Here is a 113,975-nt window from a genome sequence, read left to right as displayed (position 1 = left end):
GGGCGACGCTTGCCGCCAGAATTCCTAGCGGCCCTTCCGTCGCGATGTGCAGATGTTCGCAATCGAATTCCCGGATCATCCGCCGGACGATGCCCCCGTGCGTCAGGGAAAGCCGGATTTCCGGATAGGTTGGACAGGGCAAGGTCTTGAAAGCCTGAGGCGTCAGGAACTCGACCCTGACGCCCATTGCGACAAGCGCTTCAGCGGTCCGCTCGAGCGACCTGACCACTCCGTTGATTTGGGGATGCCAGGCATCGGTCACGATCAGAATGGAACTCATGCGGCGACCGGAGTTTCCTTGGACTTCGCCGGTGCCGGCCCCTCCTGGGTTTGATCGACCCATCGGATTACCTCAAACGTCCCATCATGGTGTTCCGCGACCGCCGTGCAACTCTCGACCCAGTCGCCGGTGTTGATGTAGTGGATGCCGTTCATGTCGCGATCTGCCGCGTGGTGGATGTGACCGCAGATCACGCCATCAACGCCTTGCCGGCGCGCCTCGTCGGACAGTGTTTCTTCGAACCTGCCGATGAAGCTGACCGCGTTCTTGACCTTGAGCTTGGCCCATGCAGACAGCGACCAGTAGGTCAGCCCGAGGCTCCTGCGAATGAAGTTGACCCATGTATTGACGCTCAAGGCGGTGACATAGGCCTTGTCGCCGAAAAACGCGAGCCACTTGGCATGGCGGATCACCACATCGAACTGGTCGCCGTGTATCACAAGATAACGTTTTCCATTCGCCGCTTCGTGGACAATGCTGTCGCTGACCTCGACCCCGCCGAAATGCGTTCCCAGGAAGTTGCGCAGAAACTCGTCGTGATTCCCCGGGATGTAGTGAATGCGCGCGCCTTTGCGGCCCTTGCGCAGGATCTTTTGCACGACGTCATTGTGAAGCTGAGGCCAGTACCAGGACCGTTTCAAGCGCCATCCATCGACGATATCGCCGACCAGGTAAATGGTTTCGGCGTCGTGGTCTTTCAGGAAATCCAGAAGGATTTCCGCCTGGCAGCCGCGGGTGCCGAGATGCACGTCAGAAATGAACAACGACCGGTAGTGTCGCGATGCCTTTACGGTAGACATGGCATTTCTCCATATTCCGTTAGCAGCGCTATAGACTCGATTCAGGTTGCACTATTATGACAGCTGCGAAGACTTTCACCGGTGGAACCGGATTCCGATTTTTTCATTCACAGCAATATAGTGCGCCCGCTCCCATATGCTATGGGTTGCAAAAATGGAGGTAGTTCATGGATCTGGGTCTCAGAGGGAAAAAGGCGATCGTATGCGCGTCGAGCCGCGGTCTTGGCAAAGGCTGCGCGGAAGCGCTCGCCGAAGCCGGTTGCGATATGGTTCTGAACGGCCGCACCGAAGCGGTGCTGGAGGAGACGCGAAAGGAAATTCAGGCAAGGTACAACGTGTCGGTTCTCAGTATCGCCGCAGACGTCTCTTCCCCGGAAGGCCAGCGTGCGCTGCTGTCCGCCTGTCCGGATCCGGACATCCTCGTCAACAACAATGGCGGTCCGCCCAGGCGCGATTATACGGAACTTGACCGCGATGCCATGCTGGATGGCGCCGTTCAGAATTTCGTGACGCCGGTCGAACTGATACAGGCCGTTGCGCCGGGCATGAAAGAGCGCGGATTTGGCCGGATCGTCAACATCACCTCCCTGTCCGTAAAGATGCCGATCGAGGGTCTGGACCTGTCCAGCGGCGCAAGGGCCGGCCTGACGGCGTTCCTGGCAGGTGTCTGCCGGCAACTGGCGCCGCACGGCGTAACGATCAACAATCTCCTGCCTGGCAAGATGGACACCGACAGGCTCAGAGGAGGCTTCGAGCGGGCTGCGCAGCAGACCGGCACGAGCGTGGATGACATCAGGTCCCAGCAGGCCGCCGAGATCCCCACGAGACGTTTCGGCAATGCAGAAGAATTCGGACAGGCCTGCGCCTTCCTGTGCTCGCGGCATGCCGGTTACATCACCGGACAGAACCTTCTGATGGATGGCGGCCTTTACCCGGCAGCCTTCTAAGCGGAAGAAAACAAAAAGGCCGGGATCGAATCCCGGCCCTTTCAAGAAGCGTCTTCGTTTGGATCAGAACTTGTAGCGCAGCGATGCGGACAGGATGTTCACATTGCTGTCGACGTCGCCCGCATAGGTCCCGAAAACCGGGTTGTAGTCCTGGTGACTCGGGTCGATGTTGATTTTCGTGTCTTCGGTGAGGATGTGCGTGTACCCGATATCGAAAGACATGTGCTTGTTGAAATTGTAGCTGGCACCCGCTGAAAGCCACCAGCGATTGTTGTCCGGCAAGCGTGTCGAACGGATCTCTTCGTCGATCGGAGACAATTCGTAGCCGACACCCGCGCGGAAAGTCAGCTTCTCATTGAAGTCGTACTCGCCCCCGACTGAGAAGAACCAGCCGTCATCGTAGTTGAAGTGCAAGGTGGTCAGTGCGGCGCCGGTGATCGTGGACGTTGCCACCGGTGACTTCAAACGGCTCCAGTTGGTCCACTCCACCGTGCCGAGCAAGCGCATCTTGTCAGTGAGCTTCTGCTTTGCCGAGATGTTGACCATGTCGGGCATGACCACTCCAAGGTCGATTTCGGCGCGCCTGCCGCCTGCAAAGAGTTGCCCGTTCAGGCTATGGCCGACGCCCGACCGGTATCCGATCCCGATCTCGGTGCCATCGACCGGCTTGATGGTAACACCCGCGGTAACGCCAACACCGAAACCGTCACCATAGATCTCGTTCGATCGGGGAAATCCTGCCCCGGACGTTGCATCCGCCGATTTCAGGCTCACATCCAGGTATTGGATCTGAACACCTACAGCCAGGGCAATCATGTCGTTGACCTGATAGGCAACACTTGGATTGACGTTGATGGAAAAGACCCGAGAAGATCTTGAATAGAATTGCCCGGCCCAGTTTTGTTCAGGCTTGGTGGTTAGGCCGAACGGGGAGTTGATGCCGACGCCGAAAACCCATTTCTCATCGGGCCTGTAGGAGATGTAGGTTGCAGGTACAACCGCATCCAACCCGATATCACCGCTTCCGATTGAGGAAGACCCAAGGAAACCACCGCTCAGCGTACCGTTAATTTCAGAGTTTGGGATAATCACAGACCCGTGCGTTTCGACTGTCCAGCCCATCTGCGCCCCGATGAGCGCTGCCGGGTTCCAGTACATGGCCGAGATCGTTTCACCCGATGTGCCATATCCAGCGAATGAGGTTCCCTGGAAGTATGCGCTTTGCTCGCGGATTGCGAACGCGCCCGCTTGCGCGCCGGTTGCCGCAATCGAGAAGGCTATTGCCGTCGAGGCGAATAGAATCGTGTTTTTATTTGCCCATTTCATGGTGTTTTCTCCCATCCCCCTCCCGCCGGAGGAAATCTGATTTCGGAGAACAGGTTTTTCCAAGATCGGGTGCTGTTGCAAGACAAGAATTTCCCACCGGTGCGGCGCGGTTTTTCATGCTGCAACGCAAAATAATTCATGAAACGCGCACCGATGGCGGGCAAACGAAGCAAAAAGGCGCGCAAAGGACTTCGTTGGCGCGCCTTTGTCACGCATCCGACACACATACGTAAGAATGCCTAAAAAATAAGCAAATAGACATTAACCTTCCTTTAACGTCAATTATTTGGGGATCGTTGCGGCATTGCCACACTTACCCATACGGAAGGTCAATGCATTGTGGATGACTTCATGTGATGTAGCCGCCGGATTCTGCGCTTTGGGAAGCAAGAACCGGTCCCGTAAGTTGCAGAACCGGGTGTGTTTACCACCGCCCGGCGCGCTCAGAATCACGACGTCTGGGCGTATCTGCGAAGTTACGTACAGGTCACGTGCACAAAGGACCGGTACAACTTCGCCTAACCGCGTCAGGATGCGGTATCGCGCGCGGACAAAAAGCGCCGCATTGCGACATCGCTCCAGGGCGCAAGCCGCGCGCGCGCAGCGCTGTGGCTTTCGTAGATGCGTTTGCTGAGCGGGTCTTTTTCAGCAAACTCCACCAGAACGGCAGATGCCGTTTTGCGAAGCGCCGTGAGAACCTCCTCCGGATAAGGCTTAACCTCAACGCCGTCTTCTTCCTGAAGCAGTTTCAGACTGCCTGCGTTCTCCCAGTCGCTTTCCGCCAGAGCGCGCCCGTTCTCGGCCCGGCACGCCTCCAGCACGACGGCTCGCAGATCCTCCGGAAGTCCTTCCAGCGCGACCTGGTTGAACAGAGCTTCTCCGGTTCCGTTGGGTTCATGAAATCCCGGCGAATAGTAGTTTTTCGCAACTTTCTGAAAACCCATGGCGCGGTCGGACCAGGGGCCGAGAAACTCGGTTGCGTCGAGAACACCGGACTGCAGCGCCTGAAACAGTTCCGCCGGGGGCAATCCGACAGGTGTTGCCCCATGGCGGCGCATGACTTCGCCGCCAAGACCCGGCATGCGGATCTTGAGACCGTTCAGATCGTCAAGACCGTTGATCTCCTTCTTGTACCACCCGCCCATCTGCACGCCGGTGTTGCCCGCCATGACCGGCTTCACACCGAAGGGTGCATAAAGCTCGTCCCAGAGCGCTTGACCTCCGCCTCGTTCGATCCAGGTGATGTGTTCATGCGGCAGCAGGCCGAAGGGGATGGCCGTGAAGAACACCGAGGCCGGGATCTTGCCCTGCCAGAAGAACGATGCCGTGTGAGCCATCTGCGCCGTGCCAGACGCGACTGCGTCGAAAACCCCGAGGGCCGGGACAAGTTCACCGGCCGAATAGAGCCGGATGCGCATCCGCCCCTCGGTCATCGTCGCGACCTGGTCTGCGATCCTCTGGGCCGTGACGCCCGGACCGGGCAGGTTTTTCGGCCAGGAAGTCACCATCTTCCATTCGATCGTCGCAGTGCCCTGCGCCAATGCAGGAGCGGCCAGAACCGCACCGCCAGCAGCCGCAGTTGTTCCGAGCAGCGCCCGGCGGCTCAGTTGTCCATCGTTCCCTGTCTTCTTTCCGGACATTTCAAGCGCTCCGCATTTGATAGAAATGATGCACGGGCCCGTAGCCCGATCCGATCTCAAGCTGATCGGCGGCCGCAATAGCGCCGTGCACATAGAGTTTGGCCGCGGCAATGGCCTCTTCCAGCGTCATCTGTTTCGCCAGACCTGCGGCAATGGCCGAGGACAGAGTGCACCCTGTTCCGTGCGTGTTTTCAGTCGCGATACGGACTTCGCGCAGCCACAAAGCATCGCCGCCATGTGTCAGGAAAAGGTCATTGCTGTCCTCGCCCGTCCCGTGACCTCCCTTCAGCAGCACAGACTGCGCGCCCAGGCTCATGAGTCTTTCTGCCTGGGACAGCATGCCCGCTTCGCTGTCCGCGATCGGAGCATCAAGCATACGCGCCGCTTCATGAAGATTGGGCGTGATCACGTTCGCAAGCGGGACAAGTTCGGAGATAAGACTTGCAACCGCGCTCTCTGCCAGCAACGGATCGCCGCTGGCAGCAACCATGACCGGATCCAGAACGATTGGACCCGTTGAATGCGCCTTCAGACCGGCTGCAACCGTCTCAATAATGGCAGAGCTTGCCAGCATGCCGATTTTCGTCGCCTTGACGCCGAGATCCGAATAGACCGCATCCATCTGGGCGCGGACAAACTCCGTCGGCACGTCGTGAATGGCACTGACGCCCAGGGTGTTTTGGGCCGTCAATGCGGTCAGCACGCTGGCGCCGTAGACGCCGTTTGCGGAAAAGGCCTTGAGATCCGCCTGGATTCCGGCACCACCGCCTGAATCGGAACCCGCAATGGTCACTGCGATCGCGGTCATGTACATCTCCTTGTTCCGGATGTCTTCGCAAGACACTCAGGCGCTTTTCAGTCTCAATTCGATATCGCGCGAGGTCATCGTGTAGAGCGCATCGAGAAGTTCGGGTACGAGCGTTCCCGGCCCCCGCGCCTCGCTTGCGGCCATTTCACCGGCAATGTTGAAAACGGACAGTCCGGCAGCAGACGCCAGAGCCGTGTCGCGCTCGACACTCGCAAACGCTGCCAGCACGGCACCACCCGCACACCCCGTCGCGGTCACGCGCGCCAACAGGGGATGTCCGTTGCGCAGGCGGAAGTCTTCCTGCAGGCTTTCAATCCTGTCTTCCTCGCCGGTCACGGCCAGGACCGTCCCGCCTCTGATCAGGCTCTCAACCGCGCCCCTGTCCTGAAAGAGAGCCGCCTGCTCTTGCTCGTTCAGCCGCACGAGGTCGGGTTTCAAGGCAAGCAGGTCCTGCGCGTAGGCGCACCGGATCGCAGACCGGTCGGCGAAAACCGGATCGACGCTGACCGGGCGTCCCGCGTCCCTCGCAGCTTCGATGGCGACAGGAATCGCCCGCCGGCGTGTTTCGTCGAGCGTTCCCAGATTGATCAGCAGCGCATCCGCGCCTGATACAAAACCGGCAACCTCGTCCGGTGCGATGGTCATGGACGGAATCGCGCCGATCGCGAGCAGAACATTTGCGGTGAAAGACTGCGCCACCGAATTCGTGATGGCGTGGACGCGCGGAGCTTTGTCGCGAACCCTTTGAAGCAGGTCAAAGACGGTTTCAGCCGAAAGAGGCTGTGTTGAAGCAGCAACCGTAAGGCTCATGCATCTCCTCCGAAAAAGGACGTTCCAATCGGAGAGATGAAAGAAAGGCGCGCGGCCGGGTGGCCATGGGTCTTATCTCAAATCCCTCCGCCGGTACCAACCGGATCAGGTTCAAGGAGTTGGCGCATGCCTCTCAGCCCGGTCATCCATTGCCGGGCACCCCCATGAGACTTCCGCACTTCTAACAAGCCCGCTTCCCGATTGCAAGCCCTGCTCCGTACCGCCAACGCTCCGCCCGGGTGTCATCAGCAATTGACTGACGCGGTCAGATGCGCGATGTCCTTGGACATTCCCTTGGAAAGCAAACTGCCGGAGTGTCGCATGGTTCCGTTTTTCGTGATGATCAAATGCCAGTTGGGCAAGACCTACCAGGTTGCGAATGCCATCGCGGACGCTGAAATCGCTTCCGAGGTCTACTCCACCAGTGGTGACTATGACCTTCTTGTGAAATTCTATGTCGACGACGGGGCAGACATCGGCCATTTCGTCAACGAAAAGGTTCACCCGATCGGCGGCATACAGGACACCAAGACGATTATCACGTTCAAGGCATTCTAACCTTTTGCCGAGAGACTGTTTCCGGAGTTGGAGGCGTTCCATGCGAATTCTGTTATCAGCGGCGCTTGTCGCAGGCTTGAGCGTGTTGCCGGTCCCTGCCGACAACGAGGCAAGGGCGCAAGGCATGCCGCCTGAGCAAATCAAGCAGATCCTCGGCGTGACCAAGGCGAATTGGGTCTCGTTCCGGGACTGGCAGGGCCAGCAACTGATCTATTTCACGCATCTGGAAGCCTGGAAGTGCGGCATCGACTACGTGTTCTACGGCCTCAACGGTGGTCCGCTTGATCAGATTTGGGAACTGGAAACGTGCAACCCGGACAACCCGAACGCTGTTCTGAAGGACAAGCCGTATATCGAGCTTCCCGCGGGATCGACCCAGTCGATCAGCGTTCAGCTGATTTATCCGGACGGCACCAAAAGTCCGGTCGAGACCTTTCAGTACAAGCCCCAGTAGGCGCTCTCCCCAACCTCTGCAGTGCGTCCAGTGTTCGCCGCGTTCCGGACTATGGTTTTCCATAGATATCAAGTCGGTGAGTGCTGATCTATGCTTTTCAAGTTGCAGATGCATTTGGAGAGAGCCGATGGCTGATGATCCCTGCTGGGGTTGGTGGGACTTATACTGGAACAAAGAAATTTGCAGCGTGCTTTCAAGTGCCGAAAGTCTGAGTGGAGAGTTTGAAGGGGCGGCACAAAAGTTGCGCGTCATGGCCAGTCTCACAAATGACATTTACGCCCAGAGCAAACTGAACAAGGCGGCGGACAAGTTTGACGAAGCCAGCTCCAAGCTGGGAAAAGTGACCAAAATCAACGAGGCTTACAAGGCGTTTCAGTCGCTGAAGACCTTTCATGAGAACTTCAAGAAGATTACGCCCCAGCTTATCCAGAATGATCCGGATGGGGCGGCCAGGGCATTTGGAGACATGCTGGCTGCCGCAGGTTCTGCCTTTGAGAAAATGGGGCCGCCATTCAGCCTTTATACGAAGTTCCTGACGGATGCAGGCGATCTGATCGATGGCGTCTTGCACGGGCTGATGCCCGACAAGCGCCGGGGTATCGCCTGGACCATGCACCGCAAGGCCATGAATGACGAACTCAGGGGCGACAAGCATTTGAGAGGCAGGCGCTAAAGCATCGGGCGAATTCGATCACGAGACCCGATCCGGTTCGTCTCCGACAACAGATCAAGGGGCCGAACAGCCTCATGAGCGAGAGGGCGTCGATGCCCTGCGGTCCTTTGTGCGATCAAGACCGAGCTTGTGCTCGCGGTAGATGACGAAGACGCCGGCCGCGATCACGATCGCCGCGCCCGCGAGCACCTCCGGTACGGGAACTTCTGAGAATATCACCCAGCCAACGATGATCGCCCACAACATGTTCACGTAATCGAACGGCGCAATCGTCGAGGCCTCCGCATAGCGGTAGCTCTGCGTCAGCAGGATCTGGCCGACACCGCCTGCAAGACCGATGAGGAGCAGAAGTCCCGCAGTCTTGAGGTCAGGAAGGATCCAGGCCTGGCCCGGCAGCAGGAAGCCGAGCGGCAGTGTCAACAGGGACAGGACCGTTGAGGACGCGGCAAACCAGGTGACGATGGTCGAGGTCCGTTCCGTTTCACACAGTTTTCGCACCGTGATCATCGCAAGCGCTGCGAAACCGGCCGCCATGATGCCCAGAACCGCACCGGCAGTTGATGCACTGTCCAGTTCCTCTTCACCCAGATGCGGCGACAACACAATCAGGATCCCCAGAAAACCGACCCCGACCGCGCTCCAGCGGTATATCCGCACCGTCTCGCCCAAGAGAAAAAAGGCCAGCACGACGACGAAGAGAGGCGTTGCGAAGCCGATCGCCGTCGCGTCCGGCAGCGGCAGCAGGTAAAGCGCTGTGAACGAACACACCATGGCGGAAAGGCCCACCGCCGCGCGCGTGAGGTGGCCGCGCGGATTGCTGGTCTTGAATGCCAGGCCAAGCTCACCGCGCAGCCCGACCATCAGGAGAACCGGGAACAGGCCGAAGAAGTTGCGCGCGAATACAAGCTGACCGATCGGGACATCTTCGGCGGCGATCTTGAGCGCGGTCGCCATGACAAAGAAGGTGAAGGTCGATCCGAGCTTAAGCGAAATTCCCAGCAGCGGCGCATGCCGTGTCATGCCGGTGGGAGCCGGGGCTCCGGCGAATCGTGAACGCAGGCTTTTGAACGCCATCAGGTACATCCGGGACCGGCGCAAAAGGATTTGCTCTCCCCAGACGCACCGGGCCTAAGGATCGGAAAGAGCGGCAAGCGGCTCCCGGCAGGCCGCGCTGGTTGCCGCGACTGTCAGTTTCCGGACCAGTAACGCGTGGGAGCCGTGTTATAGAGTGGTTAGACGTCCCAATATCCCGCGAAGCTCGCGACAATGCAATCAACGAAGTCGCAAATGAAGAGTTTCAGGATGCATGGCAGGGCTGCAAATTGAGCAGAACCGTCAAAATCTCTTCACAAGTGGCTCATGACCCCTTACCGGTCTCCCTTTGCCACATCAGCTACCTATAATCTCAGGCAACACAGATTCGAGAGGCAGACTGCCATGTTCCGTTCGTTTTTTATGAGCCGCAAGTGGTTCCTATGGGCCTGGATTGGTTCCGTGATAATCGTGAGTGTTACTTGGTATAAGGTTCAAGTCGATGTGCAGATAAACGAGTGGTTCGGGACGTTCTACGACCTCGTTCAAAGAGCACTCACACCGCCACCCGGCAGTGTTACGATTGAAGAGTATTGGGCACAACTGCTCATTTTTTTGAAAATTGTCAGTCTGTACATAGTAATCGTGGTCATACTAGAGTTCTTCATAAAGCATTTCATATTCCGTTGGCGTACGGCCATGAACGACTTCTACATGGCGCACTGGCATGTCGTTCGCAACATCGAAGGAGCTTCTCAGCGGGTACAAGACGACACAATGCGCTTCGCTCGAATTATGGAGGGACTTGGAGTTTCTTTCATGCGTTCGATGATGACACTAGCCGCATTTTTGCCAGTGCTCTGGGGACTTTCGGAACACGTTACGGAGTTGCCCTGGATTGGTCCGGTAGACCATTCATTGGTTTACATCGCAATTCTGTCTGCGGCTTCGGGTACCGTTTTGTTGGCAGCAGTTGGATTTAAGCTTCCAGGTCTTGAATTCCGAAACCAAAAAGTAGAAGCCGCATACAGAAAAGAACTTGTTTACGGCGAAGACTATGACGATAGGGCTGACCCACCGACCGTAATCGAGTTGTTCGCGAATGTTCGCAAAAACTACTTTCGACTATTTTTCCACTACCTCTACTTCGACGTTGCACGGTGGTCATACCTCCAAGTAACGGTGCTGGTACCGCTGGTCGCACTTGGTCCAACAATTGTTGCAGGAGCCGTCACTTTTGGATTGATGCAACAGATTGTTCGCGCATTCGAACGCGTGGAAGGTTCGCTGCAATATCTGGTAAATGCATGGCCCACAATTGTGGAACTGATTTCGGTCTACAAACGCCTGCGTGCCTTTGAAGAGCACATTTGGGAGCACGAAAGAAACGGGGGTGCACCTCGACCAATGCCGGCCGAATAGCCTCTGCTGCTCCGCGAGAAAAAGGCGCCGGAACCGGCGCCTTTTTTTGTTGGTCTTGGCAGGCTTTATTTCGCAGCCTGGATCGCTTCCCAGACCCTGAGCGGGGTCGCAGGCATGTCGATTAGCTCGCTGACGCCGGCGCCGTCCTTGAGCGCCATCTGAACCGCGTTCATGACAGCCGCACAGCCACCGATGGTCCCGGCTTCCCCGGCGCCCTTGATGCCCATTGCGTTGGTTGTCGACGGAACGTTGCGGGTCTCGAAATGAATATCGGAAAGATCCGCCGCCCTCAGGAGCCGGTAGTCCAGCAGCGACGCCGTCAGAAGCTGGCCGTCCTCGTCGTAGACCGTATGCTCGCACAGCGCCTGGCTGACCGCGTTCGCGGCCCCGCCGATCACCTGGCCTTCCAGGAGCAGCGGGTTCACCGTCACACCGAAGTCATCGATGATGACATAATTCAGAAGCGCAACGTCCCCGGTCTCCGGGTCGACTTCCACTTCGCACACATGGGTTCCGTTGGGATAAGTCGCCTCGTTCTGGCGCACCTCTTCGCGCGCCGACAGCGTTTCTCCGGCAGATGCGACGATCTCCGCAAGGCTAACCTGCTGGTCTGTGCCGACCACACGGACGATCCCGCTTTCAAGTTCCAGATCTTCCACGCCGGCCTCCAGACGGTCGGCAGCAAGCTCCTTGACCTTTTTCACCAGAGCGTCGCTGGCATCACGAACCGAGGGCAGCCCGAGCGGGATCGAACGCGACCCGCCGGTGCCACCGCCATTCTCGACGCGGTCGGTGTCTCCCTGGATCACCTCGACATCATCGATCGTCACGCCGAATTTCTCCGCAACGACCTGGCTGTAGGAGGTGGCATGGCCCTGCCCGTTGGTTTGCGTGCCGATCAGAAGGGTGAGATTGCCCTCTTCGCTAAGTTCGACCGTTGCCTCTTCGCCGCCGGGAAAGGCGCAGGCCTCGATATAGGAGCACAGGCCGATGCCACGATATTTGCCCGCCTTTGCGCTGTCAGCCTGGCGGGACGAAAATCCTTCCCAGTCTGAAACTTCGAGAGCCTTTTCCAGATGTCCCGCGTAGTCGCCTGTGTCGTACATGCGCCCCGTCTGGGTGGTGTAGGGCAACTGTTCCGGCCTGATGAAGTTACGTTTGCGGATCTCGATCGGTCCAAGACCCGTTTCTTCACCGGCCTTGTCCATCAGACGCTCGATCAGGTAGGCCGCCTCGGGCCGGCCTGCGCCGCGAAACGCGTCCGTCGGCACGTTGTGCATGTAAATGCCCTCGGTCTTCGCGAACACGGCCGGTATGTCATAGAGCCCGGACGACATGGCCGTGCCGACCCACGGGATGAAGGGCGCGAACTGGCTGAGATAAGCGCCCATGGCCGCTTTCACGAGCACCCTCATTCCAAGGATCTTCGCGTTCTCGTCGAGTGCGAACTCGGCGGTGCTGAGATTGTCCCGCCCGTGCGCATCGGTCACGAAGTGCTCCATGCGCTCCCCTGTCCAGCGAACCGGCTTGCGCAGCCGCTCCGCCGCGATCATCAGCAGCGGGTATTCGCGGTAGCAGAAGGCCTTTGTTCCGAAACCGCCGCCGACTTCCGGCGTGATCACCTGGATCTTGTCCTTATCCAGCCTGAGCACCTTGCAGATGACATCACGCATGCCGTGGCCGCCCTGCGTGCCGAGCGTGAGCTTGTAGCGTTCGCTGTCCGCATTGAACTCGGCGACGCAACCACGCAGCTCCATGTAGTTCGCAACGATGCGGTTATTCACGATCTCGATGGAAACCGTCTTGTGTGCGGAGGCGAAGGCTTCATCTGCTCTGGCTTCGCTGCCGTGGCCGAAGGTGAAGGCGATATTGGAGCCATGTTCCGGCCAGACCTTCACGGCGTCGGGAGCAAGCGCATCGTCGATGCTGATCACGACGTCAAGCGGCTCATAATCCACTTCCAGCATCTCGGCGGCATTGCGCGCAGTATTGACGTCTTCTGCAACGATGAAGGCGATGGCGTCGCCGACATACCTGACTTCATCGGTGCACAAGAGCGGTTGCGGCGGCAGCCAGTGGTCGGTTCCGTCAATCTGCTTCAGGCGCGCCATGGTGGGCAATGTATGGCCTTCGACATCGGCCCCGGTGAGAACCATATGCACCCCGTCCATGGCTGCAATATCGGCGGTGTTCTCGACGCGGATTTTCGCATGTGCCATGGCGGAACGGACAACGACGCCGTGCAGACAGCCCTTGGGCTGGTAGTCGCCGGTGTAAATGCCCTCACCCGTAATGAGAGGCTCATCTTCCTTGCGGCGCAAAGGCGCGCCGACACCGAATTTCGGAGTGACCATCTGGTTCATGAATCTGGACCTGTGTTTTGGGAGGACTTCCCTGGAAATCAGAATACCGAAGACGACGGATATGCACCCATGTATGTTCCGGAGGCCACCCTAACCAGTGGTTCTGTTGCCTTTTGCGCACCGAAACAGGCGTGCACTGCAAAATATAACCGGTTCGGCGCAGAAGGCAAACATTGCCGCAATCGCTTTTCTTCCGGCACAAAAGCGCATAGCCTGAGAGCATCGCCACCACCAAATCGATCGAACGGATCGTCACGCGCATCCCGCACCGCGCCGCTGTCCCGGTTTTCGTTCGCTCCAGACACATGGAAACACCCCAGGAGACAGGCCCGAAACCGGATGCCTGGCGTCAAAGGACCGCAACTTGCTGAAACGAGTCGAACAGAAGCTGGCAGCAATGACAGGTGGATTGCCGTCCAATACGGTGGGTGCCCTCTGGGTCCTGCTCGCAGCCTTCGGCTTCACGGTCATGGTGACCCTGATCAAGTTTGTTGGACAGGACATCGGCGTCTTTCAGATTCTCGTCGTTCGCCAGGCCGTGATGCTCATGATTGTCGCCCCGACCATACTGCGCGGCTTGCCGAGTTCGCTGTCGACACAACGGCCCGGCCTGCAGCTTGCCCGTGTCCTGTTGGCAACCACGGCGATGCTCTGCGGTTTCACGGCGTTTATTGAACTTCCCCTGGCCGATGTCACCGCGATCAGTTTCTCGCGCACCTTCTTCATCACCATCTTCGCCATCTGGTTCCTGGGCGAGACGGTAGGCATCCACCGCTGGGGCGCAACCATCGTCGGCTTTCTTGGCGTTCTCCTGATGTTACGGCCGGGTGCGGAAGGGTTCATCGATCCTTACGCGCTTCTTGCCATCACAGGCGCGGGCTGTGCCGGCATGGTCATGATCGTTGTGCGTATTCTAACACGCACTGACAGTCCGGTTACCATCCTCACCTATCAGGCGCTCGGGGTCGGTCTCATCATGCTTGTCCCGGCGATCATCAACTGGCAGACACCCACTCTGCACCAATGGAGCCTGATGATCCTGATCGGCATCGTGTCCTGGGCAGCGCAGCTCGCCAACATCAAGGGGTTCAAGGCGGGTGAGGCAACCGCAATCGCGTCGCTCGACTATACCCGGCTCCTTTATGCGACCATTTTCGGCGCCCTGGTCTTCAGCCAATGGCCAAGCGTAGAGACCCTGATCGGTGCCGCGATCATTATCGCCGCCTCGATCTACACGGTGCGGCGCGAAGCCAAACGAGGCCGGGAGTTGGCGCGCGCCGCAGAAGGGCGCGGCGAATCTCACTAGGACGCGCAGCCTCTGACGCCGCTGCCGCATCGCCTCGTGGAAACGGCTAAGCGCTTTTTGCCTGCGCCCGGGCGCGCTTCTGGGCCTCTTCCTCGACCAGTTCCTTCTTGGAAAGCTTGCCGACCATGGTCTTTGGCAGTTCATTTCGAAATTCAAATTCTCTTGGAAGTTCAATCGCTGAAAGGTGCTCCTTGAGAAAAAACTTCAAGTCTTCACCGGTCAGGGTTTCGCCTTCCTTCAGTTTGACGAAGGCCTTCGGCGACTGACCGCGATATTCGTCGGGAATGGCAATAACGATTGTTTCGTCGACGGCCGTATGCTGATAGATCGCTTCTTCGATCACGCGCGGATAGACGTTGTATCCGGAACACAGAATGAGATCCTTGATCCGGTCGACGAGATAGATGAAGCCGTCCGCATCGCGGTAGCCGACATCGCCGGTGTGCAGATAGCCTTTCGGCGTGATTGTGTCCGCGGTCGCGTCGTCCCGTTTCCAGTAGCCCTTCATGACCTGCGGGCCATGCAGCAGCAACTCGCCCTTTTCACCTTCCGCCACATCCGTTTCACGGTCTTCGATACTGACGAAACGTGCACTCGTGCCCGGCACAAGACGGCCGATGGAGCCGGCGCGGCGGTTTTCATCAAGCGGATTGACCGCTGCAACCGGGGACGTTTCCGTCAGGCCATACCCTTCCACAAGGATACACCCGGTCAGCTTCTCGAAACTCTCCTTGACCTCCACCGGCAAGGGAGCGCCTCCGGAAATGCACAGCGAGATGCTGGACAGGTCGTAGCTTGGCGTGAGAGGCGAGTTGTTGATCGCCGTATAGAGCGTCGGCACGCCCGGGAACAACGTCACCTGTTTGCGCTTGACCGCGTCAAGCAGCGCCTTCAGCTCGAAGCGGGGCTGCAGCACCATCTCCGCGGCAAGAATGACCGACAGGTTCTGGGCAACGGTCATGGCAAAGACGTGAAAGAAGGGCAGCACGCAGAGCATCTTTTCCTTGCCCGGCTGCGCCTTTTCAAACACGCATCGCATCTGCTCGATATTCGCCGACAGGTTCTTGTGCGTGAGCATGGCTCCCTTGGGCACCCCGGTGGTGCCGCCGGTATATTGCAGAACCGCGATCGCCTCCTCCGGGTCGATTTGAACCGGCTGCGGCGAAGCGCTTTCCGTTTGCAGCTCGTCGAACCAGACATGCCACTCGTCACGCGGAATGACGGCAAGTTCCTTCCGCTTGAAGAGGTTGAACAGCACCTTCTTCATCGTCGGCAGACAGAACGACATCGGACACACGATGATCTTGTCGAGGACCTTTTCCTTCCGGACCGCCTCGACCTTGTCGTAGATCACCTTAAGATCCATCGTCACCATGATGCGCACATCCGCATCGCGCGCCTGAAAGCTGATTTCGCGTTCGACATAGAGCGGGTTGAAGTTGGCGACCGTCGCCCCGATTTTCAAAATCGCGAAGTAGAAGATCGTGTAGAAAGGCGTGTTCGGGAGGCATAGCCCCACATGCACACCGGGCCCGACGCCCATGGCCTGCAAGCCAGCCGCTGTCGAATTCACCAGTTCACCGAGCTCGTCATACGTCCAGACCTTGCCCATGAAGTCGGTTGCCGGGGATCCGCCGTAATTCGACACCGTGTTTTCGAGATATTCGTGCACCGGACGGGGCCTGAAAGCCGCGTTCCACTCCTCCGCAGTCGTCATAACGTTCTCCAACGCGTTATTTTCCGCTTCAACGCTTGAGTCCCGGCCAGCCGTCTTGTCCGTTTACCGCGACATAGGTCGCGGTGGGACACCTCCATCCCGGCGCCAGGCGCATTGAATGCGTCTCATCTTGCTTCTCCTTGACATGACGCAACCTTCCGTTCACGTCAACTCACGACGTAACGACACCTCGTCACTTTTTTTGTGCGCAGAGCCGGCGCTCTCAAGCCCGCCGAAATGCGCATCAAAGAAAGTGCAAGTTAAATCAGCATTTTGAACAGCAGAGCACTCGGAAGGACGAGGCTATCGTTTCGGCCAGTCCCAACGCGGCAGTTCCTCGACGTCAGCTACCGTTTCGCCGAGTTCCTTGCGCAATTCATAGCGAATGCACCCGGGAAGAACGGCCAGCGTGTCGACCAGATCGCGCGCATGGGACACGACAATGACCTGCGTTTTTTCCGCTGCCCTGGTGACGAGCCGCCCCAGGGGCTCCAGCAGGTCGGGATGAAGGCTTGTTTCCGGTTCGTTCAGAACGATCAGCGGTGCCGGACGGGGAGAGAGCAACGCGGCAGTTAGCAAGAGGTACCGCAGCGTGCCGTCAGACAATTCGCTGGCCCGAAGCGGTCGCAACAGCCCCTTTTGCTGCATGAACAGCTCGAAGTAACCTTCGTTGACGCTCACGCTGATCGATGCACCGGGAAAAGCATCGTCGATGGCCTCGGCAAGTGCAACCTCGTCGCCGATCTCGATGATGGTTTGCAGAGCCGCCGCCAGGTCGCCGCCATCGGCGCTGAGCACCGGCGTGCGCGTTCCGATGCGCGGAAACCGGGCGGGTGCATCCCGGTCCGTGCGCAGATGATCGTAGAACCGCCAGGCGCGCATGCGCTCGCGCATCACCAGCAACTCCAGCCCGTCCTTCGGATCGGCGGCATGGGTCATCATGCTGTCGAAGCGCGCCATGTTCTGGTAGACGGGTATTCTCTGTCCCTGCGCGTTCAGGACGCGCACGGTCGGACCGTTTCTGCCCGCAATCTCATTGGAGCGTGACAGGGCCTCCCCAGCCCACAGGGCCTCGCTCTTGATCTCCGGATCCATGGAAAAAAGCGAACGTCCGGCATCCGCCGGCAGTCCGAGATCGATGGCATAGCCGTAATCCTCGTCGGCAAAGCCGAGCTTCAGGCTGATCACGTTCTTGCGCACCGTGCCCTGAACCGGAACTTCGCCCTTTTTCATGCGCCTCGAAATCGCTTCCGGGCCTGCCCAGAGCGTCGATTGCAGCCCGCCTTCCGCCGCGATCGACGCGATCGCCTGGCCCTGCGCCACCTCGGCCAACAAGCGGATCGACCTGTAAAGGCTCGACTTGCCGCTGCCGTTCGCGCCGGTCACGAGCGTGATCCTGTCGAGAGGCAGAACGATCTCCCGAAGCGAACGATAGCCTGAAACAGCCAGCGTGAGGATCATGTGAACCGCCGCCTCCCTGAGTGGACACATGCCGATGATACGCGCATAGTCTGCGGAATTCTCTTCATGGTGGCGCAGACATGATCAACCCGAAAGAAGCGACCGAGGACAGCCATGCTTTGAACCTGGCCATTTTCTGCTTCGTCGGGTTTGCCTGCCTTCTTTCCATCTACATCCACTATGACAGTGGTTTGAAATACTGGTTGCTGGAGTATTTCGGCGAAGAAGCCCACGCAGTTATTCTGAATGTTCAGGACGCGCAGGGCGACAACGTGACGCTCAAGGAGGCGTTGCACGACTCCCCGCGCGATACGTTCAAGAACAGCACGCATTTCTACACGCACGGGACGATGATCGTGGAGATCAATCCGACCGGCAACCATCCGCTGGCGCTGACCTTCAGGGTGCCGGACACCTGGTCCTCCGGCCTTCAGTCGGAATGGATTCAGGTAACGTATCTTGGCGCCAATCCGAAAATTGCACATCCTTCGGAACTCCTGGCTGAGTTTTCCTTCGACGCAAGGGTCTTGTTCTGGTCATTGGTCATCGCCGCGGTCGTGTTCTTTTTCGGTTACAGGTCTGCGCAGAAATGGGCCAGTTTCAGAAACCGGATGCGGCGATACTGACGGACGCTTTGCGCGCGCAGCTTCACTGATCGACCAGTTCAAACCGGTCGACATCAAAAACCCCGTGATCCGTGATCTTCAGGTGCGGGATGACCGGCAGCGGCAGAAAGGCCACTTGCAGGAACGGTTCTTCCAGCGTGCACCCGAGCGATCTGGCAGCCGTTCGCAGCGTTTCAAGATCCGTCCTGACCGTCTCGAACGGCTCCAGGCTCATGAGTCCGGCCACCGGCAACGCCAGTTCGGCCATAACGCCATCGCTGTCCGCGACGGCAAATCCGCCCTTCATGGCAATCACGCCGTTGACGGCATTCGCGATGGACCGGTCATCCACGCCGACGACACAGATATTGTGGCTGTCGTGGCCGACCGAACTGGCAATCGCACCGCGCTTCATGCCGAAACCGTGCACGAACCCAAGCCCGATGTTGCCGCTCTTGCCGTGCCGTTCGACGACGGCAACCTTCAGGACATCCTGTTCAAGGTCGGGCAGTGTCTTGCCGTCCGTGACCGGGAGACGTTTCACAAGGTGTTCGGTAATGATCTTGCCCGGCAGAACACCAATCACGGATATCTCGTCGTTTCTGGCCGGAATTTCGAATTCGCTTGCCGCAATGGGCTCCATCTTGACGCTTGCAAGGCCCACCGGCGCGACAGAACCCCGGGCCGCGAACGCGGCGTCTGTCACCTGCCTGCCTCCGCAGACGACCCGGTGCACCCGGCAATCCTCGAAGTCGTCCAGCAGGACGATGTCCGCCCGCTTGCCTGGTGCAAGCAGGCCGCGGTCGCTGAGACCAAAGGCATTGGCCCCGGACCAGCTGGCTGCGCGATAAGCGTCGAGCGGGCGGATACCCTTGGCGATCAGGCGGCGCACCATGCTGTCCAGATGGCCTTCCTCCGCGATATCGAGCGGGTTCCGGTCATCCGTACACAGCGCGACAAAGGCGGAGACATCCGGTGTCAGAATGGGCGCCAGCGCGTCCAGGTCCTTGGAGACCGAACCCTCCCGCATCAGAATGGTCATTCCCTTGGAGAGCTTTTCAAGCGCTTCTTCCGCACTTGTTGCCTCGTGATCCGTGCGGATACCGGCCGCCAGGTAGCCGTTGAGACCAAGTCCGGAAAGCAACGGCGCATGCCCGTCGATATGTCCGTTCTGAAAGGTGGCAAGCTTTGCCAGGACCTTCGGATCGCACGCAAGGACGCCTGGAAAATTCATGAATTCGGCGAGACCGATCACGCTCGGGTGGTCGCGGAACGGCAACAGATCGTCGATTTCGAGACAGGCACCGGCCGTTTCGAACGAGGTTGCCGGAACGCAGGACGACAGATTGACCTTCAGATCGAGCAGCGTCTCAAGCGATGCGTCAAGGAAGTAACGGATGCCTTCTGCACCCAGAACATTTGAAATCTCGTGCGGATCGCAAATCGCGGTGGTCACTCCGTGCGGCAATACGCACCTGTCAAACTCGAACGGCGTGACCAGTGATGATTCGACATGCAGATGCGTATCGATGAAGCCCGGAACCGCAACACGTCCCTCGCCGTCCAGCGTCTCACTGCCCTCGTAACTGCCATAAGTACCCACGATGCGGTCCCCGACAATTGCAATATCGGTTTCCCTGCATGATCCGTCGAGAACATTGAAAAGTTTGACATTTTTCAGGACGAGATCGGAAGGCTCCTCGCCTGCCCCGGCTGCAATCGCGCGTTTGAGGAAACCCTCGTCATGTGTGACCGGCATTCTGACTCACTCCACTTCCAGTATGTCACCCGACAATACGAATCCTGCCGCTTCCGGCAATGGTCTTGCACACCATGCCCTCCATTGTTGTCAAAGAGCGGGGTACAAGTTTGATGCAAATCCCTCAGATTTATTCCGCAAAGTCATATGCCCTTACGTTATTTTCTCTGCTAAGCTGTTATTGGAAAACGCCTTGTCCATCAGGGTTTTGTTGCAGCACAATATCGAATCCGTGCAGTGCAAAACAATTAATGAATTGACAGATCGTTCAGCTCGGCGAATAATTTCATCAAAATTAATTATTATGAAGCTGCCCATCCGGCAGGGTAGCCCCTTGGGAGGAACAAGGAAGGTGGACGAGCCCCGTACGTCTGGTCGAGGATCGAATTCCGCACAATTGCGCCGCTACAACGAGCGCATCGTGCTGCAGATCCTGCGACGCGCCGGCGAAGCCTCGAAGGCTGAACTCGCCCGCGCCGTGCAGCTCACGAACGCGGCGATCGGTGCGATCATACAGGACCTGATCGAGGAAGGCCTCATCTTTGAGGCGGGCAAGCGCCACGATGGCAGCCGAGGACAACCGGCGACGATCCTCAAACTAGCGCCTGACGGCGCCTATTCCTTTGGCGTTCGTCTCGATCGCACCAACATCGAAACGGTGCTGATGGACTTCTCCGGAAAGATCATCGATCGGCGCATTCATGACATGATGCTGCCCGCCCCTGAAAAGACGATCGACATCCTCACCGAAGATCTGAACGGTCTGCGCGCCAATCTGAGTGATGAAATGCAGGACCGGATCACAGGCATCGGTCTGGCGCAACCCTTCAACCTCGGTGCCTGGCTGCACGAACTGGGCCTCCCGGAAGCCGATTTCAAGAAATGGGAAGGTTTCGATCTCGCGGCTGCTCTCGAAAACGCCACGGCGCTTCCCGTTTTCGGCGAGAACGACGGCACGGCGGCCGCGGTTGCCGAACTGTTTTACGGCCGGGGCCGTCAGCATGACAATTTCCTCTATCTGTTCCTGGGTCCTGCCATCGGCGGCGGTCTGGTGCTGAAGGGCGACGTGGTCAAGGGGATGTCAGGAAACGCCGCCGATGTCGCGTTCCTGCCTGTTCCGCCCAGCGTCCTGCCAACAGCCCCCAAACCCAAGCAGACCTGGGACATTTTGTTGACCCGTGCGTCTCTGGTTTCCTTCGCGCGGCATCTCTCGCCGGACGGGTTTGAACAACTCGATCGGTCCGACTTGCAGGCAGCCGTGGAAACGGATGATCCGAAATATGTCGAGTGGATGGACGACTGCGCCGCCGCTCTTGGATTGGCGCTGCGCTCGGCCTACGCGCTTCTCGACGTTCCGCTCGTGGTGATCGACAGCGATCTGCGGGGTTCTTTTCCGGAGACCTTCCGGCAGAAGGTCAGGTCCGCCGTCGAAAAGGCCGCACCGGAACAGCGGCAATCACCTGAAATCGAAATCGGCAGTTTCGCCCATGATGCCGGCGCGATCGGCGCGGCGAGCCTGCCCCAGTTTTTCAACTTCTCGCCCAGAGCAGCCATTCTGACGGGCGGGAAAGACAAGGGACCCGCTGGAGCAGGCAGTGCGGAAGACAAAGCCAGCTTTCCGGCAAGGGCAGCGAGATTGGGGTCACATCTGGCCGAACCCAACCGCTCAAACTGAAATAGGCCAGGGAGGAAAAACAAATGATCCGCAAATTACTTGCGACTGGTTCAGTCCTTGCCGCCATGGTGGCGGCACCGGCAGCGGCAGCAGATATTTCAGCCTGCCTGATCACAAAAACCGATACCAACCCGTTCTTCGTGAAAATGAAGGAAGGCGCGACGGCCAAGGCTGGAGAGCTTGGCATCGAGCTGAAATCCTTCGCCGGCAAGGTAGACGGTGACCATGAGACCCAGGTTGCCGCCATCGAGACCTGCATTGCCGACGGCGCGAAGGGCATCCTGCTGACTGCGTCCGACACGTCCTCTATCGTGCCGGCGGTGCAACAGGCCCGTGACAACGGCCTCCTCGTGATCGCCCTTGACACGCCCCTCAGCCCGATCGATGCCGCCGACGCGACCTTCGCGACCGACAACTTCCTGGCCGGCGAACTGATCGGCAAGTGGGCCGCTGGCGCGCTTGGTGACAAGGCAGCCGACGCAAAGATCGGCATGCTCGATCTTGCCATCAGCCAGCCGACCGTCGGCGTTCTGCGCGACCAGGGCTTTCTGCAGGGCTTCGGAATCGACCTTGGCGACCCGAACAAGTGGGGCGATGAGACCGATTCACGCATTGTCGGCAACGACGTGACACAGGGCAACGAGGAAGGTGGCCGCCGCGCCATGGAAAACCTTCTTGCGAAAGACCCGATGATCAACGTCGTCTACACGATCAACGAACCTGCCGCGGCGGGGGCATATGAAGCCCTAAAGGCGATCGGCCGCGAGAACGATGTTCTTATCGTATCCGTCGATGGCGGTTGCCCGGGCGTCCAGAACGTCAAGGACGGCGTGATCGGTGCGACGTCGCAGCAATACCCGCTCCTGATGGCCTCGTTGGGCATCGAAGCCATCAAGACCTGGGCCGACAGCGGCAAGAAGCCGGAGCCGACACCGGGCAAGGACTTCTTTGACACGGGCGTCGCTCTTGTCACGGACAAGCCGGTAGATGGCGTCGAATCCATCGACACTGCCAAGGGCACGGATCTCTGCTGGGGCTGATTCCCCCTACAAGACAGAAAGGGGCAAGGTCTTCCTTGCCCCTTTTCAAGGGCGCATAGAGGGAAACGGGCATGACCTCAGACAACAAGACCGCGGGTGGGCAGGCAAACTTCGAAGCTGCAGCAGAAGCCAGTCCTCAGGCCGTGGCATCCTTTGACGATCATCATCAATCACTGGGACAGAAGATCCAGCACACGCTGCACCAGACCCCGTCTCTGGTGCCGCTGATTGTCCTGATTTTATCCATTGCCATTTTCGGCATTTTGTTGGGATCGAAGTTTTTTTCGCCGTTTGCGCTGACCCTCATTCTGCAGCAGGTGCAGATCGTGGGTATCGTCGCAGCCGCGCAGAGCGTCGTGATCCTGACCGCCGGTATCGACCTTTCGGTCGGCGCGATCATGGTCCTGTCCTCGGTCGTGATGGGACAGTTCACCTTCCGGTACGGCTTGCCCGTTGAAGTGGCGGTCGCCTGCGGTCTTCTGTGCGGCACGATCTGCGGCTACATCAACGGCTTTCTTGTCGCGGTCGTGAAGCTGCCACCGTTCATCGTGACGCTCGGCATGTGGCAGATCGTTCTGGCCACCAACTTCCTTTATTCCGCCAACGAGACGATACGGTCCCAGGATATCGCCAAGGCGGCGCCCTTCCTGCAGCTGTTCGGCACCAAGGTGAATATCGGCGGCGCCATCTTCACCTACGGCGTCATTTTCATGGTTTTGCTGGTGCTGATCCTTGCCTATGCGCTGCGCCAGACAGCCTGGGGGCGTCATGTCTATGCGGTCGGTGACGACCCGGAAGCGGCCCAACTCTCGGGCGTCCAGGTCAAGAAGGTTCTCATTTCCGTCTACATGCTCTCAGGCCTGATCTGCGCTTTCGCGGGCTGGGCCATGATCGGACGCATCGGCTCCGTCTCGCCGACATCGGGACAGCTTGCAAACATCGAATCCATAACCGCGGTCGTGATCGGCGGCATTTCGCTCTTCGGTGGCCGGGGCTCGATCCTGGGCAGCCTGTTCGGTGCCCTGATCGTCGGCGTGTTCACTCTCGGCCTGCGCCTGCTCGGCGCGGACGCCCAATGGACCTATCTCCTCATCGGATTGCTCATCATTGCAGCGGTCGCGGTCGACCAGTGGATCAGAAAGGTGTCAGTCTGATGGAACCCGTCCTGCAAGCACGCAACCTGGTCAAACGCTATGGCCGCGTTGTCGCCATGGATCATACCGACTTCGAACTCTATCCCGGCGAGATCCTCGCCGTGATCGGCGACAACGGCGCCGGCAAGTCCACCCTGATCAAGGCCCTCAGCGGCGCCGTTATTCCCGACGAGGGTGATATTCTCCTCGACGGCAAACCGGTGAACTTCTCCACGCCTATTCATGCACGCGATGCCGGCATCGAAACCGTCTACCAGACGCTTGCCATGTCGCCTGCCCTGTCGATCGCGGACAACATGTTCATGGGGCGCGAGCTCAGGAAACCGGGCCTCATGGGCTCGGTGTTCCGGCAACTGGATCGAAAGAAGATGGAGGAGGTCGCCAGGGAGAAACTCAGTGAACTGGGCCTACTCACGATCCAGAACATCAACCAGGCGGTGGAAACCCTGTCCGGCGGTCAGCGCCAGGGGGTTGCCGTGGCGCGGGCGGCCGCGTTCGGGTCCAAGGTCATCATCATGGACGAACCGACAGCGGCGCTCGGTGTCAAGGAAAGCCGCCGCGTTCTGGACCTGATCAAGGACGTCAAGGCGCGTGGCCTCCCGATCGTTCTCATCAGCCACAACATGCCGCATGTCTTCGAGGTGGCGGACCGCATCCACATCCACCGGCTCGGGCGGCGCGCCTGTGTGATCAAGCCATCCGACTTTTCAATGTCCGAAGCCGTCGCGATCATGACGGGCGCGATGGATCCGCCGGAAAACATGGCGGCCTGAAGACACCTGCAAGGTAACGAACCCGCGGTCCGGCTGCGCCGGCCCGCAACATGAAACACGTCTAACTGTCTGGACTTGAAATGTTCCTGATCTGTGGTGAAGCCCTGTTCGACCTGTTCGGCGACCAAAGTGCGCAAGATGGCGCCCGTTTCGACGCGAGAATAGGCGGGTCGCCGTTCAACGTTGCCATGGGCCTGGCGCGTCTCGGCGAAAATGCCGGGTTCTTCGGCGGAATCTCCAACGACACGCTCGGTGCGAAACTCGTCGAGAAATTCCGGAAAGAGGGTGTGTCCGAGCGCTACATCCTCAGAACCGACTATCTCACGACCCTGAGCCTCGTCCAGAAAGACGATCTGGGCCACCCCGCCTACACGTTTTACGGCGCAAACGCCGCGGACCGTATGGTCACACTGGACGATCTGCCCGATTTTGACGACCCGCCGCTGTTCCTGCATCTGGGGTCCTACACGGCCCTGGTTGAACCCGTGGCGGGCACCCTGAAAGCCCTGATAGAACGCGAGCGCGCGCGCACGCTGGTGTCCTTTGACCCGAATATCCGCCCCACGGTGGAACCCGATCTCGGCCTGTGGCGGCAAAACACGGAAAGTCTCGCGCCCTTGGCCGATGTAATCAAGGTGAGCGACGAAGACCTGGCGCTGATCGCGCCGAAGGAAGAGGTCTCCGCGATTGCCCGCCGATGGGTTTCGGGCGGCACGGCACTCGTCATCGTCACGCGAGGGGGCGAAGGTGCGCAGGCCTTCAGCAGCTCTTTCGAGACGGCTTGTCCTGGTATCCAGGTAAATGTAGAAGACACTGTCGGTGCAGGCGACACCTTTCAGGCGGCCCTGCTGGCGGGTCTCAAAAGGCTTGGGGCAACTGACCGAAAATCGCTGGCGGAGCTTGACGAACAGCGCGTCAGCCGTCTTCTTGAATTCGCAGTCCAGGCTGCGGCAATCACCTGCTCGCGGCGCGGTGCCGATCTCCCTCGGATCGCGGAACTGCAAAAAGAATGGTCAAAGCTCATTTGAGGGGCTGACAAAAGATTTAAATCGATTTAAAAGCCCTCCGGGTTCTGCTGGAGCTGCAAAAGGCCCGGCAACAGACAAGCTGTTGGAAGGATAGTGCCATGGCGGTACGCGTCATTGAAGTTCAGGAATTCGACCTGGTCGTGTTCGGAGCATCCGGCGATCTGGCGCACCGCAAGCTTCTGCCCGCTCTTTATCACCGCGATGCGGACGGGCAGATGCCCGAACAGGCCCGCATCATCTGCAGTGCGCGCCGCGATTACACCGACGACGACTACAGGGCCTGGGCGGAAAACGCGCTCAAGGAACACGTCAAGGATCTCGACGAAGAGCATCTCGCGCAGTTTCTCAAGCGTCTGCATTATGTGAAGATCGATGTCGCCACGGGCAAAGGCTTCGAGGATCTGAAAACGGTCCTGGACGAACGTGCGGATGTGATCCGTGCCTTTTACCTGGCAGTCGGGCCTGACCTCTTCGGTACGATCTGCGAAAACCTCGGCAGGGTCGGCGTCGTCAACAGGCATGCCCGCGTGGTCATGGAAAAGCCGATTGGCAAGGACGGCGCATCGGCCAAGGCCCTGAACGACACAGTTGGAGCCGTGTTCAAGGAAGACCAGATCTTCCGTATCGATCACTATCTCGGCAAGGAAACCGTTCAGAACCTGATGGCGCTTCGCTTTGCCAATGCTCTGTTCGAACCGCTCTGGAATGCCGCGCATATCGACCATGTCCAGATCACGGTCGCCGAGTCCCTCGGAACAGGCGGACGGGCCGGATACTACGACACCGCCGGCGCGCTGCGGGACATGGTTCAGAACCATATCCTCCAGCTTCTGTGCCTTGTTGCCATGGAACCGCCGGAATCCATGGACGCGGACAGTGTCCGGGACGAAAAGCTGAAAGTCTTGAAGGCCCTCACCCCGATCGACGCCGAGGGCGCCGACAAGTTGACCGTGCGCGGGCAGTATCGCGCTGGCGCATCCGCCGGCGGAGCCGTGCCGGGTTACCTTGAAGAACTCGGCAACGATGAGAGCCGGACGGAAACCTTTGTCGCCCTAAGGGCCGACATCGCCAACTGGCGATGGGCGGGTGTCCCGTTCTACCTGCGCACGGGCAAGCGCCTCGCCCAGCGGGTTTCGGAAATTGTCGTGCAGTTCCAACCGATCCCCCATTCCATTTTTGATACGGAAGCCGGCAAGATCACGGCCAACCGGCTCATCATCCGCCTGCAGCCCGATGAAGGCGTTCAGATGCAGGTCATGATCAAGGACCCCGGACCCGGCGGGATGCGCCTCCGGCAGGTTCCGCTCGACATGAGCTTTGCCGACGCTTTCAAGGTACGCAATCCTGACGCCTACGAACGCCTCATCATGGATGTGATCCGTGGCAACCAGACCCTGTTCATGCGGCGTGACGAGGTTGATGCGGCATGGGCCTGGGTCGATCCGATCCTGACAGCCTGGGCGGCATCAAAGGAAACGCCCAAGGGATACACCGCGGGGACCTGGGGCCCGTCGGCTGCCATCGCGCTCGTCGAGCGTGACGGACGCACCTGGTCGGAAGAAGACGGCATCTAGGAAAACTGCGCAGGCTTTGCCTGCCAGATTTCTGTCATTTAAATCGATTAAAACGCAAAATGGGGCAACATAGCCCTATCTGCTCTCAGACACCCCACCCAGCCACGCGTGGCGAGGAAAGGATCAGAACAATGACAATCCAGGATCGCATCGGCGACGTTACGGAACGGATCGTCAAACGCAGTCATGACAGCCGGTCCCTTTACCTGGAAAGGATCGGCAAGGCTGCCGAACAGGGGCCGCAGCGGTCCCGGCTTTCTTGCGGCAACCTTGCGCACGGATTTGCGGCCTGCGGCGTCTCCGACAAACAGGCGCTTTCCGGAGATGTCGTTCCGAATCTCGGCATCATCACGTCTTACAACGACATGCTGTCGGCGCATCAGCCATACGAGACCTACCCCGCGATGATCCGTGAAGCGGCCCACGAAGTCGGCGCTGTCGCGCAGGTCGCAGGCGGCGTTCCGGCCATGTGTGACGGAGTCACCCAGGGTCAGGATGGCATGGAACTGTCGCTGTTTTCCAGGGACGTTATCGCCATGGCGGCTGCCGTCGGCCTGTCGCACCAGATGTTCGATGCCGCGGTGTTCCTCGGCATTTGCGACAAGATCGTTCCCGGCCTCGCGATTGCCGCTCTTTCCTTCGGCCACATGCCCGCGGTCTTCATCCCCGCGGGCCCCATGACCACCGGCATTTCCAATGATGACAAGGCCAAGGTGCGCCAGCTCTACGCGGAGGGAAAGGTCGGGCGCGACGCGCTTCTTGAAAGCGAGTCCAAAGCCTATCATTCACCCGGAACCTGCACTTTTTACGGCACCGCGAATTCCAATCAGATGCTGATGGAAATCATGGGACTGCATATGCCTGGCTCCTCCTTCGTCAATCCGGGCACGCCGCTGCGCGATGCGCTGACAAAGGAAGCTGCCAAACGCGCCCTGGCAATTTCCGCGCTCGGCAATGAGTACACCCCGGCCGGCGAGATCATCGATGAAAAGGCGATCGTCAACGGCGTGGTCGGTCTTCATGCCACGGGTGGATCCACCAATCACACGATGCATCTGGTCGCCATTGCGGCAACAGCCGGGATCAAGCTGACCTGGGACGACATTTCCGACCTGTCGGACATTGTGCCGCTCCTCGCCAGGGTCTACCCGAACGGCAAGGCGGATGTTAACCACTTCCAGGCAGCCGGTGGTCTTGCCTTTCTCATTCGCGAGCTGCTCTCGGACGGGTACCTTCACAAGGACGTCAAAACGGTCTACGGCACGGACCTGTCCGGTTATACGGTGGAAGCCAAACTGGACGAGAACGGCAACCTCCAGCGCGAAGACGCGCCTGAAACATCGGGGGACGAAACCGTTCTGGCGCCGCTTTCCAAGGCCTTCCAGCCGACTGGCGGTCTGAAAATGCTCAACGGCAATCTCGGCAAGGCCGTGATCAAGGTTTCTGCGGTTGCCAAGGAACGCCACATCATCGAAGCCCCCGCGCGCGTCTTCCATTCGCAGGACGCCTTCCTGGACGCCTTCAACAAGAAGGAACTGAAGGGAGATGTCGCTGCTGTCGTACGCTTCCAGGGCCCGAAGGCGATCGGCATGCCCGAATTGCACAAGCTGACACCCTGTCTCGGCATTCTGCAGGACAAGGGTTACAAGGTTGCGCTGATCACTGACGGCCGCATGTCGGGCGCGTCCGGCAAGGTGCCGGCGGCAATCCATGTCACGCCGGAAGCCGAAAACGGCGGGCCGATCGCAAAGATCCGCGACGGCGACATGATCCGCATCGATGCTGTCACCGGTGAATTGAAGGTCCTCGTCGATGAGAAGGAGTTTGACGCCCGCCCTGTAGCAGTCGCCGATCTCAGCGAACATCAGTTTGGTGTCGGCCGCGATCTTTTCACCGCCTTCCGCGCCAATGTCGGCACGGCGGACAGCGGCGCGCACGTCTTCGGCGCATAATCAGGAAATCTGGGAGAGTTCAATGGCACAGGATATCGAAAAAATAGAAACGGTGATGTGCGCCGCGCCCGTTATCCCGGTTCTCGTCGTCGAAGATCCGCAAAAGGCCGTCCCGATGGCGACGGCCCTGGTGAAGGGCGGTCTGCCCGCAATCGAAATCACGTTGCGGACGGAACGTGCGCTGGAGGCCATTGAGGCGGTCAGCAAACATGTGGAGGGGGCCATTGTCGGCGCGGGCACGGTGCTGGACGGCAAGCAATATGATGCGGCGGTTTCGGCCGGATCCAGGTTTATCGTTTCACCAGGAGCCACAAGCAACCTTCTGGACGCAGCCGACGCGCACAGCGTTCCGCTTCTCCCCGGTGCGGCCACCGCTTCAGAGGTGATGTTTCTGCTTGAGCGTGGCTACCAACGCCTGAAATTCTTCCCGGCCGAACAGGCCGGCGGCGCGTCCTATCTGAAATCGCTCTCCTCTCCGCTTGCGGCAGCGAAGTTCTGTCCAACGGGAGCTGTCAGCCTGGACAAGGCCCCAGCCTATCTTGCGCTACCGAACGTTCTGTGTGTTGGCGGGTCCTGGATCGCGGACGCCAAGGCGATCGCGTCGGATGACTGGGCTGGCATTGAGGAACGGGCACGTGCGGCGAGCAGTCTCAACGGCTGACGTCCTGACGCCGTTCTGACTGAACGGAGGGACCAGACGCTCAGGCGTCTTCGGTGTCCTCGGCAGGCATTCCCATGGCGCCGGCCACGACCGGGCCTTCGGATTCCTCCAGGGTTCTGTCCCAGAGAAGCCGCATGCCGGCGGACTTGTCATTGCGCCATGCAAATTCGGCAACCACCGGCTTGTTAAACTTGTGCATGGTCAGAAGCACTTCTTCCGGCAAAGCGGTGAGCCCGTTCGCCTTGACCTTGCAGCCGTTCTTGGCGGCGTCGACGATGGTGCCCTCGATTTCCGTGATACCTTCCAGATCGGCGATCTTGACCGGAATCTTGACGTCGTTCCGCTTTTCCCGGCGCTTGTCGCTGACCTTGCTTTCGCTGGTCACGAACACCACCGACGCGTCATTGCCCTTGACGGACGTCACCTGCGCCTTGGAGAGTTTGCGCGCACCGGAAAAGCGGATGCCGATATTCTTGTAGAGGTCCTCGACATGCTCGGAGGTGACCTTGCAGCCCCACTCGTTCACGTTCGTGATTGAGGCATCGATAATGGCGAACGTATCGAAATCGACGACCTGAACATCTTCGCTGGCTTCAGGGTTTTCCTGAAGATGCGTGAGAGCGGGATCCATTTTCACGTTGCTCATGGGTTTAAGACACCTGAATTCTTCTTCCGTTCATGGCCTGTGCTGAGCAAGCACGCGGACCGAACGCTATGGTAAAACTCCTAATTTCCCGTCAATCCACCCTGTTTTCGCTCCTGGAGCGCGCCGATTTCACAGTGTCTGCCGCCAAAAGCGATGGAACCGCGCCGCAGAAAAATCTCCACTACGTCAAAATGCTGTGCTAATTGGATCGCTATCTGCCGTTACTGAAATCCAGACAGTTAAATCGATTTAAGGGGAAGTCCCATGACACTCGAAGCGACTCTCATGTCTCTCGCCGGACAGGCTGAAAAACTGAACAGCACCACGCTTCGGAACCTGTTTGCCGACGATCCGGGCCGCTTTGAAACGTTCTCGGCACGCACGGAAGACCTTCTCCTCGACTATTCGAAGACGAAAATCGATAGCGACACGCTGAACAAACTCATATCGCTGGCCGTCAAGGCCGGCGTGGAAGGCCGGCGGGCAGCCATGTTCGCGGGGGAAAAGATCAACGAAACCGAAAAACGCGCGGTGCTTCATACCGCACTTCGGAACAAGTCCGACAAGCCTGTCATGGTCGACGGTGAAGACGTCATGCCGGATGTCAGGTCGGTGCTGGATGCCATGGCGGACTTTGCCGAAGCGATCCGGTCTGGTGAGCTGGTGTCCTCGTCGGGCGCTCCCTTTACGGACGTCGTCAATATCGGCATTGGCGGATCCGATCTCGGCCCCGTCATGACGACGCTCGCGCTTGCGCCGTACCACGACGGGCCGGAGCTGCACTATGTCTCCAACGTGGACGGGGCTCATATCGCAGATACGCTGGAAAAGCTCGACCCGGAAACAACGCTGATCATCGTCGCGTCAAAGACCTTTACCACCATCGAAACGATGACCAACGCGGCAACCGCGCGCAAGTGGATCGCGTCAGCCCTTGGCGAAGACGCGGTTGGCAAACACTTTGCAGCCGTGTCGACAGCGCTCGAAAAGGTCGAAGCGTTCGGCATCGACAGCGCGCGGGTCTTCGGTTTCTGGGACTGGGTCGGCGGACGCTATTCCATCTGGTCCGCGATCGGCCTGCCGCTGATGATTGCAATCGGTCCTGATGCGTTCAGCGACTTTCTGGAGGGCGCCCATGCAATGGACGTGCACTTCCAGGAAGCGCCTCTTGAAAAGAACCTGCCGGTCCTGATGGCCCTTATCGGTGTTTGGCATCGGGATGTCCTGGGCTACGGCGCGAGAGCGGTGTTGCCCTATGACCAGCGCCTGTCGCGCCTCCCCGCTTATCTGCAGCAACTCGACATGGAATCCAACGGCAAGCGCGTCAAGCTGGACGGAAGCCCGGTCGACGTGGATACCGGGCCCCTCGTCTGGGGCGAACCGGGCACCAATGGCCAGCACGCCTTCTACCAGTTGCTGCATCAGGGCACCACGGTCATTCCCTGCGAGTTCCTCATCGCGAAGGAAGGCCATGAGGACGACCTGCGCCATCACCACGAGCTCCTGACAGCAAATTGCCTTGCCCAATCCGAAGCGCTGATGCTCGGACGGACACTTGAGGAAGCGAAAACCATCCTTGCAGCTTCGGGAATGTCCGAAAGCGATGTGGAGCGGCTTGCGCCTCACAAGGTGTTTCCGGGCGACCGCCCGTCATTCACGCTCGTTTACGACAAGTTGACCCCTTACGCACTCGGACGTCTGATCGCGCTTTACGAGCATCGCGTCTTCGTTGAAGGCGTCATTTGGGGCATCAACTCGTTTGATCAGTGGGGCGTGGAATTGGGCAAGGAACTGGCGACCGCGCTCCTGCCGATGGTCAAGGGCGATGCGGAGGCAGACCTGAAGGATGCATCCACGCGCGGTCTGCTCGCCGCGCTGAAGAGGTGATCGAATCCGCCTTACTTTCGCCCAATGGACCCTATCTGTTCCACAGCACAGAAAGACTCTGCCCGGTCAGCAAGTTGGCTTTTGTGTACTGTAGGAATTGATAGATTGCCCCGGCGCGCAAAGCAGCTTAACCTTGGCAAGACTTTAAACTATTAAAATTGCCGCACCGCGCGGTCTTGAAGGGAGTTACCTTTAATGAAGAAGCTTGTTCTGCTCGCTGCAATCGGCGTTGCTTTGGCAGGGTGTCAGTCTGACAGCCAGACGGACCGTGCCCTGGTCGGCGGTGGCCTTGGCGCAGCAACCGGTGCCGCGATCGGTGCTGCAGCGACCGGCGACGTCGGCGGTGCGCTTGTTGGTGGTGCAATCGGTGCAGCTGGCGGTGCGATCGTCGGCGCAGCAACGACACCGAAAAACTGCGTGGCTTATGACCGTTACGGCAATCCGTATCGCGTCGCTTGCCCATAACAAAACTTTGCAGCCCTGACTGTGTGACAATGCCGCGGATCGGTAGGATAAAATCATGAAAAAACTGTTTTTTGTTGCTGCCGCTGCGGCGCTTCTTGCTGGCTGTCAGTCGGACAGCCAGACTGACCGGGCACTCGTAGGCGGCGGCCTCGGAGCCGCGACCGGTGCCATCATCGGTGCCGCAGCTGGAGGCGGCGTCGGTCCGGCCCTCGCCGGTGCGGCAATCGGTGGCGCGGGCGGTGCCATTGTCGGCGCCGCAACCGCTCCGAAAAACTGCGTCGCCTATGACCGGTACGGAAACCCCTATCGCGTCGTCTGCCCCTGATCACAATGCACCACAATGGCCCTCGGCGTTAACGGGCCATTTAGGTTACGCAATCCATAATGAGACGAATTGGTTTTGAGCGTCTTGACGGGCTCGAAGGCTGAAGATCTTCGTCCGCGCGGCTTCTTCTTCGTTCGACGGCATCAGGTCATGACCCTCAGCATCAATTGGCGCCGATTCGGCTGTACCTCGTAGGAGCGGCGTGCCAGGCAGAACGATTTCATCTGCAGTGGCCACCCTATGCGGACCCAGCCAAAACCGTCGTCAGATCACACTCATTTTGAGGTCGTATCCGACATGAAACAGATTTTGGTCGTGGCAGCAGTGGCCACCCTCCTCGCCGGCTGCTCCACAAGCAGACAAACGGACCGGGCAATCATCGGCGGCGGCCTCGGTGCTGCAACCGGTGTGATCGTCGGTGCCGCAGTGGGCGCAGGAGCCGCCCCGGTCATCGCCGGCGCGGCCCTTGGAGCGGCCGGCGGCGCTGCGATCGGCGCCGCCACAACACCGCGGTGACCGGCTGAAGCCTTCGTCCGAGCGCCTTGATAAAGCTTGGATAACCTGACCTCGGTAAGATTCTGTTAACCATACATCTGCACGCTGGCGGGGCTAATTCCTTTGCTGGGGAGCATGGATGAAACCGATTCTTGCCGTTGCAGCCCTCGCCTTCCTTCTGGCCGGGTGCGCCAATACCGAGAGCCAGCGCGACCGGATGCTTATCGGCGCCGGGCTGGGCGCAGCGACCGGCGCGACGATCGGTGCCGTGGCAGGATCAACGGTCAACGCGACTATTGCCGGTGCGGCCCTGGGTGCTGTCGGCGGTGGGCTTATCGGTGTCGTCACGACACCGCGCAATTGCATTGCCCACGACCTGAACGGCACACCGTACAAGGTCAGATGCCCGTAAACAGCGTCTTCTGAAAGCCTGAACCGCGCCGCCCTGATACCAGCCTGTGCTCCTCCGTGGTGTGCTAGATCGCGGCCTCGATCAGGAAGGGTCCTTGCGTGCGTGCCGCCATTTCCATCGCTTCGGCGAAGGATTCCTCCGTATCGGCGCGCACGGCTTGAACGCCATGACCGGCAGCCAGTGCCACCCAGTCAATCAGCGGGTCCTCGATATCGAACATGGCGCGTGCATTGCGTCCCGGTTTTGGCGCGCCCTGCGCCTGAAGCTCGGCATGCAGGATCTGGTAGCCGCGGTTCGCAATGATGACGAACGTGATGTTCAAGCCTTCGCGCGCGGCCGTCCACAGGCACTGGACCTGATACATGGCGGACCCGTCTCCGGAAACGGCAAGGACCGGCCGGTCCGGACATGCCACGGCCGCTCCAAGCGCGTTCGGCAGGCATTGTCCGATCGATCCGCCGGTATTGTTGATGCGGTCATGATGCGAAGACCCGTTCACCGCCGGCCAGATACCGGGTCCGGCGGTCACCGCTTCGTTCACCACGATCGCGCCGTCGGGAAGCAGGTTCGCAAGCCCGCGCCCGATCCCTTCCGCAGAGAGCGGTCCGCTTTCAAGCGGCGGCACGTCATAAGCGATCCTTGCAACGTCTTCGCTGTCATCGACACCTGCTGCCTCCGCAAGCTTTTCGAGCGTCCACATGACGTCCCAATCGGCAAAGCAGAGTTGTCCGATCGCGCAGCCCGCCGGTTCCGGCGTTGAGGGTTTTCCCGGATAAGCGAAGAAGTTGACCGGCGGGTCTTCCCCGACCAGAACGATATGCTTCAGACCGGACAGGAACTCTGCGCTCACGTCGACGTTATAAGGCAGCATCTCGGACGCCACGGCCCCGTCGCCGAGCGCGATGCGGGGTGCGAAAAACGGCGCAAGCAGCCGGCACCCTGTGCGGGCGGCGATCTTGCCGGCGAGTTCCGCCCCCGCACCATAAAGCGCCGGACCACTCGCCAGAAGGGCGGCTCCTGGAAGCGTCAGGGCATGCGCGGACGCCTTGACGCGGTCTTCGTCAGGCCGGTGCTTGCGAACCGGCGGCAACTCGCTCGCGGGTCCCGACCCGCTGTCACCCCACGCCGAATCCGCTGGAAGGATGACGGTCGCGATCTGGCCGCTGCGCGCCATCCGGATCGCCTCGGCCCCTGCCCCCGCCACCGTGGAACTGTCTGTCGCGCGTCGGACCCAATGAGAAACCGAGCCGACCACGCCATCGAGGTCCGCCTGCAGCGGCGCATCATGCTTCAGGTGATACCCGGCGTGATCGCCAACGATGTTGACGACACCGGACTGTCCCTTGCGTGCGTTGTGAAGATTGGCCCAGCCGTTGCCGAAGCCGGGTCCGAGATGAAGCAGAGTGCCGGCCACGTTGCCGCTCATGCGGGCGTAGCCGTCTGCGGCTCCGGTCACTCCACCCTCGAAGAGGCAGAGGATGCAGCGCATCTCCGGATGCGTGTCCAGGGCTGCAACGAAATGCATTTCGGACGTACCCGGATTGGCAAAGCAAACCGAAACGCCGGAAGCCAGCATTGTCTCAACCAGCGCTTCCGCACCATTCATCCCGGCGTCTCCTCCCGTTATTGTTTCGAGCTTTAAATCAGATGTGGGAGGTTGTCCACGCAAGTTGCCCGACAACTCGGGAAGGTCGCCAAGCTGTCTGAAACAAAAAGGCCGGTCACATGACCGGCCTTTCCAACGATAAGAGCCTTGACGGGCTTACGCAGCCTGGCTGGCGTCGCTCTGTGCAAGGGCGGTCGCCGGATCGACATAGTCGTAGCCGAGGGCTTCGGCAACCGCTTCGCAGGTCACCTGGCCGCCGATCACGTTCAGGCCCGGCAGGAAGTGCGGATCGTCGAGCAGCGCTTTCTTTGCCCCCTTGTCGGCAAGCGCCAGCGCGAAGGGAAGCGTTGCATTGTTGAGCGCATAGGTCGAGGTTTTCGGCACGGCACCCGGCATGTTGGCGACGCAATAGTGCACCACGTCGTCGATGATATACGTCGGGTCCGAGTGGGTGGTCGCCTTGGACGTTTCAAAGCAGCCGCCCTGATCGATGGCAACATCAACAAGAACCGAACCGGCCTTCATGCGGCTCACAAGATCTCTCGACACAAGCTTCGGCGCAGCCGCACCGGCAACCAGAACGGCGCCGACCACCATGTCCGCTTCAAGGACATGTTTTTCGAGCGCGGATTTGGTTGAATAGACGGTCTTCAGAGCCGGACCGAATGTCTGGGCAAGCTGGCCGAGAACCGTGGTGTTTCTGTCCAGAACCGTAACGTCTGCTCCAAGTCCGATCGCCATGGTGATGGCATGCGATCCGACAACGCCGCCACCGATGACGACAACCTTGGCTGGCTCGACACCGGGAACACCACCGACAAGGGTTCCGGAACCGCCATGCGCCTTTTCCAGCGCCTTGGCGCCGGCGATGACCGAAAGACGTCCGGCAACCTGGGACATCGGTACCAGCAGCGGAAGGCCGCCTTTTACATCCACGACGGTCTCATAGGCAATGCAGGTCGCACCGGATTTGACCAGATCAGCTGTCTGGTCCGCATCGGGAGCCAGATGCAGGTACGTGAAGAGAATGTGATCCGGGCGCAGCATGGCGCGCTCGACCGCCTGTGGTTCCTTGACTTTCACGATCATCTGCGCGGCGTCGAAAATTTCCTTCGCAGTGCCAAGGATCTTGGCACCTGAGGCCTGGTAGTCGGCGTCACTGGCACCGATGCCGGCGCCGGCGTTCGTTTCGACGAGCACCTCGTGTCCATGGGCGATCATCTCGTGAACACTGTCAGGTGTCAGACCAACCCGGTACTCATGGTTCTTGATTTCCTTCGGCACACCAATGCGCATAACCACGTCTCCTCTGGAAGCGTTATTGATTGCTTACAAGTGTATGTCTTTTGCCGTCGAATGTGCTTGCGTTCGCACTGTGCCAGAGTGGCTATCGAACAATTTTATTGCGCTAATCTGGAAAACTGTCGCAGCTTCTGCGATCATGGTCAAAGTTTAGCGCAATATGTGCGGTGCAACATAATGAAACTCGATCGCCTCGACCGGAAAATCCTCGACGTGCTGCAAAAGGACGGCCGGATCGCCAACGCGGACCTTGCCGATGTGGTCGGACTGTCGGCATCCGCCTGCCTCAGGCGGGTGCGCGGGCTTGAAGAAGCAGGCGTCATCGAGAATTACGTCGCCCTGCTCGATCAGCGCAAACTCGGCCGCCGCATGGATGTTTTTGTGGAGATCTCTCTGACAGGCCAGTCCAAGGAAACGCTCGAGAGCTTCGAACGCGCAGTCGCTCGGTCAGACGAAATCATGGAGTGTTTCCTGATGGCCGGGGATGCTGACTACATATTGCGGCTGACTGCGGCGGATCCGATTGATTTTGAACGCATTCACCGCGATCACCTGTCCCAGCTCCCCGGCGTTCTGAGAATGAAATCCTCTTTCGCCATCCGCCCGATCGTCAAACGGACGGCAATACCGTTGGAAGCGGAAGTCTGAGACAGGCAAGAGCATGACCCCCGTGCAAGCCACCGAACCGTCAGGGCCGATTGCAGTCTCGACGGCAGGTGAAGTCGGTTATATAGTCCGCATCCGATTATTTCCGGCACTTCAAGGATCCAGCCACGGTGTCCCACAAGATCACCCGTTTTCTCGACACAACTTATCAGCTTGGCGAATGCCCGACCTGGGACGAGCGCAACAACCGTCTCCTCTGGGTCGATATCCAGGGCCGCACCATTCAGTCGATGGACTGGACGACACGTGACATCACCACCTGGTATTTCGACAACGAAGTCGGCTCGTTCGGCCTGACCGAAGACGACCGCCTTGTCGTCGGCGTCTGGGACAAGATCCTGCTGTTCGACCCGAAGACGGAAAAGAGCGACATCCTCGCCGAGGTGCAGGTGGACGTTCCCGGCACGCGTCTCAATGACGGCAAGATCGGCCCGGACGGCGCCTTCTGGATCGGCACCATGGACACCGCCTCCCCGCGCGAACCGATCGCCGGGCTCTTCCGGATTGACGGCAAGGGGAATGTCGAAGAAATCCGCGACGAACTGCAATGCTCCAACGGCCTCGCCTGGAGCGCCGACGGCACCTACATGTATCACGCCGATTCCACGCCCGGCTGGATCGAGTGTTATGCCTTCGATCCGGCAACAGGCGCTCTTGGTTCGAAGATGCTCTACGCCCAGCAGACCAACGAGACCGGCCGTCCGGACGGCGCGACCGTGGACGCGGACGGCAACTACTGGAGTGCCGGTGTTTCGGCAGGTGTGCTGAACTGTTTCGCGCCCGACGGCAACCTTCTGGAAGCGATCCCGATGCCTGTGCCCAAGCCGACGATGCCCTGCTTCTGCGGCCCGGAACTCGATCAGCTGATCGTCACCACGATCAAGCAACCGACCGACCCCACCGCCATCGAGCCGGACACACTCTCCGGCGGCCTCTTCCTCGTGGAAGGCCACGGGCGCAAGGGTTTGAAGACGGAGCGGTTTAAGGTTTAGTCCGACAAAATGGCATCGAAAACCGCCACCATGTGACAAGACACGCACTGGTCCCGGATAAGGTCCGGGACGGCGCTGATGTAGCACTCTCAAGCTGCGGATCTGGAGACGCAGTTAAACGGGCACGGCTCCTCCCCGGTTTCCCTCTCCCGGGGGGAGAGGGTCAGGGTGAGGGCGCAAAGGTCTGAGGCGAGTTGACAGCTCTGGTCCCTCACCCGGCCTGTCAGGCCGACCTCTCCCGCGGGAAGAGGTGTCCGGGCCTGTGGGTGGTTCCGGGCATGCGGCAAATCCCCCGATGCAGAGGAAAGACTGGCGTTCTGTCCCCCTCATTGCCGCCCCGGCCCTGAGCCGGGGCCTCGTTTCAAAAAACACTTTGGTCCCGGATCGGGTCCGGGACGGCACTGGGTGCTTGTTGAGAGCAAAGGCCAAACACACACCGTCACCACGGCCTCGAGTCGGAGCCCACTCGCCGGTTACATTGCGGCAGCGCCTCAGATCACAACGTTGTCTCTGTAGCGAATTGCCTTGCCCGCAATCTAATGTGAAGAACATGGCTTCCGGCGTCAGTGCCGGCAACCTCTGACCTTCACCGGCTGCCAGACCGTGCGGGCCGGCTCCACCATGACCTGGCGGCTGACGGTCTTGTAGACGGCCGGTTCCTTGATCACATGGCTGGACGCCGGCTGCACCATCACCTTTTCCTTCACGGTGCTGTAAATCGCCGGATGGCGGACCGCGACCTTGGACGCAGCCTGCACCTGAACCCGCTCGCTGACGGTCTTGTAGACAGCCGGGTGCTGGACCTTGCACAGCGTTTTGACGCCCTTGATCATCCGGTATTCCCAGCCGACGCTGGCCCGCTGCACCATCACCTTGCGGTGACGTGTTTGATACACCGCCGGTGTCATCCGGTAGCTGACGCGCTCGGGCTGCACCAGCACACGCCGCTTTTGATAGCCATAAACCGCCGGTCGCTTGACGACCCTTTGGGTTGCGGCCCTCACCAGAACGCGTTCATGAACGGTCTTGTAAACAGCCGGAACCGTCGCCTGCTGATAGCAGGCAAGCGCCTTGCCGCCTGCATGGGCAAAAGATGCAAGAAAAGGTGTAAGTACCAGCGCGATAACCGCGCTCCAGGAACTGCGACGCATAAACTCATCCCCCAGTCTGGTGCAGGAAAATATCCTGCAACTCGATTTTAGGGAATTTTGACAAGGCATTAAAGCAAAAAGTTAACTCCCGTTAAGAGATTGCGACCGGAAATCCTTCAGATCAGGCCTGTTCCTTCGACCCTTTTTCGTAGTCGGTGTCTTCGTTGATGATGTGCCGTGCCTCCTCCGGCACCCATTCTCCCCAGCGCGGCTGGAGCTGATGATCGACGGACACGCGGTCGTCAAACACGAAACACTCACCCTTCCAGAGGCTCTCTTCCTCCGGGACCTGTTCCAGATAATTCAGGATGCCGCCTTCAAGATGGTAGACCTCATCAAAGCCGTTTTTCAGCATCCAGGCGCTCGCCTTCTCGCACCGGATCCCGCCGGTGCAGAACATGGCGATCTTCGGCTTCTTCTCAAGGTTTTCCTGGGCATTGACCCAGTCCGGGAATTCGCGAAACGATTGCGTCTCCGGATTGAGGGCTTTCTCGAATGTGCCGAAGGCAAATTCATAGTCGTTGCGCGTATCGATCACGACGACGTCCGGGTCTGAGATCAGCGCGTTCCAGTCCTCCGGCTTGACATACTCCCCGACAATTTCGTTCGGGTCGATGCCGTCGACCGCCAGACGAACAATCTCCTGTTTCAGCCGCACCTTCATGCGTTTGAACACGTGCCGGTGCGTCCAGGCCTCCTTGTACGTCAGTGCGGTCAGACGCGGGTCAGCGCGCAGGTGATCGAGCACCGCCCGAACGCCCGCCTCCGGTCCGCAGATGGTTCCGTTGATACCCTCGCTTGCCAGGAGCAAGCTGCCGCGCACATCGTTTTCGATGCAGAATGCCTTGAGCGGATCACGCATCTCCTCGTAGTCGTCGAGGGGCGTGAACAGATAAAGGGCGGCAACGAGAAAATCGTTCATCAGGCGTATTCTTTTGCTTAAAGGAGCGCTCGCGGAGAAGGCAAATCTTCCGTCCGACCCGGAGCCGTCGGCGCTCTCTATACAGCGAGAGCCCCCTCTTTGAAAAGTCCGCAGAATCTCTGACGCCTGCCCGGCGACGAACCTGGCACGCGGCGCCTACGTGAATTGGAGATGCAGCCTCGGTATCAGAACGTCACGACCGCCTTGATCAGCGTCTCGCGGTCACCGGAAAGCGCTTCGAAGCGGCCGGCCATGTCCTGAACCGGGATCGTGAGTGAACAGAGCGCATCCGTGTCGATCAAGTCGTTGCGAATGGCCTGCATCACCGTTTCGAAATCCTCGGCCGTTGCATTGCGGCTGCCGATGATCTGGGTTTCCCGCTTGTGAAATTCCGGGTCGTCAAACCGGATCTGGTCCTTGACCACGCTGACCAGCACGTAACGGCTGCCATGGGCGAGCAACTGAAAGCCCGCCTCGATCGCACGTGCGCTTCCCGTGGCGTCAAAAATGACATCGAAGCCGTCGGAAAGCGATCCGGTCAGGATGTCCGTCCCGGCAAGGTGCTGTTTTTCAAAACCGAACTTCTCCCCTGCCTGCCGCAACCGCGCTTCGCTCAGATCGAGCAGGTGAACGTCCGCTCCCTGGATGCGCGCAAAAAGCGCCGTGCCCAGGCCGATCGGACCTGCCCCGGTCACGAGCACGCGCTCACCTTTCAGCTCACCGGCGCGCCGGACCGCGTGCGCACCGATCGCCAGAAACTCGACCATGGCTGCCTGAATCTCGCTGAGACCGGTGGCCCGGTAGAGGTTCGTTTCCGGCACGGCGATCCTGGAGCACATGCCGCCGTCCCTGTGAACGCCCAGAACCTCGATGTTCTCGCAGCAATTCGGCTTGCCCTTTCTACACGCGCGGCACTTTCCGCAGGAGAGATAGGGATTGACGACGACCAGTTCGCCGTCCTGCCAGAGACTGGTCGCCCTGGCCACGCGTCCGCTGAGTTCGTGGCCGATCACCCGCGGATAGTTCAAAAACGGGTGTTTGCCTTCGAATATATGATAGTCGGTTCCGCATATGCCGACAGCGCTGATATCGACCAGCACCCAGCCGTCCGGGGCATCCATCGGCAGATCCTGTTCCGCCAGCTGGAACACGCCCGGTTCCACCACGACGCCGCAGGGCATTCTTGCGTTCTTTCCGTCTGCTGGTGTCGCTGTCTCATGCTTCATTGCAGTTTATCCCGGCCGCGCGGCACCCAGTCTTCTGGCAGTTCACCCTTGATGATGAGGCTGAGCACATCATCCTTGGTCACATCTTCAATCCGATGAGACCCGACATTCCTGCCCTTGTTCATCACGACAACGCGGTCGCACAACTCAAACACATCATGCATGTCGTGGCTGACAAGCAGGATGCCGATCCCGTCGGCCCTCAGTCCCTTGATGAGGTCGGCGACCATCGCCGTCTCGGACGGACCAAGCGCAGCCGTCGGTTCGTCCATGATCAGGATCTTCACATTGAAATAGATTGCCCGTGCAATCGCAATAACCTGCCGCTGGCCGCCGGAGAGCTTTGCAACCGGGTCGTCGAGGTTCTTGAAGTTCGGGTTGAGCTTGCGCAAGACACGCTGCGTCTCGGCCATCATCTTGCGGTCGTCGAGATTGCCAAGCCCGGTTTTCAGCTCGCGCCCGAGAAAGAGGTTGGCGGGTGCATTCAGGTGATCGGCGAGTGCAAGGGTCTGATAGATCGTTTCAATCCCCAGGTCGCGCGCATCGTGGGGGTTCTGGATCTCGGCGAGGTCTCCATTGACCCTGATAGTGCCTTCATTCGCAATCATTGCCCCGGACAGGATACGCATCAGGCACGACTTGCCCGCCCCGTTATGCCCGAGAACGCCGACCACCTCGCCCGGATAAAGGTCCAGCGACACACCGTTGACCGCGCGAATGCCGCCGAAATGCTTTTCAATGTTGCTCATCTCAACAAGGGGCTGTGACGCGCTGTCGAGGCTCATGGCAAAGGGCCCTTCATCAAAAAAGTGCCGGGAACACAAGGAAGGAGTGTGCCCCCGGCAAGTTGGGATTTGTCAGTAAAGGACGTTTTGAACTTCGGGCTGGTCGATGTTCTCTTTCGTGGCAAGCACAACGCCCGTGTCGATGAAGTCAGAGACGCTCTCGCCGCTCAACAGCTTCATGATCGTTTGAACGCCGAGTTCACCCATCTGGAAAGATCCCTGCACGGCTGTCCCTGCAAGTGTTCCGTCGCGCACGAAGTCCTGAAGGTCGGAATTGCCGTCAAAGCCGAGCGCGGTGATGCTGCCGGCCTTGCCCGCCTGAACGATCGCACGGCCCATGCCGATTGCCGTCGGCTCGTTAGCGCCGAAGATGCCGACGAGGTCGTCATTGGCTGCCAGAACATCGGTGGTCTGGTTGAGTGCGGTTGCCATCTGCGACTGCGAATAGAACGGGCCGACGATTTCAATGTCGGACTTCTCGTTGATATGCTCGACAAAACACCCGACACGGCCGATTTCCGATCCGACACCGGCGACATAGGACATCACGGCCACTTTGCCCTCGGTGCCGACTTCGGACAGCATCTTGTCGGCGACCAGTTTGCCGGCAGCGCAATTGTCGGTGGAAAGGAACGCCTGGTAGTATTCCTTGGCGTTGTCGGCCAACCCGGAATCGATGATGACGACCGGGATCTGCGCCTCGAAAGCCTTCTTGACGACTGGCGTCAGCGCCTCCGGATCGGACGGTGCAAGAACAATCCCGGCAACGCCGCGGTTGATCGCGTTTTCAACAAGGCTCACCTGATCGGCGATCGCCGATTCCGAAGCCGGGCCGTTGAAGGTCATCGTATGCGCTTCCTGCCCCTTGATCGCGGCGCTGGCGCCCTTGTTCACGTTCTGCCAGAAATTCGAGTTGGTCGTCTTGACGATGACCGCGATTTCACCGGCCTGCGCGGCGGCGCCCGTCAGCACCAGCGCACTTGCCATCATCATGGTCGAAATCAGCTTTTTCATGGATTATTCCCTCCGGTTGAAGACATGTTTGTTGGTTGTCCGGCTTGTCAGCGCCGGTTTCGGATCTGATCGATGTAGACCGCCAGAATGACGATCACGCCGATCACGATTTGCTGGATGAAGGCGGAAACGCCCGCCATGTTGAGGCCGTTGCGCAGAACGCCGATGATGAAGGCGCCGATCATGGTACCGGATATGTTGCCGACCCCGCCCATCAGCGAGGCTCCGCCGATCACCGCTGCGGCGATCGCATCAAGCTCGTACATCACGCCTTCATTCGGTTGAACTGTGACAAGGCGGGACATCAGGACATTGCCCGCCAGACCTGCAAGGGCGCCCGACAGCGTGTAGGCGAAGATTTTCGTCCGGTCGACCAGAACACCGGCAAGCCGTGCCGCCTCCTCGTTCGACCCGGTCGCATAGATATGCCTTCCGGCCTGCCGCCTGTTCAAAAGATAGGCGGCAGCGATTGCCACGACCGCAAGCAGGATCGCGGGATAAGGGATGCCCGGGAACACCACCTTCGGGAAAATGCCGCCGGTCTTCTCAACGATCCTGAAAAGAGACCCGTTGCCAAGGATGCCGAAGGCTTCGCCGAGACGTGAAATTGGAGCCGCCCCGGTCAACTGCAGCGCAACACCACGCGCAATCAGCATCATGCCGAGGGTGGCGACAAAGGGCGTGATCCGCATCTTGGTGATGACAAAGCCGTTCAGGCAACCGCAAAACGCCCCGGCAACAATCCCCAGAGCCATTGCCGGCGCAGTCGGAACACCTGCCTTAATCGATAGACCCGTCACGACCCCAGACAACGCCAGGACAGATCCGACGCTGAGGTCGATGCCGCCGGTGATGATGACCATCGTCATGCCGATGCCGAGCAAACCGATGACCGAGGTCTGGAGAAGAACCGTGAGACCGTTATTGACGGTCAGGAACGCGTCGTTGCCAAACGAAAACGCGATCACCAGCGCCAAAAGGGTCAGAACAGCCGATAGCTTGTGAAACGACCCGGCCGAAAGTCTGAATGCCGCCGGCACAGGATACGCCCCCCTATCAAGATTCGCCATGTGTCCTCCCGGGCGAAAATTGAATTTAATTATTAAAAACAGCCTTACATTCGAATTAAGCTTCGTCAATTGTTTTTTATTTTTTTATACGAAATTTCAGGAATTGTGCTTCATCGAGGATGTGCTAGTTTCGCGTCATGGCCCGTACTGACGAGCGTTTTCGAAGCGCTTACAACAAGTTGCTGGATATCTGCGCCACAATGGATGTTGGCAGCCAACTGCCTGCCGAGGTTGTGCTGGCGGAGCGGATGGAGGTGAGCCGGACCATCGTGCGCACTGCCCTGCAAAAACTTGACGAAGAAGACCTGATCGATTGGGAGGGAAGGCAGAAAACGCTGATCAGGCGGCCGGAACAAAAACACCGCCTGTCGCAATCGGAAAGCGCGCCTTCGGGCGAAGAGCTCGAAAAGCTTTTCTTCGAGTGGATCCTGCGCTTTGACGTGCCTGCCGGAACCTCCTTGAACATTGCTCAGCTATCACGCCAGTTCGGTGTCCCGCCCCACGGCCTGCAGGAGTTCCTGTCGGGACTGAGCCGCTTCGGTCTTGTCGAACGGCGGGCCAAGGGTGGATGGACCCTTTCCGGTTTCACGGCGGAGTTTGCCGTTGAACTCTCCGACTTCCGGCTCGTTCTGGAAATGAATGCCGTCAGACAGCTTCTGTCCCTGCCCGAAGACCATGAAATCTGGGTGAAGCTCAAGGATCTTGAACGTGAGCACGAGGTCCTGAAGAAGGACCTCAAAACCCGGTACCACGACTTCTCGACCCTGGACGAAAAGTTCCATTCAACGGTCAACAGCGTGGTCAAGAACCGCTTCGTTCTTGAAGCGCAGAAACTGATCTCGCTCATCTTCCACTATCACTACATGTGGGACAAGCACGACGAGCGCGAACGCAACGCGGCAGCGATCGAGGAGCACCTTGAATGGATCAGGGCCATGCTCGCTCACGACCGCTTGCATTCAGAAGAAGCGGCTCTCAAGCACCTGCGCCGCTCGAAGGAGACACTCCTGGCCTCCCTGAAAGACCACAAACGCGCCTGATCCGGTTCACATCCTCTCCTGCCGGGTTTGGAAAGCACGTGACCTAAAGCATGCGAACCTTGGCTGATGCCGCTGAAATCGCGTCCAGCCTCGGCGCGGAAAACGACGCATTCGCCTGTCTCGCCCAGGTCAGGAACGCTCCGATCCTGCGCTCGATCTTCTCCGCGTGGTTTTGAGCAATGTCGGCAAGCTTGTGATCGAGAAACGGATTTTTGAACCTGTCGAGCGTGGTCTCGACATAGGCGGCCGCCTCGTCTTTGCGGCCATGAGCCGCAAATCCGGGCACGACCTCGCGGGTATAGAGATCTTCAAGGTCTGCAGCCGCCTCCGGATCGGCGAGCATGTCACGTACGAATTTGTGGCGCTTGAGCGTCACTTCGGCCAACCAGCGGGAAACAAGATAGGTGTGCCCGAGATTGAGGATGAACAGCTTCAGCGTTTCGAATGGCTCCAGGCTCGGCACAACGCGCACGTCCGGATGCGAGCATGGCACCAAAAGACCCGGCTGATCCTCAATGGCCCAGAAGGCATAGGGCTCGGCAACAGCTCCGGCCGGTTCGAGCGGTTCGGACACGATGCGGTCTACGAGCGAATTCACCCAGATGACATCCGATTCCAGCCAGTTTCGGAACACGGCCGGATAAAGGTCGGCGATCCCGAAGACGAGATCCCGAAGAACCTCTCCGTTATGCGGCACAAGCTCCGTCGGCATGATCTGTATGCCAGCGCCGCTTTCCCGGAACCGCTGATAGAGAAGCCAGGTCAGTTTCGCAGGGTATGACATTGCCTGATCGAAGGTTGTTCGGCAGTCGGCCTCGCACGGACGGAACCCTGCGTCCGCGGTGTTCGACAGGATGATCCGGGCTTCGTTCACCACAACGTCCCGGACGCGGTCAAGGTCGCCGGGAAGAGACAGTGTCCTCGCCACGCTGGTGACCCGCGTCTGCGTTTCGATCAGCTGGCCACCCTCAACGCCCCTCACCTGTACCTCGTAGCCCTCTTTGGCCGAAAGAGCCGCAAGCCGGGCCGAGCGGCCAGGGTCGCCGCTCGTCTGAACAACCGTGACCGGTCCAACCGCAGAGCCTTGCCGGAGCGCCTCTGAAACGAAAAGATCGACATGCGCCTGAAGAAACCGGCTGGTTCCGATTTGCAGAATTGGGGTTGCGGACATCATTCCTCCCGATTCGTTTTATTGTTTATTATTAATTAGTACATTTCTGGTCAACTGCCGGTGACGTATTTTCCGGCAATTGGGGTGTGTGACGGCCTGCTTGAGCGACAGTCAGGCAAAAGAGTTGAGTAGCCAAGCAAATTGGCGAAAACTGTTGAGCAATTCTTGTGCAAATTGACTTGACCCGCTTGCGCATCATCCTAGTTAAAACTGGAATTCTGGTCAGAAAATCGATATTATTTACCCATGGCTATACAAATGCAGATGGACGCATCGCAAGAACCTTCCTCTACGCAAAGGGCGTATCTTGCGATCCGAAGGATGATCCTGGTCGGCGAGCTCGCGCCCGGCGAAAAACTGAAGATCGAAAAGCTGCGGCAGATTCTCGACATGGGAGGATCGCCGATCCGCGAGGCTCTGACTTTGCTCGTCTCGGACCTTCTTGTCGAACGCCTGGATCAGCGCGGCTTCCGGACATCGGACGTGAGCCCGTCGAACTTCGCTGAAATCCTGAACCTGCGCTGTCATCTCGAAGAAATGGCGCTGCGTGAGAGCCTCGCAAACGCGGATCATGCCTGGGAAGACAGGCTCGTGATCAGCCATCATCGCATGATGCGCGAGCCGCGGACCAACGTTGAGCGCTTCGAGGAGCTGCACAAGGCTTTTCACATGAACCTTCTGAACGGATGTCATTCGCCGGTTCTGCTGAAATTCTGCAACCAGCTCTATGACCTCAATATCCGGTACCGCTACCTGGCCGGACAGGCGCTCAACTACTCGGCCCGCGACATCGGCAAGGAACACAGCAACATCATGAATGCGGCCGTCGACAGAAACACCGACCTGGCCTGCAAACTGCTGCTCGACCATTACCGCAACACCGGCGCGTTTCTGGAAAAGCACTTCTCGGTTGAAGCGGCCGAGTAGGATCAGCAGGTTCCGTCATTCCGGACAACAAGGCATCGCCGCAATCCGTCGCCTGACGTTTCTGCACACCAAATCTCAGGGGGAGCAGAATGGAAACGGCATGGATGCCATGGTCAGGCCATTGCATGACCAGCAAAGATTATCTTTATCCAGTCCCTCCCCCTCCCTAGCGTCATCGCAGGGCTTGACCCTGCGATCCATGCCGATTGCTCACTTTTCGGGAAGGCGCACCGAATGGCGCTGCAACGTGGATTGGATCCCCGATCAAGTCGGGGATGACGCTCAAACGTGGGGCTCGGCCACTGCTCTTTCCGTCATTTCGGACAACAAGGCATCGCCGGAGTCCGTCCCCCGACGTCTCTGCACCCCAAGTCTCAGGGGGAGCAGAGAGGGAACGGCATGGATGCCATGGTCAGGCCATGGCATGACCAGCAATGAGTGTCTTTGTCCAGTCCTACTCCCTCCCTCGCGTCATCGCAGGGCTTGACCCTGCGATCCATGCCGATTGCTTGCTTTTCGGGAAGGCGTCCTGATCCGAACAAACTGTTCCAAAAGCCCAAACCGCTTGGGTCCGGCCTTCTTCTCCTTGTCGCCCCTGCAAAGGCAGGGATCCAGTACACACTTTTCTGTCCGGTTTAGTCACCATCTGGCCACGCGGGGGGCCAGGGTCCGGTCTTGTCGCGGCTTGTGCGGCAGACAGGAACGACTACATGAGAAAAGCCCGCCTTCCAGCAAAGTCCCCCCAGAAAACGACCCGAATCCCGATCCGAAGGAAGGGCGGCAAGTTCAAGGAACGAGCCGCCCAACCTCCGCACCTCGGGAAGAGGAGCTTGCGAACGGGGAAAGTGCGGGAGCCGGCTCAGGCGCCGTCGCGCACGAGAACCAGGTCGAAATCGGCGAGCAGCCAGGAACCGTCGACCTTGCCCGACAGCACGTAGCCATCGGACGGGAAGGATCCGGCAGGTTGTTCGACATAGGTCATGACGAGATCCTCCCGGACGCCGAAGACCGTGTCCTCGTCAAGATATGGATCATCGTCGGGAAAGATCTCGGTGACCAGCGTCCGGAAACCAGGCGCCTTGACGATGTAATGCAGATGCGAGGGACGCCAGGGATGGCGGCCGCTGCCACGCAGTATGTCCCCGACCGGTCCGTCGCTCGGCACCGTGTAGCTCACCGGCTTGACCGTTGTGAAACCGTAGTGGCCGTCCGGACCCGTCGTCTGGATACCATGGAACGAATAGGTGTCCTGATCCGGATCCTGGCTGGAATACATGCCGTTCGGGGCCGTCTGCCAGATATCGAGTTCGGCCCCTTCGATCGGGTTGCCGTCCACGTCCCGGATCGTGCCTTTTGCGAGAAGCACCTCACCGCCAAAACCGCGGCGCATGTCCCCGCCGATTGCGAGCGGCGGCGCGCCGGTGATGTGAAACGGCCCGAGCACGCTCGACGAGGTTCCCTGCGGGTTGGAATGCAGCATGTCCACCAGCGAGGACAGGCCGAGCACGTCCGAAAGCAGAACAAACTCATGACGCTCGGCGTCGGAGATGTTGCCGGCTGCCTCCAGAAACTCGATACCCTTGCGCCACTCTTCGTGGGTAAGGTTCGTTTCACGGGCGAAGTCGTGCAGGTGCGTGACCAGGCTCTTCAGGATTTCCTTCAGGCGCGGATCGGTGTCCGGACCGAAATATCCCATGAAAACATCGGTTATATTGTCTTTCGTGACGTGACGCATGGGACACCTTCTAGTTCAGGATAGCCAGGCTCAGAGACGGCCAGCGGATCAGCGCGACCAGCACGATGAGCATGACCAGCGCAAACGGGAAAGCCCCGATGAAAACGTCCTTCAGCGAGATGCGCGGATCGTTCAGCGTGGCCTTGATGACAAAACAGGAAATGCCGAGCGGCGGCGTCAGCAGGCCGATCTCCGCACCGACAACGGTGATGATGCCGAACCAGACCAGGGACAGTCCCATCGGTTCGATCAGCGGCAGGAACAACGGCACGACAATCAGGATGATGGAAGCCGTGTCCAGGATGGTTCCGAGAAAGATCATCATCGCGACGTAAATGACCATGATCCAGAAGAAGGTCAGTTGCGTGTCGGTCAGAAGATTGCCAAGCTCGTTCGGCAGGCCTGCAAGCCCGAGCATGCGGCTGTAGATGGAGGCCGCCGTGATCAGGAACAGAATCGAGGCGGTGATGTGCCCGGTTTCCAGAAGGGCTTGCCAGAGCGTCTTCAGTGTCAGTTTCTTGCGGAACGCGGCAATCACCAGCCCGAGCAGTGACCCGGCCGCCCCGGCCTCGACCGGCGTCAGCCAGCCGGTATAGATGCCGCCGAGAACGGCCACGATCAGGATCAGGGTCGGAAGGGTCTTGTCCGCGATCTCGCGCGGGGACATCCACTCTGTTTCGTCCGCCGGGCGGCCACCGACATATTTCGGGGTGACGCGTCCCATGAGGAAGATCGCGATGACATAGGCGGCAGCAAGGAGAAGGCCCGGCACCACGCCGGCCAGGAACATGTCTCCGACGCTCTGTTCCGCGACAAAGGAATAGATGATCAGCATCGCAGACGGCGGAATGATCATGCCAAGCACGGACGATCCGGCAACGACGCCAACCGCAAAGCGCGGATTGTAGTCAAATGCCAGCATCTGCGGCACGGATACCTTCGAGAACACCGAGGCCGATGCGATGGACGACCCGGTCACGGCCGCGAAAACGGCATTGGCCCCGACGGTCGCCATGCCGATCCCGCCCTTTACCTTGCGAAATCCGGAATTCATCACGGTGTAGATATCTGCGCCAAGCCCCGCCTTGGACACAATAAGCCCCATGAAGGTGAAGAGCGGCACGGTTGCGAACGTGTACTCCATCACGCTGTCGCCGATCGCGATCTTCAGGAGGTTGATCGCCAGATCGAAATTGTCCCGCATCAGGAGGATCGAGACGAACGAGACCAGGCCTAGCGCGATCGGGATATAGACGCCGACATAGACAAGGACGACAATCGCGATGACGGACAGGATGCCGATTTCAAAAGGTGTCACGCGTTTTCCTCGGCATGTTCGTTAAGGCGGACGGGTTCGACGTCCGGATCCGGCATGATCACCTTGATGAAAAACAGGATCATGCACAGGGTGGCACTCAGAAAGATGGCGAGCTTGATCGGCCACCACGGCGCTGTGAAGATACCCGGGACACCGAAAAAGTCTTTTGTTTCATACATCTCGACGAATTCCGGCCAGATCGCATAAGCCACGAGCAGCATGAACACGCCCGACACGAAATTGATCGTGCGCCGGATCGTTCCTGCAGAACGCGGCCGCGTCGTCGACAGGATTGTCAGGAACCCGTCGGAGCGCGTCAGCCGGTTCATTCTCACCACATCGGGAAGCTGCAGGAACACGATGAGCACCATGGAGAACTGGACCACTTCATACGCCCCCCGGAAGGGGGCGTTGAAGAGGCCGCGCGCGACCACATCGTAATTCACGATCAGGACGAGGCCGAGCACGATGAGGGTGCCAACTGCGTTGGCACCCATGGCAACCCAACTGGCGAGGTTTGAAAGGGCGCGAACGCCAGTACGGATTGATCGCAGCATTCCGGCGCTCCCGCTTGTTGTCGCTGCCTTACTGCGAAAGTTCCGCAGACCAGTTGCGGGTCGGCGTGAAGCCTGCGTCCTGCAGTTTGGTCATGTAGGCTTTCAACATGTCGCTGCCGGGCTCACCCTTGGAGTCAAGGTCTGCGGCCCATTCGACGGCAAGGTTCGGGATCGCCGTCGCCCAGGCTTCACGTTCGGCCGGATCCATTTCAACGATGGTGCCACCGGCTTCCACATACTTGTCACGGCTGGCCTGTGCCCGGTCCATGGCGATACCGGCCACATGATCGCGATACTCTACGGCAACGTCCTGCAATACCTGTTTGACCTCATCCGGCAGACCGTCCCAGTAGTCCTTGTTCACGGTAATCGTCTTGGAGTTCACCGCTCCCAGATCCGCCTTCAGCATGTAGGGCGCAACTTCGGCGATCTTGAAGGTACTGGCAGCTTCCGGCCACAGCATCGCCTTGTCGACAAGGCCGGTCTGCAGCATGTTGTAGAAGTCGGTCAATCCGCCACGGACACCGGCAGCACCGTCAATGCCTTCAAGGTACCTGAGGTTCATGCCGGCGCCGGCAACCTTTTTGCCTTCAAGATCGGAAATGCTGTTGATCGGTTCCTTGGAGAAAACCTGGTAGGTATCCAGCACGACGCCGGTTGCCAAGTATACCTGGTTTTGTTGCTCGAACTCCTTCTGCATGGTCGGGAATTCCTTGGCGATCTCATCGACCGCCTTGGCGACCGCGCGGGAGTCCGGCGCAACGAAGGGCGTCACGGCGGAAATCGCCTGGCTCGGCAGTTTCGACGAATGGAAGATCGTCGTCACGATGCCGATGTCACCGAGACCCAGCTTGATGCCTTCCAGAACACCTTTTGGCTTGACGATGGAGCCGCCGTAGCTTTCCTGCCAGTCCATCTTGTAGTTGCCGGTTTCCGCCAGCCGCTTGTCGACTTCCGGAATGAAGAAGTTGGTGAATTCCTTCACCCAGAGGGCACGCGCCGGGTAACCGTCGATGACGACGGCCTTGATTTTTTCCGTCGCAGAAACGGGCAGCGAGGTGGCACTCAAAAGCGCAAGGGCAAGTGCGCCCCGTCTCGTCATTTTTCCAAACATGGCATTCTCCTCCCAAAAAACAGAGCGGTCAGGCTTTCTGCCAGACCGTCTCGAGTGCGGTCCCGGACTGTTCGAACAATTTCGACAGGGGACAGTATTTGGCGACTTCACGGGCAACGCGCGCGAGTTCGTCGTCGCTTGCCGACCCGTCGCTCGTCACCACTTGGCTCAAAGCGACAAAAGGAACGTCAATTTCCTCCTCCAGAGTGACGCCCCTGCGGTCGAAATCGCAGGTTATTTCTATTGACAGGTGTCCGATATCGACGCCCAGTCTGTCGGCACACTTGTTGCCGATCACGTTGGTGCATCCGGCGAGTGCGGCCAGAGCCGCCTCCGTCGGCGCCGGTCCGAGATTCGTTCCGCCCCGCGCTTCCGGTTCATCGATCGAAACCGTCAGATCCCGGATGCCGACATCCGTCCTGGAATGGCTGATCCCCTTCGCGGAGGACCGAAGCTTGACGACCGTCTTTGCCTTCAGCGCCATGCGTCTGACTCACAGGAACTTGCAGGCTTTGTCGAACGGAAGACGCGGCAGTTTCTGGAACAGCGCGGTCTCGTCGGCATAGCCGAAATTACACAGGAAATTGGATCTGAGCGTCGTTCCGGCAAAAAACTCCTCGTCCACGATCTTGTTGGAAAATCCGGACATTGCCCCGACATCAAGACCGAGCGCGCGCGCTGCGATCATGAAGTAGGCTCCTTGAAGCGTCCCGTTGCGAAACGCGGTTGTCTCGGAGTGTTCCGGCTTTCCCTCAAAGTGCGGCCGCCGGTCTTCGTGCGGAAACAGGAACGGCAGTTCCTTCCAGAAGTCCAGGTCGTGCGCAATGATCACCGTGCCGGGCGCAGACATCATCTTGTCGATGTTCTTGTCCTTGAGCGCCTTCGCAAGCCGGGTCTTTGCCTCGTCGCTCTCGACGAAATAGAAGCGCGCCGGACATGTGTTCATGCTTGTCGGGCCCGCAGCCGTGATCTCGTATATCGCCTCGAGTACTTCGTGCGGTACGGGCCTGTCCTGCCAGGCGTAATGCGACCTGGCGGTCCGCAGGATCAGGTCGATACCATCATCATCCAGCTTGCCGATCCGATCGCGCAGATCGCGAATATGGGCATGCGCTTCCGCGCGCAGCTTTTCCAGCGCCTCACCGGTCGGTGCTTGAGAGACGGCTATCGTCATTCCGCGGCCTCCGTTGCGACCAGATCTTCCTCGGCGATAACGGGATTGGCGCAGATACCGATGCCCTCGATTTCGACTTCGACGACTTCACCCGGGCGAAGCCAGCGCTGAGGGGTCTTGGCGTGCCCGACGCCGGGAGGCGTTCCCATGGCGAGCAGATCGCCGGATTCAAAGGTGGTGAACTCGGAGACGGTCGCGATCGTGCGGGCGACGCTCCAGAGCATGTCCGATGTCTTTGCACTCTGCAGGATTTCCGTCCCGACCCGCGACTCGATCTTGAGGCCTTCGGCACCCTCGGGCAGTTCGTCAGGTGTTACGACTACGGGGCCGATCGGGCCGGTTCCGTCAAAATTCTTGCCAGGTGTCCACTGGTGGGTCTTGCGCTGGTATTCCCGCACCGACCCGTCGTTGAAGATCGTGTAGCCGAACACATGGTCCAGCGCGTCCTGTTCGCTGATGTGTTTGCCGCCCTTGCCGATGATCACCATCAGTTCGGCTTCATAATCCAGCTGTTCCGAGCAATTTGGGCGGACCATCGGTGCACCTGCGGGTATCATCGACGTGTTGCAGCGCATGAACAGCGCTGGATAGGAAGGAACCTCGTAGCCGCCTTCCTTGATGTGATCGACGTAGTTCAGCCCCAGACACATGATCTTTCCGGGACGCTCGATCGGAAGGCCTGGGGTGATTGAGGAAAGCGGCTCCGCATCAGCGCTTTCCTTCAGCGCCTCCAGACTGTCAAGAGCGATGCGGCCTGCGGCCATCGCGCTCAGATCCGTACCGACACTTCCGTTTACCGCCGTGAGGTTCCAGGCCCATTCCCCTTCCACGTGAAAGACACCCTGCCCCGACGAACCTGTCCCAACAATGAATCGCATTTTTGCCTCGGCGTTTCCAAATTTTTTCTAACTTTGACGACTATTTTTAAGATTGTCAAATAATATCGATTTTTTTAATGTGAGAAAAATTGGAGATATCACATGCCCAAATGGAACGACTACAAACGCATGGCCAAGGAACGGGGATCCCTCGCCCTGGAACTCTATATCGTGAACACGGTCCCTGCCGGACCGGATGCCGATTTGCCCGGGACCCTGCCCGATCATCTCGCCTACCAGGCCAGGATGGAACAGGAAGGCAAACTCGTATTCGCAGGTCCCGTCTCAGATATGTCCGGTGAGACCCTCGAGGGTGAAGGCATGATCATTTACAGGGCACCTTCGCTCGAAGAGGCACGGAACTATGCGGCCGAAGATCCGATGCACAAGAAAGGCGTGCGGACATTCACGATCCGCCGCTGGCTCATCAACGAAGGCAGTTTCACGCTTTCCGTCGGTCTTTCCACGAAACAAGTCGACCTGACCTGACGGACCGGCGATCATCCCGCGGCTCACCGAAAGGACAATTGGGCAAGGCAGGATGCTCGGCCTATGATTTGAAACCGGTGCCAGGATCCGCCTGGCACAAGCGCCCCTGCACAACGCCGCTGCGGCGTCGAGACGTTTACGGCCCTTGGAGAACACGATGACCATCCTTGGAGACTTGCTGTCGACAATCTTCGAACGCAGATATCTGGCAGCTGCGCTCGACAAGCCGGACTCCCGCTCGATGGAGGAACTGATCACTGCCCTTGTCGGCGCAACCGGTGAGATCACCGGGCTGTCGGCGGCCAATCACATCCTGAAGCGCTACCAGGCAATGGACGACGCGGAAAAGCTCTCGTTCTTCCGGCATCTGGCAAGCGACATGAACATTGACCCCGACAAGGTGCGCAACACGCTCGATGCTTACGAGAAGAACCCGAGCAAGCAAAGCTATCGCGCGTTCATGACAGCCGTCGAACCGGACCGGCAGGAACTCATCAGGCGCTTGAATCAGACCCCGGGAGCGACCGAAATCCTTGTGCGGATGCGGGCCGATCTGCTCGCGCTCGGCAAGGATGACCCGACACTGCAGGCGCTTGACCAGGATTTCAGGCACCTGTTCGTATCCTGGTTCAACCGGGGTTTTCTTGTTCTGCGGCCGATCAGCTGGGAAAGCCCTGCGCACATCCTGGAAAAGATCATCGCCTATGAATCCGTGCATGAAATCGCCAGTTGGGAAGATCTGCGTCACAGACTGGTGCCGGATGACCGCCGCTGTTTTGCATTTTTTCACCCTACGATGCCGGACGAACCGCTGATCTTTGTCGAGGTGGCGCTCACCGGCGATATCCCCGGCTCCATTCAGGATCTTCTCACCGACGAGCGCGAGATCATCGCCGCAGATGCGGCGAAGACGGCGGTCTTTTATTCCATATCCAACTGCCAGGCCGGTCTCGCCGGGATCTCATTCGGAAATTCGCTGATCAAGCAGGTCGCATCTGATTTGGCCGCCGAGTTGCCGGGCCTGAGATCCTTCGTCACCTTGTCTCCGATCCCGGGGCTGACGAAGTGGCTGGATGCGGAGAATATAGCCTTTGAGGGCGTGGACACGAAGCAATTGCGGGTACTTGCTGCCTACTATCTGATGTCTGCGAAACGGTCCGACGGTCAACCCCTGGATCCGGTCGCCCGCTTTCACCTCGGAAACGGCGCCATGATCCACGCCGTTCACGCCGTTGCCGACACGTCCCCCAAAGGCCGTGCGCAATCGGCCGGCGTCATGGTGAACTATCTCTACGATCTGCCAAAGGTGGCTCAGAACCATGAGCGGTTTGCCACCACGCAGGAGGTCGCGGCATCAGGCGAAATCCGTAACCTGAACGCAGTGGCAAAAAAGCAGGACCTGCAGCGTCCCGAGCCCGAACAGGAAAGCGCCTGATCCAGCCCTTCACAATTGATCGCATTTCGCAGCCAATTGGTTGCCGGCCGCGCTGATTGTCCGCGTCTCGTCATTATTTTGACGCAAGAGGCGATCAGTAGGGGCCGACTTCACGCGAGTGCGCGCATTTGACCGGCAGCACACCGAGATGTCCGGCATTGGTTCCGCGCAAGACAAGACAAAACATGACCATCGACTTTTCGCAGATCTTCCAGCAGGATTCGGTGCTGGTGATCTTCACGATCATCGCGATCGGGTACCTCATCGGCAACATACGCGTCGCACGGTTCGAAATCGGCGTCACCGGCGGCGTGCTGCTTTGTGCACTCATGTTCGGGCACTATGGCTACACGATCGACCCAATCGTCCAGGCAATCGGTTTCACGCTGTTCATTTATTCCGTCGGCTGGCAGGCCGGACCGCAGATCCTCAACGTGATGCGTCAGGACGGACCGAAATACCTTGTTCTGACGATTTTCATGGCAGGCGGATCCTTCCTCCTGGTGCTTGGCCTTGCCTGGATGACGGGTCTCTCCAATTCCTTTTCCGCCGGCCTCATGGCAGGCAGCCTGACAAGCACGCCGACACTCGTCGGTGCGCAGAACGCGGTATCGTCCGGTCTTGTGGCACCCGCTGCCGGACAAACGCAAAACAGCCTCATCGAAAGCATCAGCGTCGCCTATGCGATCACCTATATCTTCGGAACGGTGGGTCTGCTCCTCGTCGTGAAACTGTTGCCGAACCTTCTGCGGGTCGACCTTGCCGAAGCAGCGGAAACCTTTGCCAGCGAGCGCGGTTTCAAACAGGAAAATGTCGAGGACACGATCGACCGCCCGATCCTGCGTGCTTACCTGATCGACGAACTTGAGGTCACGGGTCTGACGATCGCGCAGGCCCTGGTCGCGCGGTCCGCAAAGGACATCAGCGTCAGATCGCTCTACAAGATCAAGCGTGGAACCGAGCTGATCGATCCCGAACCAGACACGGTGATCGAGGCCGGCGACAAGGTCGCCGTTTTTGCGACACCGGAAGAACACGCAAGGGCAAGAGACCAGTATCGCCTTGGTGCCGAAGTCCTGGACCGGGATCTGATCGATGCCGTTGTTGATGTTGCCGAAGTCGTGGTGACGAACCCGAACGCCGTCGGCAAATCCCTAGAACAACTCGGCATATACGAACGTCATGGCTGTTACCTGACGCGCATGACACGATCCCAGATCCAGCTTCCCCTGGCTCCCGGAACCGTTGCCCAGCGCGGCGATGTCATGATCCTGACCGGGGAGCGCCGGGCGCTCGACAGGGCCATTGCCGAACTCGGCGCAGAGGATCGAAAGGCCGTTGAAACAGACCTGCTCACCTTTGCCGCCGGCATCGTCTTCGGCTTGTTGCTTGGCCAGATCACCGTCAGGGTCGGTGACATCGATGTGGGCATCGGCACAGCGGGGGGATTGCTTATCGCGGGTATCTGCGTTGGCTTCCTGCGCGCCAACCGTCCCACGTTCGGTCGCATGCCTGCTGCTGCCCGGTTTATCATGATGGAACTCGGCCTGCTCCTGTTCATGGTCGGGGTGGGTCTGAACGCCGGAGGCGGCATCGCCAATGCGATCGGGTCCGTCGGCCCTGTCCTGTTCCTTTCAGGTGTGATCGTGACGTGCCTGCCGCTGCTGTGCGGTTACGTCTTCGGACGGCTGGCCCTTGGCATGAACCCGGCACTTCTGCTGGGCGCGCTGACGGGGGCCATGACCAGCACGCCCGCCCTCGGGATTGTCCAGCAAGCGGCAAAGAGCACGGTTCCGGCGCTCGGATATGCCGGCACCTATGCCCTGGCGAACGTGCTGCTCACGCTCGCGGGCACCCTGATCATGCTGCTTTGACATCCGCTGCCTGAATGCGCCGTCCCGAATCCATCCGGCAACAGACCCGCACGTGCAGGAAAGCATCGGACAGTCAGGGCTTTGGCCGCCCGGACAGCGCAGCCGTCAGGCGCGCGTCTTCCAGATAGGGGTCGTTGCCGAAGCGGATCAGGCCCTGTCTCTGGACCCAGACGGACTGGTGAGAAACGACCGCCATCAAACCGCCTCGGGCTGGAAACGTGACCGTATCCTGCCTGGAAATCCGGTCCTCGATCCCATCGGCGGGCAACACCCGCGGCTCGATGATCTGGCCGAGAATATCCAGTCCGTTGACGATTCCGAAGGCTGTTTTCGGCAAATAGGGATTGCAGAAAAGGTCATCGTCCGGCGTGGCTGCGAGATCGAAGAGTTGCAGCCTCTGTTCCTGCCGGAGCCGGTAGGCATATTGACCCAGCGGATTCTCGCTGGACGCCGGCAAATACAGCGCATACTGCTCACGATTGCTTGCCCGCTCGATATCACGCAGGCTGGCTTCCTTCCAGGGAAGCGCATCAAGCGGCACGTCGGCGCCGCTGCGTTTCAGATAGTAGCCGGCCGCCTCGACCTGCTCGGGGTCCTGCTTGAGGCGCGGCAGCAATTCCTTTCCGAAAAACTCCCACGGCACCTGCCAGGTCGGATGGAAGGTGACGGCCTCGATTGTCGTTGCAAGTGTCGTGTGGTTCCTGTCCGGGCAGTTCGGATAGGCCTGCCCTTCGCGCATGACCCGTCCATCTTGGAGGAACACATAGGTGTTCTCACCCTTGTTCACGTAAAGCTGCAGCCGGGAGTACTCGTTCGGAAGCCACCGAATGCGTTCCAGGGCGTTGGTTAACTGCTCGATCCGCCGGTCCACGGGTATATTGAGTGCGCGGATCAGACCGGGTGTGACCTGGCCGGAAATCTCAAGTCCGTAACGCAAATGCGCTTGCCCCACTGCGAAGGCCAGGCGTTTGTCGTAAGCCGTATCGTCAGATGCCTCCGCCAGGAAACCGTCTTCGAAGAGCCGCTGACGCAGATCGGGAACGGGGGCGGAACTCGGGTCCAGGAAAGTGAAGCCGCCGGAATCCTGAATGTCGTAGAGGTGCTGCAAATGACCTTTGAGACGTCTGTAGGTATCGTCCTGCGGTTGCCAGACGTCGATGAACGCCGACATTTCCTCCGATGACGTCAGCCTCGACAACGCGTCAAGCGTATCGATCGAGTTGGAGGGCATGTAAGCGTCCGGATAAAGCACACGGGGCGAAACGCGCCCTGCCCTCAAATCATGCGCATAGTCCAGAAAGTGACCGGTGTAGAGCAACTCGACCCAGGCAATGTCAGCAGGAGACGAAAGACTGTTGAGCGAAGCAACCGCATTTTCAAGCACGTCAGCCGGGTAGTCTTCGGGGCGAAGACCCTGGAGATATGCCAGTTGCATCTCGCTGGTAAGCTCGTGGCTGCGCGGCTGATCAAGCCAAAGCAGTTGCGCATTATCGGAATTGTAGAAAGCGGAAATTTCGTTCCGCCGCTTTTCCACGATCAGCGGCAGTCTCTCGGGCGATGACAACAGCCAGCGGACATTGTCGAGCGTTTCATCGGCAAGGACTGCTGCGGGCAGCAAAAACGAAAAGGAGACAACAACTGCAATTCTGGCGATAACACGCTTCATCCGGTCAACCCTCGGGATGTCGTTGGCTTTCATCATCACATCTTTGATGCGGGCCCGCATCCGATTTTTGTCCATCAGAATACGCATGCATCCGGCAGCCGGATGTCAACGCCAATCCGCAAGCTTCGAGCGCCCTGGATTGACATGACAGGCATCAACTGAAGCGAATGCGCCTTTTGCCTTGTTCTCTGTGCCGCAGTAACCGGCCGGTCACAAATTCCTCCGCGCCGTTAAGCACAATCGCAGTTTCCTGGTGGATCGCCCTTCCCCAGGGAGAGTCTGACATTGCATTTTGTGTCGCATCACGTAATATTCGTTAAGAGTTTGGTAACAAATCTTACGGGACGCGTAACATGGAATCACCTGCGGGTGAAAACGGCTTCGACGTTACAACCTGGGCAAACAATGCCATCGAGGCCAGCGGAATGAAGAACACCGAGGTTGCGGATCTGCTGCGCCTCACGCCAGCATCCGTGTCGCGAATTCGCAAGGGAAAACAGGCCCTCAGCGCAGAACACATGCTGTTGCTGTCAAGGGAATTGAAAGCGCCGCTGCCCGGTGAGGTCCCCCCGGAAGCGAGCCGGGATCGCCAGAGCCTGGACAAGGAGCTATACCTGAAGGCTCTGGAAAGTGTTGTTGAACAGAACAACCGGAAACCGGAACATCAGCGCATGAACCAGTTCGAAATTCTGGAAAGCGTCTTCTTTGTATATGAGGCTCTCGTCAAACTGAAAAAATAAACGGTAGAAAACATGAGTGTGCAAGAATTTACGAACGAACAGCTCGAGTTCCTCGAACTATTTGAAATTGCAGCCAGATACGACTGCCTGTATCTGCTGGACTTTCATTGTTTCAACATGTTCAATCACGACCAGACCAGTCTATTGACGGATGCGGAGCGTGCAGAACTCGCCGTTGAGGCCCGAGGCGATATTTTCGCCGAAGCAATTCAGCGCGGATTTCAGCCCAACCCGGGACCCTTTGGACAGATAGATGAGCAAAAATACCTTTGTTGAGCCACTTCCGCTCTCAAACGTTGAGAACGGTATGGCGGGTGAGCGGGCCCAGTTCCTGCTGAACACCTGGAAAGAAAACCGAGGCGTGATGATCCGGGACAGTCGGATGACGAAGTTGAGCCCTTGGCTCCTTCTCACGCTTCCCTCTGCCAATCCGGGCGACGTGCCGACGATCACGTTTGCGGGCAAGGAAACCACCTTCAGGCGGTTCTTTCCCCATGCTCTGGACCCGGAAGCGCAAAAACCGGCAACCAGCTTCCTTCCGCAAGTCTACCGCAAGGGGGTCGCAGACGGATATCAGACCGTCTTCAGGGGTGATCCTTGGCTGGACATTCAGCGGACCGGGAACCGCCTTGGTGCCGGCGTTCCCGACATGACGCTGCAACGGCTCCTGGTCAGGTTCGAGACCCGTTCGGGGATTGTGAGAATATTCTGTCTGATGGAATTGCTGGAAATCCACGAGCGACGCGATCTATCAGATCACACACATCATCAACGCTATTGCCGGCAAAAATCAGATTGGCATCCAGCGTACCAGGCAGCGGTTCGGCCCAGCGCAATGCATGGTGCGAGCATCTGGTAAACCCGCATTCGCGCCAGAACCCGTCCAGGAATGTGTGGCCCTGGATCCAGCCATAGTAGAAACCGGCTCCCCAGTCGTGCAACGCCTCGATCTGGGCGAGCTGGTTCAGCAGTCCACCCAGTTTGTGGCGTCTCCATTCGCGGGCGACATAGGTTCCACCCAGATAGACGACATCACCGGTGATCCGCCGTCCAACGCGCGGCTGGTCCTCTTCCAGGACAACCTGCCCTCCGAGCGCATTCGGATAACAGCGGTGAAAATACTTCCGCCAGAAATCCGTGAGCGTCATCGGATACTCCATTCTGTCGAAGCGCGCGCAGACCCGGCCAGCCAGCTTGCCGTCCTTGTCGGTCAGCGCTAGCCAGAAGGCCTGTGACGGCGTGTAGGTGTTCAGCGTCGGTGTGAAGTGGCCTTCAAGCGGTGGAAATCCGCTCTCCGCAGCCATGGCTTCAATCAGGTCGAAATCGGAACCTCGCCGCAGAACAAGGCCGAGAGACTGAAACTCCCGGTCGATCACGCCCCAGGCGCGCTTGACCTGAGCCTTGTCCAACTCAAAATCCAGTCTTTGCATGGATCTTTCAGCCCGATTGACGTCCGATTACACGATCTGCAACTCGGTATTGCGCGTCGGTCAACAACCGGCCCCACCGCGCTGGTTGCGACAACTGGGCCGGATGTTATCAGAGTCGGTTCAGGAATAGACGCCGCGTCAACGCCTTAAACAGGATTTTTTTCCGCAAAGGCAGGCTCAATGCATACGTAGAGTTAAACCTGAATGGGCTTCCACCAAGTTTGGGATCGCGCGACGCGAAAAGGGCATTACGCCAAAATTAACTTCGGCACCTATGTCAGTCCAGCACGCTCTTGGGAAAATAGAAGGAAACGGTCCAATTGGGCATGTCGACGATTTCCGAGATGCGAAGATCACCGCAGACCGAGCACAGCATATAGGCGTCAAGCGCGCTCATCCCGGTCGTTTTACAAACCCAGTCAACCATGCCCGACACCGCGTCGCGTGCCGCCTGCATCAGATCTTCTCCGATGCCGGTCGTCGCCTTGTAGCCCTTCGCATCGAAATGCCGTGTCACCGGTCCGTTCGTTTCAAAGCGGGGAAACGGGTAGTTCGCCTGTTTGATCAGGTCCACCTTTATCGCGACGTCCATCGGACTTTCGATCGCCGTTCCGCAGATTTCGCCGTCGCCCTGCGCAGCATGGGTGTCGCCGAGCGAAAGCATGCCGCCGGCAACCTCGACGGGCAGGTAAAGCGTTGTCCCGACTGAATTATCCCGGATGTCCAGATTGCCGCCAACCCGGCGCGGCGGCACCACCGAATGCAGACCGGGTTCGGCAAGCGCCAGCCCGATCGTACCGACGAAGGGTTTCAGGGGAACGGCCCCACCCGGCCCATAGAGCGCGGGTTTCATGGAGACGGAATCATACGTCCAGATATGCAGCGCCGGATCCGGAAACTGGTCTGTGAGCAGTCCGAAACCGGGGATATTGGCAGTCCAGCCCCAGCCGGACGGTTTGAAATCAAGAAAGGTGATCGCCACGGCGTCGCCCGGCTCGGCCCCCTCGATGAAGACCGGCCCCGTGACCGGGTTGACCTTGTCGAAGCTCAGATTGCCGAGATCGGCAACCGTCGAATTCGCATTGAACTGCCCGCCCGAGCTGTCAATCGTTTCCAGCTCAATGGTTTCGCCGGGCGCAACGCTGAGGATCGGATCAATCGAATTGTCCCAGCCGAAGTGGTGCGCGTGCTTGTGGATCGTATGATTGCAGGCCACGTCTTCCTCCTAGAAAGTCTTGCGAACGAACAATGTTTCGATTTCCCGGTTCCCCATGATACCCGTCGGTCTGAGCGCCATTGTCAAGACGATGACCGCACCGAGTGCGATCCCGGAGAGCCCGAGCGCCTCGGGCAGTTCGATGCCAAGCAGGACGGGCCCGGTTTCCAGATACCTGACGCCTTCCAGACCGAATGAAATCAGGAAAGTTCCAAGGACTGCCCCGGTAACGGTTCGCATGCCGCCCAGGATCAGCATCGCAAGTGTCAGGAAAACATGATTGAAATAGAACGGCCGGGCGGAAATCGTACCGAGGAAATAGGCATAACAGATACCGGCAACTGCCAGGATAACCGCGCCCAGCACCCAGGCGATCAGGCGCAGCTTGTAGATCTCCACCCCCATCGCGGCCGCGCCAACCTCGTCGTCGGCGCTGGCCCTGAGCTGGATACCCCATCGGCTCTCCCGGAACAGCCGGCACACAACCACCGCCACGATCGAGACAGCCACCACCGAGCTCAGGTCGAACACCTGGGGAATTCCGAAAAACGCCTGATTTCCCTTGAAGATATCCGTCCGGTACAAAAAGACCGCATGCACGATTACCAGAACAGCAAGCGTCACGATGGTGGCGCCTATGCTGGTTAGCCGGACGATGAAGAGGCCGAGAAGAAAGGCCAGGACCGCAGTTATCACGATGGCGATGGCGGCGGAAAGGACCGGGTCCAGCGAAAAGTCGGCGAGCCCCCAGGGAGCCGCGGGCAACGAAATCTTCTTGATGTTTTCCGGCGTGACGCACAGGGCCGCGGCATAGGCCCCGACCCCCATGAAGGCGCTGTGCGAGAGATTGGTGATCCGCGCATTTCCCATGAATACCTGCAGGCCGAGAACGACAATCAGATTGACATAGGCCGAGTAAACGAGCCGGACCTGGTAGCGCGATCCGAAATAAAGCGTCGCCACGCCGATCACAACCAGCACGGCGGCCAGCAACGCAGCCCCGACCAGTCCGGATCGCTGGCTCTGGTTCAGCCGGATCACAGCTTGTCTCCCTTCTCGACGGCCGGAGACAATATGCCGTCCGGCCGCCAGATAAGGATCAGCGCCACGATCATGAACACGAAGGCATCGGTCATGCCCCCGAGGCTTTGGGGCAGCATCACCAGCATCGCCACCTCGACGGCTCCGAGCAGAAACCCGCCGAGAACAGCGCCCGGCAGACTTCCGAAACCGCCGACCACACAGGCGACAAACGCCTTCAGAACAGGGTCGAAGCCCAGATGCGGATCGACACTGCCGCGCCGGGCCATGATGAAGATGCAGGCAAGCCCGGCAAGAAGGCCCGAGATCAGAAACGCCATCGCAAACACGCGGTTGGCCTTGATGCCGGTGAGCCTCACCATCTCAAAGTCGAGAGACGCTGCCCGCACTGCCAGCCCGAGAACGGTGCGGCGCAGAAACAGCATCAGGGCGACGATGACGACGATCGTTGTGAGCGTCTCGAAAACCTGGAGCGAGGCAAGACGTATTCCGGCGATCTCGATCGGCCAGTCGAGAAAATAGAGCGAGGTCACGGCAATCGGACGCGGTGACACGAACATCAGGAAAACGTTCTGAAGAACGATGGAGACACCGAAGGCGGTCAATAGCCCGGTTGTTGGATCGGCCTTGCGCACGGGCCGAAAGGCGACCCGCTCCAGCGTGAGTGAGGCCAGCATTGCCGCAATCACCGCGCCGCCCATCACGATCACCGGATTGCCGATGGCGAGCGATGCGAAGGCGACCATGGTGTAGCCCCCGACCGCAATGATCTCGCCATGGGCGAAATTCACCAGTCCCATGATCGAAAAAACGATGGCAAGACCGAGGGCCAGCAGTGCGTACTCGGCACCGAAACTGAGTGCGTTCAGAACCTGCTGAATGACATATTCCATATCAGGCGACCCCCGTAAGCTCTGCCATCAGCTTGTCGCTCTTTCCAAGGTCTTCGGCGGTTCCATGCGCAACGATCCGGCCCGAACTCATCAGGTAGGCGTAATCCGCCAGCTTGAGCGCCTGCGTCGCATTTTGCTCAACGAGCAGAATTGTCATGCCCTGATCTTTCAATGTGCCGATCAGATCAAAGATCCGCCGGACGATCTTCGGCGCAAGACCCAGGCTCGGCTCGTCCAGAAGCAGGATCTTCGGTCTCGCCATCAGCGCCCGGGCAATCGCCAGCATCTGTTGTTCGCCTCCGGACAGCGTGCCGGCTGCCTGCTCCCTGCGCTCGGCCAGGATGGGGAAGAGCGAAAACCAATGCTCGATGTCCTTGCCCTTCTCCGTTTGGTCCTTCTGCAGCGCCGCGCCCAGCTTCAGATTTTCCAGGATTGTCAGGTTGGAGAAAATTCGCCGTCCTTCCGGAGAGACCGCGATGCCCGAGGCAATGCGCGCCTCGACGCTATCGCCTGAAATCTCGCGATCCTCGAACCGGATCGACCCGGTCGCGCGCGCGATTCCGGTGATGGCTGAGATGGTCGATGTTTTCCCGGCGCCGTTCGGCCCCAGAAGCGAAATGCACTTGCCCTTTTCCACGTTGAGGGAAATGCCATGAACCGCTTCGATCGGTCCGTGAAAGACGTGGAGATCCTGGATGGTGAGCATTCGGTCCGCCTGGCTGGCGCGGCCATCGTCAACAGAAGGCCGCGCCGGTGTCGTCAGTTCCAGTCCGTCGGAACGTTGGCCGGAATGTCGTTCGTGATCAGAACGCGCTTGCCGTCCTTGAAACCGATGACCGGGATCGTTCGCTGAGCGTAGGTCTTGGTATCCTTGAACGAAATCGAATCCACCGTCAGAACCGGGACGCTGTCGGCGGACCGGATGGCGTCCGAGACCGCAGCCGGGTCAAGGCTGCCGGCGGCTTCAACACCGAACTTCACCGCCATGATCGTGTCCGCTCCCGTTGCCGGAAAAAGACCGCCGACCTCGAAGCCCATGTCCTCGCATTCCTTCATGAATTTGACGACCGCGCTGTCCGCGTGGCTGGGTGCGAGCGTTGCGAAGAAGACCTTGTCCAGAAGGCTTGGATCGTCGGACCCGATCGCGTCAAGAGAAGGATCGTCAAAACCATCAGACCCAATGACCCATGCGTCGATGCCAGCGCTGCGCAACTGGCGCACGAGCACGCCGACATCGGGCATGATCGACGAGATGTAGACTGCGTCGGGTGGTGTATCCAGCGCCTTGATCTCGGCGACTTGCGGCGACCAGTCGGATGTTCCGAAGCTGAAATTGAGCTTGGCCTGGACCTTGCCGCCATTTGCCTCGATCACGTCACCAAACCAGAGCGGCGTGCGCGCCGACCAGGAGCCGCCTTCATCCGATGTGAACAGGACGACGTTTTTCACACCCTGCTTGAGGGCGTGGTTGGCCGCCGCCGTCGCCGTGAACGGGTCGGGCGAAACGCCGGTAAAGAAGTTGTCGACGATCCCGGCATGCATTTCCACCTGCGTCGATTGCGGCTGGAAAATCGACACGCCGTATCCGGCGGCCACCTGAGCGACCGGTATCATCGTGTCGGAAAACGGAATGGTGCCGAGCATGACCACACCGTCGTCCAGGAACTTCTGGGCAAGCGAGACAGCTGTCTGCGTGTCCGAGCCCGTGTCCTGGATGAACAATTCGATCGGCATGCCGTTGATGCCACCGTCCGCGTTGATCTTTTCCGCCATGCACTTTGCACCCTGAAACTCCGAATAAGGTGCATAGTCCCCGGTCATTGGAACCGCGAGACCGATCTTGACCGTATCCGCGGCAAAAGCCGGTGTGGCAGCAACTGCGAGCCCGGCGAGTGTAAGTCCGATTTTCTTCACTGTCCCTCTCCTGTTTTGCGCCGCGTCACGCGGCATTGGAATGGTCCTCGCCCAGATAGGCATCTATGACATCCTGGTTTGTTGTTATCTCTCGGGGCGTACCTTCAGCGATCACGGCTCCCATGTTCAGGACCGTGATCCTGTCGCAGAGCGTCATGATGAATTTGAGATCGTGATCGATGACCAGTGTGGCGCAGCCGAAGCGGGTCTTGACCCAGTCGAGTGCTTCGGCCAGCTCTTGTGTCTCCTGCTCGTTCATTCCGGCTGCCGGTTCGTCGAGCATCAGAACCTTGGGGTTGAGTGCGAGTGCGCGCACGATTTCCAAACGCCGGAGATGTCCGTAAGACAGCGCGTTTGCCGGCATGTTCAGCTTGCCCGCCAGGTCGAACCGCTCGACAGCCTCGGCAACCGCAGCGCTGTCTTCGTGTCCTTCGGAGCGCGCGGTAATCTGGGCAACTTCAATGTTCTGTCCGACGGACAGGTTTTCAAAGATGCGCAGGTTCTGGAACGTCCGGGCAATTCCCTTTCGGGTTCTGGCTGCCGCACCCGTCCCGTCCAGAATGTCGCCCGCAAGGGACATGGTGCCGCTGGACGGCGTCAGTAGCCCGGAAATCAGATTGATCAGGGTGGTTTTTCCAGCCCCATTCGGTCCGATGAGACCACGCACTTCGCCCGCTGCCACCTCGAAACTCACGTCGCTGACGGCTCTGACGCCGCCAAACTGTTTCGAAATGTCGTTGAGCACGAGCATTAATAGACATCCTCGTAAGCGGCGCACTTTTGCGCTGTGTCCCTGCCCTCAAGAAAGGCGGCTTCCGCCTTCTTGTGCGCCACGTAAACAGAAGCGAAGTCCGGGTCGAACCAGTTGGTCACGACCTCGTTGCCCGCAAACCGGTGAAGCGCGTCTTCAAGTGTTTCGGGCAGCCGCACGAAACCTCTCTGACCAAGTTCCTCCTCGCTCAGAAATGAGAGATCCTCTTCCGTTACTTGCGGTGCCGCGAGCTTTTCCTCGATCCCCTGACACCCCGCGTGAACGATTGCCGCAAGTGCCAGGTGCGGCGAAGCTGCAGCGTCCCCGGCCCGGTATTCGATGTTGAACTGGCGGGCAATTGTGTCTGGATCCTTCGCCGTCACCGGACAGATACGCAGGCTTGCCTCGCGGTCCTGGAGACCAAGATTGTTGTAGGCCGCGCTCCACCGGTGCGGTGTCAGACGCTCATAGGAAATGACGGACGGTGCCGTAAGCGCGAGAATGCTTTCGAGATATTTGAGGACGCCGGCGGCAAACGAAGCCGTCAGGGCCGAAAGCCCGTGCGCGCCCGCCGCATCGTAGGTCAGCGGTCCGCTATCGCCCACGAAGCTCATGTGGATGTGAACGCCATTGCCGACGCTCGACACATCGCGAATGGGTGTGAACGTCGCCCTCTGCTCGAACCTGCGCGCGGTCATCCGGGTCAATTCGCGCGTGATCACCGCCGCATCGGCCGCTTTCACACCCTCTTCCGGTGCGACGGTCACCTCGAACTGGTCGGGTCCATATTCGCAGATGAAACTGTCGGGCGTCAGGCCGGCCTGCTCAAGAGCCGCCATCAGTGTTTCGGCAAAACCGGCATGCTCGGCATGCCCCTGCAATCCGAAGCCCTGGTGCATCAGGGTCGACCCGCTGGCGAACTGGAATTCATGTTCAAATGCAGCGAGCAGTCGGGCGCCGGTCAGGTCCTTCAGGCGCGACAGGGCAGCGCGCAGGATCGAGCGCGTACAAAACCCCCAGGGCTGGCCGTCCAGTGTCCGGATGTCAGAAAGCATGAAGCGCTCCGCCGGCGCGCCGTCTTCGAAGTCGACGTTGACATCGGCGGACTGATCGGGGACGAGAGCAAGATCACCGAATGATCCGAAGGGGCTGTCGGCAATGGTGTCGAAACAGGTGATCTGCACATTCGTCGGAACCCAGCCCATCCCGCGCTCGCGCCGCTTGTTCAGCTGGTCCGCCGGGAAGGCCTTGCCGCGCGTCTTTCCGGACAGATCGGATGCCGCGGCGAATATCATCGGCTTACGTATCATGTCTGAGTTCCTGCCTCCCCTCCGTAAGGGCATCCCACGCCGACACGCGCTTGCTGTGTTTGGTCCAGTCCGTCTCGGCGACCCGCGTCATGATCGCCTCCATCAGCGTGAACCCGGCGGCGTAGCTGTCCCAGACGGTGCCGCTCTCAACCGGTACGGCGAGCGTTTCGCGCGCGTGGGTCACGGCGGGCGAGAGCCACTTGTCCGTGAGCACAACGACATTCGCCTTTCTTCCGGTGGCCGCCAGCTTTGCAAGATCGGTGACCGTTTTCTGGTATCGGCGGAAATCGACAACGAAGAGCACGTCCTTGCCGCGCATTTTCAGGAGGCTGTCGGGCCATGTTTCCGGGTCCGGGTCGATATGAAAGACATCGTCGCGCAGCCGCTTCAGGTGGCGGCTGAGATGCTGAGCCACAAGATCACTCACGCGCCCACCCATGACGAAAATCCGTCGGCCCGGATCGCTCAGGAGGCCGCACACGCGTTCGAACTGTGCATCGGTGATGCTCTGCGCCATTTCATCGATGAGGGCATTGGCCCGCCTTGTGAAATCTCCCAGAAACGAACCATCGACCTCGCGCTCGACCACCATCAGTTCGATCGGTGAACGCTGGCTCGCTTTAAGCTCCTGGATCAGCCTGCGCTGAAAGTCCTGATAGCCCTGAAACCCGAGTTTCGACACGAAACGCGAGATCGACGGAGACGAAATACCCGTGCGTTCGGCAAGAACCTGGATGGGCTCCAGACCGGCAAAGGGATAGTCCGACAAGAGCGTCGTCGAGAGCTTGCGCTCCGCACCGGTCAACGCCTCCGACGTCCCGGTTATCAGATCACGGATTGTGCTTTGAGCCACCATGGCATGCACAGTGAGCTTATAAAAAAATCTTGTCAAGCTTTCCTATTTGTGACGAAATGAAAAAAGATTATCAAAACCCCTCTGGAGCTTCACATGCTCAAGGAAGCGGCATATTCCGCGGAAAATATGGGCAAAACCTTCCTCTCTGACGCGGACCCGGAACCGGTCGAGTGCATCAAGGGACGAGTGGACGCAGACGTGGTGCTTGTGTGTGAACATGCCGGGCGCGCCATTCCGGAAAGGCTTGGGACGCTCGGACTGTCACCGGAGGATCTGGACCGGCATATTGCCTGGGATATCGGTGCTCTCGCCGTCTCCGAGCGAATTGCGGCAAATCTCGGCGCGGATCTGATAAAGCAGCGCTACTCACGGCTCGTCTATGACTGCAACCGTCCCTTCGAAGCACCTGACGCGACACCTGAAGTGAGCGAGGACATCGCGATCCCCGGCAACAAGAACCTTTCGCCCGGGGAACGGAGCATCCGCAAGCGAATGATCTTTGACCCCTACGATGCCGCGCTCACCGCAATACTGGATGAACGACCGAAACGGGCGGCCTTTGCCATCCATTCCTTTACACCGGTCTATCTGGGCAAACACCGCCCCTGGCATCTCGGCCTCCTGTCAAGAACGGACCCCGAAACCGCCGAAATCATTGCGGCCACCATGCAAGGACGCGACAACCGGTTGCTTGTCGGCAAGAATGTTCCCTACATGATCGAGGAGGACAGCGACTGGTTCATCCCGCGTCACGCAGAGCCGCGCGGTCTTGCCCACTGCCTGATTGAAATCCGCAACGATCTTATCGACACCGAGAAAGGCCAGGATCTCTGGGCCGGTCATCTGACGGCCGCCTTCAGGGACGTCCTGGAGAAAAGGAAATGATGCTGACCCGCGAAGTCCCGCTTGTACCGGAACAGTCCGGTCTGCTTTTCATTGACGTCCAGAATTTTGCCGCACATCGCAGGGGCGCGGAATTCGAGGGACTTTCCCACCAGGAGTTCGACCGGAAATACGGCTGGTTCTTTTCGGAAATGAAGGCCCGCGTGGTGCCCAACATGCAACGGCTTCAGAAGGCCTGCCGCAAGAGCAATATCGAAGTGATTTACACGACGATCGAAAGCCTCACGAAAGACGGTCGCGACCGCAGCCTTGACTACAAGATTACCGGCTTCAATGTGCCCAAGGGTTCCTGGGACGGGAAGGTCATTGACGAACTGGAACCGGGAGACGACGAGATCCTTTTTCCCAAATCCTCGTCTTCCGTTTTTGTCTCCACGCATATCCACTACGTGCTCGGCAATCTTGGTATCCGGCAGCTCGTGATCAGCGGCATCGTCACCGATCAGTGCGTGGAGAGCGCGATCCGCGATGCCTGCGATCTCGGCTACCTCGTCACCCAGGTCACCGACGCCTGCCTGACCTACACCCGGGAAAGACACGACAACTCGCTGAAAACCATCAAGGGATACTGCCGGCAGGTCACGACGGACGAGTTGATTGCCGAACTCGGCAACGCCTGAAAGGTGTGTCTGTTGAAATGCCCGGCACCATGTTCAGCGCCGGGCACTTGACCGTTGAAAGGTAATATCTACCCGAAAAGATCCTTGAACCGGTCGATGCCGAGGCGGAAGCCGGCCTCGAAGTCACCATTGCCCGGATGGTAGACGCTCTCGAAGGAAATCACGCCGTCATAGGCATCTGCCTTCAGGGCCGCGGCCATCGGCGCAAACTGATCCGCGAGTTGCCCCTCGCCCATCCGCCTGACTTCAAGTGTCGCCCGCGGCGTGTCGACAAGCACATCCTTTATGTGCACGTGGCCAAGGTAGCCGTCTTTCACCTCATCATAGCCGTCCGGAAAAGCCTGCTCGTGGCACCAGCAATTGTTGGCCGGATCCCAAAGGACCTTGAGCGCATCCTTGGCATCGAGGTCGTCGATCAGCTTGCGCGCGGTGTAGTTGGAATTGACCATCGTACCGTTGCCGGTTTCCACGGCTAGCGTCAGTCCTTGCGATCGTGCAAGCTCGACCGCCGGTGCGATAAGGGGAAGCGTTGCCTCCCACGCCCCCTTGGCGACGTTCCACTTTTCAGCGCCGCCCTTGCCCCAAAGGATCTGTTCCTTCTTGTTGGTCATGATCCGGACCAGCGGCGAACCGAGTTCATGCGCCATGTCCATGACACGCTTCAACGCATCCATATGCGTTGCATGGAGTGGATCTCCCGGCTTGTTCGCCGTGGTCAATCCGGCAAAGACGTGCCGGGACAGACAACTGACCGGCTTGCCGTGCGTCTCCAAGAGAGCCTTGATCGTGGCGATCTCCTGGCTTGAATGATCGCCAACCTCTTTTTCTCCGACAAACTGCAGTTCGGCATAGTCCAGGCCGAACTCGTCCATCACGGTCAGTGCGTGACCGAGATCACGACTGATTCCGTCGCAAATGACACCGAGTTTCATGCTTTCTTGGCCTCCTCGCGATGGAGTTCAGCCCCGATAATCTCCTCGATCACGCGCGTGCAGATCCAGTTGTCGCCATTCGGATACTTCGTCTTGCCCGCGTGGAAAATCTGCATCGCGGCAGCGGCCGTGTGAAGCGGCACGCCGAGTTCCTCGCCAAGGTTCATCGAAATGGTAAGATCCTTGTGCATCGTGTTGATATGACTCCCGGTTCCCTCGAACTGGCGGTCTATGATTTTCTGGAGCGCGTTGTTGACCACCCCGCATCCGGCCGACGAGGTGGAAAACACATCGAGGATCACCTGCCCGGGCACACCCGCCTTCGCCGCCAGTGCTGCGGCTTCGAAGGTTGCGGAGAATTGCGAGCCGATCAGCGACTGAAGGCACGCCTTGACCGTCTGGCCGTCACCGGCGCTTGTTCCCACGCGATGTATGTTTGCCGAGACGGCTTCCATCACCGGCTTGAACGTATCCAGAACAGCGTCGGGCGCAGCCGCCATCATGGTCAGCGTGCCGCCCTGCGCACCCGGAAAACCGCCCGAGACGGGACTGTCGATCAGGTGGATACCGCTGCCTTCGAGCAATGCACCAATCTCGCGGCCTTCCCGCGGCTTGACGGTGGCCGTCAGGATTATGACGCTTCCCGGCGCCATGGTCTGGCGCAATCCGCCTTCGCCGAAAATGACGTCCTTGACCTGGTCGCCATTCATCACCATCACGAAGACCGCGTCCGCTCCGTTGCCGACATCACCCGCGCTCGCCGCAAGGGTTCCGCCCATCGCCTCGAACGCGTTCATCCGGTCGGGAGAAAGATCAAATCCCCTGGTTTCAAATCCGTTTGCGATCAGGTTCTTCGCGAGCCCCGAGCCCATGTCACCCAATCCGATCACACCTGTCTTTTGCATCCAAAATCCTCCGGTTGCACAACGAGATAGGCCGGCAGGGCGTTGACCTGCCGGCATCGATATGCGGGATTTCAAGCGATGGCTCCCCTTCAGAGTTACCAGCGCCGGGCGGGTCCGGAAGACACCCGCTGCCCAAATCGAGCCCTCATGCCGGTTCCTGAACACATCCTCGCGACGCTGCAGGAAGCCGGCTGGCATGACGCTTTGCTAGAACGTCTCCTCCACATATTTCCAGGCCGCGCTCAGATGCGAGACAAGAGCTTCCTCGGCACGGGCCGGATCCCTCTCGAGGATCGCATCATAAATGGCCTTGTGATCCATATAGACGGATCGGTTGTGATCATCCGAGCGTGTCATGCGTGCCCAGTTCGGCGACAGCCAGGCCGTGAAGCCCTCATGCAATGCCGGAAAGATCGGGTTGCTGCCAATGCGATAGAGAACACCGTGAAAGGCGATGTCCGTCCGGAAAAACTCCTCGGAGTTATCAAGCGCCTTTTCGTTGGCCAGGAGCGCGGCCTTCAGATCGGAAATATGCTCCTTCGTGGCGTTGAGCGCAGCGTCTCTGACAAGGCCGCGTTCGATAAAAACCCTGCTTTGATAAAGGTTCTGAACCCCGCCCGGTTCGTTCAGGAGATAGCGCACGATTGTGCCCGTGGCGTTGAGAAGCGTGCCGTAGTCGGGCCTGCGCACAACGGGCCTGAATCTCGGCCGCAACTCTATCAGCCCGCGATTGGCAAGCGCCGAGATCGCCTCGCGCACGACGGTCCTCGACGTACCGAACTCTTCCATGAGATCGCGTTCGGGCGGCAATGGCTTGTTGTTCGCCAATTCACCCGACGCGATACGGGCTTCAAGCGCGGTCACGATCGTGTCCGCCGCCCGTTTTTCTCCCTGTTTGTCCGGCATCGTGGCAGTGGCCAATTGGTTGTACCAAACTCTTGTTTACTTTGACCACAATGCTATGCTCCCATATTGGGCGAAAGCAAGCGTTTCCGCACATCATTTGATCACTATAAAAAAATACCAGCAAAAACAATGGCTTAAAATATTTTTTAAATCGATTTAAATGGATTGCCGGGAAACGCTCTTGACTCACCTTTCAATTCGCGCTCTGCTCCCCACGTACTTGGTCGAACCAAAACAAATAACATAGTGTTCTTGGCATCTTGGGAGGGATACCTTGACAACCATCGTCAGCGTATCCGTCAGGCTGTTTCATATTCCGCTTGCCGAGATACTGGTCGATGCAAAGCATGGCGATCATACCCATTTCGAGTTGGTGACCGCGACCCTCGTGCTTGACGATGGCAGCACGGCAACCGGTTATACCTACACCGGCGGCAAGGGCGGTCATGCGATTGCAGCGATGATCGAACACGACCTCGCGCCATTCCTGCTCGGAAAAAATTCCGAAAACGTTGAAGCCCTCTACGAAGAGATGCAGTGGCACGTCCACTATGTCGCCAGAGGCGGCATCGCATCCTTCGCGATCTCGGCAGTCGACATCGCCCTGTGGGACTTGCGCGGACAAAAGGAAGCTCTACCCCTGTGGAAGATGGCCGGAGGAAAGGGCCGAACCTGCAAGGCCTATTGCGGCGGCATTGATCTCGGCTTTCCACTACCGAAACTGCTCGACAGCGTTCAGGGGTATGTCGAGCGCGGCTTCAACGGCGTGAAGATCAAGGTGGGGCGTCCCTCTCTTGAAGAGGATGTCGCCCGCGTTGCTGCTGTACGGAAGCTCATCGGCCCGGACGTCGCCCTGATGGTCGACGCCAATTATGCGATGAGCGTGGATGAGGCGATTGCTGCGGCAAACGCTTTCAAGTCCTTTGACATTCTGTGGTTCGAAGAACCGACGATTCCCGACGACTACAAGGGATATGCGGCCATTGCCGAAGCGACGGGAACACCGCTCGCGATGGGTGAGAACCTTCATACCATTCACGAGTTCGGCTATGCGCTCGAACAGTCGAAACTCAGCTTCATTCAGCCGGACGCCTCCAATTGCGGAGGTATCACCGGTTTTCTGCAAGCAGCCGAGCTCGCAGGACGGCATGGCGTCCCGGTGTGCAGTCACGGCATGCAGGAACTGCACGTGAGCCTGCTGGCGGGAATTGGCGGTTACGGCTGGCTCGAAGTCCATTCGTTTCCGATCGAACAGTACACAAAGCGGCCTCTGGTAGTCGAGAACATGCTGGCCATCGCGCCCGACGAACCGGGTGTCGGTGTGATTTTCGATTGGACAAAACTGGAAGCAGAGGATTTGCTGTCCAGGGAGAGACGGGGAGCTGCCTAAGCGCGGAGCGGGACCATCACCGTGAAGCAGGCAGCTTTCAAGGCCGCATCGGATGATCGGCCGAGGGGGAACAAGCTCCATGCAGGCTTTAGGGCCAAGTGGAGCAAATCGCTGGAACACCAGCAAAAGCGACCGGAGGAATGATGACCCCCGGTCTATTGGAGCAACTTGGGAGGAATAAGGAATGCTCAAGAAACTGACGAGAACCATGCTCGCAGGCGTGGCAACCGCCGGCCTCGCCCTTTCCATGGGCGCTACGATGGATGCCAACGCACAGGACAGCACGAAGCTTCGTATCCAGACGCACTTCTCCACGGAAACCCTTTCCGGCCAGATGGCGCAGGAGTTCATCGATGACGTCACTGCGATGTCAAACGGCGAAATCGAAATCGAGATGTTCTTCGCCTCTTCCGTCGTCAAGTCCGCCGAGACTTTCGATGCCGCGGCAACGGGTATTCTTGACTGCGACATGACAGGCGGCGCTTACCAGACCGGTAAGAACCCTGCGTTCCAGTTTGCAGGCGACCTGACCGGTGGTTACCAGAACCCCTACCAGCAGTATGCTTGGCTGCTGCATGGCGGCGGTTATGAAAAGCTGAACGAACTCTACAACGCCAACAACATGGAGTTCATCGGCTGGTGGATCCCGGGCCCTGAGTCCCTGTCCTCGACCAAGTCCTTCAAGGGCGTCGATGACCTGAAGAACTGGAAGTTCCGTTCGCCTCCGGGCGTGATCACGCTGATTTTCGAAAAGCTCGGCGCATCACCGATCGTGATGGACTTCAACGAGATCTTCACCGCGCTTGAAACCGGCATCATTGACGGCGCCGACGCCGCCAACATAACCAACAATGTCGGCCTCGGCCTCTATGACATTGCAACGGAAACCAACTATCCCGGTTTCCACTCCATGCCGGCTGACCACCTTGCCTGCCGCAAGGACGTCTGGGACGCAATGCCGGATCACCACAAGGCGATCCTGAAGGTTGGAATGCAGGCGCTTGGCCTGAAGAACTCCACCATCAACGAAGTGAAGAACGCCCAGACGGCGAAAGAACTTCGCGAAAAAGGCATCGCGCTGAACACCTGGTCCGACGAAGATCTCGCGATCTACCGTCAGGCTGTTCAGGACTCCTGGAAAGAGTTCGCAACCACGCCTGAGTCCCAGGAACTGCTGCAGAGCCACCTGGACTTCCTGCGCGATCTCGGCGCAATGCAGTAAGACTGGCACACAGTCGAACAAGACCTGGCGGCGGAGCATGGCTCTGCCGCCATACCCTTCCCCGGACGCAACTCGAAGAATGGTGTGAATACGAGCAAGCTGGGGACGGTGAGGATTGCCGGCGACAGACGGCAATTCATCTGAATTTTCTGTTTCTGGCACCGGCGCAGAGCGCTTCGTGACAAAACAGCGGGGAAGATTGAAGGGGCAGCCCATGCGCGCGGATCTACGCATTTCCGATCGGGGGAAAAGATGAAAGAGCAAAAGTCCGGCGGATTACGGGAATGGGTCATTCCCGTCGCATTTGCGGTTTGCGCAGGCTGGGTCATCTGGCACGGTCCTGCCTACATTCTTGATTTCTTCCCGCATGCAAGTGAAAGCATGACCGCGCAGATTACCGAACTTCACGAGCGCAAGGATGTGTCCCCTGGCCTGTCCGGCATGTTCGGCGGCATCATGGACATCATCGACTGGGCGGCCCTGTTGCTTCTGCCCATTCTGCTCGTGGTCGGCATGCGCAGCGTTGTCCATGCCCAGATGGAATACCCCGATTACACCCGCTTTGATTATTTCGCGCTGTTCATCGGCCGCGTGGTCATGTTGCTGATCATCATCATGACGCTGGTCATGCTCTATGAGGTGTTCCTGCGATATGTGATTGAAGCGCCGACTTTGTGGGCCAATGAACTGACGCTCTGGATCGCCGGTTTCGTATTTCTGCTCTCCGGTCTCTACGCGATGCAGCAGCGCTGCCACATCCGCATCTTCATTCTTTACGACATCCTGCCCAGGCCTATGCGCCACGCCTGCGATGTCGTCTCGGTACTCATGATCTGCCTGTTCGCCTTCTTCCTTGTCTATGGAAGCTACAAACAGGTCTTTGCCATCAAGTTCCACCGTTGGGAAATGTTCGGGACGGCCTTCGATCCGCCGATCCCTGCGACAATCCAGCCGATGATCCTCATCGTCGCCGTGCTCGTCGCCATACAAGCCGTCGCCAATCTGATTGCCGACTGGGACAAGCAGCCGACCGAAATGGAAGAGCCTGACATCATCGACGAAGAAGAGCTCGAAGCAATCAAGAAAAGCGTGGGTGCAAAGTAATGGACGTCGGCACGATCTCAATAGTCCTGGTATTCGGACTTCTCTTCCTGCTCGGCATCGGCATGCCGCTCGGCTTTGCCTCGGCGATCCTGGCCGCGCTGGTCATGATCATGAAATTCGAGCCGACGCTGCTCACCGATCCGACGAGTTTCGGTACGGGCCTTCTCACCAGCAATCCGGGCACCGGCCCCCTTTATCTGCTGACCCAGAAGATCTTCGACCTGATGACCGAGTACGTGCTGATCTCGGTGCCCTTGTTCATCTTCATGGCTGCCTTGCTGGAACGCTCCGGCATTGCCAAGCAGATGTATGACAGTCTGGATTTCTGGCTGAGCCGGGCGCGCGGCGGCGTTGCCATCGTGACCTCCATCATGGCGGTTCTGATGGCGGCCATGTCCGGCATCATCGGCGGCGAAGTCGTTCTTCTCGGATTGATCGCCCTGCCGCAGATGCTCCGCCTCGGCTACAATCAGAATCTGGCGATCGGCACCATCTGCGCCTCCGGCTCGCTCGGCACGATGATCCCGCCGTCAATCGTTCTCATCATTTACGGCCTCATCACCGAAACGTCGATCAAGGCGCTGTTCACGGGAGCCTTCATACCCGGCTTCATGCTGGCCAGCTTCATCATGATCTACATCGTTGTCCGCACGCAGCTCGACCCGTCCCAGGCACCTCTGCCGGAGCCGCGCGAGGGCGATCCGGAAGGCGGCGAAAAACTGATCATGTTCGGTGGGTTCGTCAGTGTTGTCGTTTCCGGTGTCATGGCAATCCTGATCGCCCGGATCGCATTCCTGACGGTCACGGGACGGAATGACCCCTCTGCCGAGGCGTTCGAACCACCTCCCCTGGGGATGGTCTCCGACCTCCCCTGGCTGATCGGCATCGGCGCTCTGGCGCTTCTGTTTATCTTCCTGGTCGCCGGACGACAGAGAACTGCCTCCGGCTGGGAACACGGCAAGGGCCTCGTGCCGCCGCTCGCTGTCATCGGCATCGTTCTTGGGTCCATTTACGGTGGCGTTACCGGCATTACCGAGGCTGCCGGCATGGGAGCAGTCGCGGTGTTCCTGATCGCCCTCTCCCGGGGAGAGGCATCCGTTGATCTGCTCTGGGTGTCCATGATGCGCACCTTGAGGTCTACGGGTACCATCATCTGGGTGACAATCGGCGCGGCAACGCTTGCCGGCGCCTATACCCTTGCCGGTGGCCCCACTTATATCGCGCAGCTCATCATTGGTGCTGAAATGCCGACGATGCTGGTGATCCTGACGATGATGGTGATCCTTCTGTTCATGGGGGCCTTCATGGACTGGGTCGGCATAGTGCTCTTGATCATCCCTGTGTTCCTGCCGATCGTGAAGCGGCTGCCGATCGAAGAGATCGGCTTCCTCGGCACGTTGTCGCCGCAGCATGTCGCGATCTGGTTCGGCGTACTTTTCTGCATGAACATGCAGGTCAGTTTCCTGTCGCCACCCTTTGGACCCGCCGCGTTCTACCTGAAATCGGTCGCACCGCCGCATATCTCGCTCACCGACATTTTCCGGGGTTTTCTTCCGTTCATCGGTGTACAGTTGGTGGCGCTTGCGGTGCTTCTGATCTGGCCGACAATTGTTACACTGCTGCTTTGAGGACCTCACATCATGCTTAGTCAAGGCGATGTCGAACTGTTCCGAAAACAGGGCTATCTCGTTGTCGAGGGCCTGCAGGACGAGGACGCGCTAACGAACGTCCGCAACGAGTACAGCACGCTCATGGACGACCTTTACGGGTCGTGGCAACAGGACGGCAAGGTCCCGCAGCCACACGCGGGAATGGGTTTCTGGGACAAGCTGGACCGGGCGTACAGGGGCGGCTTCGAATGGTACCAGCCCTTCGACATCAGCCTGCCGCATTCCGGCATTTCGGACGACACGCCGATGCATTTCGGACCTGCCGTTTTCGACATGGCGACGAACGCGAACATCCTGGATTGTGTCGAAGCCCTGATCGGTCCGGAAATTTCCTCCAATCCGATCCAGCATGTCCGCATCAAACCGCCGCAACACGCGGTTGCGGCCTCCGAAAACCGCGCCCATGTTATCGCCACCGACTGGCACCAGGACCAGGGTGTCACCCTGGAAGAAGCGGACGAAACCACCTTCGTGACAGTCTGGCTGGCGATCACGGATGCGACGATTGAAAACGGCTGCCTGCAGGTCGCGCCAGGAGCCTATCGCGAAATGCTGCCGCATTGTTCCAGGTCACAGGTTGGAATTGCCGAGCCGTTTCTTCCGAAGGACGAAGCCACGCCGGTTCCGGTCAAGGCGGGCGGCGCGGTCATCTTCCACCCGCTCACCCCGCACGGATCGCTCGCGAACAAGAGCGACCATTACCGCTGGTCGTTCGATCTGCGCTATCACGTAACGGGCCAGCCGTCGGGCCGGAGCCATTTTCCCGAGTTCGTCGCGAGATCGCGCAGCAATCCGGCGTCTGAACTCAAGGATTGGCGTCTCTGGAAGAAAATGTGGGAAGACACCCGCCATCATCTCGCGCATAGCGACCATATACCTCAGCATCGCTGGGGCAACGACGCGCCCTACTGCGCTTAAGGCGCACACCAAGCAAACAGCCGTTCTGGTTGGAGACGGGAATTGAACCGTAGTACTCCCATTCGCCTCGTGGTCATCGGGGCAGGCCTTGTCGGTCAAAGGCATGCGCGCCATGCGTTTGAGCATCCGGACATCGAGCTCGCCTGGATTGTCGACCCCAATCCGAACCAGCAGGCGCTCGCCAAAGAACTGGACTGCCGATGGGCCCCGGATCTTGACAGCGTGCCCGCTTCAGAGTGCCAGGCTGCCGTCATTGCCACACCCAATTCCGACCATCTGTCGAGCGGTCTGGCCTGCCTTGAAAGGAATTGGGCAACCCTGGTGGAAAAGCCCGTCGCGGACACGGTGGAAAATGGCGAGAAGCTCGTGAGCGCGTTTGAAGCGCGCGGCCTGCCTTTGCTGGTCGGTCACCACCGCCGCTATCATCCGTCCGTTGAAAAGGCAAAGGAACTGCTCGAGACCGCAGCCCTCGGGAACGCTGTTTCCGCTTCCCTCATCTGGGCCGTGCGCAAACCGGACAGCTACTTCCAGGCCGGGCTGTGGCGCCGCAAAAGCGACGGCGGCCCGCTTCTCATCAACTTCATTCACGAGGCGGACCTGCTGGTTGGCCTTTTCGGACCCGTTCAGGAAGTCCAGGCCATGGTGTCCCACCATGCGCGCGGAAGCTCCGTTGAGGACAGCGCCGCGATCAACATCCGTTTCGCAAGTGGCGTCATTGCGACCGCCGTCCTGACCGATGCGGCCCTGAGCCCGTGGAGTTTCGAAGGCGCGAGCGGCGAAAATCCCAATATCGCGGAAACAGGTATCTCTTCATGGCGCATCGGCTGTACGGCCGGCAGTTTCGAATTCCCGGCCCTGCGCGTGTGGACAGATGCGCAAGGTGAGGAAGGTGACTGGTCGCGTCCGCTCAAACACGAGGTGATCGAGACTGACAAGGTCAATCCGCTTCACGAGCAATTGACGCATTTCGCGAGCCTGATCCGGCGGGAAAGCACTATACCGAAGGTCTCCGGCCGCGACGGGCTCGAAGCGCTGCGCCTCGTCGAGGCCGTGCGCACGGCTGCGCGCACTGGCCGTCCCGTCTTGGCAGGTGGTCCGGCACAGAACGCAAACATTGTCTGACAACTTTATCAATTGAGGAAAGATCATGAGCAAACCGAAGATTGGCTTTATCGGCATCGGACTGATGGGCGCCGCCATGTGCAACCGCCTGCTCGACCAGGGCTATGAACTGACCATCGTCGCCAACCGGTCTCGCGAACGCGTGGACGCCCTTGTCGAACGCGGCGCAGGTGAAGTGAAATCCGCACGCGAAGTGGCCGAGGCCAGCGACGTTGTCATGCTCTGCGTCGACACGTCCGTGTCAGTGGAAAGCCGGATGTACGGACCCGAAGGCGTGATTGCAGGGCTTACGCCGGGCAAGATCGTGATCGATTTCGGCACTTCCCTCCCCGCTTCCACGAAGACCATCGGAGTTGCTGTCGCCGAAGCCGGCGCAACTTATCTCGATTGCCCGATCGGGCGCACACCCTCCCACGCCCTTGAAGGCATGCTCAATCTGATGTGTTCCGGTGATGCAGCCGCTTACGCTCGCGTGGAAGCGGTTCTGAACGATCTGGGAGAAAATGTCTTCCACCTCGGAGAACTCGGCACCGGCCATACGATCAAGCTGATCAACAACTTCTTTGCGCAAGCGGTCGCGAACGGCATGTCGGAAGCGTTTGCCATGGCGGACAAGGCGGGTGTCGACCGTCAGAAGGTTTATGACGTTATGTCAGCCGGTCCGCTCCATTCCGGCATGATGGATTTCGTCAAGGCATACGCGATCGACAATGATCCGAACAAACTCGCCTTCTCGATCCGCAATGCGCGCAAGGACGTTGGCTACTACACGGATATGGCCGAAAGCCTTGGCGTGGAATCGATCATGGCCGCAGGAGCCAAGAAAGCGCTCGACCTTTCCATCGAAGCCGGCAGGGGCGACGAGTTCGTTCCCCTGCAGGTCGATTTTTTCGTTGATCGCTTCAAGGCGGGTGACAAGGACTAAGCTGGCAAGGGATGGCGCGATTTGCGTCCAGAAGCGTTGAAGACAAGCCGTTTGCCGGCATTGTTCTGATCCTCGTTGCCTATCTCACCTTCGCCTTCATCGACACGGGCTCGAAATGGCTGGGCGTCCTGGGTCTGGGCGCTCTGCAGCTGGCTTTCATGCGCTATTTCGGGCATTTCGTCATTTCACTGGGCCTGTTCGCCGCAAGCGACTTCGATTTCAGGCAGTTGCGCTGCGAGCGGGTTTGGCTCGTGATCCTGCGCGGCGCACTCCTGACCGGGTCGACGGTGTTCAATTTCGCAGCCCTGCGCTACCTGCCGCTGACGCTCACCTCGACGATCCTGTTTTCGTCGCCGATCATGATCTGCGTCCTGTCGTGGCCCCTCTTGCGGGAACGCGTCGGACTGGTCCGCTGGTCCGCAGTCGCGCTGGGATTTGCAGGCGTGGCGATCGCGATCCGGCCATTCGACGAGGACTTTCACTTCGCCGTCCTCTTGTCACTGGCCGCCGCATTCTGCTTCGCTCTTTATTCCATTTTAACCCGGAAACTGGCGGGCGTCGTCTCGCCGGATACAATGCAGTTTTACACCGGCTTTGTCGGAACATTCGCGCTGGTGCCCTTCGCCATTCTGGAATGGCAGAACCCCGCGACCGGCTTTCAATGGTGCGTCCTCGTCGGGCTGGGTATATTTGGATGGGTCGGACACCAGTTTCTGACCAACGCGATGAGCTTCGCACCTGCCAATCTTCTCATGCCCTTCGGCTATGTCTTCATCCTGTACCTGACGGTCGCGAGCTACCTCGTTTTCGATCAGCTTCCGGACCGGTGGACCGTGATCGGCGCGGCCGTGATTATCGTGTCCGGGATGATCATTTTCTATCGGGAACGTTTTTTGTACGCGCGCCGGCTGGATGCGAACCGGCAGGACGGTTCGCGTGATTGAGCAAAAGCTGAGCTATGCGGCAAAGGTTCGCGTCTACTTCACCCCGTTCACGTTCAGATAGACCGAATAGAGCGAACTCGTGCCGGCGATGAACAACCGGTTGAGCTTTGGTCCGCCGAAACAGACATTGCCGACCATCTCCGGAATGCGCACTTTGCCGATCAGGTCGCCGTCCGCGTTGAGGCAATGGACGCCATCGGCTGCCGAACTCCAGATGCGCCCGTCCCTGTCGAGACGGAACCCGTCGAAGAGGCCGCTGGTGCAGGATGCAAACACGCCGCGATCCTCCAGCGACTTGCCATCACTCCCAACCTTGAATTTCTCGATATGCGCCGGTCCGTCCTCGTCATGGGTAATGCCCGTATCGGAGACATACAGCCACTCCTCGTCCTCGGAAAAGGCAAGGCCATTGGGTTTGAAGAAACCGTCGGCGGCAAGCTCGACCATGCCGGTCTGAGGGTCCACACGGTAGACATTGCAGCTACCGATCTCGCTGTCTGCACGGTCGCCTTCATAGTCCATCAGGATCCCGTAGGACGGATCGGTGAACCAGACGGAGCCGTCCGACTTCACGACAACATCGTTCGGTGAATTCAGACGCTTGCCGTTCCAGTGCGAGGCGATGACGCTGATCGATCCGTCGTGCTCGGTCCGCGTGACGCAACGGGTCAAATGCTCACAGGTCACGAGCCTGCCCTGCGTATCGACCGTGTTGCCGTTGGAATTGTTGGACGGGCGCCTGAATTCTGATACGGACCCATCGGTCTCGTCCCAGCGCATCATCCGGTTGTTGGGAATGTCGGACCAGACGAGATAGCGGCCTGCGGGGAACCACGCAGGCCCTTCCGACCATCGTGCACCCGTCCAAAGTCGCTCGACCCGCACATGACCGACAAAACAGTCTTCGAACTCCGGTTCTATGACTTCGAAACCGGTTCCCTCCAAAACGCCAAACATCATGTTTCCCGTTGCTTTTCAAATGACTGTTGCGGGAAGTCGGGCCGCCGTGTCCCCCATCCCTGTTGTTTCATCCTGTTTCCCGGATGCCCCGGATCGGGGCCCCAGATTGCCTGATATGTATCGACCGCGCATCCGAGCCGTTGCAGATAAACGGATGAAACCAGAAGAATGCTCCACCAGAAAACGAGACTCAGCCACATCCAGTTGGGCGCATTTGCCGTCCACAATCCGCTCGCGATCGCCCCCGCCATGAGGACAAGGGCAAGATAACCGCAACCCTTGTGAACCGCCTCAAAAATCAGCCGGTGCCGTGTCATATCGTAGTGATCGCCGCGCAGGGAGCCGTCGGCCCGTCTGTCTGTCGGCCCACCCTTGCTTCCTCTCAGGAGACCGGAAAACGCCTGAACCATCGCCAGAGCCAGGAGGGAATAGCCGAAAAGCCGATGAACCAGCGCCGTGCCGGTATTCTGGGAGGACATCAGGATGAGCGCGAGTCCGACGACCGAAAGCACCACCACAAGCGACTGGGAGATCCAGTGACTGCGCCACCAGATCTTGCTGTCCAGTTCACGCGGCCAGTCCTGTCCGGGCAGGACCTTGAAGAACCGGGCCATCATGATCGCCAGCGGGGCTAGTATGCCCCAGCCCAGGACCATGAACCGGGCATGCCAGGACAAGGCAAGGCCGATGTCATGGGGTCTGGCCGCATCCATCGGGGATATCAGCCACTCCATCATCATCCCTTCACGGCCCCTGCCGTCATGCCGGTGATGATCTGCTTCGAGGCAACGAAGGTGAACAGGATCGGCGGGATCGCCAGCAGCATTCCTGTTGCCATGATCACACCCCAGTTGATGTCGTACTCGGTGATCGAGTTCACGATCGTGACGGGCACCGTGCGTGTCGCGCGTCCGGACAGAGCATTCGCCAGCAGGAATTCGTTCCAGGCGATGCGGAACGTGAAGATCGCGGCAGCCGCCAGGCCGGGCTGAATGATCGGCAGGACGACGAGGAAGAACACCTGGAACGGGTTGGCACCGTCCATGCGCGCGGCTTCCTCAAGCTGTATCGGAACCTGCACGATGAAACTCTGCAGGATCCAGATCACGAACGGCAGGTTCATCGCCGTGTAGATCAGGATGATGCCGGCATAGGTCTGGTCAAGTCCGTACTGGAACGTCCAGATACCGAAGACCGGAACGAGCAGGACGGCGGGCGGAACCATGCGCATGAGAAGCGTTGTCATGGAAACGGTGCCGCGTCCCATGAACTTGAAACGCACGAGGGCATAGGCGGCCATGCAGCCGATGGTCAGCGTGAGCCCGGTCGAGATCAGCCCGACGATCAGGGAGTTGACCAGCGCGCGTCCGAAGGTCGGGTCGCAGTAGTCCACATGCTCCGGTTCGTACCAGAGGAAGTTACACAGAACCGTTTCGTAGTTCTTGATCGTCGGCGAGAAGAAGAAGGCGGACACCGAGGCGTCATAGACGTCGACATTGGTCTTGAACGACGTTGCCAGCATCAGGGCAATCGGGCCGACACTCATCACCACCAGCGCAACGAGGAGGGCATAAAAGGCCGGGTTCTGTTTTTCCGATTGAGCGGACATCAGGTGTCGTCCTTTTCTGCAGCTGCGCGTTGGCGGGCAGCACGGGCTTCCTGAACGCGGTTGTACAAGAACATTCCGATGGTCAGAGCCATCAGCAACATGAGGAGCAGGTTCGACATGGCAGCCGCTTCGCCCAGTTCCTGGAACTCCTGCGCGGTCCGGAAAATGCGAAGCGCGAGGATTTCCGTGGAAAGGCCGGGGCCGCCGTTGGTCAGAACCAGGATCACCTCCAGCACCTTGAAGGCATCGATCAGGCGCAGCAGAAGCGTGACGATAAGAACGGGCATCATCAGGGGCAGCTTGATCAGGAAGATCTTCTGCCACTCGGTGGCACCATCGATTTCCGCAGCTTCCAGCGCCGAGCGCGGCAGCGACTGCATGGCGGCAAGCGCAAGAATGAAAATGAACGGTGTCCACTGCCAGACATCGGCAATCACGATCGCGATGAACGACCATGTGCTGTCGGAGAGCCAGGGAATACCTTCAAACCCGAAACTCTTGAGCGTACGGTTAAAGATGCCGACGGTCGGGTGATACATGTAGCGCCACATCAGACCGACAACGATCGGCGCGATCATCATCGGGAGGATGAAGACGGTTCGAAGCACCGCCATCCCCTTGAGTTTCCGGTCCAGCAGCAAGGCGAGGCCGACACCGAGGATCATTTCGAGCGTCACGACAATCGCGGCGAACCGGATGGTCACCCAGAAGCTTTCGCGAAAGGCATCGTCGTTCCACAGGTTCACATAGTTCCGAAACCCGATGAATTCGGCCTGCCCGATTCGCTGGCTCGGGCTCCAGTCCAGGAAGCTGGCATAGACCATGTATCCGATCGGATAGAGCAGCGCGAACACAAGGATGATCCCTGCCGGCGCCAGAAACATGTAGGGGGTCAGCCGATTGGCCTTGATCGCAACACTCATTGCGGATCGCTTTCAGTGAGGATTTTTAAGAGCCCCGCGGCAAGGCCGCGGGGCAGCGTCAGGGTTACTGGGTCCAGGTGTAGTACCCGGCATCATCCATCAGCGCCTGTGTGCGCTCGGCGACACCGTCAAGAGACTCTTGAACCGGTGCATCCTCGGTGATGATCTTGGACAGGGTCGTGCCGAGATCGGCATTGATCTTGCCCCAGACCGGGATGATCGGACGCCAGTCGGGATCGGCGTTCTTGAGCGCTTCACCGAAGGTTGCCATATGCGGGAACTTCTCGTTCACGTCCGCGTCGGCATGGGTCGAATAGCGGGACGGGTTGCCACCGGCCATGGCGATCAGCTTGTCCGCTTTCTTGCTTGTCAGCCACTGCATCAGCAGGAAGGCCGCGTCCTTATTCTGGGCATTCTTCGGAATACCGATGCCGAAGCCGCCTGTCTGGGAACCGGCTCTGGCACCCACCGGATGCGGAGCCCACTCGACAAGGCCGACAACCTTAGACTTGTCGGGATTGTTGACCTGGCCGGCAAAAACCGTGGAATCCAGGAACATTGCAGAATTGCCCTGCAGGAAGGATGCACCTGCTTCCGCAAAGCCGAAGGTCTTGGAGCCTTCCGCACCGCAGTTGACGATCTTCTTCAGGGCTTCCGCGGCCTCAACACCTTCCGCGTTGTTGACGATCGGCTTCCATTCGTCATCGAAGATCCGGCCACCGAGAGGGGCCAGGTGCAGGAGGAACGCGTGGCTGGCGTGGTGGCCGGAGGCCGCCCGCGAAGCAAGACCGCCCATGCCAGGCTCCAGTTCCGGGATCAGGCAGACGAGTTCCAGAAGTTCTTCGTAGGTTTCCGGTACTTTCAGGTCGTGCTTGTCGAAAATGTCCTTGCGATAACCGAGGATCGAGGTTTCGGAACCGAAGGGAAGACCGAACAGCGAACCGGTCGGGCCCGGAAGATATCCCTTCTTGCCACCGGCGACACCGATATTGGCGACATAACCGTCGATGAGGTCTTCCGCCTCGTAATTCGGGTCGGCCAGCTTCGGGTTCATGAAAAAGCGTGCAAGGTTCTCCAACTGATCGGCATAGACGTAGTCCGCCTTGGAGAACACGACATAGGCAATCAGATCATAGTCGCCCCGGTTCTTCGTCAGCTCCAGCGTCTGCCGCTCGCGCATTTTCAGGTATTGCAGCTGGTCGACTTCGACCCGGATACCGGTTTCCTTCGTGAATTCCGGCAGAACCTTCATCACGGCGTCAAAATGCGGGTGCGCGGGGAAATTGACGACAAGGGTCTCGCCGGCAAACTCCTCGTAGGGGTTGGCAAGTGCGGCCGTCGCGCCAAGCGCGAGCCCGGCAACGGCACAGACTGTCGTTTTCAGGTATTTCAGCATTCATTCCTCCCTTAGAAGCAAGGTTCAGATCACCTGATGGCAACCTCTGTTTCGCGGTCGAACATGTGAATGCCCTCCCTGTTGACCGCAAATCTCAGTGTTTCACCCAGGGCAATGGGCGTTTCGGACTTGAGCTCGACCTCGACCTTCTGGTCGCCGCAATCGCACAGGAGAACGGATTGCGCGCCGATGTATTCGGAGACGATCACCTTGAGGTCGATGGATTCATGATCGGGTGCGTCCGGGCTGTAATGCAGGTCGGACGGACGGATACCGAGCGTGATGGCACTGGAAGACAAGGACGCGACTGCCGTAGCCTTTTCCTCCGGCAGCACCAGTTCGAAGCCGTTGCCGGTCACGAATGAGCGCCCCGAGAGATCCTGCACGTCTGCTTCCAGAAAATTCATCGGAGGCGAACCGAGGAACCCGGCAACGAACTTGTTGGCAGGCCGCTTGAAAAGTTCTTCCGGAGTGCCCTGCTGCTGGATGTATCCGCCATGCATGACGACGATCCGGTCACCGAGCGTCATGGCTTCGATCTGGTCATGCGTCACGTAGATCATGTTCTTGCGCACTTTCTGGCGCATGAGCGCAAGCTCGGCGCGCATCTGCCCGCGCAGCTTCGCGTCGAGATTCGACAGGGGTTCATCAAACAGGAACGTGCCGGCATCCCGCGTCAGCGCGCGTCCCATGGCAACGCGCTGCCTTTGTCCGCCTGACAGTTCACCCGGCTTTCGGTGGAGAAAGTTCGTCAGCCCGAGCATGTCGGCAACCTTGCCGACTTTCTCGTCGATTTCCTTTTTCGGGCGCCGCTGCAGCCGCAGGGCGAATGACATATTCCGGGCGACATTCATGTGCGGGTAAAGCGCATAGTCCTGAAACACCATCGCCAGGTCACGCGCCTTCGGCTCGAGCCCGCTGACCGGCTTGTCGTCGATGAAGATCTCGCCATCGCTGACTGACTCCAGCCCGGCGATCATGCGCAACGTGGTGGACTTCCCGCATCCGGACGGGCCGACGAGAACGGTGAACTCGTTCTCCTCCATGTCCAGATTGATGCCGTGAAGCACCTCGAAGTTCCCGTATCGCTTCACGAGGTTCTCAAGTCTGATGCGCGGCATTTTTCCTCCCGGGGCACCTTTCGAAGGTGCAAGCGCTAAATGTGACCGGTCACAAATCTTGTTTGTTACCGGTCACAGTATCACACATGTTATCGGTAACAAGCGAAATTTTATTAAATTTTCATCGGGACCCGAGAACAGTGGCTCGTTCAGGTGCTTTCGCGGAACTCGATCTCGGCTGGCACGAGGATCTGCTGCGCAGGAACGTCCTGCGGCTGCCCGGGAAGGAGAAGTCTTTTCAATAGCTTGCCGGTTTCCCGTCCGATCCGGACAGGATCGACGACCACGGTCGAGAGTTTGGGCACCGCGAAACGCGACACTTCAAAATTGCCGAACCCGGCAACCGCAACATCGTCCGGAACGGTGTAACCGTGCGAGATCAGGCGGCTCTGAACGCCGAACGCTGCCACGTCGGAAACGCAGAACACGCAATCCGTGTCCGGATAGTCCTGAAGGATCTGGCCGGCTGCCTCCGAACCGGCTTCGATCGTCAAAGGCGGAATGCCGTACTGCATCATGCGATGGGGCGACAGACCGGCTTCACGCATGGCCTGAAGATAGCCGTTCCGCCGGGCAGCGCCACGTGTCCAGTCGTCCTGGCCCTCCCCCAGGAAGGCGATCCGCTCGTATCCCGCCGCGATGAGCTGCTCCGTCATCTGCCGGGCAGCCTCGAAATTGGAGAAACCGACCGTGTGTTCAATCGGGTTTTCAGGCGTTTCCCAGATCTCGATAACAGGGACATTCGCCTCGCGCATCAGGTCCGCGGTCCGTCTGGTGTGCCCGTCGTAGGAAAGGACGATTGCTTCCGGGCGCCGCCTTAGCATCGTTTCGAGGATCTCTTCCTCACGCTCGGCAGAATAGTCGGTATGGCCGAGCAGGATCTGCAAACCGATGTCTTCAAGTTCTTCCGTAAGGGACTGAACTGTCAGCGCAAAGTGAAGGTTGTTAAGTGAGGGAAGCAAGGTGGCGACGAAGCCGGACTTGCGCGTTGTCAGGCTACCGGCCATCTGGTCAGGTACATAGTTCATGTCCCGGACCACTTTGAGAATATGTTCCCGCGTCTTCAGGGAGACGGGGCTGTCTTTCCGCAAGGCGCGCGACACGGTCATGCGGGACACGCCCGCCGCCCGGGCGACATCGCGCATCGTCACCGGTCCCTGTTTTCCGCCGTCCCTTGCCAAATTTGATGTCCTCATTCAGAGCCCTGGGCTCAAAAGAGTCGCGCTACCGGCGAGGAGTATACCGGCAGCGCTCTGTTTTGCACGTCTGATCAAACCGTTAGGTCACTTCTGACCGGATGTTCGACAGACGTGCGGACCGTTTAGCGCTCAAGCGCGCCAACGCCGGAGAAACGGAAGGCCTCCGTCTGCAAGGCATCGAGCTCTTCCGCGCTCAGCTGGTCATGGGCGACGGTAATCCGGCCAAGGAAGACCAGCGGAAGCTCTTCCGCCCTGCCCTCCAGGTCCGCCTTGATGGCTTCGGCCGTTGCCGCGCCGACATCATCACCCATGCGCATCGGGGTCGCATCCAGTTCGCCGCGGCGGATCGCATCAAGCTCAAGGCCCGTGCCACCCCACCCGGTCGAGAACACTTCCTTTTCCTTGCCGACGGCAATCTGAGCCTCGACGCTTCCCATCGCCATGGCGGTGTTGGCGTTGTGGATGATCGTGGCTTCCGGATAGGCCTGCAGGATCAGGCTGGTGCCCTCATAACCGCCTTCGCGCTGATATTCGCCGTAGTGCTCGTAAGCGACCTTCCAGTCGCCTTTCTCCATGACGCAGTCCTTGAAGTCGCCCGAACGCTGGTTGTCCGTGATGCCCGGAATGCCGCGGTTCATGGCCATTGTAACGCCGTTTCCGAGCCGCTCGAGCATGTAGTCGCACATGGTCAGGGCACCCGCTGCCGACGAGAAGTCGAACCAGACGTCCGGCTGGTTCTTCAGATCCTTGAGCGGAGTGTGGAACGCCCAGACATAAGTCCTGAAGTCATCATTGCCGGCCAGCTTGTCGATATTGTCGGCCTGAATGGCAAGTTCGGACGGGCCGAAGATGACATAGTCGTAGATATCACCGTCCTGCAGGACCTGGTTCGCATAGGTTGATTGGAGCGAATGCTCGATCTGGCGGCTGGCAAACTCGGTCGTGTTGTACTCGATCCCGAGCTCCTCGAGCCGCTTGGTCAGGGCAAGATAGTTGCGTGCCCAGAAGTCGGACGTGTCGGCAGACGGGTAGATCAGCGCGATCTCGACAGGCTTGTCCTGTGTGCCGGAGAACTTCACGCCCTCGGACCCGACAACGGCCTGCAGGGCTTCCAGCTTGCCGTCCGCATTGACCTCGCCCGGCACCCAATAGTCCCTGTCGGCATGACCCGGCAGTTCCTTGAGCGGCAGGTTGCCTTGTGCAAAGGCACTCGTGCCGGTCAGCAACAGGACGCAAAGTGTAGATTTCAGCAGTTTCATCTCAAATTCCTCCCTTGATGAAGTCCGCGGTATGGGAACTCAGCCGCTGGCAACACGTGCGCCGGCGAACAGAGTTCCAATGAGAAGCAGAAGTGCAAGTGCTGCGATCAGACCACCGGACAGGCGCAACAGCCTGATGCTTTCCGGAGTCTTCAACGCATCCAGAATGCCCTTGGCGCCATCACGATCCTTTTTCTGCAGCCAGGTGTAGAGCGCGACCGAAGACACGATCACCACGCCGGATGCGACCGACTGCCAGAAAAACTCGATCCTGAGCGTCACAAGTGCGTTGATCATCATGGACAGGAGCAGAACACCGGCCAGCGACCCGAGCATCGAGGCGCGGCCGCCGAAAAGCGAGGTCCCGCCAACCACGACGGCAGCGATGACGTGCAGGTTGAAATAGGGTGCGGATGTTGCCTGGATCGCGTTCAACTTGCCGGTCAGCATGACGCCGGCCAGTGCAGCGCACGCGCCCATGAGCACGTAGGCGTAGATCTTGTAACGGTCGACCGCGATACCGGTCATCTCGGCTGCCTCGGGATTGGACCCGATCGCAACCGTGTAGCGGCCGAAATAGGTCTTCTTCAGGAGCCAGTAGCCGAGCGCCATCGTCAGAAGGCCGATCACCACCGGAACCGGAATGAAGCCGGGGATCTGGCCGCGGCCGATTTCGGTCATGATTTCCGGGAAGCGCGCAAGCACGAGCCCCTTTGCAATCACGAGGGCAAAGCCTCTGTAGACCAGATCCATCGCAAGCGTGCCGATCAGGTCAGGCACCTTGAACTTGGTAATCACCAGGCCGTTGATCAGGCCGAAAATCGCACCAAGCACGAGCGCGATGATGATCGCCACAGGTGCGGAAAATCCGTATTGCTTGATCAGGAACGCCATGATGATCGATGTCAGTGCCGCAACGGAGCCGATCGACAGGTCGATCCCGCGCTGCGTGATGACAAAGGTCATCGCCATGGCCATCGGCATGTAAAGCGCAGCGTCAAGCAAAATGAGATTGAGGTTCGAAAGCCGGAAGTAACGCGCCGGTTCCGCAACCCCCATGAACAGGAGAATGGCCAGGATCATCACCATGGGGCCGATGATCGCCAGAAACGGTTCGATCCTGTCGGAGAACCGTGTCGGTCCGTTTGACTGTGCTGCCGTTGTCATCTCTACCCCCTTATGCCGCTTCTTCCGCACCCACGATCAGGGCGAGAACGTCCTGCTGTGAGCTTTGCGAAACATGAACGACACCGGCGCATCTGCCGCGCCTTTGAACGTGAACCCGGTCCGCGACCTCGAAGACATCGTCAAGCGAATGGGAAATCAGGATCACTGCGAGACCCTGTGCCTTGAGAGCCTTGATGAGTTTCAGGGTCCTGGCGGTTTCCTGGGGCCCGAGCGCTGCGGTCGGTTCGTCCATCACGAGGACCCTGAGGCCCTCGTGATAGACCGCTCGCGCAATCGCAACCGCCTGTCGCTGGCCTCCCGACAGGCTTGACGTGGGAACATCGAGCGAGCGAAGCCGGACACCGAGACGTTCAAACAGGACGCGTTCCGTTTCGGACCGCATCCGCTTGTTGTCGAGCACTGTGATGCCCATAAAAGAGCGTGTCAGTTCGTTGCCGAGAAACATGTTCGACGCCGGATCGAGATGATCGGCAAGGGCGAGTGTCTGGTAGACGGCGTCGATGCCCTCCTCAATCGAATCCGAATGGCTGTTCATGACGAGTTTCTTGCCGCCAACGAAGATTTCGCCCTCGGTTGGCTGGTAGACGCCGGTGAGGATCTTGATCAGGGTCGACTTGCCGGCGCCATTGTCGCCGACAATGGCCAGGACCTCCCCTGCATAGGCATCGAGATCGACTTGTGTCAGCGCGTGCACGCCTCCAAATCGCTTGGAGATATTGCGCATCGTCACCAGGGGATCGGAGTTTTGCTCGTCGGAAGACATGGTTCCACTCTGCTTTTGGATAGACCCCTCCTGTTCACGGTAACCCGCGTCAAGGAGGCATTCTGTTACTCAGTTTCGTTTCGTCAGCAGGTCGCCCGGAGGCTGCTCCAGGCGACCTGTTTTGCGAAGACTTACTTGCCCCAGATCTTGGAGTAGGCTTCGCGGTATGGCGTATCCGGGTCGAACGCGTTGCTGTCGCCCATCTTTTCAAGACCCGTCTGCGTGACAAGCGCCGGTGACGTTACGTAGCCGGAACACGGTTCACCTTGGACAGCACGGTTGAGTTCATCGACCAGCTGCCATCCCTGGAGGTTCAGCGGTTCGGCAACGGTGATCGTCTGGTAGCCGCCGGTGCGGATACGCTGGAACGCGGCTTCGGATCCGTCGCCCGCAGAGCCCGCCTGCGGTCCGTCCGCGGCGGAGATGCCAGCGGACGCCAGTGCCGGCCCCATGAAGTCAAAATAAAGATCGTTGATCGCCAGCGCGTGTGTCCAGCTTTCCCCGTATTTCTGCAGAAGGCTGGTTGTCAGCGGTCCCATGCGGGTGGAGGTGTCGGCGATCGGCGTATCGACATATTCAAGCACCGTGCCGCCTGCAGCCTCAACGGTTTCCTTCAGCCGGTCGGCCTTGTCGATTGCGATCTGATAGGTGGAGTCGGTGAAGATGATGACGCCGATATCCTTGCCGCCGTCTTCGAGCGCCCAGTTCGCGGCGACTTCGGAAACCGTCATGGCATCGGTCGAGATATTGGCGAAGATGCCGCCCGGCGCATCACATCCGATCTTCGGGCCGGAGTGCCAGGCAACCATGGGGATGCTTGTGGCGACAACGCCTTCAAGCGCCGCCTGCTGTTCCACAGCATCGAAGCCGTTGATCACGATCCCGTCCGGCTGCAGAGCAAGTGCCTGTCCGATGGCAGCCGTACGTCCCTGGATCGACCCGGCCCCGTCAAGAACCCTGACGTCCCAGCCGATTTTTGCGGCAGCTTCCTCGACCCCGTTGGTCACGCCGAGTATACCGCCATTCTTCAGGTCGGCTGCGACCACGACAACAGTCTTGCCGTCTGCCGCCGCCGGCCCGGACGTCGGACCATCCCAGGCCGTTTCGGCGAATGCCGGCCACCCAAGGCCCGCGAGCATGGTTGTCGCCAGGACTGTTTTCAGAAAATCGCGTTTTTGCATAGTTTCCTCCCTTTGCAAAAAACCTACTTTTTCGCTGCGCCCTTCCGGCGCTGCGCATAGCCTGCGATGCCGATTGCGATCAGCAATGTGACACCGTTGAAGAGCGGTTCGACCCAGAATGAGCCGCCGAATTGCTGGATGCCGGAGATCCCGACGGCCAGGATCGCAACACCGACGACCGTTCCCCAGACATTGACGCGGCCGGGTTTAATGGTTGTCGATCCGAGAAACGCGCCGACCAGTGCCGGCAGAAGAAATTCAAGCCCGACACTGGCCTGGCCAATCCTGAGCTTGGACGCGAGCAGGACACCGGCCAGAGCGGTCATCGTGCCGGAAGCCATGAAGGCGCCGATTACGAATTTGCGGGTCGGAATACCGTTGAGCTGAGCTGCGCGCTGGTTCGCGCCGATTGCATAGAGATAGCGGCCGACCGGGGTGTACTCGAGGATCAGCCACATGCACACGGTGATCGCGATCAGGTAGTATCCCGTGATCGGAAGACCGAACACGAATGTGGTGCTGAGCGAATAGAATCCGTCCGGCAGCACGCCGACCATCTGGCGGCCGCCAGTGTGCCAGAGTGCAATTGCGTAAAGCACAGTTCCGGTTCCAAGCGTCGCGATGAAACTGTCGATCTTGGCGACCTCGACGAGCAGGCCGTTGAAGAAGCCGGTCATGGCTCCGAGCATCAGCACGATCACGACGGCCATTGGCCAGGGAATGCCGAGCAGGGTCTGCAGGCTGATCGCCAGGATGTGCCACAGGACGATGCCGTAGCCCACGGTCAGGTCGATACGGCCTGCGGCCATCGGGATCATTGCGCCAAGCGAAAGCAACGCGATGATGGCCTTGTCGGAAATGATCGCTCTGAGGTTGAGCAGCGTCGGAAACGTTTTCGGCAACAGAACCGAGAAGAGAAGGATCAGCAACAGCGTCAGGATCACCAGTCCATAGACCGGAAGAAAACGCAGCAGCTTGCCGCGGATCGAAAGACCTTCGATTTCCGACTTGGTGGGTTCCAGAGCATTGGATTCAAGTGACTGCATTTTCTATTCCTCAAGCAGCAGCGACGTTGCTGGCCGACGCGGCCTGGATAAGGTTTTCGGTCGACAGTTTGGTCCCTGCCAATTCGCCGACAATTTTCCCCTGGCTGAAGACGATCGCCCGATGGCAGATCGTTGCGACTTCCTCAAAGTCGGTCGACACCAGGAGAATGCCGACCCCTTCAAGAAGCGCCTTGTTCAAAAGCGCGTAGATTTCCGCCTTGGCACCGACATCGACGCCCGCGGTCGGATCCTCGCAGATCAGGAGCTTGCGCTTGGTCGCCAGCCATCGTGCGATCACCACCTTCTGCTGGTTGCCGCCCGACAAGGCTTCGATCGCCATCGTCTGGTCATTGGGACTGAGGGCGACCTCTTGGCCGATCTTTTCCGCCATGCGGGTTTCCTCGCCCGGCGACAGGATCGAGAACAGGCTGCGCCCGGTTGCCTCTGGATTGAGAAACGTGTTTTCGCGGATGGTCAGCGGCATGGCGACGGATTCTTCCGTCCGATCACGGGCAACGAGCCCGACGCCTGAATCGAGCGCCGTTTTCGGCGAACGCAGATCGGGTGTCCCGATCCCCGCGAGTTCGATATCGCCCGCATGTTCCCCGAGACCGTAGAGCGCGCGAGCCACTTCCTCATGCCCTGCCCCGCGAAGGCCGACCAGCCCGACGAGTTCGTTGCGGTGAAGTGTGAAATCGACCGGACCTGTCGAACGTGTCTTCAGATCCCGGACAGTCAGAACCGGCTCGCCCGGGGCTTCGTTCAGCTTGCTGACCTGCCGGGTCTTGCGTCCGACAATCATGTGCACGAGTTCTTCGGTGGTGGTGTGCTGGATGGCGCGTACACCGACCAGCTCGCCGTCCCGCAGAACCGCAACACGGTCCGCGATCTGGAAGATCTCGTCCAGCCGGTGAGAAACATAGATCATGCCGACACCGCGATCGCGGAGCGGTCGCAAGGCTTCGAAGAGCCGCGCAACCTCGTCAGTTGGCAGCGACGCGGTCGGCTCATCGAGAACCAGAAAATCGCAGTCGACGGCAAGCGCGCGCGCAATCGCGACAAGGGATTTCTCTGTACGGGAAAGATCCTGGACACGTGTTGTCGGGCAGAAATCGCAGCCGACCTTGGCAAGTGCTTCAGCGGCAAAGGCTTCGGCGTCACCCCACTTGATGAGCCCGAACTGTTTCGAGAACCCGAGCGCCAGCGCCATGTTCTCGGCCACCGTCATCCATTCGATCATGCCGAGATCCTGGTGGATGAACGCAACCGCCTGACGCTGCCCGAAACCGCCGGGCCGATGCTCGTAAGGTTCGCCATTGATGAGGACACGGCCATCATCCGGCTTGTGGATGCCGCCAAGGATTTTGATGAGTGTGGATTTGCCAGCGCCGTTTTCACCCAGAAGCGCAACGATCTCACCCCGATCAATCGAGAGCGAAACATCGCGAACGGCATAGGTGCCGCCAAAGTGTTTCTGAATGCCGTCAAAGAAGAGACGGTTTTTCAAACTGCCTGGCACTGGTTTCCTCCCGATCGCCACCTGCCCCCTGATCTCCGTCTTGTTGCCATGACGGAGTTGAGTTACCGGTAACGTAGGTCTATCATCCGCTTGTCACATATCGAAGTCAATAAAAAAGTTATCGATAACGTAAAAATTAACGAGATGAAAAATAGCTAGCAAAACCAATAAGATAAGCCTTTCTGAGGTCGCGAAGGCAGCGGGTGTGTCAAAAATGACTGCCAGCAGGGTCCTGCGTGAGGAAGGCGGATATTCGGAAAAGACCCGGGTCAAGGTCATGGCCGAAGTCGAGCGCCTGGGATACCTGCCCAATCGCATCGCGACTGTCTTTGCCGGCGACAAGAGCACGACGTTTGTCGGCGTCAGCATTCCCGACCTCGGCAACGAGGTTTTCACCCATGTGCTGGAGGGGATCGACCGCAAGCTTGTCAGCTTCAATCACCAGACGGTCCTCGGGATGACGCAGCATGAATTGCGTGAAGAAGAGAACTGGATCGAGACTGTGCTGTCTTGGAAACCGGCCGGTTTGATCCTGACCGGACGGGCACACACGCCGCGCGCCGTGCAGCTTCTGCAGGGCGCAAATATTCCGCTTGTCGAAATATGGGATCTGAATTCGAGCCCGATCGACATGAGCGTCGGACTGAACCATTTCGACAGCGGCTACGATATGGGCCGTTTTCTCCTGTCGAAGGGGTATGCACGTTTCGGCTATGTCGGCACGTCCCACGATGCAGCAAATGCCGCGACATCCCGCTTGAACGGATACGCAAAAGCCATTGAAGACGGCGGTGGAAAACTCACAAGACAACTGTGTCTGAACGATATTCCCGGGTTCTATCCAGGCTTCTACGGTACCGAACAACTGCTCTCGTCCGACCCGGATGTCGAGGTCATATTCTTTCAGAACGACAACATGGCAATTGGAGCGGTTCATTTCTGCCAGGCCCAGAACATCCGCATGCCGCAGGATATAGGCATTGCGGGCTGGGGCGAATTACCGATTGCCTCGGTCCTGCCCTACCGCCTGACAACGGTGCAGGTGAACCATTTGCGCATTGGACAGCTTGCAGCGGAAAACCTGCTCCTCAAGATTTCGGGAGACACGGCCAATGCCGTCAGTGATGTCGGTTTTCGTCTCGTGACGGGAGACACGGTCTGAGAACACTTTTTTGCTTCAGGATCAGGTGCTTGATTCACCGATGCTCAGTTCCGGCTCGATACCGATCCGCACCGGGACACCGCTTCCGGCACCATCACCTCGAAGCAAACTTCGGATCAGTTCCCCGGTTCTTCGACCGATTTCCTCCGGTCGCGGATTGACCGTCGTCAGGGTCGGAACGCAAATCGACGAAATATCGTAGGCGCCGAAGCCGGCAACGGCGACGTCTTCTGGAACTTTCACGCCTTTGCGGGCGCATTCGGTCAGTGCTCCGAATGCCGACAGGTCCGACACGCAAATCACGGCCTGGGTATCAGGAAGGTCCTCAAGCAATCTGGACATTGCGTCGGCTCCTTCGCGCATCGAGATCGGCGGGTCACCCGCACCGATCAGCCGATCAGCAGACAAGGACCGCTCTTCCATCGCCCTGATGAAGCCCCGCCTGCGGTCAGCGCCGCGCGTGTCCCCGTCCGTATCACCCCCAATGAAGGCGATCCGCGTGCGCCCGCTTGCAACAAGGTGTCCGACCAGATCGTGCATGGTTGCCGCATTGGAAAAACCGACCACGTGATCAATCGGGTCTTCAGGCAGGTCCCATGTCTCGATCACCGGAATGTTGGCCCGGTCGAGAAGCCGGCGCGTGCGTTCGGTATGACGCCCCCCGGTCAGGACGATCGCTTCAGGCCGCCGCCGCAGGAACTGTTCAACGATCACTTCTTCTTCCTGAATGTCGTAGTTGCTGTAGCCCAGAAGCACCTGGAGGTCCGCCTTCTTGAGAACTTCCGACATCGCTCCCACCGTGTCCGCGAAGTTGGCATTGTTGATGGACGGAATGGCCACCGCAACGAAACCGGTCCTTTGCGAGCGAAACGTCGCCGCATTGCTGTCGAAGACATACCCGAGATCTTCGGCGATCCTGAGGATCCGCTTTCTGGTCTCCTCACCCACGGAGGCATGTTGCTTGAAGGCCCGGCTGACTGTCATCACGGACACACCGGCCTTATGCGCAACATCCTTCATCGTCACAGCGCGCTGCATTCATCCCCCGCACGATTCTTGTTGCCCCAAAATACGCAAAACGGGCCCTTCGCTGCAATCGCAGCGAAGGGCCCGCAAAGGTCAGACACAGGATTTAAGGTTGTCGGCACGATGCCCGCTCCAATTTCACCCGGTGTATTCGTTCGCCTCTGTCACATGGTGATGGATGCGCCCGTCGAAGAATTCTGAGACGATTTCGCCGGTCACCTCCCGCGACCGATTGCGGGCATCGCTCTCAAGCGCGCCTGCCATTGTCTCCTTGTCCGGATAGGTGATCGCCAGGATGAGCGGAAATTCCGGAGCCCCCTCGTCCCGGTCCTCGCCGAACATCACCCTGACATCGCTGTTGCCGGGAAACTGACGCCAGAGCGGCACGAGCCGTTCGGTGACCGCCGCCCGGAATTCAGGCGTCCTGCCGGATTTGACGCTGCCTTCGAACAAGGCGAAACGCGTGATCATTTGAATTGCTCCTTATCGGGTCCTTTGAAAAACTCCATCAGCGCCGCCTCGTCTTCTCCACCAAGACCGGCTGCCGTCAGCATTCTGTGGATCTCCGCGCAGAGCGAGGTCAGCGGCATGGCGGTGTTGTTGACGCGCGCGAGATCGAGCGCGCCGTTGAGGTCCTTCACCATGTTGTCGATCCTGCCGGTGCGCCGGTAGTCGCGCTCCACGTAGCGCGGCATGTACTCCTGGAGCAGCGCACTGTCTGCGCGGCCGCCCTTGAGAGCCGTCGGGATCTTGGCGGCGTCGACGCCTGCATCAAGCGCAAGCTGCGTTGCCTCGGCAACGGCGAGAAACCCGAGCCCGCACAGAACCTGGTTGATCAGCTTGGTCGTCTGGCCGGCACCCGAGGGCCCCATATGCGTGTAGTTCGAACTGACGTGCCTGAGCACCTTGTGGGCATCGGCCACGTCCTTCTCGGCTCCGCCCGCCATGAGCGTCAATTCGCCGATCAGCGCCTTGGGAGCGCCTCCGGACAGGGGGCTGTCCACCCATCGGATGCCGCTGGCCGTCGCCTTATCGGCAAGAACCTTGGTCGCTTCAGGGTCAATTGACGACATGTCGATAACAAGAGTGCCATCCATTGCTCCTGCAGCGACGCCGTTGTCTCCGAAGACGGCGATGTCGACGATCCGAGCCGAGTTGAGACTTGTGATGACAAAGTCGGATTGCCGGGCCGCGTCGGCGGCGGACAATGCGGCCACCGCTCCTTTTTCGACAAGTGCATCGACCTTCTCCTTGTCGAGATCGAAGACGCACAGCCTGTTACCCGTTTCCAGGAGACGTGTTCCAATGGCACCGCCCATGGCACCAGCGCCTATCAAGGCGACGTTTTCACTCATTTTGCTTCCCTTTGAAGTTTCAGGAGCAGCTCCGCGACCACCGCATCGGGGGATTGATCTATCGACGCCTTGACCGTCAGCTCATCGGCGTCAGGCGGCTCCAGTGTTGCAAGCTGGCTGTCCAGAAGTGCGACCGGCATGAAGTGCCCGTCGCGATGTTTCATGCGTTCGCTCAAGACTTCCCGTGTGCCTTCCAGGTACAGAAAGGTCACGGGCTTGCCCGCGCTGGTGCGGATGCGTTCGCGGTAGATCCGCTTGAGCGCGGAACACGCGATCACCATTGGCTCCTGCGCCTGCGCGAGCTGGCCACCGACCTTGTCCAGCCATGGTGCGCGGTCTGCGTCGTTCAACGGTTCGCCACGGCTCATTTTGGCAATATTTTCAGCAGGGTGCAGATCATCACCATCGAAAAACTCTGCGCCGGCCTCCTTGGCGAACGCCTGTCCGATCTTGCTTTTTCCGCATCCGGACACACCCATGATCACGTAGGCAGCGGTCACAGCGACACCGAGATGCCACCGTCAACAAAGACCGTGGTTCCGTTCACGAAGGACGAGGCGTCCGAAGACAGGAAGATGCAGGTTCCGACAAGTTCCTCCACCTTGCCCCAACGACCGGCCGGTGTCCTCTTTTCCAGCCATGCGCTGAACTCCGGGTCGTTGACGAGCGCCGCGTTGAGCGGTGTGTCGAAATATCCCGGGGCCAGGCCATTGCATTGCAGACCGTATTTGGCCCAGTCGGTCGCCATGCCCTTGGTAAGATTTGCCACGGCTCCCTTGGTCATCGTGTAGGGTGCGATGCCGGGACGGGCGAGCGCGGTCTGGACGGAACAGATGTTGACGATCTTTCCCCGTCCACGCTTGATCATGTGCCGCGCAGCGGCCTGGCCGACGTTGAAAACGGAGGCGATGTTGGTTTGCAGCAACCGCTCGAAGGCATCGGCCGGAAAATCCTCGAGCGGCGTGCGGTGCTGCATGCCGGCATTGTTCACCAGGATGTCGATTGCACCCGTGCCGGCCTCGAAATCGTCAACCGCCTTCCGCGCCGCATCGTGATCGGTGACATCAAACGCAAGGTCCGTGACTTTGAAGCCTTCCGATTTCAGCGTATCGGCTGCTGTCGCCAGCTTCGCGCTGTCGCGTCCGTTCAGGACGATTTCAGCACCGGCCTGCGCCATGCCGCGGGCAAGCGCAAATCCGATCCCCTGGGACGATCCGGTGATCAATGCCCGTTTGCCGGACAGGTCGAACAAGGCGAGACTCATCTGAATTCCTCTACAGAAACAATTGACACTTTCTTTTGTTATGTTATCGATAACATAACTTGTCAACCCGAGAGAGCCCAAAATGAGCAAGCCAGACATTCTTCAGGTCGGCCCCTATCCCGACTGGGACCAGGTCCCGCTGGAAGACGCCTTCAACATGCATAAATACTTCGAAGCGTCCGACGCTGCCGCATTTCTGCAAAGCGTGGGCAGTTCAATCCGGGGAATCGCGACACGCGGTGAACTCGGAGCGGATCGCGCCATGATTGAGGCCTGCCCGAACCTTGAAGTCGTCTCCGTTTATGGTGTCGGCTACGACGCCGTGGATCTGGAAGCGTGCCGGGAAAAAGGCATTCGCGTTACCAACACACCCGATGTTCTGACCAACGACGTCGCCGACCTCGGTGTGGCTATGATGCTCGTTCAGTCGCGCGGCATGATCGGTGCGGAAACCTGGGTCCGGGACGGCAGCTGGCAGGAAAAGGGCCTCTATCCCCTGAAAAGCAGGGTGTGGGGCAAGCGCGCAGGGGTTCTCGGCCTTGGACGTATCGGTTTCGAGGTTGCCAAGCGGCTCGCCGGGTTCGATCTCGAGATCGCCTATTCCGACATCGCAGCGAAAGATTATGCGCCCGACTGGACCTTCGTTGCAGATCCCGTGGAACTCGCGAAGAAGTCGGATTTCCTCTTCGTGACGCTGGCTGCGTCCGCGCAGACGAGGCATATTGTCAACCGAGAGGTTATCGAGGCCGTTGGCCCGGAGGGCATGATCATCAACATCAGCCGGGCGTCAAACATTGATGAAGCTGCACTGCTGGATGCGCTGGAAAGCAAAAGCCTGGGCTCGGCGGCACTGGACGTCTTCGAGGGCGAACCGGCGCTTGATCCGCGGTTCCTTGAGCTCGACAACGTGCTCTTGCAACCGCACCACGCCTCCGGCACCGTGGAGACCCGCAAGGCCATGGGCAAACTGGTTCGTGACAATCTCAAGGCACATTTTGCAGGTCAGGACCTGCTGACACCGGTTCTGTGAGGCAGCCATGAAAGCGATCGTCATTCACGCGGAAAAAGACCTGCGGATCGAAGAGCAGGACGAACAGCAGCCCGGCCCGGGCGAGGTTCAGATCAGACTGGCCGCGGGCGGCATCTGCGGTTCGGATCTACACTACTACAATCACGGCGGGTTCGGCCCTATACGTCTCAGAGAGCCGATGATCCTGGGCCACGAGGTCTCCGGCCACATTTCCGCGCTCGGCGATGGCGTGACGGGACTTTCGGTTGGACAGCTCGTCGCCGTGTCCCCGTCCCGGCCCTGCGGCAATTGCCGCTTCTGCAACGAGGGCCGCCACAACCAGTGTCTCAACATGCGCTTTTACGGCAGCGCCATGCCCTTCCCGCATATCCAGGGTGCGTTCCGCCAGGTGCTGGTTGCCGATGCGTCGCAATGCGCACCCGCAGATGGCCTGACATCCGGCGAGGCCGCCATGGCCGAACCCCTGTCGGTTTGCCTGCATGCAGCCCGGCAGGCCGGGGACATGATGGGCAAATCGGTTCTGGTCACCGGCTGCGGCCCGATTGGGATCCTATGTATCCTGGCCGCGCGGCGGGCGGGCGCGGATCTTGTCGTCGCAACGGATCTCAGCCCGTTCACGCTGGACATGGCAAGGACGGCCGGCGCGGACGTGACCATCAACATGGCCAAGAATTCAGACGGGCTGGACCGCTTTAACGCGAACAAGGGGACGTTCGAGGTGCTGTTCGAATGCTCCGGCGCCGCACCTGCGCTGACGGCCGGAATCGCCGCAATGCGTCCTGGCGGCAAGATCATCCAGCTCGGTCTGGGCGGTGACATGAGCCTGCCGATGATGGCGATTACCGCAAAGGAACTGGAACTGAAGGGATCTTTCCGCTTTCACGAAGAGTTCTTCACGGCTGTGAGCCTGATGCGAAAGGGGCTGATCGACGTGAAACCCTTCATCACGCAGACATTGCCTCTCGAAGAAGCAGTCGCCGCCTTTGAACTTGCCAGCGACAGAAGCCAGGCCGTCAAGGCGCAGATCGCGTTCACCTGACCCGCCGCCGGTCACACGCCCTGGAGTACAGCGCCGGACCGCTCTGGCCCTGCGCTAAGCTCCGATGGCGGCGAGCCCCGCCCTTGCCACCTCGATATCCTGCTCGCCCGATCCGGAGCCGACCCCGATGCCTCCGAGGAGAACGCCGTCAAGCCGGATTGGAAGGCCTCCGGGCAATCCGGTAACCTTGCCTTCGGTTGCTAGTCCGATGCCCGTGCGCACGCCTTCCGGGACGCTCAAGGTTTCATTGCCGATCGAGGCCGCCGTCAAGGCCTTTGCAAGCGCGCTTTTACGGCTCAGAAACTTTGCCCCGGTCATGCGGATCTCTGCCAGCACCTCGCCGTTTGCATCGACGATGACGATGCATTGAGGTTGACCCACCGCCTCTGCCTTTTCGACCGCCGCCATCAAGACCGCCAGCGCACCCTGATGCGTCAACACTTTCGTTTCCCGGACAAAGCTCATGTCAGCTCCTGATTGTCTCAACTTGTTATCGATAACATAACAACCTCAGTCCGGAAATCAATCCGTCTGGTGCATTCCTCGCCTTCCGAAATCCGGGCAAACAAAAGCGGCACAGCAAAAAAGCGGCACCTAGTGCCGCTTTTTCTTTGTCTCCAATGAATTGCCTGTTTGAGCGGGCAGTTCAAAGTCCGTGGGATGTCCCCTAGGCCGCGGCAACCTTCGCCAGGAAGTCGTCCACAACACCCTTGAGGTGTTTCGCGTGATCAGCAACTTCGTTGGATGCCACTTCCACCTGGCCGGCGGACTGGGCCGCCTCGGCAACCGCGTTCATGACGCCGGAGATGTTGTTGGCAACACCCTGGGTTCCTTCCGCCGCATCGCGGACATTGCGCGAGATCTGCGCTGTCGACGCATCCTGCTCCTCGACTGCTGCAGCGATGGCTGACGTCGTTTCGTCGGCCTGCTCCATCGTGTCGCGGATTTCCTGGATGGCGACCACCGAGTCGGCGGTCGAGGACTGGATCGCTTCGATCTGAGTGGCGATTTCCTCGGTTGCCTTCGATGTCTGCGTCGCAAGTTCCTTGACCTCGGCGGCAACCACCGCAAAGCCTTTTCCGGCTTCGCCTGCGCGCGCAGCCTCGATCGTGGCATTGAGCGCCAGAAGGTTGGTCTGCTCCGCGATCGCGCGGATCAGGGTCACGACCTCGCCGATCTTGTTCGCAGATTCCGCAAGCTCGGAGACCTTTTCGGTCGTCATGCGGGCACTGCTTGACGCGTTGGTCACAATTTCGGTCGCCCGCGAAACCTGCTCGCCGATTTCGGCGATCGATCCCGCAAGCTGCTCCGTCGCCGCGGCAACGGATCCGACATTGTCGGAAGCGGCAGTCGAGCTGCTTTCCGCCTCGGATGCCTGCGACGTGGTTTCGCTGGAGATCTGGCTCAGCACCTGTGCGGTGGCCTGCATCTGCTCCATGTTCGCGGTAACGTTTCCGAGGACGGATTCCATTTCGTCCCGGAACTCCGTGATCATCGTGTCGATCCGCGCCTGCCGCTCGAGCTGCGCGGTCTGCTCTTCGCGAGATACGGCCTCAAGGTTGCTGCGCTCGATCGCATTTTCCTTGAACACCTCCACCGCCTTTGCGAGATCGCCGATCTCGTCGTTGCGCGTTGTTCCGGCGACATGAACGTCAAGGTGACCGTCGGCCAGATCGCGTGTGATGTTGACGAGACCGAGCAACGGCTTGACGAGACCGCGGTCGACAACAAAGAGCCCGATAGCCGCCGCGATGACAAGGCTCGCGATCCCGATCCCAATCAGTGCCATCGATCCGTTGTCGAGAAGCGCGTTGATCTGCTCCGTGGCCTGATCGACCGCAGCCAGTTCCAGCTCGATGAGCGATGCCACCGATTGGCCGATGCGTTCAACCGCGGTGAACATTTCCGTCACCTGTTCATTCGACTTCTGGGTGCTTTTCAACTCTTCAAGGTGATCGCTGAGGAGCCCGTTATTCGGATCGCCATAGGCGAGAAGTTGCTCAAGCTGTGCCTGGATATCTTCAGACCCCAGGGCATCCAGGCCGTCGCGCATATGTTTTGCGTCGGCGGTGACTTTCTCCTGCAGCGGCACCAGCAGGGCCGCGTCTTCCGTCAGTCCTCCCTGAACGAGGGTCGCGACGAACTTGTTTGCGAACGCCTGCGCTTCAAGCGTGGTTTTCAGCTGACCGACCTGGTTGTTGAGAAGATCGGAGATAATCGCCGAGTTTTCCGTAACGGCCTCTTCGGTATCGATGGTCAGTGTGAACAGCTGGTCGTCGATCTGCATGATCAGCGCATCGTCGATGGCCTTCTGCAGGCCGATGGCTTCATGAAGGGTCTTTTTCTGTTGATGGGATGAAATCGTCCCGGAGCCGCTCTTGGCAAGCGTCTTGTCAACGAGCGCGGCAAGCTGATCGAAATTCTCTTCAGCGCCGGTGACCAGCTCCATGGACGCCAGTTCGTCTCGATATTCCGCGATCTTCGTTCGCGTGGCGATGATCTTGTCTTCAAACAGCGTCAGCAGTGCCGGATCATCGACAAAGGCGACCGTTTCAGCGAGACCGACAAGCAGGTTGGTTTCCGCCCGCAGCTCAAGATAAAGCCTCAGCTTGGCCATTTCCTTGTTGGCGAGATTGTCGACCAGATCCCTGCTCTGCGCGGCGGCATCCTCTCCACCCAGGACGACCGTGAAATAGGCATCATCGACGATCGGCGTGATCGCACTGTTCACACCGTCATAGGCCTTGAACAGGGCTGCCATGCGCGCGTCTTTCGCTTCACGCGCGGCAATCTTCTCTTTTGTCGCCTGGTCAAGAACACCGAGGCGCTCCTGGAATGTCTGGCTCTGCGAAAAGAGCTCGTTGACAATGTCCCGGTTCGCGTCCGATGCAACGAACGTGGATTCGATCTGTTCGATCAGGGACACCGAATTCTGAAGGGCCCGGAAGGACACTTCCTGCGATTGGAGCGTGACACTGTTGGCAACAGCCGCCGCTGCCGTCGCGACTTCCGTGCTGGTCAGCGCCAGCTGGGCCGCGTTTTCAATCGAGGGAAGCCTGTTTTCAGACAGGTCCGAAAATCCGCTCTCCACCCGCTGGAATGAAAACAGCCCGATGCCGATCGCTGTTGCGGTCAGCAGGACCAAACCTGCAAATGCAGAAAAGAGCTTACCCCGGGTTCTCAACTTCAAAGCCGAACCTTTTGGAAGCAAACCAGAAAATATGTTTCTGTACCCAGCCATATCCCCGACAGTCCTCTCAGAACAAATGTCTGCCCTATCACCTGACCCCAGATGGAAAAATGAAAGCCGCTGGCCCGGGTTTACCGGGCCAGCGGCCACGCCGGATTAGCTTGCCGGCTTGTCGATCGGCGAGAAACCGCCGTCTTTCTGAATGGTCGTCAGGAACACGTCGTTCATGCCCTGATTGTCGTCCTGACCGAAGGATAGCGTGACACCGCCCATGTCGAAGTTACCGGTGTTCCAGTAAGCGTTCAGGAAGTTCTCGCGGGTGACGTCCTTGCCGGCATTTTCCAGGCCCATGACCGCCAGGCGACCGACGACATAACCTTCCAGCGTGACGAAACCGGGCTCAGCAGACGGATCCTTTGCCTTGAGAGCAGCCTGGTATTCCTTCACGAGCGGAACAGTCGTATCCCACGGGAACGGAACAACCTGCGAGATGATCACGCCTTCGCCCGCTTCACCGAGTTCAGCCGAGAGAGCTTTCGAACCGACGAAGGAGATGTTGACGAACTCGGCATCCATCTTGACCTTCTTGGCAAGCTTGATGAATTCGGCAATCGGTTTGTAGGCGCCGACCATGACAACGGCCTGCGGCTTTGCCTTGCGGATTTCAAGCAGAGCGGACTTAACAGCTGTGGTGTTGCGCTGGTATGTGCCTTCGGCAACCAGTTCCAGCCCGCGCTTTTCCATGGCGGCCTGAACCCCGGCGAGACCGACGCGGCCGAAACCATCGTCCTGATAGAGAATGGCGATCTTGTCGAGGCCGAGCGCACCGTTCAGGTGCTCGATCCATGCCTCGGTCTCGGCAGCGTAGGTCGCGCGGACGTTGACGATGTTGCCATGCGCCGGATCACGCAGGAAGCCTGCACCTGTGAAGGGGCCCACAAACGGAACCTTGGCAGCAGTCGCGATCGGCTGCGTCGCCTTGGAGGTCGGCGTTCCGACAGGACCGATCAGACCAAATACCTTCTTGTCGTTGATCAGCGTATTCACCGCCGCGATGGAGCGATCCGGCTCGTAACCATCATCCATGCTGACGAGTTCGAGCATGCGGCCATGTACGCCGCCTGCAGCATTTGCCTCGGCAAAGGCTGCTTCAATGCCAAGTTTCATTCCGGTACCCAGTGCAGCTGCCGGACCCTCAAGAGCAGCCGCCTGGCCGAACAGGATCTTGGTGTCGCTGACACCATCTTCAGCAAGCGCCGGACCGAACGACATCATAAGAGATGCGGCCAGCGTAGAAACAAGTGCATTTCGCAATGTAGACATCGTTTGAAGTCTCCCTAGAGTGTGCAGCGCACAAACAAGCGCCGTAAACCCAAGGTAGTACGAAAGTATTAATAACCTGTATTTGAGAAAATTACACTTCTGTGGTGAAATATTACGATACCAAAACAAGATGAAAAAATATATGGCTCGAGTTTAAATAAACCACTCTAACTTATTAAGAATCGCAAAAAAACTTTACTCGAAAAAATTATGAGAATTTTAATTCTCTCTTTTTTGCATTGAAACTTGATATTAATTACTTGACCATGAGTCATTAAATTCTTGGAAATACATTTCATCTACTCCGGTAATCTGGCCTGAACTCGATGATTTTCGCGTCGCTACTATGCAGTTGCAAAGTCAAAACGCCACGTATGGTCGTTCGCTGGTTGTGTTCCGCCTTGTCATTCAGCTCAGCTTCTTGCCGTTTTTTGTGAATACGTCCTGGAGGTGTTTACCTAAATCACGTCGCGCCTTGCTTCGATTTCCCTTGCGTAATCTCGAAAAAAATATGGAAATAAAAAAGTCCAAGGCAGTATTGCTCCCGAAAGTGATGCAAATCACGACCTGAATTCGGCAACTGACCTAAAGCGATCCGGATATTCATTGAGGAAACTCTACGATGCCACTCACCAATCCGTTGTTCAGGGACAATATGCGAATTCGCAACGCCTCGGAAAATGCGCCGCCAATGCGCCGAGGTGAACGCGACACCGAAGCTGTCAGAATTCTTCAGAACGCGCTTATCGCAGTGAACGCCGCCACCATGCGCCGCTCCGTCCGGTCGGACGGAACGCTTGATGGAGATTATGGCGGCGAAACCGTTGCGGCTGTTTCCAGGTTTCAGGAAATGCAGGGACAGGCCGACGACGGCCGTGGCGATGGTATCGCCGGACGGCTGACCTGGCAGGCGCTGGACCGGGAAGCGCCGCACCAGCCTGTTCCGGTTAGCATCACACCCGCGCCTGTCGTAACGCCCCGGGCCGAAAACGCACAGACGCTGGGACCAGGTTCGCTGAGATTGCCGAGCGCGGCCGTTCTCCTGCGCGAATACCGTCGCTTCAGGGAGGTCAACGGCTTGCCATGCGGACAGGGAATAACCAATCAGTGTGCGATCCGCATGAGCGTAGCCCTGATGCGCAGCGACATCGGCTTTCATTTCGACCGCACGAGGATCCGTTACACGCATACCGCATCGAACAGGAGGTGCGGGACAGGTGTCGCGCACAATGCCAGCGCGTCCCGCCTGATCGGCTACCTTCGCGGTTTATGGAACTTCCATCGGTATTCCAAAGCCGGCGCCAACGCGTTGACGGCCGTACAGATCGAGCGCGCGCTCGCCGGGCGCCCGGGTATCATTTACTTTGAGGATTGCTTTCAGCGTACGGATGGCTCCGCCGGTGACCACATTGATTTCTGGGACGGATCCCGGGTGATGAACGACCGGCTCGATTACAACGGCCCGGGCGAGCGCGAGCCGGGCGAAGGCCCTTCGAGCAGCCGCTGGTTCCGGAACATCCGGCGGGAACTTTTGTTTCTACAGATACCGGCCTGAACCGGTGCGGGCGCGCGAAACCCGCACGTCACCTTTGTTCCGGCCATTTTCCGGAGGCCCCGAGAGACCTCCGGAGAACTTGGTGGCGCTGAACCCTAGAGCGTGCCCGCGCTCATTTCCCGCGCGATATGATCCGCCTGCCGGATCGCAAGTGCAACGATGGTCAGCGTCGGGTTTTCCGCCGCCCCGGTCGTGAACTGCGACCCGTCCGAAATGAACAGGTTGGCGATATCGTGCGTCTGTCCCCACCTGTTCACCACCCCGTCCCTCGGATTTTCCGACATGCGGTTGGTGCCCAGGTTATGGGTCGACGGATAGGGCGGCGTCGGGAACGTGCGCGTCGCCCCGACCGCCTCGTAAACCGCCGCGCCCTGCGTGTAGGCGTGATTACGCATGGCGATGTCATTGGGATGATCGCTGAAATGCACGTTGGCGACCGGCAGGCCCCATTGATCCTTGACCTCGTGGTTGAGTGTCACGCGGTTGGTTTCCTGCGGCATGTCCTCACCAACGAGCCACATCCCGGCCATGTTTTCATATTGGTCCAGTGCGGACGTGAATTCACGGCCCCAGCCCCCCGGATCAAGGAATGCCGCCATGAACGGAATGCCCAGCGCGAGGGTCTCCATTTCGTAACCGCCAACGAAGCCGCGCGAAGGATCATGGCGCGATTCATCCTGAATGATCCCGGCCATGGTCGTGCCGCGCCACATCCGCACAGGCTTGTCGAAGACGGCATAAACGGAACCTGTCATGTGCCGCATGTAGTTCCGGCCGACCTGCCCGGAGGAATTTGCCAGTCCTTCCGGAAACATCGTGGACGCCGAATTCAGCAGCATGCGCGGGGATTCAAAGGAGTTTCCAGCCACGCAGACGACGCGGGCCTTCTGCATTTGCAGGTTGCCGTCCTTGTCGAAATATTCGACCCCGGTCACCTTTCCCTCCGGGTTGTGCAGGATCCTGGCAACGTGGGCGCGCTCGCGCACTTCCAGATTCCCCGTTGCTTCTCCGCGGGGGATGTCGGTATAGGCGGCGGACCACTTCGCTCCCCATTTACATCCCTGGAAGCAGAAACCGGTCTGCTGGCAAGGCAGCCGTTCGTCGAAATCCTCGGCGTTGATCGCCATTCGGCCCGTGTGAACATCCTTGTAGCCAAGCTCCCGCGCGCCCTTCTCGAACACAAGGTAGTTGTTGTTGCCGGGAAGTCCCGGACGGCCATTGGTCCGGGTCACGCCCAGCTTGTCCTCGGCCTTGGCATACCACGGGTCCATTTCTTCCGCATCGATCGGCCAGTCGAGCAGGCTCGCGCCCTGAACATCCCCGTATGTTGTCGCAGCCTTCCACTCGTGCGGCTGGAAGCGAAGCGACGCCCCGGCCCAGTGCGTGGTCGTGCCGCCGACGGCCTTGACGATCCAGGCCGGAAGTCCGGAAAAGTCCTTTGAAACACGCCAGTCACCGCTGGTCGTGCGCGGGTCCACCCAGGCAAGCTGCCCGAAACTTTCCCACTCGTCGTTGACGTAGTCTTCCGGCAGGTAGCGTCCGCCAGCTTCCAGGGCGACCACGCTGACGCCCTTCTGTGCCAGTTCGTTGGCAAGGACGCCGCCGCCGGCGCCGGTTCCGATGACAACGACCACTGTGTCGTCGTTCAGATCAAATGGTGCAGCCATAGTTCTCTCCTCCCCTACGGCTCAAAGCCAGTTGATATCGTTGAAACCGCGGTCGATGTAACCGCCCTTGGAATAGCTTTCGCCTTCGTAGCCGAAGACCGGCCAGACCGCTTTCTGGTTGTAGAGCCCGGTCACGAGGCCGCCGCGGATCTTTTGGAAGAACGCGCTTTCCTCCATGTTTCGCAGAATATCGACCCTGTCGCGCTCCCATCCGGCGCCGAGATAACCATCATGTCCCTTGCCCTGGGCCGCCGCATTGAGGGCGGCTATTCCGGCTTCGACCTCTTCGGCAAGATCCGTGTTGTCGTAACCTTGAACCGCAATCACGTAGAACTCTTCTGCGATGCGGTCATGCGGATAGATATCCCGGGCCATCTGCACCAGTGTCGCAAAGGTCTGCGGTTTCAAGGTTGTCACCTCTGCCGCCCAGGCCGCGTCCTTGGCGGCGATAAAGCCCGATCCGATCACGAATGACGCGCCTGCCGCGCTTGCACTCAGAAGCAACTGCCTGCGGCTGAGGCCCTTCGGCCCGTCTGCCTTCTTCATTTTCTCTCCTCCCTCTTGATCATTATTTGAAGCGGCCGCCCCGCTCGAGCACCTCGATCTGGTACCCGTCCGGATCCGCAACGAAGAAAAACCGGGCGACAAGCTCTCCGGCCGGCGCGAATTCGACAAGTTTTCTCGGATTGAGCCCCTCGGCCTCGAAACGCGCGTGTTCGGCATCGAGATCTTCGACGGAGACCGCAAAGTGGCCATAACCGTCACCGAGTTCATACGGGGCGGATTGTGACTTGTTGACAGTGAGCTCGAGCTCGAATTCGCTCTCCGCGTTGCTCAGGTAAATGAGAGAGAATTCGGGGAAATCCAGGCGGTCCTTGACGGTCAGTCCGAATGCCTTTTGGTAAAAGGCGAGTGACCGCTCTTCGTCCAGAACGCGGATCATGGAGTGAATTGCTTTGGCCAAGAGACCTACCTCCCGCTGCTGTGACCAAGCAGAAGGGTAGAAGGTGCGGACTTAGGTGGGTGGTATACTTATACCACCTGGAACTTTTTCTCCGGCTCAGGTTCTTCAAAGGCCTGGGGCATCATGTCAGAGACACTGATGCCGGGATTGACTTCGATGAATTTCAGGCACGCGCAACGCAGCAGAGACGTGAAGTTTGTCGGCTCGCCGCGCAACTGCAGGACCTCCGAGTGCAGCGTGGAAATGAATGTCGGGGTCGAGACATTGTCCCGCCGCGCGATCTCGTCGATGATTTCCCAAAAGGCGTTTTCCAGCCGGATGCTGGTGCTTTGCCCGTTGAGGCGCATGCTGCGCGTCTGTGTGG

General features: G+C 59.1%; 109 protein-coding genes and 1 riboswitch (2 of these 110 only partly in view). Of the genes, 43 read left to right on the top strand and 66 right to left on the bottom strand.

The window, feature by feature from the left end; genetic code table 11:
* Both RDA78_RS17700 and RDA78_RS17695 read right to left on the bottom strand, forming a co-directional pair.
* Positions 1-280, bottom strand: partial view of a glycosyltransferase family 4 protein gene (locus RDA78_RS17700; protein WP_434051134.1) — the start only. The gene continues 770 nt to the left of window position 1, outside the view; the window shows 280 of its 1,050 coding nt (coding positions 1-280); it begins with the start codon at positions 278-280; its stop codon lies beyond the left edge, outside the window.
* Positions 277-1,080, bottom strand: a complete 804-nt coding sequence (locus tag RDA78_RS17695; protein ID WP_434051133.1) for a UDP-2,3-diacylglucosamine diphosphatase — start codon at positions 1,078-1,080, stop codon at positions 277-279. The genes RDA78_RS17700 and RDA78_RS17695 overlap by 4 nt, the downstream gene beginning before the upstream one ends.
* Positions 1,081-1,247: 167 nt before the next feature.
* On the opposite strand from RDA78_RS17695, the gene RDA78_RS17690 reads away from it, so the two are divergent.
* Positions 1,248-2,027, top strand: coding sequence for an SDR family oxidoreductase (locus RDA78_RS17690; protein WP_434051132.1), 780 nt, complete (start codon positions 1,248-1,250; stop codon positions 2,025-2,027).
* 63 nt (positions 2,028-2,090) lie between these two features.
* Here the strand turns inward: RDA78_RS17690 and RDA78_RS17685 are convergent, their stop codons facing one another.
* From RDA78_RS17685 to RDA78_RS17670, 4 genes are all read right to left on the bottom strand, one after another.
* Positions 2,091-3,353, bottom strand: coding sequence for an OmpP1/FadL family transporter (locus RDA78_RS17685; RefSeq protein WP_434051131.1), 1,263 nt, complete (start codon positions 3,351-3,353; stop codon positions 2,091-2,093).
* A 527-nt stretch (positions 3,354-3,880) separates the two neighbouring features.
* Positions 3,881-4,993 carry a TRAP transporter substrate-binding protein gene (locus RDA78_RS17680; RefSeq protein ID WP_434051130.1) on the bottom strand — a complete coding sequence of 371 codons (1,113 nt, stop codon included), beginning with the start codon at positions 4,991-4,993 and terminating at the stop codon, positions 3,881-3,883.
* A 1-nt stretch (position 4,994) separates the two neighbouring features.
* Positions 4,995-5,801 (bottom strand): bifunctional hydroxymethylpyrimidine kinase/phosphomethylpyrimidine kinase, encoded by an 807-nt coding sequence (thiD, locus tag RDA78_RS17675; protein WP_434051129.1) that lies wholly within the window; start codon positions 5,799-5,801, stop codon positions 4,995-4,997.
* Between the two features lie 36 nt (positions 5,802-5,837).
* Positions 5,838-6,611 carry a hydroxyethylthiazole kinase gene (locus RDA78_RS17670; RefSeq protein WP_434051128.1) on the bottom strand — a complete coding sequence of 258 codons (774 nt, stop codon included), beginning with the start codon at positions 6,609-6,611 and terminating at the stop codon, positions 5,838-5,840.
* Positions 6,612-6,675: 64 nt separating this feature from the next.
* Positions 6,676-6,785, bottom strand: a riboswitch (TPP riboswitch).
* A gap of 147 nt (positions 6,786-6,932) precedes the next feature.
* On the opposite strand from RDA78_RS17670, the gene RDA78_RS17665 reads away from it, so the two are divergent.
* From RDA78_RS17665 to RDA78_RS17655, 3 genes are all read left to right on the top strand, one after another.
* Positions 6,933-7,169 carry an Lrp/AsnC ligand binding domain-containing protein gene (locus RDA78_RS17665; protein WP_299474182.1) on the top strand — a complete coding sequence of 79 codons (237 nt, stop codon included), beginning with the start codon at positions 6,933-6,935 and terminating at the stop codon, positions 7,167-7,169.
* Between the two features lie 40 nt (positions 7,170-7,209).
* Positions 7,210-7,623, top strand: coding sequence for a hypothetical protein (locus tag RDA78_RS17660; protein WP_434051127.1), 414 nt, complete (start codon positions 7,210-7,212; stop codon positions 7,621-7,623).
* A 250-nt stretch (positions 7,624-7,873) separates the two neighbouring features.
* Positions 7,874-8,296: a hypothetical protein gene (locus RDA78_RS17655; protein WP_434051126.1), complete on the top strand. Its 423-nt coding sequence runs from the start codon at positions 7,874-7,876 to the stop codon at positions 8,294-8,296.
* 72 nt (positions 8,297-8,368) lie between these two features.
* On the opposite strand, the gene RDA78_RS17650 is transcribed toward RDA78_RS17655, so the two are convergent.
* Positions 8,369-9,370 carry a DMT family transporter gene (locus RDA78_RS17650; protein WP_434051125.1) on the bottom strand — a complete coding sequence of 334 codons (1,002 nt, stop codon included), beginning with the start codon at positions 9,368-9,370 and terminating at the stop codon, positions 8,369-8,371.
* A 363-nt stretch (positions 9,371-9,733) separates the two neighbouring features.
* Between RDA78_RS17650 and RDA78_RS17645 the strand changes: the two genes are divergently transcribed.
* Positions 9,734-10,750, top strand: coding sequence for a putative transporter (locus tag RDA78_RS17645; RefSeq protein WP_434051124.1), 1,017 nt, complete (start codon positions 9,734-9,736; stop codon positions 10,748-10,750).
* Between the two features lie 65 nt (positions 10,751-10,815).
* Here the strand turns inward: RDA78_RS17645 and RDA78_RS17640 are convergent, their stop codons facing one another.
* Positions 10,816-13,113 (bottom strand): xanthine dehydrogenase family protein molybdopterin-binding subunit, encoded by a 2,298-nt coding sequence (locus RDA78_RS17640; protein ID WP_434051123.1) that lies wholly within the window; start codon positions 13,111-13,113, stop codon positions 10,816-10,818.
* Positions 13,114-13,477: 364 nt separating this feature from the next.
* Here RDA78_RS17640 and RDA78_RS17635 point away from each other — a divergent pair, with 364 nt between their 5' ends.
* Positions 13,478-14,419 carry a DMT family transporter gene (locus RDA78_RS17635; protein ID WP_434051122.1) on the top strand — a complete coding sequence of 314 codons (942 nt, stop codon included), beginning with the start codon at positions 13,478-13,480 and terminating at the stop codon, positions 14,417-14,419.
* 46 nt (positions 14,420-14,465) lie between these two features.
* Here the strand turns inward: RDA78_RS17635 and RDA78_RS17630 are convergent, their stop codons facing one another.
* Positions 14,466-16,136 (bottom strand): long-chain-fatty-acid--CoA ligase, encoded by a 1,671-nt coding sequence (locus RDA78_RS17630; RefSeq protein WP_434051121.1) that lies wholly within the window; start codon positions 16,134-16,136, stop codon positions 14,466-14,468.
* A 303-nt stretch (positions 16,137-16,439) separates the two neighbouring features.
* The gene (locus RDA78_RS17625) at positions 16,440-17,597 is read right to left on the bottom strand and encodes an AAA family ATPase (RefSeq protein ID WP_434051120.1); all 1,158 of its coding nucleotides are present in this window, start codon (positions 17,595-17,597) and stop codon (positions 16,440-16,442) included.
* 80 nt (positions 17,598-17,677) lie between these two features.
* Between RDA78_RS17625 and RDA78_RS17620 the strand changes: the two genes are divergently transcribed.
* Positions 17,678-18,223: a hypothetical protein gene (locus RDA78_RS17620; RefSeq protein ID WP_434051119.1), complete on the top strand. Its 546-nt coding sequence runs from the start codon at positions 17,678-17,680 to the stop codon at positions 18,221-18,223.
* A gap of 22 nt (positions 18,224-18,245) precedes the next feature.
* On the opposite strand, the gene ade is transcribed toward RDA78_RS17620, so the two are convergent.
* Positions 18,246-19,961 carry an adenine deaminase gene (gene ade, locus RDA78_RS17615; RefSeq protein WP_434051118.1) on the bottom strand — a complete coding sequence of 572 codons (1,716 nt, stop codon included), beginning with the start codon at positions 19,959-19,961 and terminating at the stop codon, positions 18,246-18,248.
* On the opposite strand from ade, the gene RDA78_RS17610 reads away from it, so the two are divergent.
* From RDA78_RS17610 to eda, 8 genes are all read left to right on the top strand, one after another.
* Complete coding sequence (locus RDA78_RS17610; RefSeq protein ID WP_434051117.1) at positions 19,951-21,636, top strand: ROK family transcriptional regulator; 1,686 nt, start codon at positions 19,951-19,953, stop codon at positions 21,634-21,636. The two genes, ade and RDA78_RS17610, sit on opposite strands and share 11 nt — an antisense overlap.
* 23 nt (positions 21,637-21,659) lie before the next feature.
* Positions 21,660-22,676 (top strand): sugar ABC transporter substrate-binding protein, encoded by a 1,017-nt coding sequence (locus tag RDA78_RS17605; protein WP_434051116.1) that lies wholly within the window; start codon positions 21,660-21,662, stop codon positions 22,674-22,676.
* Between the two features lie 71 nt (positions 22,677-22,747).
* Positions 22,748-23,830 carry an ABC transporter permease gene (locus RDA78_RS17600; RefSeq protein ID WP_434051115.1) on the top strand — a complete coding sequence of 361 codons (1,083 nt, stop codon included), beginning with the start codon at positions 22,748-22,750 and terminating at the stop codon, positions 23,828-23,830.
* Positions 23,830-24,603, top strand: a complete 774-nt coding sequence (locus RDA78_RS17595) for an ATP-binding cassette domain-containing protein (protein ID WP_434051114.1) — start codon at positions 23,830-23,832, stop codon at positions 24,601-24,603. Before RDA78_RS17600 ends, RDA78_RS17595 begins: the two co-directional genes overlap by 1 nt.
* A gap of 80 nt (positions 24,604-24,683) precedes the next feature.
* Positions 24,684-25,631 (top strand): carbohydrate kinase family protein, encoded by a 948-nt coding sequence (locus RDA78_RS17590; protein ID WP_434051113.1) that lies wholly within the window; start codon positions 24,684-24,686, stop codon positions 25,629-25,631.
* Positions 25,632-25,729: 98 nt separating this feature from the next.
* Positions 25,730-27,205 carry a glucose-6-phosphate dehydrogenase gene (zwf, locus tag RDA78_RS17585; protein WP_434051112.1) on the top strand — a complete coding sequence of 492 codons (1,476 nt, stop codon included), beginning with the start codon at positions 25,730-25,732 and terminating at the stop codon, positions 27,203-27,205.
* Positions 27,206-27,336: 131 nt separating this feature from the next.
* Positions 27,337-29,157: a phosphogluconate dehydratase gene (edd, locus tag RDA78_RS17580; RefSeq protein ID WP_434051111.1), complete on the top strand. Its 1,821-nt coding sequence runs from the start codon at positions 27,337-27,339 to the stop codon at positions 29,155-29,157.
* 22 nt (positions 29,158-29,179) lie between these two features.
* Positions 29,180-29,818, top strand: a complete 639-nt coding sequence (gene eda / locus RDA78_RS17575; RefSeq protein ID WP_434051110.1) for a bifunctional 4-hydroxy-2-oxoglutarate aldolase/2-dehydro-3-deoxy-phosphogluconate aldolase — start codon at positions 29,180-29,182, stop codon at positions 29,816-29,818.
* A gap of 40 nt (positions 29,819-29,858) precedes the next feature.
* Here the strand turns inward: eda and RDA78_RS17570 are convergent, their stop codons facing one another.
* On the bottom strand, positions 29,859-30,464 hold the full coding sequence (locus RDA78_RS17570; protein WP_434051109.1) for a PilZ domain-containing protein: 606 nt from the start codon (positions 30,462-30,464) through the stop codon (positions 29,859-29,861).
* A gap of 264 nt (positions 30,465-30,728) precedes the next feature.
* Between RDA78_RS17570 and pgi the strand changes: the two genes are divergently transcribed.
* From pgi to RDA78_RS17545, 5 genes are all read left to right on the top strand, one after another.
* Entirely contained in the window at positions 30,729-32,351 is a 1,623-nt protein-coding gene (pgi, locus tag RDA78_RS17565; protein WP_434051108.1) for a glucose-6-phosphate isomerase, read from the top strand.
* A 195-nt stretch (positions 32,352-32,546) separates the two neighbouring features.
* Positions 32,547-32,816 (top strand): glycine zipper domain-containing protein, encoded by a 270-nt coding sequence (locus tag RDA78_RS17560; protein WP_306144589.1) that lies wholly within the window; start codon positions 32,547-32,549, stop codon positions 32,814-32,816.
* A 55-nt stretch (positions 32,817-32,871) separates the two neighbouring features.
* Positions 32,872-33,141: a lipoprotein gene (locus RDA78_RS17555; protein ID WP_434051107.1), complete on the top strand. Its 270-nt coding sequence runs from the start codon at positions 32,872-32,874 to the stop codon at positions 33,139-33,141.
* A 297-nt stretch (positions 33,142-33,438) separates the two neighbouring features.
* Entirely contained in the window at positions 33,439-33,657 is a 219-nt protein-coding gene (locus RDA78_RS17550) for a hypothetical protein (protein WP_434051106.1), read from the top strand.
* Between the two features lie 118 nt (positions 33,658-33,775).
* Positions 33,776-34,048 carry a hypothetical protein gene (locus RDA78_RS17545; RefSeq protein WP_319382942.1) on the top strand — a complete coding sequence of 91 codons (273 nt, stop codon included), beginning with the start codon at positions 33,776-33,778 and terminating at the stop codon, positions 34,046-34,048.
* 64 nt (positions 34,049-34,112) lie between these two features.
* On the opposite strand, the gene RDA78_RS17540 is transcribed toward RDA78_RS17545, so the two are convergent.
* Both RDA78_RS17540 and ald read right to left on the bottom strand, forming a co-directional pair.
* Positions 34,113-35,654 carry an acetolactate synthase large subunit gene (locus tag RDA78_RS17540; protein WP_434051105.1) on the bottom strand — a complete coding sequence of 514 codons (1,542 nt, stop codon included), beginning with the start codon at positions 35,652-35,654 and terminating at the stop codon, positions 34,113-34,115.
* A gap of 156 nt (positions 35,655-35,810) precedes the next feature.
* Positions 35,811-36,950 (bottom strand): alanine dehydrogenase, encoded by a 1,140-nt coding sequence (gene ald, locus RDA78_RS17535; RefSeq protein WP_434051104.1) that lies wholly within the window; start codon positions 36,948-36,950, stop codon positions 35,811-35,813.
* Positions 36,951-37,133: 183 nt separating this feature from the next.
* On the opposite strand from ald, the gene RDA78_RS17530 reads away from it, so the two are divergent.
* Positions 37,134-37,604, top strand: a complete 471-nt coding sequence (locus RDA78_RS17530; RefSeq protein WP_434051103.1) for an Lrp/AsnC family transcriptional regulator — start codon at positions 37,134-37,136, stop codon at positions 37,602-37,604.
* 128 nt (positions 37,605-37,732) lie between these two features.
* Positions 37,733-38,614 carry an SMP-30/gluconolactonase/LRE family protein gene (locus RDA78_RS17525; RefSeq protein ID WP_434051102.1) on the top strand — a complete coding sequence of 294 codons (882 nt, stop codon included), beginning with the start codon at positions 37,733-37,735 and terminating at the stop codon, positions 38,612-38,614.
* A gap of 563 nt (positions 38,615-39,177) precedes the next feature.
* Here RDA78_RS17525 and RDA78_RS17520 read toward each other — a convergent pair.
* The 6 genes from RDA78_RS17520 to RDA78_RS17495 form a co-directional block, all read right to left on the bottom strand.
* Positions 39,178-39,765 (bottom strand): hypothetical protein, encoded by a 588-nt coding sequence (locus tag RDA78_RS17520; RefSeq protein WP_434051101.1) that lies wholly within the window; start codon positions 39,763-39,765, stop codon positions 39,178-39,180.
* 121 nt (positions 39,766-39,886) lie between these two features.
* Positions 39,887-40,687 carry a rhodanese-related sulfurtransferase gene (locus tag RDA78_RS17515; RefSeq protein WP_434051100.1) on the bottom strand — a complete coding sequence of 267 codons (801 nt, stop codon included), beginning with the start codon at positions 40,685-40,687 and terminating at the stop codon, positions 39,887-39,889.
* 185 nt (positions 40,688-40,872) lie between these two features.
* Positions 40,873-41,868, bottom strand: coding sequence for a zinc-binding alcohol dehydrogenase family protein (locus tag RDA78_RS17510; protein ID WP_434056171.1), 996 nt, complete (start codon positions 41,866-41,868; stop codon positions 40,873-40,875).
* A 41-nt stretch (positions 41,869-41,909) separates the two neighbouring features.
* Positions 41,910-42,698, bottom strand: coding sequence for an ATP-binding cassette domain-containing protein (locus tag RDA78_RS17505; protein ID WP_434051099.1), 789 nt, complete (start codon positions 42,696-42,698; stop codon positions 41,910-41,912).
* Between the two features lie 72 nt (positions 42,699-42,770).
* Positions 42,771-43,712, bottom strand: a complete 942-nt coding sequence (locus tag RDA78_RS17500) for an ABC transporter substrate-binding protein (RefSeq protein ID WP_434051098.1) — start codon at positions 43,710-43,712, stop codon at positions 42,771-42,773.
* Between the two features lie 47 nt (positions 43,713-43,759).
* On the bottom strand, positions 43,760-44,782 hold the full coding sequence (locus RDA78_RS17495; RefSeq protein WP_434051097.1) for an ABC transporter permease: 1,023 nt from the start codon (positions 44,780-44,782) through the stop codon (positions 43,760-43,762).
* Positions 44,783-44,919: 137 nt separating this feature from the next.
* On the opposite strand from RDA78_RS17495, the gene RDA78_RS17490 reads away from it, so the two are divergent.
* A complete protein-coding gene (locus RDA78_RS17490; RefSeq protein WP_434051096.1) occupies positions 44,920-45,822 on the top strand; it encodes a GntR family transcriptional regulator in 903 nt (300 codons plus the stop codon).
* A 43-nt stretch (positions 45,823-45,865) separates the two neighbouring features.
* On the opposite strand, the gene RDA78_RS17485 is transcribed toward RDA78_RS17490, so the two are convergent.
* On the bottom strand, positions 45,866-46,993 hold the full coding sequence (locus RDA78_RS17485; RefSeq protein WP_434051095.1) for a mannitol dehydrogenase family protein: 1,128 nt from the start codon (positions 46,991-46,993) through the stop codon (positions 45,866-45,868).
* 246 nt (positions 46,994-47,239) lie between these two features.
* Here RDA78_RS17485 and RDA78_RS17480 point away from each other — a divergent pair, with 246 nt between their 5' ends.
* On the top strand, positions 47,240-47,920 hold the full coding sequence (locus tag RDA78_RS17480; protein WP_434051094.1) for a GntR family transcriptional regulator: 681 nt from the start codon (positions 47,240-47,242) through the stop codon (positions 47,918-47,920).
* Between the two features lie 859 nt (positions 47,921-48,779).
* On the opposite strand, the gene RDA78_RS17475 is transcribed toward RDA78_RS17480, so the two are convergent.
* Genes RDA78_RS17475 through RDA78_RS17445 form a run of 7 tightly spaced genes read right to left on the bottom strand, consistent with a single transcriptional unit; the run spans position 48,780 to position 54,696 of the window.
* Complete coding sequence (locus RDA78_RS17475) at positions 48,780-49,655, bottom strand: dioxygenase (protein WP_434051093.1); 876 nt, start codon at positions 49,653-49,655, stop codon at positions 48,780-48,782.
* Positions 49,656-49,665: 10 nt separating this feature from the next.
* The gene (locus RDA78_RS17470; RefSeq protein WP_434051092.1) at positions 49,666-50,973 is read right to left on the bottom strand and encodes a TRAP transporter large permease; all 1,308 of its coding nucleotides are present in this window, start codon (positions 50,971-50,973) and stop codon (positions 49,666-49,668) included.
* A complete protein-coding gene (locus tag RDA78_RS17465) occupies positions 50,970-51,530 on the bottom strand; it encodes a TRAP transporter small permease subunit (RefSeq protein ID WP_434051091.1) in 561 nt (186 codons plus the stop codon). Before RDA78_RS17465 ends, RDA78_RS17470 begins: the two co-directional genes overlap by 4 nt.
* A 28-nt stretch (positions 51,531-51,558) precedes the next feature.
* On the bottom strand, positions 51,559-52,644 hold the full coding sequence (locus RDA78_RS17460) for a C4-dicarboxylate TRAP transporter substrate-binding protein (RefSeq protein ID WP_434051090.1): 1,086 nt from the start codon (positions 52,642-52,644) through the stop codon (positions 51,559-51,561).
* 28 nt (positions 52,645-52,672) lie between these two features.
* Positions 52,673-53,128 (bottom strand): OsmC family protein, encoded by a 456-nt coding sequence (locus RDA78_RS17455; protein WP_434051089.1) that lies wholly within the window; start codon positions 53,126-53,128, stop codon positions 52,673-52,675.
* A 9-nt stretch (positions 53,129-53,137) separates the two neighbouring features.
* The gene (locus tag RDA78_RS17450; protein ID WP_434051088.1) at positions 53,138-53,818 is read right to left on the bottom strand and encodes a malonic semialdehyde reductase; all 681 of its coding nucleotides are present in this window, start codon (positions 53,816-53,818) and stop codon (positions 53,138-53,140) included.
* The gene (locus RDA78_RS17445) at positions 53,815-54,696 is read right to left on the bottom strand and encodes a fumarylacetoacetate hydrolase family protein (RefSeq protein WP_434051087.1); all 882 of its coding nucleotides are present in this window, start codon (positions 54,694-54,696) and stop codon (positions 53,815-53,817) included. Before RDA78_RS17445 ends, RDA78_RS17450 begins: the two co-directional genes overlap by 4 nt.
* Before the next feature lie 102 nt (positions 54,697-54,798).
* Here RDA78_RS17445 and RDA78_RS17440 point away from each other — a divergent pair, with 102 nt between their 5' ends.
* The 3 genes from RDA78_RS17440 (at position 54,799) to RDA78_RS17430 (ending at position 58,494) form a co-directional block, all read left to right on the top strand.
* On the top strand, positions 54,799-55,185 hold the full coding sequence (locus RDA78_RS17440; RefSeq protein WP_434051086.1) for a YciI family protein: 387 nt from the start codon (positions 54,799-54,801) through the stop codon (positions 55,183-55,185).
* Positions 55,186-55,342: 157 nt separating this feature from the next.
* Entirely contained in the window at positions 55,343-56,620 is a 1,278-nt protein-coding gene (locus tag RDA78_RS17435; RefSeq protein WP_434051085.1) for a malonyl-CoA decarboxylase, read from the top strand.
* Positions 56,621-56,805: 185 nt separating this feature from the next.
* The gene (locus RDA78_RS17430) at positions 56,806-58,494 is read left to right on the top strand and encodes an aspartate:alanine exchanger family transporter (RefSeq protein WP_434051084.1); all 1,689 of its coding nucleotides are present in this window, start codon (positions 56,806-56,808) and stop codon (positions 58,492-58,494) included.
* 73 nt (positions 58,495-58,567) lie between these two features.
* Here the strand turns inward: RDA78_RS17430 and RDA78_RS17425 are convergent, their stop codons facing one another.
* Positions 58,568-60,193 (bottom strand): hypothetical protein, encoded by a 1,626-nt coding sequence (locus RDA78_RS17425; RefSeq protein WP_434051083.1) that lies wholly within the window; start codon positions 60,191-60,193, stop codon positions 58,568-58,570.
* 320 nt (positions 60,194-60,513) lie between these two features.
* On the opposite strand from RDA78_RS17425, the gene RDA78_RS17420 reads away from it, so the two are divergent.
* Positions 60,514-60,900, top strand: coding sequence for a helix-turn-helix domain-containing protein (locus tag RDA78_RS17420; RefSeq protein ID WP_434051082.1), 387 nt, complete (start codon positions 60,514-60,516; stop codon positions 60,898-60,900).
* A gap of 12 nt (positions 60,901-60,912) precedes the next feature.
* Positions 60,913-61,176, top strand: coding sequence for a hypothetical protein (locus RDA78_RS17415; RefSeq protein ID WP_434051081.1), 264 nt, complete (start codon positions 60,913-60,915; stop codon positions 61,174-61,176).
* 395 nt (positions 61,177-61,571) lie between these two features.
* Here RDA78_RS17415 and RDA78_RS17410 read toward each other — a convergent pair whose 3' ends face one another.
* The 9 genes from RDA78_RS17410 to RDA78_RS17370 form a co-directional block, all read right to left on the bottom strand.
* Positions 61,572-62,330 carry a hypothetical protein gene (locus tag RDA78_RS17410; protein WP_434051080.1) on the bottom strand — a complete coding sequence of 253 codons (759 nt, stop codon included), beginning with the start codon at positions 62,328-62,330 and terminating at the stop codon, positions 61,572-61,574.
* Positions 62,331-62,607: 277 nt separating this feature from the next.
* Positions 62,608-63,546 (bottom strand): acetamidase/formamidase family protein, encoded by a 939-nt coding sequence (locus RDA78_RS17405; RefSeq protein ID WP_434051079.1) that lies wholly within the window; start codon positions 63,544-63,546, stop codon positions 62,608-62,610.
* A gap of 9 nt (positions 63,547-63,555) precedes the next feature.
* The gene (locus tag RDA78_RS17400) at positions 63,556-64,587 is read right to left on the bottom strand and encodes a branched-chain amino acid ABC transporter permease (protein WP_434051078.1); all 1,032 of its coding nucleotides are present in this window, start codon (positions 64,585-64,587) and stop codon (positions 63,556-63,558) included.
* Positions 64,584-65,480, bottom strand: coding sequence for a branched-chain amino acid ABC transporter permease (locus tag RDA78_RS17395; protein ID WP_434051077.1), 897 nt, complete (start codon positions 65,478-65,480; stop codon positions 64,584-64,586). Before RDA78_RS17395 ends, RDA78_RS17400 begins: the two co-directional genes overlap by 4 nt.
* 1 nt (position 65,481) lies before the next feature.
* Positions 65,482-66,186, bottom strand: a complete 705-nt coding sequence (locus tag RDA78_RS17390) for an ABC transporter ATP-binding protein (protein WP_434051076.1) — start codon at positions 66,184-66,186, stop codon at positions 65,482-65,484.
* Between the two features lie 53 nt (positions 66,187-66,239).
* Positions 66,240-67,394 carry an ABC transporter substrate-binding protein gene (locus tag RDA78_RS17385; RefSeq protein WP_434051075.1) on the bottom strand — a complete coding sequence of 385 codons (1,155 nt, stop codon included), beginning with the start codon at positions 67,392-67,394 and terminating at the stop codon, positions 66,240-66,242.
* Between the two features lie 25 nt (positions 67,395-67,419).
* Positions 67,420-68,145, bottom strand: coding sequence for an ABC transporter ATP-binding protein (locus tag RDA78_RS17380; protein WP_434051074.1), 726 nt, complete (start codon positions 68,143-68,145; stop codon positions 67,420-67,422).
* Complete coding sequence (locus RDA78_RS17375; protein WP_434051073.1) at positions 68,145-69,455, bottom strand: glutamine synthetase; 1,311 nt, start codon at positions 69,453-69,455, stop codon at positions 68,145-68,147. The genes RDA78_RS17380 and RDA78_RS17375 overlap by 1 nt, the downstream gene beginning before the upstream one ends.
* The gene (locus RDA78_RS17370) at positions 69,445-70,311 is read right to left on the bottom strand and encodes a MurR/RpiR family transcriptional regulator (protein WP_434051072.1); all 867 of its coding nucleotides are present in this window, start codon (positions 70,309-70,311) and stop codon (positions 69,445-69,447) included. Before RDA78_RS17370 ends, RDA78_RS17375 begins: the two co-directional genes overlap by 11 nt.
* Positions 70,312-70,404: 93 nt before the next feature.
* Here RDA78_RS17370 and RDA78_RS17365 point away from each other — a divergent pair, with 93 nt between their 5' ends.
* Complete coding sequence (locus tag RDA78_RS17365) at positions 70,405-71,196, top strand: N-formylglutamate amidohydrolase (RefSeq protein WP_434051071.1); 792 nt, start codon at positions 70,405-70,407, stop codon at positions 71,194-71,196.
* Positions 71,193-71,834: an isochorismatase family cysteine hydrolase gene (locus tag RDA78_RS17360; protein ID WP_434051070.1), complete on the top strand. Its 642-nt coding sequence runs from the start codon at positions 71,193-71,195 to the stop codon at positions 71,832-71,834. Before RDA78_RS17365 ends, RDA78_RS17360 begins: the two co-directional genes overlap by 4 nt.
* A gap of 68 nt (positions 71,835-71,902) precedes the next feature.
* Here RDA78_RS17360 and RDA78_RS17355 read toward each other — a convergent pair whose 3' ends face one another.
* From RDA78_RS17355 to RDA78_RS17345, 3 genes are all read right to left on the bottom strand, one after another.
* Positions 71,903-72,766: a sugar phosphate isomerase/epimerase family protein gene (locus RDA78_RS17355; RefSeq protein ID WP_434051069.1), complete on the bottom strand. Its 864-nt coding sequence runs from the start codon at positions 72,764-72,766 to the stop codon at positions 71,903-71,905.
* Positions 72,763-73,671, bottom strand: a complete 909-nt coding sequence (locus tag RDA78_RS17350; RefSeq protein WP_434051068.1) for an NAD(P)-dependent oxidoreductase — start codon at positions 73,669-73,671, stop codon at positions 72,763-72,765. Before RDA78_RS17350 ends, RDA78_RS17355 begins: the two co-directional genes overlap by 4 nt.
* A 207-nt stretch (positions 73,672-73,878) precedes the next feature.
* Positions 73,879-74,592 carry an FCD domain-containing protein gene (locus RDA78_RS17345; RefSeq protein ID WP_434051067.1) on the bottom strand — a complete coding sequence of 238 codons (714 nt, stop codon included), beginning with the start codon at positions 74,590-74,592 and terminating at the stop codon, positions 73,879-73,881.
* A 259-nt stretch (positions 74,593-74,851) separates the two neighbouring features.
* Between RDA78_RS17345 and RDA78_RS17340 the strand changes: the two genes are divergently transcribed.
* The 8 genes from RDA78_RS17340 to RDA78_RS17305 all read left to right on the top strand — a co-directional run bounded on the left by RDA78_RS17340 (position 74,852) and on the right by RDA78_RS17305 (position 83,872).
* Complete coding sequence (locus RDA78_RS17340; RefSeq protein ID WP_434051066.1) at positions 74,852-75,967, top strand: mandelate racemase/muconate lactonizing enzyme family protein; 1,116 nt, start codon at positions 74,852-74,854, stop codon at positions 75,965-75,967.
* A 184-nt stretch (positions 75,968-76,151) separates the two neighbouring features.
* Complete coding sequence (locus RDA78_RS17335; RefSeq protein WP_434051065.1) at positions 76,152-77,189, top strand: TRAP transporter substrate-binding protein; 1,038 nt, start codon at positions 76,152-76,154, stop codon at positions 77,187-77,189.
* Positions 77,190-77,441: 252 nt separating this feature from the next.
* Positions 77,442-78,293 (top strand): TRAP transporter small permease subunit, encoded by an 852-nt coding sequence (locus RDA78_RS17330; protein WP_434051064.1) that lies wholly within the window; start codon positions 77,442-77,444, stop codon positions 78,291-78,293.
* Positions 78,293-79,921: a TRAP transporter large permease gene (locus RDA78_RS17325; RefSeq protein ID WP_434051063.1), complete on the top strand. Its 1,629-nt coding sequence runs from the start codon at positions 78,293-78,295 to the stop codon at positions 79,919-79,921. The genes RDA78_RS17330 and RDA78_RS17325 overlap by 1 nt, the downstream gene beginning before the upstream one ends.
* Before the next feature lie 12 nt (positions 79,922-79,933).
* Positions 79,934-80,881 carry a phytanoyl-CoA dioxygenase family protein gene (locus RDA78_RS17320; RefSeq protein ID WP_434051062.1) on the top strand — a complete coding sequence of 316 codons (948 nt, stop codon included), beginning with the start codon at positions 79,934-79,936 and terminating at the stop codon, positions 80,879-80,881.
* Positions 80,882-80,923: 42 nt separating this feature from the next.
* Entirely contained in the window at positions 80,924-82,003 is a 1,080-nt protein-coding gene (locus RDA78_RS17315) for a Gfo/Idh/MocA family protein (protein WP_434051061.1), read from the top strand.
* A gap of 25 nt (positions 82,004-82,028) precedes the next feature.
* A complete protein-coding gene (locus RDA78_RS17310) occupies positions 82,029-82,928 on the top strand; it encodes an NAD(P)-dependent oxidoreductase (RefSeq protein ID WP_434051060.1) in 900 nt (299 codons plus the stop codon).
* A gap of 11 nt (positions 82,929-82,939) precedes the next feature.
* Positions 82,940-83,872 carry a DMT family transporter gene (locus tag RDA78_RS17305; protein ID WP_434051059.1) on the top strand — a complete coding sequence of 311 codons (933 nt, stop codon included), beginning with the start codon at positions 82,940-82,942 and terminating at the stop codon, positions 83,870-83,872.
* Between the two features lie 33 nt (positions 83,873-83,905).
* Here RDA78_RS17305 and RDA78_RS17300 read toward each other — a convergent pair whose 3' ends face one another.
* From RDA78_RS17300 to RDA78_RS17240, 13 genes are all read right to left on the bottom strand, one after another.
* Positions 83,906-84,829: an SMP-30/gluconolactonase/LRE family protein gene (locus tag RDA78_RS17300; RefSeq protein ID WP_434051058.1), complete on the bottom strand. Its 924-nt coding sequence runs from the start codon at positions 84,827-84,829 to the stop codon at positions 83,906-83,908.
* The gene (locus RDA78_RS17295) at positions 84,829-85,569 is read right to left on the bottom strand and encodes a cytochrome b561 domain-containing protein (protein ID WP_434051057.1); all 741 of its coding nucleotides are present in this window, start codon (positions 85,567-85,569) and stop codon (positions 84,829-84,831) included. Before RDA78_RS17295 ends, RDA78_RS17300 begins: the two co-directional genes overlap by 1 nt.
* Entirely contained in the window at positions 85,569-86,441 is an 873-nt protein-coding gene (locus RDA78_RS17290; protein WP_434051056.1) for a carbohydrate ABC transporter permease, read from the bottom strand. Before RDA78_RS17290 ends, RDA78_RS17295 begins: the two co-directional genes overlap by 1 nt.
* Positions 86,441-87,364 carry a carbohydrate ABC transporter permease gene (locus RDA78_RS17285; protein ID WP_434051055.1) on the bottom strand — a complete coding sequence of 308 codons (924 nt, stop codon included), beginning with the start codon at positions 87,362-87,364 and terminating at the stop codon, positions 86,441-86,443. Before RDA78_RS17285 ends, RDA78_RS17290 begins: the two co-directional genes overlap by 1 nt.
* A gap of 64 nt (positions 87,365-87,428) precedes the next feature.
* Positions 87,429-88,760: an extracellular solute-binding protein gene (locus RDA78_RS17280; protein ID WP_434051054.1), complete on the bottom strand. Its 1,332-nt coding sequence runs from the start codon at positions 88,758-88,760 to the stop codon at positions 87,429-87,431.
* A 29-nt stretch (positions 88,761-88,789) separates the two neighbouring features.
* On the bottom strand, positions 88,790-89,881 hold the full coding sequence (locus RDA78_RS17275) for an ABC transporter ATP-binding protein (protein WP_434051053.1): 1,092 nt from the start codon (positions 89,879-89,881) through the stop codon (positions 88,790-88,792).
* 149 nt (positions 89,882-90,030) lie between these two features.
* Positions 90,031-91,077 carry a LacI family DNA-binding transcriptional regulator gene (locus RDA78_RS17270; protein ID WP_434051052.1) on the bottom strand — a complete coding sequence of 349 codons (1,047 nt, stop codon included), beginning with the start codon at positions 91,075-91,077 and terminating at the stop codon, positions 90,031-90,033.
* Positions 91,078-91,202: 125 nt separating this feature from the next.
* The gene (locus RDA78_RS17265) at positions 91,203-92,339 is read right to left on the bottom strand and encodes a substrate-binding domain-containing protein (protein ID WP_434051051.1); all 1,137 of its coding nucleotides are present in this window, start codon (positions 92,337-92,339) and stop codon (positions 91,203-91,205) included.
* Positions 92,340-92,378: 39 nt separating this feature from the next.
* On the bottom strand, positions 92,379-93,506 hold the full coding sequence (locus RDA78_RS17260) for an ABC transporter permease (protein WP_434051050.1): 1,128 nt from the start codon (positions 93,504-93,506) through the stop codon (positions 92,379-92,381).
* A gap of 10 nt (positions 93,507-93,516) precedes the next feature.
* Complete coding sequence (locus RDA78_RS17255; protein WP_434051049.1) at positions 93,517-94,290, bottom strand: ATP-binding cassette domain-containing protein; 774 nt, start codon at positions 94,288-94,290, stop codon at positions 93,517-93,519.
* 131 nt (positions 94,291-94,421) lie between these two features.
* A complete protein-coding gene (locus RDA78_RS17250; RefSeq protein WP_434051048.1) occupies positions 94,422-95,471 on the bottom strand; it encodes a substrate-binding domain-containing protein in 1,050 nt (349 codons plus the stop codon).
* Positions 95,472-95,494: 23 nt separating this feature from the next.
* The gene (locus RDA78_RS17245) at positions 95,495-96,517 is read right to left on the bottom strand and encodes an ABC transporter permease (RefSeq protein ID WP_434051047.1); all 1,023 of its coding nucleotides are present in this window, start codon (positions 96,515-96,517) and stop codon (positions 95,495-95,497) included.
* A gap of 10 nt (positions 96,518-96,527) precedes the next feature.
* Positions 96,528-98,036, bottom strand: a complete 1,509-nt coding sequence (locus tag RDA78_RS17240; RefSeq protein ID WP_434051046.1) for a sugar ABC transporter ATP-binding protein — start codon at positions 98,034-98,036, stop codon at positions 96,528-96,530.
* 214 nt (positions 98,037-98,250) lie between these two features.
* Here RDA78_RS17240 and RDA78_RS17235 point away from each other — a divergent pair, with 214 nt between their 5' ends.
* Positions 98,251-99,198 carry a LacI family DNA-binding transcriptional regulator gene (locus RDA78_RS17235; RefSeq protein ID WP_434051045.1) on the top strand — a complete coding sequence of 316 codons (948 nt, stop codon included), beginning with the start codon at positions 98,251-98,253 and terminating at the stop codon, positions 99,196-99,198.
* A gap of 21 nt (positions 99,199-99,219) precedes the next feature.
* On the opposite strand, the gene RDA78_RS17230 is transcribed toward RDA78_RS17235, so the two are convergent.
* The 5 genes from RDA78_RS17230 to RDA78_RS17210 form a co-directional block, all read right to left on the bottom strand.
* The gene (locus RDA78_RS17230) at positions 99,220-100,236 is read right to left on the bottom strand and encodes a LacI family DNA-binding transcriptional regulator (RefSeq protein WP_434051044.1); all 1,017 of its coding nucleotides are present in this window, start codon (positions 100,234-100,236) and stop codon (positions 99,220-99,222) included.
* 126 nt (positions 100,237-100,362) lie between these two features.
* Complete coding sequence (locus RDA78_RS17225; RefSeq protein WP_434051043.1) at positions 100,363-100,695, bottom strand: hypothetical protein; 333 nt, start codon at positions 100,693-100,695, stop codon at positions 100,363-100,365.
* On the bottom strand, positions 100,692-101,579 hold the full coding sequence (locus RDA78_RS17220) for an NAD(P)-dependent oxidoreductase (RefSeq protein ID WP_434051042.1): 888 nt from the start codon (positions 101,577-101,579) through the stop codon (positions 100,692-100,694). The genes RDA78_RS17225 and RDA78_RS17220 overlap by 4 nt, the downstream gene beginning before the upstream one ends.
* Entirely contained in the window at positions 101,576-102,058 is a 483-nt protein-coding gene (locus tag RDA78_RS17215) for a gluconokinase (RefSeq protein WP_434056170.1), read from the bottom strand. Before RDA78_RS17215 ends, RDA78_RS17220 begins: the two co-directional genes overlap by 4 nt.
* A gap of 17 nt (positions 102,059-102,075) precedes the next feature.
* The gene (locus RDA78_RS17210; protein WP_434051041.1) at positions 102,076-102,843 is read right to left on the bottom strand and encodes an SDR family oxidoreductase; all 768 of its coding nucleotides are present in this window, start codon (positions 102,841-102,843) and stop codon (positions 102,076-102,078) included.
* Between the two features lie 82 nt (positions 102,844-102,925).
* Between RDA78_RS17210 and RDA78_RS17205 the strand changes: the two genes are divergently transcribed.
* Positions 102,926-103,873: a 2-hydroxyacid dehydrogenase gene (locus RDA78_RS17205; protein ID WP_434051040.1), complete on the top strand. Its 948-nt coding sequence runs from the start codon at positions 102,926-102,928 to the stop codon at positions 103,871-103,873.
* Between the two features lie 7 nt (positions 103,874-103,880).
* Positions 103,881-104,912: an L-idonate 5-dehydrogenase gene (locus RDA78_RS17200; protein ID WP_434051039.1), complete on the top strand. Its 1,032-nt coding sequence runs from the start codon at positions 103,881-103,883 to the stop codon at positions 104,910-104,912.
* Positions 104,913-104,966: 54 nt separating this feature from the next.
* On the opposite strand, the gene RDA78_RS17195 is transcribed toward RDA78_RS17200, so the two are convergent.
* The 3 genes from RDA78_RS17195 to RDA78_RS17185 form a co-directional block, all read right to left on the bottom strand.
* Positions 104,967-105,377 carry a GlcG/HbpS family heme-binding protein gene (locus RDA78_RS17195; protein ID WP_434051038.1) on the bottom strand — a complete coding sequence of 137 codons (411 nt, stop codon included), beginning with the start codon at positions 105,375-105,377 and terminating at the stop codon, positions 104,967-104,969.
* 202 nt (positions 105,378-105,579) lie between these two features.
* A complete protein-coding gene (locus RDA78_RS17190; RefSeq protein WP_434051037.1) occupies positions 105,580-108,057 on the bottom strand; it encodes a methyl-accepting chemotaxis protein in 2,478 nt (825 codons plus the stop codon).
* Positions 108,058-108,258: 201 nt separating this feature from the next.
* Positions 108,259-109,425: an ABC transporter substrate-binding protein gene (locus RDA78_RS17185; protein WP_434051036.1), complete on the bottom strand. Its 1,167-nt coding sequence runs from the start codon at positions 109,423-109,425 to the stop codon at positions 108,259-108,261.
* A gap of 622 nt (positions 109,426-110,047) precedes the next feature.
* Here RDA78_RS17185 and RDA78_RS17180 point away from each other — a divergent pair.
* Positions 110,048-110,980, top strand: coding sequence for a T6SS effector amidase Tae4 family protein (locus RDA78_RS17180; RefSeq protein ID WP_434051035.1), 933 nt, complete (start codon positions 110,048-110,050; stop codon positions 110,978-110,980).
* Between the two features lie 95 nt (positions 110,981-111,075).
* Here RDA78_RS17180 and RDA78_RS17175 read toward each other — a convergent pair whose 3' ends face one another.
* The 4 genes from RDA78_RS17175 to RDA78_RS17160 all read right to left on the bottom strand — a co-directional run.
* Entirely contained in the window at positions 111,076-112,647 is a 1,572-nt protein-coding gene (locus RDA78_RS17175; RefSeq protein ID WP_434051034.1) for a GMC family oxidoreductase, read from the bottom strand.
* 21 nt (positions 112,648-112,668) lie between these two features.
* Complete coding sequence (locus RDA78_RS17170; protein ID WP_434051033.1) at positions 112,669-113,193, bottom strand: Twin-arginine translocation pathway signal; 525 nt, start codon at positions 113,191-113,193, stop codon at positions 112,669-112,671.
* Positions 113,194-113,215: 22 nt separating this feature from the next.
* On the bottom strand, positions 113,216-113,611 hold the full coding sequence (locus RDA78_RS17165; protein WP_434051032.1) for a VOC family protein: 396 nt from the start codon (positions 113,609-113,611) through the stop codon (positions 113,216-113,218).
* A gap of 68 nt (positions 113,612-113,679) precedes the next feature.
* Positions 113,680-113,975, bottom strand: the 3' portion of a protein-coding gene (locus tag RDA78_RS17160) for a ribbon-helix-helix domain-containing protein (RefSeq protein WP_434051031.1). 40 nt of this gene lie beyond the right edge of the window; the window shows 296 of its 336 coding nt (coding positions 41-336); its start codon lies beyond the right edge, outside the window; its stop codon occupies positions 113,680-113,682.

The sequence above is a fragment of the Roseibium sp. genome (assembly GCF_051016195.1).
In the GTDB taxonomy this organism is placed as follows: domain Bacteria; phylum Pseudomonadota; class Alphaproteobacteria; order Rhizobiales; family Stappiaceae; genus Roseibium.
This window is presented reverse-complemented; position numbering and strand designations above follow the sequence as displayed.

Bases quoted from the DNA above. Each gene is read 5' to 3' on its own strand.
- RDA78_RS17695 (WP_434051133.1), bottom strand. From the start codon at position 1,080: ATGTCTACCGTAAAGGCATCGCGACACTACCGGTCGTTGTTCATTTCT.
- RDA78_RS17690 (WP_434051132.1), top strand. From the start codon at position 1,248: ATGGATCTGGGTCTCAGAGGGAAAAAGGCGATCGTATGCGCGTCGAGC.
- RDA78_RS17685 (WP_434051131.1), bottom strand. From the start codon at position 3,353: ATGAAATGGGCAAATAAAAACACGATTCTATTCGCCTCGACGGCAATA.
- RDA78_RS17680 (WP_434051130.1), bottom strand. From the start codon at position 4,993: ATGTCCGGAAAGAAGACAGGGAACGATGGACAACTGAGCCGCCGGGCG.
- thiD (WP_434051129.1), bottom strand. From the start codon at position 5,801: ATGACCGCGATCGCAGTGACCATTGCGGGTTCCGATTCAGGCGGTGGT.
- RDA78_RS17670 (WP_434051128.1), bottom strand. From the start codon at position 6,611: ATGAGCCTTACGGTTGCTGCTTCAACACAGCCTCTTTCGGCTGAAACC.
- RDA78_RS17665 (WP_299474182.1), top strand. From the start codon at position 6,933: ATGGTTCCGTTTTTCGTGATGATCAAATGCCAGTTGGGCAAGACCTAC.
- RDA78_RS17660 (WP_434051127.1), top strand. From the start codon at position 7,210: ATGCGAATTCTGTTATCAGCGGCGCTTGTCGCAGGCTTGAGCGTGTTG.
- RDA78_RS17655 (WP_434051126.1), top strand. From the start codon at position 7,874: ATGGCCAGTCTCACAAATGACATTTACGCCCAGAGCAAACTGAACAAG.
- RDA78_RS17650 (WP_434051125.1), bottom strand. From the start codon at position 9,370: ATGGCGTTCAAAAGCCTGCGTTCACGATTCGCCGGAGCCCCGGCTCCC.
- RDA78_RS17645 (WP_434051124.1), top strand. From the start codon at position 9,734: ATGTTCCGTTCGTTTTTTATGAGCCGCAAGTGGTTCCTATGGGCCTGG.
- RDA78_RS17640 (WP_434051123.1), bottom strand. From the start codon at position 13,113: ATGAACCAGATGGTCACTCCGAAATTCGGTGTCGGCGCGCCTTTGCGC.
- RDA78_RS17630 (WP_434051121.1), bottom strand. From the start codon at position 16,136: ATGACGACTGCGGAGGAGTGGAACGCGGCTTTCAGGCCCCGTCCGGTG.
- RDA78_RS17625 (WP_434051120.1), bottom strand. From the start codon at position 17,597: ATGATCCTCACGCTGGCTGTTTCAGGCTATCGTTCGCTTCGGGAGATC.
- RDA78_RS17620 (WP_434051119.1), top strand. From the start codon at position 17,678: ATGATCAACCCGAAAGAAGCGACCGAGGACAGCCATGCTTTGAACCTG.
- ade (WP_434051118.1), bottom strand. From the start codon at position 19,961: ATGCCGGTCACACATGACGAGGGTTTCCTCAAACGCGCGATTGCAGCC.
- RDA78_RS17605 (WP_434051116.1), top strand. From the start codon at position 21,660: ATGATCCGCAAATTACTTGCGACTGGTTCAGTCCTTGCCGCCATGGTG.
- RDA78_RS17600 (WP_434051115.1), top strand. From the start codon at position 22,748: ATGACCTCAGACAACAAGACCGCGGGTGGGCAGGCAAACTTCGAAGCT.
- RDA78_RS17595 (WP_434051114.1), top strand. From the start codon at position 23,830: ATGGAACCCGTCCTGCAAGCACGCAACCTGGTCAAACGCTATGGCCGC.
- RDA78_RS17590 (WP_434051113.1), top strand. From the start codon at position 24,684: ATGTTCCTGATCTGTGGTGAAGCCCTGTTCGACCTGTTCGGCGACCAA.
- zwf (WP_434051112.1), top strand. From the start codon at position 25,730: ATGGCGGTACGCGTCATTGAAGTTCAGGAATTCGACCTGGTCGTGTTC.
- edd (WP_434051111.1), top strand. From the start codon at position 27,337: ATGACAATCCAGGATCGCATCGGCGACGTTACGGAACGGATCGTCAAA.
- eda (WP_434051110.1), top strand. From the start codon at position 29,180: ATGGCACAGGATATCGAAAAAATAGAAACGGTGATGTGCGCCGCGCCC.
- RDA78_RS17570 (WP_434051109.1), bottom strand. From the start codon at position 30,464: ATGAGCAACGTGAAAATGGATCCCGCTCTCACGCATCTTCAGGAAAAC.
- pgi (WP_434051108.1), top strand. From the start codon at position 30,729: ATGACACTCGAAGCGACTCTCATGTCTCTCGCCGGACAGGCTGAAAAA.
- RDA78_RS17560 (WP_306144589.1), top strand. From the start codon at position 32,547: ATGAAGAAGCTTGTTCTGCTCGCTGCAATCGGCGTTGCTTTGGCAGGG.
- RDA78_RS17555 (WP_434051107.1), top strand. From the start codon at position 32,872: ATGAAAAAACTGTTTTTTGTTGCTGCCGCTGCGGCGCTTCTTGCTGGC.
- RDA78_RS17550 (WP_434051106.1), top strand. From the start codon at position 33,439: ATGAAACAGATTTTGGTCGTGGCAGCAGTGGCCACCCTCCTCGCCGGC.
- RDA78_RS17545 (WP_319382942.1), top strand. From the start codon at position 33,776: ATGAAACCGATTCTTGCCGTTGCAGCCCTCGCCTTCCTTCTGGCCGGG.
- RDA78_RS17540 (WP_434051105.1), bottom strand. From the start codon at position 35,654: ATGAATGGTGCGGAAGCGCTGGTTGAGACAATGCTGGCTTCCGGCGTT.
- ald (WP_434051104.1), bottom strand. From the start codon at position 36,950: ATGCGCATTGGTGTGCCGAAGGAAATCAAGAACCATGAGTACCGGGTT.
- RDA78_RS17530 (WP_434051103.1), top strand. From the start codon at position 37,134: ATGAAACTCGATCGCCTCGACCGGAAAATCCTCGACGTGCTGCAAAAG.
- RDA78_RS17520 (WP_434051101.1), bottom strand. From the start codon at position 39,765: ATGCGTCGCAGTTCCTGGAGCGCGGTTATCGCGCTGGTACTTACACCT.
- RDA78_RS17515 (WP_434051100.1), bottom strand. From the start codon at position 40,687: ATGAACGATTTTCTCGTTGCCGCCCTTTATCTGTTCACGCCCCTCGAC.
- RDA78_RS17510 (WP_434056171.1), bottom strand. From the start codon at position 41,868: ATGCCCTGCGGCGTCGTGGTGGAACCGGGCGTGTTCCAGCTGGCGGAA.
- RDA78_RS17505 (WP_434051099.1), bottom strand. From the start codon at position 42,698: ATGAGCCTCGACAGCGCGTCACAGCCCCTTGTTGAGATGAGCAACATT.
- RDA78_RS17500 (WP_434051098.1), bottom strand. From the start codon at position 43,712: ATGAAAAAGCTGATTTCGACCATGATGATGGCAAGTGCGCTGGTGCTG.
- RDA78_RS17495 (WP_434051097.1), bottom strand. From the start codon at position 44,782: ATGGCGAATCTTGATAGGGGGGCGTATCCTGTGCCGGCGGCATTCAGA.
- RDA78_RS17490 (WP_434051096.1), top strand. From the start codon at position 44,920: ATGGCCCGTACTGACGAGCGTTTTCGAAGCGCTTACAACAAGTTGCTG.
- RDA78_RS17485 (WP_434051095.1), bottom strand. From the start codon at position 46,993: ATGTCCGCAACCCCAATTCTGCAAATCGGAACCAGCCGGTTTCTTCAG.
- RDA78_RS17480 (WP_434051094.1), top strand. From the start codon at position 47,240: ATGGCTATACAAATGCAGATGGACGCATCGCAAGAACCTTCCTCTACG.
- RDA78_RS17475 (WP_434051093.1), bottom strand. From the start codon at position 49,655: ATGCGTCACGTCACGAAAGACAATATAACCGATGTTTTCATGGGATAT.
- RDA78_RS17465 (WP_434051091.1), bottom strand. From the start codon at position 51,530: ATGCTGCGATCAATCCGTACTGGCGTTCGCGCCCTTTCAAACCTCGCC.
- RDA78_RS17460 (WP_434051090.1), bottom strand. From the start codon at position 52,644: ATGTTTGGAAAAATGACGAGACGGGGCGCACTTGCCCTTGCGCTTTTG.
- RDA78_RS17455 (WP_434051089.1), bottom strand. From the start codon at position 53,128: ATGGCGCTGAAGGCAAAGACGGTCGTCAAGCTTCGGTCCTCCGCGAAG.
- RDA78_RS17450 (WP_434051088.1), bottom strand. From the start codon at position 53,818: ATGACGATAGCCGTCTCTCAAGCACCGACCGGTGAGGCGCTGGAAAAG.
- RDA78_RS17445 (WP_434051087.1), bottom strand. From the start codon at position 54,696: ATGCGATTCATTGTTGGGACAGGTTCGTCGGGGCAGGGTGTCTTTCAC.
- RDA78_RS17440 (WP_434051086.1), top strand. From the start codon at position 54,799: ATGCCCAAATGGAACGACTACAAACGCATGGCCAAGGAACGGGGATCC.
- RDA78_RS17435 (WP_434051085.1), top strand. From the start codon at position 55,343: ATGACCATCCTTGGAGACTTGCTGTCGACAATCTTCGAACGCAGATAT.
- RDA78_RS17430 (WP_434051084.1), top strand. From the start codon at position 56,806: ATGACCATCGACTTTTCGCAGATCTTCCAGCAGGATTCGGTGCTGGTG.
- RDA78_RS17425 (WP_434051083.1), bottom strand. From the start codon at position 60,193: ATGAAAGCCAACGACATCCCGAGGGTTGACCGGATGAAGCGTGTTATC.
- RDA78_RS17420 (WP_434051082.1), top strand. From the start codon at position 60,514: ATGGAATCACCTGCGGGTGAAAACGGCTTCGACGTTACAACCTGGGCA.
- RDA78_RS17415 (WP_434051081.1), top strand. From the start codon at position 60,913: ATGAGTGTGCAAGAATTTACGAACGAACAGCTCGAGTTCCTCGAACTA.
- RDA78_RS17410 (WP_434051080.1), bottom strand. From the start codon at position 62,330: ATGCAAAGACTGGATTTTGAGTTGGACAAGGCTCAGGTCAAGCGCGCC.
- RDA78_RS17395 (WP_434051077.1), bottom strand. From the start codon at position 65,480: ATGGAATATGTCATTCAGCAGGTTCTGAACGCACTCAGTTTCGGTGCC.
- RDA78_RS17390 (WP_434051076.1), bottom strand. From the start codon at position 66,186: ATGCTCACCATCCAGGATCTCCACGTCTTTCACGGACCGATCGAAGCG.
- RDA78_RS17380 (WP_434051074.1), bottom strand. From the start codon at position 68,145: ATGCTCGTGCTCAACGACATTTCGAAACAGTTTGGCGGCGTCAGAGCC.
- RDA78_RS17375 (WP_434051073.1), bottom strand. From the start codon at position 69,455: ATGATACGTAAGCCGATGATATTCGCCGCGGCATCCGATCTGTCCGGA.
- RDA78_RS17370 (WP_434051072.1), bottom strand. From the start codon at position 70,311: ATGGTGGCTCAAAGCACAATCCGTGATCTGATAACCGGGACGTCGGAG.
- RDA78_RS17365 (WP_434051071.1), top strand. From the start codon at position 70,405: ATGCTCAAGGAAGCGGCATATTCCGCGGAAAATATGGGCAAAACCTTC.
- RDA78_RS17360 (WP_434051070.1), top strand. From the start codon at position 71,193: ATGATGCTGACCCGCGAAGTCCCGCTTGTACCGGAACAGTCCGGTCTG.
- RDA78_RS17355 (WP_434051069.1), bottom strand. From the start codon at position 72,766: ATGAAACTCGGTGTCATTTGCGACGGAATCAGTCGTGATCTCGGTCAC.
- RDA78_RS17350 (WP_434051068.1), bottom strand. From the start codon at position 73,671: ATGCAAAAGACAGGTGTGATCGGATTGGGTGACATGGGCTCGGGGCTC.
- RDA78_RS17335 (WP_434051065.1), top strand. From the start codon at position 76,152: ATGCTCAAGAAACTGACGAGAACCATGCTCGCAGGCGTGGCAACCGCC.
- RDA78_RS17330 (WP_434051064.1), top strand. From the start codon at position 77,442: ATGAAAGAGCAAAAGTCCGGCGGATTACGGGAATGGGTCATTCCCGTC.
- RDA78_RS17325 (WP_434051063.1), top strand. From the start codon at position 78,293: ATGGACGTCGGCACGATCTCAATAGTCCTGGTATTCGGACTTCTCTTC.
- RDA78_RS17320 (WP_434051062.1), top strand. From the start codon at position 79,934: ATGCTTAGTCAAGGCGATGTCGAACTGTTCCGAAAACAGGGCTATCTC.
- RDA78_RS17310 (WP_434051060.1), top strand. From the start codon at position 82,029: ATGAGCAAACCGAAGATTGGCTTTATCGGCATCGGACTGATGGGCGCC.
- RDA78_RS17305 (WP_434051059.1), top strand. From the start codon at position 82,940: ATGGCGCGATTTGCGTCCAGAAGCGTTGAAGACAAGCCGTTTGCCGGC.
- RDA78_RS17300 (WP_434051058.1), bottom strand. From the start codon at position 84,829: ATGTTTGGCGTTTTGGAGGGAACCGGTTTCGAAGTCATAGAACCGGAG.
- RDA78_RS17295 (WP_434051057.1), bottom strand. From the start codon at position 85,569: ATGATGGAGTGGCTGATATCCCCGATGGATGCGGCCAGACCCCATGAC.
- RDA78_RS17290 (WP_434051056.1), bottom strand. From the start codon at position 86,441: ATGTCCGCTCAATCGGAAAAACAGAACCCGGCCTTTTATGCCCTCCTC.
- RDA78_RS17285 (WP_434051055.1), bottom strand. From the start codon at position 87,364: ATGAGTGTTGCGATCAAGGCCAATCGGCTGACCCCCTACATGTTTCTG.
- RDA78_RS17280 (WP_434051054.1), bottom strand. From the start codon at position 88,760: ATGCTGAAATACCTGAAAACGACAGTCTGTGCCGTTGCCGGGCTCGCG.
- RDA78_RS17275 (WP_434051053.1), bottom strand. From the start codon at position 89,881: ATGCCGCGCATCAGACTTGAGAACCTCGTGAAGCGATACGGGAACTTC.
- RDA78_RS17270 (WP_434051052.1), bottom strand. From the start codon at position 91,077: ATGAGGACATCAAATTTGGCAAGGGACGGCGGAAAACAGGGACCGGTG.
- RDA78_RS17265 (WP_434051051.1), bottom strand. From the start codon at position 92,339: ATGAAACTGCTGAAATCTACACTTTGCGTCCTGTTGCTGACCGGCACG.
- RDA78_RS17260 (WP_434051050.1), bottom strand. From the start codon at position 93,506: ATGACAACGGCAGCACAGTCAAACGGACCGACACGGTTCTCCGACAGG.
- RDA78_RS17255 (WP_434051049.1), bottom strand. From the start codon at position 94,290: ATGTCTTCCGACGAGCAAAACTCCGATCCCCTGGTGACGATGCGCAAT.
- RDA78_RS17250 (WP_434051048.1), bottom strand. From the start codon at position 95,471: ATGCAAAAACGCGATTTTCTGAAAACAGTCCTGGCGACAACCATGCTC.
- RDA78_RS17245 (WP_434051047.1), bottom strand. From the start codon at position 96,517: ATGCAGTCACTTGAATCCAATGCTCTGGAACCCACCAAGTCGGAAATC.
- RDA78_RS17235 (WP_434051045.1), top strand. From the start codon at position 98,251: ATGACTGCCAGCAGGGTCCTGCGTGAGGAAGGCGGATATTCGGAAAAG.
- RDA78_RS17230 (WP_434051044.1), bottom strand. From the start codon at position 100,236: ATGCAGCGCGCTGTGACGATGAAGGATGTTGCGCATAAGGCCGGTGTG.
- RDA78_RS17225 (WP_434051043.1), bottom strand. From the start codon at position 100,695: ATGATCACGCGTTTCGCCTTGTTCGAAGGCAGCGTCAAATCCGGCAGG.
- RDA78_RS17220 (WP_434051042.1), bottom strand. From the start codon at position 101,579: ATGAGTGAAAACGTCGCCTTGATAGGCGCTGGTGCCATGGGCGGTGCC.
- RDA78_RS17215 (WP_434056170.1), bottom strand. From the start codon at position 102,058: ATGGGTGTGTCCGGATGCGGAAAAAGCAAGATCGGACAGGCGTTCGCC.
- RDA78_RS17210 (WP_434051041.1), bottom strand. From the start codon at position 102,843: ATGAGTCTCGCCTTGTTCGACCTGTCCGGCAAACGGGCATTGATCACC.
- RDA78_RS17205 (WP_434051040.1), top strand. From the start codon at position 102,926: ATGAGCAAGCCAGACATTCTTCAGGTCGGCCCCTATCCCGACTGGGAC.
- RDA78_RS17200 (WP_434051039.1), top strand. From the start codon at position 103,881: ATGAAAGCGATCGTCATTCACGCGGAAAAAGACCTGCGGATCGAAGAG.
- RDA78_RS17195 (WP_434051038.1), bottom strand. From the start codon at position 105,377: ATGAGCTTTGTCCGGGAAACGAAAGTGTTGACGCATCAGGGTGCGCTG.
- RDA78_RS17185 (WP_434051036.1), bottom strand. From the start codon at position 109,425: ATGTCTACATTGCGAAATGCACTTGTTTCTACGCTGGCCGCATCTCTT.
- RDA78_RS17180 (WP_434051035.1), top strand. From the start codon at position 110,048: ATGCCACTCACCAATCCGTTGTTCAGGGACAATATGCGAATTCGCAAC.
- RDA78_RS17175 (WP_434051034.1), bottom strand. From the start codon at position 112,647: ATGGCTGCACCATTTGATCTGAACGACGACACAGTGGTCGTTGTCATC.
- RDA78_RS17170 (WP_434051033.1), bottom strand. From the start codon at position 113,193: ATGAAGAAGGCAGACGGGCCGAAGGGCCTCAGCCGCAGGCAGTTGCTT.